We start from the raw sequence: 113,547 nt of genomic DNA, 5'->3' as shown, positions 1-113,547 counted from the left end.
GTTGCGGGCATCGATCACCGCATGCGCGGCCAGCGTGACCGAATTGTCGGCCTGAACCAGATAGGTGCCGCCAGCGCTGAGCGCCGCGATGGCGTTGGCCACGGACGTGTTGTTGAGGGTTACGCCGACGTCGCCCTGGCTGGAGTCGCCGATCACCACATCGGTCGGGTCGATCAGCAGCGTGCCGGCCCGGCCATTCGGTGCGGCAAGGTTGATGGTAACGCCGCTGCCGACGTCGATGATGCCGTTTCCGCTCAGCTCGACCAGGCCCGCATTGCCGGTTTTCGAGCTGGCATCGATCTTCGCGCCGCTCTTCACCGTCACGTCGTTGCCGGCCTTGACGAGGACGCCGCCGGCATCCGCGGTCCTGCTCGCCGTGCTCAAGCGCGCATTCTTGCCGAGTTCGGCTTGGTTGCCGGCCACGACCGTGATGTTGCTCGGCGTCGTGGTCTTGCTGCGCGCGGTGAGCCGACCGTTGACGCTTGCGTTGTTGACGGCGCCGATGTGGATCGAACCGTTGCGCACGGAAATCGCGGCGGCGCTCCGCAGCCCTTTGGAATTGACCGAGGCCGCGAACTTCGCGGCATGATCGAGATTGGCAATGTCGCGCTGGCTGGCACCACCGACAAGGACGTTCTGCCCGGTCAGGCGCACGCCATCGATGGCATTGACCCGGCCGTAGATCCGGATGTTGCCGTCCGGCGAGACCGGGAACGAGCCCGCCATCAGATTGGCGACGGCCGAACCATTGATCTGCCCCTGCGCGCCGATCAGGCTGTCGGTGAACTCCCGCGTCGGAGTCGAGACGTTGAGGCTGCCGACATTGACCGTGCCGCTGCGGCCGACCACGAAGCCCTTGGGATCGGCGAAATAGACGTTACCGCCGATCGCGCCATTCATGTAGGAGTTCAGCGTGCCGTTGACGTAGACCGGTGCGTCGCGAACGATGTTGACGAGATTTTGCGTGCCGGTCGGCAGTTGCAGATTGACGGTGTTGCCCTGCCCGACGCTGAACTGCGAGAACGAGTTGAAGGCACTGGTGCCGGAGACGGTCGACGTCGTGACGTTGGTCACGCTGCCGGACGTCTGAAGGCTGGTCCCGGTGCGGCCGTCCGGCGTGATCACGTTCGCCGGCTGCGCCTGCAGGCGGACGCTGAACACCGGCAGGAAGACCATCTGCATCGCGCAGAGCAGTGACATCGAACGGAAACGCGCAAGCCCCCGCAGCGTCAGCTCGTCATTGTCTCGCCTTGCAGATGGTCGGCGCATTTCAGATCCTCTTCATCGGCACTGGGGCCGATCCACAACCGGGTGGGAGAATGTCGTGGCAGCGCGGCATCAGAACTGGCCGGGCGGCAGCTTGAAGATGTCCGGGCTCTTGGCGTCGGCGACGTAGAACAGCAACAGGCTGGTCGGCGTCAGCACTCGCTGGTTGTTGTCCTTGTTCTCGAACGTGCCCTGGAGAAGCAGGATGACCGAGCGATCCTTGGCGTCGCTGCCGCGGAACATCACGATGCCGCCGTTGACGGGCATGTTGACCGCGATGGAATCGGGCTTGAAGCCCTCGCTGAGGAAATGGGCGCGCAGGATGTTGGCGTTGGAGAACAGCTTTTCCGGCGTGATCGTCGTGTCAGTGCCCTTCGACCAGACCGCCCCGATCTGGATCAGAGACTTCGACTTGTAGCCGAACACGTAGGAGAGCTCCGCGGTGCCGCCGTTCGGCAGCAGCTCGGGCGCCGAATAGAGCAGGCTGTGCGTCAGCTCGGATGCATTGTCCTGCGCTCTGACGGCGTCGGGCTTCGCGCCGAAATCCTTGGCGATCGCCGCGCGCACGTCGGCCTCGTTCATTCCGAACTTCGCGGAGCGGAAGCCGTCGATCGCCTTGGAGTCGATCGCCTTGGACCTGTCGTCCGCGGCCGCGGTCTCGGCCGCCGACGTCGCGCCGGCAGCGACCGGCGTCCCGGCTGCTGCGGGAGTGGCACCGGCGGCGGCAGATCTCGGTGCGGGCGCCGCTTTCTGCTTCGGTACGGCGCCCTGGGCCGCAAGGGGCCCCGCTGCAACGGAGGTGAGCAGGCCGACGAGGGCCGGAACGAGATAGATCTTGCGCATCGAAAACCTTCGAAAAATTTGAAACAACGCTTCAAAAATCGGCAGCTACGAAATCGGCCTCCCCGAACCGTCATCACGACCGAGACGGAAAATGTTGCAACGCCGCAGGGCGTTACAAGGTGTCACGGAGGAGACAAGGTTCGAAACAGCGACTCTTTGGCGGCGTAGGAATACGGTATGGGGCCGCCAAACGCTGCGAATGAGCAGTCACAAACGCATTTTTTCATCAATTGTGGATGCCGGCCGTTCGCGCTAAGCATCGGGTTGGGGCACACCATCATGCAAAGACATCCATGACCGAACGGCCTTCCGCTCTCGCGGTCGATCGCCGCGGGTTCATTCGCCTTGCGGGCACGACCGCCGCAGGATGGCTGGCGCTCGGCGCGACATCTGATCGCATGCGCGTCGTCGCATCGCTGACGGCGTTGCCGCTCGACGACGAACTGACCAGAAGGAGCATGATCGACAGCCCGACCTCCCGCCTGGGCGGCCTCATCGTGGGCTTGAGGCAGCGAGGCTGGGTCGAAGGCGTCAATTTCCGCCTCGAACTCCGCTCGACCTTCGGCGCGCCGGACAGACTGAAAACCGCGGTTCAGGAATTGCTGGCGCTCAAGCCGGATGTGATCCTGACCGGCTCGACAGTCGAAACCGCAGCCGTCCTGGCGGCCACCAAAACCATCCCGATCGTGTTCGCGACCGCCAACGATCCCGTCGGCAACGGCTTCGTCGAAAGCCTCGCCCATCCCGGCGGCAACGTGACCGGCTTCACCAACAGCAGCGCCGAGATGGGCGGCAAATGGCTTCAGCTCATCCGGGAGGCGGTGCCGGATCTTGCGCGCGTCGGTATCCTCTACAACCCGGCGACCACGCCTCGCGGCGGCCGCTTCTTCCTCGATTCCATCGAGCAAGAGGCAGCACTGGCCGGCGTGTCCGTGGTCCTCGCCCCCGTCAGCGCGCCAGCGGAGATCGATGAAGCGGTCAGGCCCTTCTCCGAACCGCCCAAGGCGGCGATGATTGCGCTGGTCGACAGCTTCCTGGTGGTCCACCGGCAGGCTGCGGTGGCCGCGGCGGCCAAATATCGCGTGCCCACGATTTACCCGTTCTATTATTTCATGGATGCGGGCGGACTGATGAGCTACGGGCCGACGCTCGAAGTGCGCTCGGCTGACTATGTCGATCTCATCCTGCGCGGCACCAAGGCCGGCGACCTGCCGGTGCAATCGCCGCGGAAATACGAACTGCTGATCAACCGCACGGTCGCCCGCACGCTGGATTTGACCATACCATTCACGCTGCTCGCGCGCGCCGACGAGATCCGCGAGTGAACGAGACGATCGACCAGGGAGATTTGCGGCCACCTCCCGGCCGGCTGTTCCGCAAATACCTCTACTCGATCGTCGCGCTCGCTTTCGCCGCGCTCGCCATCAACACCGGCTTCGACGTCTGGTTCTCCTATCGCGAGCAAAAGCAGCTTCTGGCAGCGATCCAGCGCGAGCAGGCAGCAAGCGCCGCCATCCAGATCGGCCAGTTCATTGGCCAGATCGAAAACCAGATCAGATGGCTCTCGCGCCTGCCCCCGGAGCTGTCCACGAACGAGGACCAGCGTCTGAACGCCATCCGCCTCCTGCGCCTCTCGCCCGCGGTCGCGGAAATCGCCGAGCTCGACGCCCGCGGCCGCGAGCAGGTGCGCGTGTCGCGCCGTGTCGCGGACAGGATCGGCAGCAAGGCCGACCTCTCGGCTTCGCAGGCCTTCCGCGGCGCCAATGAAAGCCGCGCCTATTACGGACCGGTCTACTTCCTCGGCGACACCGAGCCGTTCATGACGCTCGCCACGCGCGGAACCGGCCTCACGCCCGATGTGATTGTCGCCGAGGTCAATCTTCGCTTCATCTGGGACCTCGTCGCCGGGATCAGGGTGGGCAACACCGGCAAGGCCTATGTGGTCGATCGGATGGGGTTGTTGATCGCGCATCCCGATTTGTGGCCGGCGTTGCGCCGCAGCGATCTCTCCGGCCATGCCGACGTCCGCGCCGCGCTCGATGGCGTCGGGCCGCCCTCCGGCGGCCTGGTCAAGGAGGATCTGTCCGGTCAACGCGTGCTCTCGACCTATGCGACGGTCCCCTCGCTGGGCTGGTTGGTGTTCGTCGAGCTGCCGCTCACCGAGGCCTATGCGCCGATCTATGCGTCGATCGGACGCTCGACTTTTCTCCTGGTCATCCTGCTGGCATGTGCGGTGCTGGTCTCTCTCTTTCTGAGCCGGCGCATGACCGTGCCGATCCAGATCCTGACGCAGGGCGCGCGGCGGATCGGCAGCGGCGACCTCGGCCTGCGGCTCGCGATCAAGACCGGTGACGAGCTGGAGGCGCTCGGCGATCAGTTCAACCGGATGGCCGCTCACTTGCGCGAATCCTATGCGACCCTCGAACGCAAGGTGATCGAGCGCACCTCCGAACTGGAAAAGACCCGCGACCAGGCCCTTGCCGAGCACGATGCCGCCGAGCGCGCGCGCAGCGCGGCGGTCGCGGCCAACGAGACCAAATCGCGCTTTCTCGCGGTCGTCAGCCACGAGCTGCGTACGCCGCTGAACGGCGTCATGGGGGTGCTGCAACTGCTCGACGACGGCAGCCTCGGCGAAGCGCAGCGGCGCCACCTCACGACCGCGGCCGCGTCGGGCGAAACGTTGATCGCGCTGGTCGACGGCATCCTCGAATATGCGCGCCTGGAGGCCAGCGCTGAGACTCTGGAGACCCGCGATTTCCGCCTCGACCAGCTCGTCGAAACGGCGGCCGATCTGATGCGTCCGCAGGCCTCTCACAAGGGTCTCTCCTTCGATCTGGCCTGCGCTGCGACGGTCAATACCTCCGTGCACGGCGACCCGGTGCGGCTCAATCGCATTCTGCTCAATCTGATCGGCAACGCGATCAAGTTCACCCCGCGCGGCGGCATCGGCTTGAGCGCGGCCGCCGAGGCACATGACGATCATGTCCTGCTGCGCATCACCGTTCGCGACACCGGCATCGGCATCGCGCCCGACATGCACGAGCGGATTTTCGAGGATTTCGTCCAGGCCGACGACAGCATCGCGCGGCGGTTTGGCGGCACCGGCCTTGGACTGGCGATCGCGCGGCGCCTCACCCGCCTGATGCGCGGCGAGTTGACGGTGGCGAGCACGCCGGGTACGGGCAGCTCGTTCATGCTTGAGGTCCCGCTTGGCCTCGCCGCGAACGGCATCGCGCAAGGCGCGGACCAGCCGCCATCGCGGCAGCTTCGCGTGCTGCTGGTCGACGACGACCCCGTCAATTGCGAGGTCGGCGAAGCGATGTTGAAGAGGCTCGGCCACCACGCCACCATCGCCACGAACGGCGCGGCGGCCGTTGCACTCGCTCGCGATCAAGCCTTCGACATCATTCTGATGGATCTGCACATGCCCGATATGGACGGCGTCGAGGCGGCATCGCGGATTCGAACGCTCGGTCTGCCGACCATGCCGCGCATCATCGCGGTAACCGCCGACATGTCGCGCCGCGCCCGCGAGCGGCTCGCGGAGGCAGGCATTGCCAGGATCGTCAGCAAGCCGATCCTGATCAATGCGCTGCGCGAGGCGATCGAGGACGATGCCCAGAACCAGCAAGCCGCGGCGCAACTCGCCGCAGGCGCGTTGATCGACCGGCATTTCCTCGACGACCAGAAGGAGCTGCTGGGCGCGGCGCAGATCGCAAAACTCCACGACCTGCTGGAACAGACCAGCGAAAAGCTGGTCGAGGAGATCGCCAAGGCAGCGGCGACTGACGATCCCACGCAGCTCGCACGCTGCGCGCATCAACTCGGCAGCGGCGCGAGTGCGCTCGGCCTCGTCCGCCTGTTCGAGCGCAGCCGCGAGGTCGAGCTGGCGGCAGTCACGATGACGCCGCCCGAATGCCAGGACGCCGCCCGTGAGCTCGCCGTGCTTCGAGAGGCCTCGATGAGTGCGCTGGACGATCTGCTCCGGCCGGCGGAGCAGCGTACGATCAGCTAGATGCGCTCGAGTTCTTCATTTTGGGCCCGAAGAAAAATCTGGCGGAGCCTTATCAGTCCAGATCAAGGCAGGCGCCTTACATCAGACTGCCGGGGCGACCTTTTCCGCACTCGACTGCACCGGCTTTGTCGCCGCCAACTCTCCCCCTCTCATGGTTTGTCGATACCAGTACGGAATCGTGACGCCAAAGAGCGCACCGATTGAGGCGCCGAGCAGGCACGGTATCAACAGCAGGTGCTGTACTGTCGGCTGGTTCACGCTCAACCAGTGCATCACGAGAAAGCCCGAAAAGCCCATGAGTACAGCCAGCCCGGCGCTCTCCGCCCACCTGAGCCACCACGGTTCGTGATCCGCTTCGATTGTATCGTCACACGCAAAAGCCAATGCTATCGAAAGCACGGTGGGGAGCAGCAGCCATTTGGCCTGGGCCACGAACGGCAGGACCGGATGAACGGCATCGACTGGAAAATGCGACCGGAGCAGATAGAAGCAAAACGAAATCGGCAGAGTTATCGTGAGGGTACATGCGCCGGAGATCAGATAAGACAGAGTAGGCCTTTCCCTGACGCAACGATAATCGGCAAAGTTCCACAACTGCTTCGGTGCGAGGGCACACACCGCCGCGATTGACTGATTGACCGCCACAAGCATCCCGATGCCTAATGCCCTGCCCAAATCGCCGCCGGCCAGGGAAATCGTCACTATGACGAACAGCGCGACGACCCCGGCGAAGTCCAAGCTCAGCAGATTGAACGGCAGGCGGATCAGAGACGGCCGTTGAATGGAAAAGCCAATCCTTGCAAACTGGTGAGCGACTTCGCTGTCGCTATTGCAACTGTAAAGGAGCACTCTGGCAAGCATCAACCGAATGTCCTCGTAGGCTTCGAGTGCGTAAGAACGAAATTGGTCAACCGGCTCCGCCGCTGGTTCAAGCTGACGCTGAGCGATCTGACTTGTGAGAGTGAAAAACGCCACGGACTGAGCGAAGAAGCTGCTCATCTTCTTCTCGAAAGTGGCTCGCTCTTCGGGAAAGTCGGCGGAATAAGCAGTCCAACCGGGCAGATTGCTCAAGGCAACGTAGAGCGCCAGACATCGCGTAAACCGAAAGCGCACGCTATCCAACGTGAAATCCGGCTGCAGCTGCGCGGCCAGAGAGTCAGGCAGAAGCGTGCTGTTGGCGATATAAAACTTGGTGTCTGCGACCAATCTTTCAGAAATCGTAAGCTGCGTCATGTTGATCCGCTGCGCCCAGCGAACAGCTCCAAGCGGGATCGCGCCCATACGGTGAAAAAAACGCAGCATGGCACCATCAATATCCCGCAGAACAGGAACCGATGGCAGCAACGTCGTTAGGATAAGCGCGGCCACAAGTGGCGCATCAAGGCTCTTCAATCCTTCAGGAATGGGACTTGGCGAGTACAGGAGACCAAGCAATTCCGGCTTGTGGGCAAGGGTCCAGCTCAAGAACATCAGAAGCCCGATGCACGAAATGACATACATCACGTAACTGCTGTAATATTGAAAGCGGGTTGTCTCTGACCTGAGCGTCCTGGGCGTGGCAAAACGATGTCCGGCGTAAAAGGCCGTCAACACTCCCGCCACAAGGTGCGCGGCGTCGAGGTGGATTGTTGTGAAAAATTGATCGATCATAGCGTGCCTCCAAAACAATAAGGCATCTGCAATCGGCTGAATCCATTCGCACAGCCGCACTACGCGTTAGATTGCCAGAAATACTGGCAAGCGGTTGTGAACCAGCTCACATGCCCGCGACGTTTGGTCTCGGACGGACTCTCGCAAAACTTCCTGCCGGCAGATCCATGGATCTATAGCCTGGCCTCTGTATGTCTGCTCCCGCCGGCTTCGTCGCCCTCCCGGCCAAAGCGCTCGACCAGGAAATCGATGAACAGCCGCACCTTCACCGAGAGATGCCGGGTCGGCGGATAGACCGCATAGAGCGCGAGCGACGGCGCGGAATAATCGTTCAGCACCGTTCGCAGTTCGCCTTTCCTCAAGGCCTCGGCGGCGATGAACTCCGGGAGCAGCGCGAGCCCCCTGCCCTTGATCGCGACATCGCGCAGCACTTCGGCATTGTTGACGCAGAGCGACCAGGCCGGCTGAATCCAGTGATCGCCGTCGGTGCCGGTGAGCTTCCACTGATTGCCCGTCAGCAGGAAGCCGTAGGTCAGGGACGCGTGGCCGCGCAGATCCTGCGGATGTTGTGGTGTGCCGTGACGCGCAAGGTAATCGGGCGAAGCGCAGATCATGCGTACCACCGGCACGATTTTTCGCGCGATCAAACTCGACGATTCCAATTCCGCGATGCGCAAGGTCACGTCAAAACCGTCCTGGACGGGATCGAGCAGGTCGTCGCTGAGCACGAGCTGGAGCTGCAGCTCCGGATATCGCGTCATGAAATCGGCGAGCACCGGCCCGAGCCGCAGGGTGCCGAACGACATCGGCGCGTTGACGCGCAACAGGCCGCGCGGCGCCGATTGGGCTTGCACCACTGCCTGGTCGGCCGCCTCGATCTCCGACAGGATCACGACCGCGCGCTCGAAATAGCGCTGGCCGTTCTCGGTCGGGCTCGCATGGCGCGTGGTCCGGTTCAGGAGCTGCACGCCGAGACTTTCTTCGAGGTCGGCGATGTATTTGCTGATCGCCGAGCGTGACAGCCGCAACTGCCGGCCCGCCTCGGCAAAACTGCCGCTTTCGACCACCTTTACGAAGGCCCGGAGACTGGCGACCTTATCCATGGGCCAGCGCCGGCGATTGTTTCCAAATCGTAGACATAGACGTCATATTTGCATGGATTGTCTCCAATCCAAAGCGGAACGATATTTCCGGTCAGAGCAAGACCGCTCCCAGAGCTTTGGAGGACGACAATGTCTGGACTGCACCACGTGACCGCGATCGCCGGCGACCCGATCAGGAATTTCGGCTTCTACACCCGGGATCTCGGCCTGCGCTTCGTCAAGAAGACGGTCAATTTCGATGATCCCGGCACCTATCACTTCTACTATGGCGACGAGACCGGCCGCCCCGGCACCATCCTGACCTTCTTTCCCTGGGCCGGCGTGCCGGCCGGGCGCCGCGGCGTCGGCGAAACGCACCAGACCGCCTTCCGCGTGCCGCAACGCTCGCTCGGCTATTGGACGCAGCGCTTCGTCGAAAAGGGCATCGCTTACGAGGCGCTGGAGAAGCGCTTTGGCGAGTCCGTGCTGCCGTTCACCGACCCTGATGGCATGGCACTCGCGCTGGTCGGCATTCCCGGTGCCGAGAGCGAGACCGGCTGGAGCAATGGCGATGTGCCGGCCGAGCATGCGATCCGCGGCTTCCACGGCGTGACCCTGCTGCTCGACAGCGCGGCGAAGACGGCGGCCGTCCTCACCGACGTGTTCGGCTTCAAGGAGAAGGCGCGCGAAGGTTCGGTGATCCGCTTCAAGGCACCGGGCGATGTCGAAGGCAGCGTCGTCGACATCTACGAGGCCAAGGGCTTTTTGCGCGGGCACCAGGGTGGCGGCTCGGTGCATCACATCGCCTTCCGCGCAGCCGATGACGCCGAGCAGGGCAAGATGGCGCAAAGGCTCGTGAGCAATCACGGCCTGCATCCGACCGAGCAGAGGGACCGCAACTACTTCCGCTCGATCTACTTCCGCGAGCCCGGCGGCGTGCTGTTCGAGATCGCGACCGATATCCCCGGCTTCGCCGTCGACGAGCCCGTCGCGACGCTGGGACGCGACCTCAAGCTGCCGAGCTTCCTCGAAGCGCAGCGCAAGCAGATCGAGGGTGTTCTGCCCAATTTGGAAGAGAGGGTGTCGTGACCGAGAATTCATTCGTCCATCGCTTCGAGCCCGCGACCGGCGCGGGCTCCCCTCCGCTCCTGCTGCTGCACGGCACCGGCGGCGACGAGAACGATCTGCTCGGGTTTGGCAAGATGATCTCGCCCGGCTCGGCCCTGCTCTCGCCGCGGGGCCGCGTGCTCGAGCACGGCATGCCGCGTTTCTTCCGCCGCCTTGCCGAGGGCGTGTTCGACGAGGACGACGTGCGCCGCCGCGCCCACGAACTCGGCGGCTTCATTGCAGAGGCACGGAATCGATATGGCCTGGCCGCGCCGGTCGCGGTCGGCTTCTCCAACGGCGCCAACATCGCAGCCGCGCTGTTGCTGTTGAAGCCGGACGCGCTTGCCGGCGCGATCCTGCTCCGCGCGATGGTGCCGCTGTCGGATCCGCCGAAGGCTGAGTTCGGCGGCAAGCCCGTCCTGCTTCTGTCAGGGCAGGCTGATCCGATCGTGCCGGCGAGCAATTCGGCGAAGCTTGCCTCGTTGTTGTCGGAAGCCGGAGCGCGGGTCGAACACAAGGTGTTGCCGGCGGGCCATCAATTGTCGCAAGCGGATGTGACGCTCGCCCGCGACTGGATCGGCAAATTCGCCGCCGAAGTCGTCTAATCCGGAAAAAGCGGCGCATCGTTGTCGAACGGTGCGCCGCGGCTTCATTCGAACCAGCCGCGCCGCTTGAACCAGATCAGCGGCAGCACGCCGCTGGCAATGATGGCGAGCCACGCCAGCGGATAGCCGAACGTCCAGTCCAGCTCCGGCATGTGCTTGAAGTTCATGCCCCAGATGCCGACCAGAATCGTGGGCGGCACGCCGACGACCGAGACGATGGTCAGGATCTTGAACAGCTCGTTCTGCTGGATGTTGATGAAGCCAAGCACGGCATCGAGTAGAAGCTGGATCTTGTCCGACAATCGCGTCTCGTAATCGCCGAGCGAAGCGACATCCTTGGAGACGGCTTCGAGGCGCTTTTTCGAGGCGGCGGTGATCCATTCACCCCCGACATCGCCGGCGAATGAAGCGATGCGGCCAACGCCAAGCAGGACATCGCGCGCCTTGGCGAGCCGATCCGCCAACTCGCCGATGTTTTCCAGCGCCTCGCGCATCCTGCGGCTGGAGCGGACCGGCCGCTTGGTGCGAACAAGCCCGCCCTTGAAGACACCCCGCGAGAGCCTGTCGACCTTCGCGCCGAGATGCTCCAGGACATCGGCGCCGCGATCGACCATGGCCTCGACCAGGCTGGTGAACACGCACATGCCGTTCTCCAGGCTGTCATCGGAACCGATGCGCTTGCCGATGTCGTCGAAGATCGGCAGCTGCGCGAAGCGCACCGTCACCAGCACGCGCGGGCCGATGACGAATCCCACCGGCGTGATCTCGGCCTCGTTGTCCTCGCTGAGCCGAACCGCCGGCGAGCTGAGATAGAGCGTGCCGTTGTCGAGGATCAGGCGGCTCGACGCTTCGATCTCGCTGAGCGAATCCTCGGACGGAACGCGTATCCCGAGCAATCGCTCGACGAACTGCTTTTCTTCTGCGGTCGCGTCCAAAAGATCAGCCCAGATGATCTCGGACGGCATTTCCGCGCCGATCTTCTGCCAGTCGTCGGATGGCCACCTGTACAGCTTGAGCAAGGAACCGGACCCCGTGGCTACGTCGTCACGCCGGATGGTTCATTCGGCTGCCATCCACCGGGTTAACGTCTGAGGGTTCCAAACGTTCAGTGCGTTTGCTTGGCAGACCCGCGCTGAATAGCGGACCGCCAAGCCAACCCAAATCCACGCAAGGGCCGTTCAAGCCGCCACGTTGGCGAGGAAGCGATCCACCGACGAACGCAGCTGCGCCGCCTGGCTGGAGAGATCGTGGGCGGTTGCCAGAACCATGTCGGCGGAACGGTTGGCATTGTCGGTGGCTTCGGCTGTTCCGGCAATGCTGCGGGCAACCTGAGCCGTACCAGTGGCGGCCTGACCGATATTTCTGGAGATCTCTCCCGCCGCCGCATTCTGCTGACTGACGGCCGCGGCGATCCGGCCTGTAAAACTGTCGATGTCGCCAATGATCAAGGCGATGGCTCCGACGTTGTCGACTGCCTGCCGTGTCGCCAACTGTACCTCGTTGATTTGCGACGAAATCTCCTCGGTTGCTTTCGCAGTCTGGGTTGCAAGCGCCTTGACCTCCGACGCGACGACGGCAAAGCCCCGGCCCGCCTCGCCGGCCCGCGCGGCTTCGATGGTAGCGTTGAGCGCAAGCAGGTTCGTCTGGCCGGCGATGGTGCGGATGAAGCCGACCACCTCGTCGATCTGCTGCGCCGCGCTTGCGAGCCTGCCGATGGTTTGATTGGCGGACTCCGCCATGCCGGAGGCGCGCTGGACGATTACGGTTGCATCGGCAAGCTGCGAGGTAATGGCCTGCACCGATTGACCGAGTTCGCTCGCGGCGCTCGCAACCGTCTGGACGTTGCTCGACGTTTCCTTGGCAGTCGAAGCCGCCTCGCTGGACTGCGTACCAGCGTTGCGCGCTGTCGATGCCAAGTTCTGGGCCGTGTTCGTCAACTCCCCGGTCATGCGGTCGGTGTGGCTGAGCACGGAGGTGAAGGCGGCGCGGAAGGCATCGATCTCGGCCTCCATCCGTTGCCGGCGGCCGATCTGCGCGGCGCTGCTCTGATCTTTGGCGGCGATCAAGGCTAGGTCTTCATCGGCGCGGGCCTTCAGGCTGGATTGCATCACGGCCAGAGACTTCAGGAGCCGCCCAAGCTCGTCGCGACGACGGACGGATATGTCATCCATGAAGTTGCCGGCTGCCACGCGTTCGGCGATCCGGACTGCCGCCGAAATCGGCCGGCTCATCGAGTAAGTGAAGGCGAGCGCGATGACGAGTCCGATCAGCGCCGTCCCGACCGCCACTGACATCATCGTCTTGCGGGCCGAGCCGACCGCTGCTTCCGCCTCCGTGCGATACTCATAGCCATAAGCGGCGACAAGCTCGACGAGATCGTCGATCGACGTCATCAGCCGGTCGCCCTGTTGCGCAAGCAGGAAGCTGGTCGGAATCTCCGTCGTACCGCCGGCGGACGACTTGAGAATCTTCAGCGCGCCGCTGGACCATTCCTTGAGCTGGCCCTCGACCTTCTCGCGGACCGTCGTGACATTCGGCGATGAGGTGCGTTCGCGCACGACTTTCAGATCTTCGAAGCTGCTGCGCACCAGATCCTCGAACTTCTTGACCTGTTCGCCTGAGCTGCCCGCCAGCAGGTTTCGCTGGAGCACGAGGCGGGCCTCATGCAGCGCCGCGTGGGCGGCCCGCGCGTGGTTGATCCCCATCAGCGGCCCGTCATAGAGACGGATCACCAGGTCGCCGGAATTGCCGATGGCGCGTATGCCGTAGAATGCGATCCCGCAGGCCAGCAGGATCACGACACTGAAGGCACCGAATATCTTGTAGCGTATCGACATCATCAATCTCCGGCGCCACGTGGTGGTTAGTCAGTTACCTTGACCATCATCTTCATGCGGGGATGGATGGCGCAGATCACCAGGACCTCGCCGGCATCCTTGAAGCTGACGTCCGTCGAGGTACCGGGCGCCTGCGATCCGAGGTTGAATTCGTTGCCTTTGCTTGCCGACATGATGTTGTGAGGCACCGTGTCATCGTTCAAAAACGTGACGGCAGCGCCCTTCTTGACCGAGATGTTCTCGGCTGAGAAGACGCGCCCCTGCTGGTGGATGACTTCGGTGGCCGCATAAGCGCCTACCGAAAGCCCGCTGACGATGACGCAAGTGAACAGAGCAAGTGTACGCATGGGATATCCTTTCAAATCTAGCGCGGCAGGACCGGCACAGCCGTCGGGGCGAGTTCGCTGGTCAATGTCTTGAGGAACGCAACGAGATCGGCCTTCTCCTGCGCTGTCAGTTCGAGCGGCCGCATGAGGTCCGAGCGGCTAGGTCGATCGACACCCGCGTGATCGTAGTGCTCGATGACGTCTTCGAGTGTTGCGAGCGAGCCGTCGTGCATGAAGGGGCTGCGGCGGCTGATCTCGCGAAGGCCCGGGGTTTTGAAGGCGTGCTTCATCTTGATGACGCCGGGAAGGTATTCGCCGCGGCCGACGTCGCGGCTCGGCAGTCCGATGTCCTGAAAACCTTCATTGGTGAAGTTCCAGCCTTCATGACAGGCCGCGCACTGCGCCTTGCCGTTGAAGACCGCGAAGCCCCGCTTGGCGTCTTCCGAGATCGCTTTCTCGTCCCCGTCGATCCAGCCGTCGAACGGCGCCCGTTCGGAAACGACGGTACGCTCATAGGTCGCGATCGCCTGGCCAAGCGTCTTCGCCTTGATGCCCTCGCCCGGAAAGGCGGCCTCGAACATCGGCTTATATTCGGGAACGGCGGAAAGCCGCTGCATGAGCTCGTCGAGCTTCATGTTCATTTCGCCGGGGGACTGGATCGGGCCGAGCGCCTGCTCCTCCAGTGTCGGAAGACGGCCGTCCCACATGAAGATGGCGCTCCAGGCTGCGTTGACGATGGTCGGCGAATGACGACCGAGCTTCGCCATACCGTGGCCGACGCCGACTGCCAGCCCGTCGCCCCAGCCGAACCCGGGACTGTGGCAGCTCGCGCAGGACTGCGCCGACGTCACCGAAAGGCGGGTGTCGAAATACAGCTTCTTGCCAAGCGCTGCTTTCTCAGGCGTGTACGGATTTTCTTTCGGGAACGGGATTGTCGAGGGTCTGCGATACAGCGCCTTTAGCGCGTCGAGCCCGCCCGGCGCCTTCTGTGTGATCTCGACCTTGCGGCTTTCGCCGACGACGGCTGCGCCGAAACCGATCGTGCTGAAGCCGATAACGCCAATACCGGTCGATGCGACTACGGCGGCGAAGATGGTGTAACGTGAGGAGCCGAACATCGGCATGCAATGTCCCTCGAGAGGGTGTCATTCGCGACACACTGGAAAACCTTCGAGGCAATGCACCGCCCTTCTGGCGTGATGAAAATAGAGGCAGATCGTTAAAATAAAATTGTTGCCCTAGCCAATCGAGTATCGATTTTCGGCAAACCCGCAAATACAAATTGCAGGAAAAAGCGGCAACAACCGTAGTGGTGACGAAGTTGGATGGCGAGTTCTCGGAGGTGGAACTACACCAATACGCGACATCCGGACTTTTCCAGTCCGGGCTGCTCCAGCACGCATAAGCGGGAATCGGTGGCAATTTCACTGCGGTGCGAAGGTAATCCCCCGCCAAGAATGGATGGCCGGACGACTTGCGATCATGCTTGAGCAGCGATCCTGTTCATGGCTCGAGCTTCGCCGTGATCGCAAGGCGCACCAGCTCGGCGGGATTTTTCGCGCCGACCTTCTGCATGATATTGACCCGGTGGCTCTCGACGGTCCGTGGGCTCAGATTCATGCGGTTCGCGATCTCCTTGGTCGAGCTCCCGCCAATCAGTTCGAACAGAACTTCTCGCTCGCGAAGCGTGAGCGGCGGCCGTCCGGGAAAGTGAAAGACGGCCCGCGAACTCCTGGACTCCCCAGGTTTCAAAGCTGCTGCAACCCGCGCAACAAGGTCGTTGCCCCGAAACGGCTTCTCGATGAAATCAAAGGCGCCCTGCTTGATGGCGCGGACAGCCGTCACGACGTCGCTGCGGCCGGACACCATGATGATGGGCCGATCAAAACCCCGGTTCCGGAGTTCCATCAGTATTTCCAACCCAGAGAGGTCATTCAGAACGACATCGACGAGCACGCAGGAAGGATTGGAGTCGAGGCACAAGGCAAAGAATGACTTCGGATCGCTGCAGCCGATCACATCGAACCCCGCCCTGGTGAGCACCAGCGAGACCGTCTGGCAGACCGCGGGTTCGTCATCCAGCACCAGAACAGGTCCGGCAGGTACTTGAACGGAAGGACTACCCGTACAATTACGTCTCGCGTGATTCATATGCTGTATGCCAAAAGATCAGTGTTGATGCTCGCCGAATCGCGCGAGGCTTTGCATCGACGCTTAAACACGCGCGGTTCATTCGCTCGGCTTATTGGGTCCAATCAATCGGCCAAGGGGGAATTGGGAGCAGATTTATGGAGGTCGCATTCTCCACCGCAGACGTGCATCCGCGGGACCGTTTCGACTATTGGCAAGCTGCCACGCGCGAGCGGATCGCTGACCACGACTCTTCGACTTCGTCTCGCGACAGCTTCAAAGCAGAGCTGTCGGTCGGACGTGTAGGCTCGCTAGGCCTGGTCAGATCACGTAGCTCCGAGATTCAGGTCGCTTCCACAAACCGGCATGCGGCCCGCTCGGACCCCAGCGAAGTCCTGTTGTTCTGTTTGCTCGCTGGTCGAATCTTGCTCGAACAAAGCGATCGCAGGGTGTCTTTGGACGCAGGCTCACTCGCGTGTGTGGACCCGCGGCTCGCTCACACGATGCGATTTCTCGATCAATCGTCCACGCTCATCATCAAAGTTCCGCGAACGGAACTTGAAGCAAGGCTCGGTAGCAACTTCGATATTTCGGCCTGCCGCATCGCTCCGTTGGGTCCGCAGGATCGCCTAACCCTGTTCTTTGCAGCCGAGCTGGGAAAGCTGAGCGGTACGCTCGATAGGTCAAGCGAAGAAACCATCTCGACGCAGGCAATCGACTTGATTGCGCTCTCCCTCGGCAACGCGGTCGATAGGCCAAGGCAACTTCCGGCAAGCAAATCGCGCCTCGTCTGGCACATTCACCGCGTCATCGACGCGAGATTGCAGAATACCGACATCACGCCGGAGCGGATCGCCGAACGTGTTGGAATTAGCGTTCGCCAAGCCAACAGATTGCTCGGAACGCAGGGCAGCTCACTTATGCGGCTCGTCCAAACCAAGCGGCTGGCTCGATGCCGCCACGCCCTGGAAGACCCAAGACAAATACACCGTTCAGTCAGTGACATCGCTCTCGGCTGGGGATTTTCGGACCTGACCCACTTCAGCCGATCATTCAAAAGAGCTTATGGAATTTTGCCCAGCGACCTCCGAAAGTTCAAAGAAAGCCGGTGAAAGCGGTCCCTTGCTTTCGGCCACGGCTTGGCGCGCAAAGTATCGGCGAATGTCGCGGAGCTGCTTCTCCAGCACCATCAGCTCCTCGACGGCAGCTTCCAGCTCGCTCTGAAGCCCTCGAAAGCGTATGCGATAGCCGTGCCGCTTCGCACCGTTCAAGGCTTCGATGATCGATTCCAGTTCGGCGAAGCACTGTGCGAATTTCGCCGCCTTCTGCCTGGTCTCCTCGCTTTGCGCAATGAGATCGGCTGCGATGAGACGCTGCTTCAACACAGGCTCACTAAGGTGCAACATTGTGACGTTCGACATCTTTGACAATCGATGCTCGAGGGAACGAGGTGGCGCATGGCGTTCACCAGGCGCCACCTCCGTTTCAGATCAGGCGGCGCGTACGGTGGAGAGGAACCGCTGTACCTGAGCTTTCAGCCGGTTGCTGTCGGTGGACAGTGATTGCGCGGAGGACAGCACCTGGCTGGACGCCCCGCCCGTCTCGGTCGCTCCCCTCTGAACGTCGACGATGTTGGAGGAAACCTGCTGGGTGCCCTGGGAGGCCTGCTGCACATTACGGGCGATCTCCTGAGTCGCCGCGCCCTGTTCCTCCACTGCTGCCGCGATCGTCGACGAAATTTCAGAAAGTCGCTCGATCGTACCGCTGATACTTTTGATCGCCGTAACGGATTCCTGGGTTGCGGCTTGGATGCTGGTGATCTGCTGTCCGATGTCGCCGGTTGCCCGTGCTGTCTGTTCGGCCAGCGCCTTCACCTCGGAGGCAACCACTGCAAAGCCGCGGCCCGCGTCGCCGGCCCGCGCTGCCTCGATGGTCGCGTTCAGCGCCAGCAGGTTGGTCTGTCCGGCGATCGTGTTGATCAGTTCAATCACGTCACCAATGCGGGTCGAGGCCCGCGCCAGCTCGCTGACCTGGGCCATTGTGTTGCGGGCCTGGCCGACGGCTTCGCCTGCCATGCGGGCCGATTCCTGAACTTGCCGTCCAATTTCGTTGACCGACCCCGACAGTTCCTCCGTTGCGCTCGCAACCGACTGGACGTTGGCCGAAGCCTGCTCCGAGGCGGCGGCAACGGTCGTGGTCACCTCCTGAGCCCGCGTGGCGGAATGGGTCAACGTATTGGCGGAGGCTTCCAGCTCGGTAGAAGCGGACGCCACGGCATCCACGATCTCGCCGACGGCGTGCTCGAACTCGTCGGCAAGCTTCTCCATTTCCTGCTTGCGACGCCTTGCTTCCACCTGCTCGTTCGCCTTTTGCTCGTCCTCCATCTGGCGCACGCGCAGGCCGTTCTCCTTGAAAACGAGAAGTGCCTTGGCCATATCGCCGATTTCGTCGTTGCGCGTCGTGTAGACGACGTCGGTATCGAGCTTTCCGTCCGCGATGGTCCGCATCGTGCCGTTCAGCCGCTGGAGCGGCGAAGTTACCCGCATCAAGACAAAGCACGCAGCGACCAGGCCTATCAGGAGCGCGACGCCCCCGACCGTGAACGTCACCAATTTTGCGAGCGAGTAGGTGCCGCGCGCGTCCGAAACGGCCTGAGCGGCGCCCTTCTCATTGAATTCGACGACGGCGTCGATGGCGTTCTGCGCCTCACTGAACGCCGCACTCCCAGAGCCATTGTACTCGCTTATCGCCTTGGCCGGATCAGTCGAGGCCAGCATGAGGATGCGATCCTGCTCATTCTTATAGAGACCCGATTTTTGCTGGAACTTATCCCAAAGCGCTCTCTCCTGAGGCGATACGATGGTGGCCTCATAGACCTTCGCCGCCTTCTCGGCATTAGCCAAATATTGCGAGAGCTGCCCTTCTGTGGTTTTGCGCTGCAAGGGCTCGGTGGTCACGATCAGGCGACTGCCGGCGACCCGGCCGCGCGTTGACCAGTACTTGACGTCACCCAGCGCTTTCGTTGCAGGCAGCCAATTGGTGGCAAGGTCTTCCGAATTCGCATTTAGCGCTGCCGCGCGTGAGAGTGCCATCCAGGCTTGCCCCACTAGAAGGACAACGAGGATGGAAACGATTCCAAGTAGGGAGATTTTGACAGTCAGGCGCATGTTTGCTCCGGCAAGCAAAGGGTTAATAAAACGCCCTGCATCCTTGTTCGAGTTGGTTGATGAAAGCTAACCGGAGACTATCGTGTGACTACGGGATTGCCGCAGCAAATTCGTGCGGCGCTTTCAAGCACCGCTCCGGCTCAGACTGACGCGAGACAGCCGACCTGTTGTGAGCAGCGCGAAAGAAGCGGCCTGGACGAGTAAGCTTGGGTCAGGTGCGCCTGCCAGGTCTTGACGAAAGCGCGCCCGCAAGTTTGCTCGCGTAGTGACGTCCAGTCAGATCTTCACCTCGTCCCGGCAGACCTGGCATGTTGCCATGACGGCGCCCGACACTTCTTCGATGATGCCATCATGCCAGTGTTTTGCCCGACGCGTCAACGGCATCGCGCGACGCGCAAGCCATCGATCGCGTGATGCGCAAGCCATTGAAATGATTATCCCCGGCTACTGTGCATGGGGTTGTTTTTCAGGTTTTTTGTTTGGACCGGTGTTGTGACGATCTCTTCCGATGGGAGAGATCGTCACCGCGACCCTACTCCCAGGCCCATGTCGAGAAATCGTTCTCGTACTGCGGCACGTCCTTCCAGACGCCCTTCAGCTTCTTGTTGGTGATGGTGATCAGCTGCGGCTGGTACAAATAGCCCGAGACTGCGTCAGTGGCCAGCATGCGCTGGGCGTCGCCGAGAAGCTTGACACGGGCGGCTTCCTCCGGCGTCGACACGATCTGCTTGTAGAGCGCGTTGAAGGCGTCGTTGTTGTAGCCGAGATAGTAGTCCGGCTCGGTGATCTTGACGAGATCGAACGGCTCGACATGGCTGACGATGGTGAGGTCGAAATTGTGCGGACCATTGCCGGCGAATACCTGCGACAGCCATTGCGCCCATTCGACGTTCTCGATCTTGGCGATGATGCCGACCTTGGCGAGTTGGGCTGCGAGGATCTCGCCGCCCTGCCGCGCATAGGATGGCGGCGGCAGCTTCAAGGACAACTCGAGCGGAGTGGTAACGCCGGCCTCGGCGAGCAGTTTCTTGGCCTTCTCGGGATCGTAGGGGTTGATGCCTGTGGTGTCGACATAGCCGAGCGCGGTCGGGACGTAGAAGCTGCCGATCGGCGTGCCGAAACCATCGACGGCGCCGTCGATCATCGCCTTGCGATCGATCGCGGCGAGGATCGCACGGCGCACGCGGACGTCGTCGAGCGGCTTCTTGCGATGGTTGATGCCGACGATGGTCTTCGCCCGGGAGCCGCCGACCATAACGTTGAAGCGCGGATCGGCCTTGAACTGCGCGATGGTGCGCTGGGCCGACACGCGCGGAAACGCGTCGACGTCACCCGACAGCAGCGCCGCCGTCTGCGCCGACGGATCGGAGATGAAGCGGATCGTCACCTTCGAGAGCTTGATCGCGGCGGCGTTGCGGTAATCGGCCCATTTGGTCAGGGTCATCGAGGAGCCCTTGGCCCAGGCGCCCAGCTGATAGGGCCCGGTCCCGACCGGCTGCGTGATATTGGTGGCAGCGCTCTTCGGCTCGACGATCGAGCCGCTCGCCTGCCCCAGCAGAAACGGCAGGTTCGGCTCCGAATTCTTGAGGCTGATCACGACCGTGTCGGGATCGGGCGCGGCAACGGACTCGAAGCTCTGGAACAGGCTCTTGTCCTTATTGGTGCTGGTGGTGACAGCGTTGCGCTCGAACGAGAACTTCACGGCCGCGGAGTCGAACGGCTCGCCATTGTGGAACTTGACGCCCTTGCGCAGCTTGAACGTATAGGTCTTCAGATCGGGCGAAGCGGTCCAGCTCTCCGCCAGCAGGGGCGACGTGGTGCCGTCCTCGTTGATCTTGGTCAGGGTCTCATAGATGTTGTAGAGCGTGACCTCGGCGATCGCGGCGGCGGCGGCGTTGGTGGGATCGAGCCCCGGCGGCTCCAGCGCCATCGCCATGACGACGCTGTCCTTCTTGCTCTGCGCCAACACCGGCAACGGTGCCGCGGCAAACGCGGCGGCGAATGCGACGATCGATAGTTTCCTGAACATGCGTAACTCCCCGGCCTTCTCTTGTCTCAAGCCTACGCCAATCCCGCCGCGGACGCTAACCTTCCGCGGGCAATTGCGGCAACGCCATCACGGCTTCCGCCTTATGGCAGGCGGCCAGATGCGTCTCGCCCACCTTGCGTAGCTCAGGCAGAACCTCGCGGCAATGCTGGTCGGCAAGCGCGCACCGCGAGACATAGGGACAGCCGGTCGCGGCCGCCGATTGCGACGCGATCGCCTGGGCTCCGCGCCGGCGCCGGCCGCCGCCGGCGCGCACCCGGGGCACGGCCTCCAGAAGCGCTCGCGTGTAGGGATGGGCGCAACGCTCGAACAGATCCTCGGGACGGCCCTGCTCGACGATGCGGCCGAGATACATCACCGCAACCTCGTCGCAGAGATAGTCGACGACGGCGAGGTCGTGGCTGATCAGGACGTAACTGAGGCCGAACTGTTCCTGGAGGTCCTGCATCAGGTTCAAGACTTGCGCCTGCACGGAAACGTCGAGTGCCGAGACCGGCTCGTCGGCGACGATCAGCTTCGGCTGGGTGATCAGCGCGCGCGCAATGGCGATGCGCTGGCGCTGACCGCCGGAGAACTCATGCGGATATTTCTCCATGTCGGCACTACGCAGTCCCACCTGCTGCAGCACCGCGGAGACGCGCTCGCGGAACGTATTGCGGTCGGCGCCATCAAGCACGGTGAGCGGCTCGGCCACGATGCGCGCGATGGTCTGGCGCGGATCGAGCGATCCATAGGGATCCTGGAACACCATCTGGAAATCGCGGCGGGCGCGACGCAATTCGTCCGCGGAGATGCGGTTGAGGTCGCGGCCGAGCAGCGCGACCTGGCCCGATGTCGGCCGTTCCAGTGCCATCACCACCCGCGCAAAGGTCGACTTGCCCGAGCCGGATTCGCCGACGATGCCGAGGCTCTTGCCGGCGTCGACCCGCACGCTGACACCGTTGAGCGCGCGCACCTGCCCCGGCGGGCGAAACACGCTTTCGCGCGGCAGCGTATAGCGCTGCTCGAGATCCTTCACGTCGAGAAGAGGCGCCGTGCTCATACGGTCAGCGCTCCGACGCGTTCGGCCATGGAGACGTCCGTCCGGATGCAGCGCACGAAGTGGCCGGGTCCGACGTCCACCATGGGTGGAAGCGCGGCCCGGCACTGCTCGATCACGAGCGGACACCGATCGGCGAAAGTGCAACCGGACGGCAGATCGGCGAGATCCGGCACCGAGCCCGATATCGTCGTCAACCGCGTCCCCTTGCGCGCGCCGAGTTTCGGTCGGGCCCGGAACAGGCCCTGCGTGTAGGGATGGCCCATCCGGCGGAACACTTCGTCGGTCGGCCCGCTCTCGATGATCGTGCCGCCGTACATCACCATCATGCGTTGCACGTTCTCGGCGATGACGCCGAGATCGTGCGAGATCAGGATCATCGACATGCCGCGCTCTTCGACGAGATCGGCGATGAGGTCGAGTATCTGGCCCTGAATGGTGACGTCGAGCGCCGTGGTCGGCTCGTCCGCGATCAGAAGGTCCGGCTCGCAGGCGAGCGCCATCGCAATGGTGACGCGCTGACGCTGGCCGCCGGAGAACTGGTGCGGATAGGCGTCGACGCGCCTCGCCGGATCGGGCAGCCCGACGCGGTCGAGCAAGGCGATCGCTTCTCGCCGCGCCCGCGATGCCGAAAATTTCCGGTGACGCCGCAGCGGCTCGGCGACCTGGTGGCCGATCGTGTGCATCGGGTTGAGCGCGGTCATCGGCTCCTGGAAGATCATGCTGATGCGGTTGCCGCGCAGCCGACAATAGTCCGCGTCCGACAATCCGGCGAGTTCGCCGCCATCCAGCTTGATGCTGCCGGTGACGACCGCGCTGTCCGGCAGCAGCCCCATCAGCGACAACGCCGTCACCGACTTGCCGCAGCCGGATTCGCCGACCAGCCCGAGCGTCTCGCCGCGCTTCAGGGCAAAGCTGACGCCGCGCACGGCCTGCGCCGGCCCGCGGCTGGTGTTGAGGCGCACGCCGAGATTTTCGACCTCGATCAACGGCATGGTCGAGCGCTCGCCCATCCTTATCGCTCCCGCGCCAGTCGCGGATCGAGCAGATCGCGCAACCCGTCGCCGAGCAGATTGAGGCCGAGCACCGCGATTGCAATCGCAGCACCCGGATAGACCGCGAGCATCGGCGACTGGAACAGCAGCGTCTGCGCGTCGTTCAGCATCCGTCCCCAGGACGGCTGCGGCGGCTGCGTACCGAGACCGAGATAGGACAAGGCGGCTTCGGCAAGAATCGCGAGCGCAAACTGGATGGTCGCCTGCACGATCAGGATCGACAGGATGTTGGGCAGCACGTGCTCGATGGTGATCCGAAACTTGCCCTTGCCTGCCGCACGCGCGGCCAGCACGAATTCGCGCGCCCAGATCGCGTTGGCCGAGCCGCGCGTCAGCCTGATCAGTGTCGGGATCTGGAAGATGCCGATGGCGACGATCGAGGTCACCATGCCCGGACCGGCCACCGCAGCCAGCATGATAGCGGAGAGCACGGCCGGAAAGGCGAAGGTGAAATCGGAGAAGCGCATGATGATCTCTTCGGTCCAGCCGCGCCTGGCCGAGGCGATCAGGCCGAGACAGACGCCGAAGGTGAGGCCGATGCTGACCGCGATGATGCCGACCATGATGGTGGAGCGGGCGCCGGCGAGCAGCAGCGAGACGATGTCGCGGCCGAAGACATCGGTACCGAGCCAGTGCGCGGCCGAGGGCGGTCGGAGCTTTGAGGCGATGTCGATCTCGTAGGGCGACCAGGGCGTCCACACCAGCGACAGCAGCGCCGAGGCGAGAACCAATAGGCTCAGCGCACCACCGAGCACGAAGCTGCGATGACGCAGCGCGCGGCGCCAGAAGGTCCGGGCCGGCAGAGGGCGCGCCATGGCCGGCGCGTCGACGAGGGTGATCAGCGGCGCGCTCACAGATCGTGGACCTTGATGCGGGGATCGACGAAGGCATAGAGCACGTCGACCACGAAATTGACGATGACGACCATGGTTGCGAGCAGCATCACGCAGTTGCGCACCACGATGAGGTCGCGGTTGGCAATCGACTGGAAGATCAGGCGGCCGAGGCCGGGCAGATAGAACACGTTCTCGATCACGATGGTGCCGGCGAGCAGATTGGCGAATTGCAGCCCCATCACCGTCATCACCGGGATCATGGCGTTGCGCAGCACATGGCTCCACAGCACCTCGCGCTTGCCGAGCCCTTTTGCGCGCGCCGTGCGGACGAAGTCTTCACGCAGCACTTCCAGCACCGCCGAGCGCGTGACGCGTGCGAGGATCGCGGCCTGCACCACCGCGAGCGACACCGCCGGCAGCAGCAGCGATTTGATGCCGGCCCAGATGCCGTCCTCCCAACCGGGAAAGCCGCCCGCGGACAGCCATTGCAGCCGCACCGAGAACAACAGCACCAGCAGGATCGCGAACCAGAAATTCGGCAGCGCGATGCCCACCTGCGTCAGCGACATCACGCCGACGTCGCCGAGCTTGTTGTGGTTGGCGGCGGTGTAGATGCCGGCCGAGAGCGCCAGCGTCACCGTGATCAACATCGACATCATCGCGAGCGGAATGGTCAGCACCAGCCGCTCCGCGATCAAGGCGGCAACCGGTGTGCCGTAGACGTAGGAGTTGCCGAGATCGCCGACGAGCAGCCCCTTGATCCATTGCAGATAGCGAACCGCCAGCGGCTGGTCGAGCCCGAGCTTGACGGTGAGCGCACGCACCGCGTCGGCGGAGGCGTCGGCGCCCATCAGCATCTGCGCGGCGTTGCCCGGGAGAGCATCCAGCACCAGGAAAATGATCACGGACGCGCCGACCAGGGTTGCCAGCAGGGTCAGCAGACGTCGGAGGACAAATACGCTCATGCGCTCACGAGCTCCGACGTCGTCCTGGCGAAAGCCAGGACCCATAGCCGCAGGGAGCAGTTTGGCGAAGACTCGTCGTTCGGTACTGGCACCGCCCGTCACCGATCAATTCCGCGGTATGGGTCCTGGCTTTCGCCAGGACGACACCGAGAGGGTTGCGGGCGCCGTGCCGCATTGGGACAAATACGCTCATGTGCGCTCGGATTCAGGGCTCATCCGTTGCACGATCAACATGTCCGGGCACCGGAGGCAAGTGCTTTGCAAACAAGTCCGTTGCATGCCCCTCACCCTCAACCGGGCCAAACGGACAGAAGGCCTTGCGACGCCTCGAACAGCGCGCTCACGCGCAGCAAGTCCGCATCAGCGCGGAAGCGGCCGACGAGTTGCAATCCGATCGGCAGGCCGTCGCGGCCGAAGCCGCAGGGCAGGCTGATCGCGGGGTGTCCGGTCATGTTGAACGGCATGGTCCAGGGGAACCAGTGCGGCCGGACGCTGTCAAACTGCCTGCCATCGATCTCGATGGTGCCGAACAGATCCTGATCGATCGGCAGGGCGGTGCGGGTGATGGTCGGCATCGCCAGCAGATGCCCACGCGCAAGCAGCGATTGCACCCCGCGGAACAACGCTGTGCGCGCGAACATCGCCTCCTGATAGGCGACGCCGCTGACGTCGGTGGCGAGCGCAAGCTGCTTGAGGAAGGCCTCGCTCAGCGCGTCCCCATGCTCGGCCGCGAGTTTTGCAAAGCGCGTCCGCCAGACCGTGTGGTTGATGGCGCGCCAGATCGGCTCGATGTCGAACCCCTCGCCCGAAAACTCCTCGAGCTCGGCACCCAGGCCCGCGAGTCGATCGAGGCTCGCCTTGAAGCTGGCTGCGACGTCGCCAGAGACAGGGCGTCCGGGCGGCGACAGGCAGTACAGGATTTTCTGCCCACGCAGATCGCCGCGCGGGGCGGCCGTGCCGATGAAGTCGGGCACGGGAACGCCGATCGACCAGGGATCGCAAGAATCCTCGCCGGCCATAGCCTGCATCATCAGCGCGGTGTCGGCGACGGTCCGCGTCATCGGCGTGACATAGGTCTGGTTGCCGAACACGTCCAGCGCCTGGCTGTGCGGGATGACGCCGTTGCTCTGCTTCAGCCCGACCACGCCGTTGCAAGCCGCGGGAATCCGTGTCGAGCCGCCGCCATCGGTCGCGATCGCAAGCGGCGCGATGCCGCTCGCCACCGCCACCGCCGCGCCACCGCTGGAGCCGCCCGACGAGCGCTCGGCGCTCCACGCATTGCGGGTGCGGCCGAATAGCGGCGAGTCGGTCAGGCACTTGCTGCCGAATTCCGGCGTCGTGGTCTTGCCGATCAGGATCGCGCCTTGCGCGCGGAGCCGCGCGACAGCGACGGCGTCCTCGGCCGGCACGTTGTCCTTGTAGGGAACGGCACCGAAGGTGGTCTTGACGCCCCTGGTGTTGACGATGTCCTTGACGGTGACGGGGATGCCGTGCAGCAGGTCGAGCGGCTCGCCCGCCATCACCTTGCGCTCGGCTTCGCGCGCGGCGGCAAGCGCCTCGTCGCCGCAGGTCGTGATGAAGCAGTTCAGCTCAGGCTGGAGCGCCTCGGCACGGGCGAGCACCGCGCGGGTGAGCTCGACGGGCGAGATCTGCTTTGTCGCGATGAGGCCGCGCAGCACGGTTGCGGATAGCAGGCAAGGATCGCCGTTCATCGTCACATCGCTCCGAAGCCGGCCGCCGTTGGCCGATTGCATTGACAGCGAGGATGACAGTTTTGTTAACTCGCCGTCCAATACGATTTTGAGAACCAACCCATACGATTTCGGTATGCCAATGGATCTTCGGCGGCTCCGCTATTTCGTCGCCGTCGCCGAGGCGCGCAGCGTCGGCAAGGCCGCCGAGCGGCTGCGGATGGCGCAGCCGCCGCTCTCGGTCCAGATCCGAAAGCTCGAAGCCGAGATCGGCGCGCCGCTGTTCCGCCGTGGCACGCGCGGCATGGACCTGACTGAGGCAGGCCAGGCCCTGCTGGCGCGCGCCGGCGAGGCGCTCGCACTTGCGGCTGACGGCGCCGAGGCCGCGCGTGCAGTGGCCTCGGGCCGGCGCGGGAGGCTATCGGTCGGTTACATGATCGTGCTGGGTAATGCAGTGCTGCCGCGGCTTATCCCCGAGTTGCGCCGGTCCGTGCCCGGCGTCGACCTCGAATTCGCGGAACTCAGCGCATCGACGCGAGAGGCGCGGCTGCTCGACCGCAGCGTCACGGTCGCGCTGTGCATGCCGGCGATACATCACCCCGAAATTCAGGTAGCGCGGATCGGTGCGCAGCCGCTCCTGCTGGCGATGCCGAACCATTCGCCGCTCGCCCGCCTGAGCGCGGTGCCGATGGCGAAATTGCAGGGCCGACCGCTGATTGCGCTGCCGCCGCCGGACCAGGATCCCGCCTCCTCCGCGGTCGCCGCCCTGCTGCGGCGCCACCAGATCGTGATGCCGGTCGCAAGCCGGGTGGAGACGGTGCATGCGGCGATGAGCCTGGTCCTGGCCGGTGAAGGTCTTGCGATCCTGCCCGCCTGCGCCCAGCTCGGGGCGCCTCGCGGGGTCGTGTTCCGGCCGCTGCGGGACGCCACCGACTCCATCGATATCGCGGTCTGCTGGCGGCGGGATTCCCAGAGTCCGCTGATCCGCACTTTCCTGAAATGCGCCGAGAAGGTGGTCGCGCGGCTGTGAGGCGGCCTACGAGCTCCAACTGATCTCGTGACTCCACGGCGGATCGGCACGGGGACGGGTGCAGGTCAGCCCGGCGCAATTGGCGGCAAAGAACAGTGCACGACGAAGCTCGTCTGCGCCGATATCCTTCAATTGCTCTCGGGGAAGACGTTCCTGCTTGTGCAGGGCGAACAACAACGCCGCCTGAAAACTGTCGCCCGCGCCGATGGTGTCAGCGACCACGACTTTGGGGGCGGCGACCTCGATCTGCCCTGCCCCCGCATGCCACGCGATCGCGCCGTTGTTGCCACGGGTGATGACGACCAGGCTCGCGCCACCCGCGAGCAGCGTGCTCGCACGCTGGTGATATGGCTCGTCGCCGAACAAATAGGCAAAATCGACATCCGACATCTTGATGAGATCGGCGCTGGCCGCAAATTCGGTCATGCGCGCGAGATAAGCCGGTTTGTCCTTCACGAGGTTGGGTCGGCAGTTCGGATCAAAGGAGATTGTCGAGGACGCCCGCGCGTCCGCGATCAGGGCCTTGGTCTCGGTCGCGCCCTGGTCGTTAACGAGTGTGGTCGAGCCGACATGGAGAACTTCGACCGTATCGAAGGGAATGGAGCCGCGCCGGTAGGCCCAGTTCCGCGCCGCGGTCTCGGCGTCGTAGAACGCGTAATGCGACTCGCCCGCGACGATACGAACGAAAGCGAGCGTGGTCTGGTGATCGCTGCTTGTGGCGAGCGCGAGCTCGACATTGGATGCAGCGGCGTGCTCGGCGATCATGCGCCCGAACAAGTCCGTCGAGATCCCGCCGACAAAGCCGGTCGGCGCGCCGAGCCGTGCCATGCCGATTGCGACGTTGAGGCAGGAGCCGCCGACCGCCGGCATCACCGCTTCGCGCCCGTCGGTGTTTCGCGTCGGGACGAAATCGATCAGCGCATCGCCGCAGGAAATCAACATCCGTCTCAACCTCTCGCGACGTCGCGCATCGCGGCACGGCTGCCGCGATCGACCTCACGCAGCAGCTTGTAGACCTCGCGCTTGCGGGCGTGAAAGGCGGCGATGTCGGGCGTGGTCGGCTCGCTCTTGCGTCCCAGCGCCGACATCTTTGCCATGGTCTCGCCGATCGAGGCATAGGCGCCGCCGGCGACGGCGCCGAGCATCGCGGCACCGAGCAGCACAGGTTCTTTGGTCTGCGGCAGCGCGACCGTGAGGCCGGTGGTGTCCGCCATGATCTGCCGCACCAGCGGACTGCGGCTGGCGCCACCGCCCATGATCATGATGCCGGCATGAACGCCATGCGCCGCAAAGGCCTCGATCACTTCGGCAAGCCCATAGGCTAGCCCGCACAGACCGGCGACGAACAGCCGTTCCATCGAGGCGATGCCTGTGTCGAGATCGAGGCCTGCGATCACCGCGCGCGTGTCAGGGTCGGCGTAGGGCGAGCGGTTGCCGATGAATTCAGGAAGTACATGGACGTCGCTGGCCAGCAGCGCGGCACGGCTGGCGTCGCCTGCGCGCGCGATGATGCGGCGCTCGAGGAATTCGATGAGGTCGAGGCTCTCGATGCGCGCCGCCGCGCTCGCCTCGGCGTGACCGGGGTGCGACTTGAGAAGATGGTCGATCGCAGCGCCCGCAGCCGACTGCCCGCCCTCGTTGAGCCAGAAATTTGGTACCATGCCGGAGTAATAAGGACCCCACACGCCCGGCACGAAGCACGGTTCCCTCGTCGTCGCCATGATGCAAGCAGACGTTCCCATGATGTAGGCAAGGCGGTCGGAGACATCTGTCGCGCCGTCCGATTCATCGCGCCCGCCGATCGCCCCGATGCCGCCGGCATGCGCATCGATCAGGGACGCTCCGACCGGTGTGCCCGCTGATAGGCCGAGATCGGCCGCGGCAGTGCGGGAGAGACCTGCACCCAGGCGCGTACCGGGGGCGACGATCTCGGTGCCGATCCGGGCGTATTTCTCGTTGACGAAATCCGACAGGCCGATGCGCTTGAAGAATGGCGCGCTCCAGCCGCCGCCGTCATGGGCGAGATAGTTCCATTTGCAGGTGACCGTGCAGGTCGAGCGCTGAAGCGAGCCGGTTGCGCGCCAGGTCAGGTAATCCGCCAGATCGAAGAAGTGCCCTGCAGCATCGAAGCTCGCGCGCATATGCCGCTTCAGCCACAGCAGTTTCGGCATCTCCATCTCGGGCGAGATCGAGCCGCCGACATAGCGCAGCACGGCATCACCGGTTTCGTTGATCAGCCGCGCCTCGGCCGTGGCGCGGTGATCCATCCAGACGATGACGTTGCGCTGCCTGTCGCCGGAGGCGCTGACGGTGAGCGGCTCGCCTTGCCGGTCGAGCACCACGAGGGAGCAGGTGGCATCGAATCCGATACCGCCGACGCTGTCAGGCGCGATGGCGGCTTCCGCCATCGCGGCCCGCACCGACGCCGTGCAAGCGTCCCAGATATCCTGGGACGATTGTTCGACGATGTCGCCGGCCTCGTGCCATATCCTGATCGGATGCCGAGCGATCGCCAGCAAGGTGCCCGCCTCGTCGAACACCCCTGCCCGCGTGCTATTGGTCCCTACATCGACGCCGATATACGCTCGCGGCATTGTCGCCCCCGGAAGCTCTCGTCAGTTTTGACGCAAGCCTACCAGCAAGTGTAGCCGCCATCCACCAGCACGATGCTGCCGGTCATCAGGCTCGCGGCCTCGGACGAGAGGAACAGCACCACCGAGGCGATCTCCTCGACCTGCCCCATCCGCGCCATCGGGGTTCCACCGATCCAGGCGTCGTACATTCTCGGATTGCTCTTCACGAAGGCGTTGAGCGGCGTCTCGATATAGGTCGGCGCCACCGCGTTGACGCGGATGCCGCGCGCTCCCCATTCGGCCGCGAGCGATTTCGTGAGATGGTGCACGCCGGCCTTGGACGCATTGTAGAAGCACTGCTCCTGCGGTTTGTTGACGATGAAACCGGACATCGATCCGACATTGACGATGGCGCCGCTCTTCGCTTTCAGCATGTGCTTGCCGAACTCACGACAGCACCAAAAGGTGCCGTTGAGATTGACGTCGATGACGTTGAGCCAGTGCTCGTCGGTCACGGTCTCCGCGGGCGTCTCGCTGCGGGCGATGCCGGCGTTGTTGACGAGGATGTCCACCTTGCCGTGGCGCGCGACGAGGTCGCCCGCCACCTCCGCCACGCGCTTGGTGTCGGTGACATCCATGATCGCCGTCTCAGCGTCGAAGCCCTTCGCCTTCAGGCTGGCTTTCGCACTATCGGCGACTTTGCTGTCACGATCGCCGATGATGACGCTGGCGCCGGCTTCAGCCAGCGCTTCGGCACAGGCGAGCCCGATGCCCTGCCCGCCGCCGGTGATGAACGCGGTCTTGCCGTTCAGCTTGAATTTTTCCAGGTACATTTTGGTCTTTCCGGTTTTCTTGCCGTTTCTTGTCAGTTCCGAATGGCGTTACCGCTCGCGTCGAAGCGATGGACGCGCGCGGGCTCCGGCACCAGCGATACATGATCGCCGGCGTGCAGGCTCAATTCACCGATGTAGCGCGCCGTCAGCATGCCGAGCTGACCGGCATCGACATAAAGGAAGGTGTCGCTGCCGAGATGCTCGGCCACCGCGATCGTTCCCTGCCAGCCGCCGGCACCGTCGCGCTCGATCTTGAGATGCTCCGGCCGTACGCCGATCGTTGCCGCGCCCTTCTGCAGAGCGTGCTCGCCGGTGACGAAGTTCATCTTGGGCGAACCGATGAAGCCGGCGACGAAAAGGTTGGCCGGCTTCTCGTAGAGCTCCAGCGGCGAGCCGTATTGCTCGATCTTGCCGCCGTTGAGAACCACGATCTTGTCGGCCATGGTCATGGCCTCGACCTGGTCGTGGGTGACATAGATCGCGGTGGTGCCGAGCTGCTTCTGGAGCCGCGTCACCTCGATGCGCATCTGGACGCGCAGCGCCGCGTCGAGGTTGGAGAGCGGCTCGTCGAATAAAAACGCTTTGGGCTCGCGGACGATGGCACGCCCGATCGCGACGCGCTGGCGCTGGCCGCCGGAGAGCTCGCGCGGCTTACGGTCGAGATAGGGTGCGAGGTTCAGCGTCGCGGCGGCGGCCTCGACCTTGCGGTTGATCTCGTCCTTGGAAAGGCCCGCCATCTTCAGGCCGAAGCCGATGTTGCCGCGCACGCTCATATGCGGATAGAGCGCATAGGACTGGAACACCATCGAGAGCCCGCGCTTGGCGGGCGGTGTATCGACCACGTTCTTGCCGTCGATCAGGATCTTGCCGCCAGAGACGTCCTCGAGCCCCGCGATCAGCCGCAAGAGCGTGGTCTTGCCGCAGCCTGAGGGACCTACGAACACCACGAAGGAGCCGTCGGCAATCTCGAGGTCCGCGCCCTTGATGATGTGCACGGGGCCGAAGGATTTCTGCACGTCCTGAAGTGTGATCTGACCCATGATCCGGCAGCCCTTCCTACTTTACCGCGCCAAAGGTGAGCCCGCGCACGAGCTGCTTCTGGCTGAACCAACCGAGGACGAGAATGGGCGCGATCGCCAGCGTCGACGCCGCCGACAGCTTTGCCCAGAACAGCCCTTCCGGGCTCGAATAGGACGCGATGAACGTGGTGAGCGGCGCAGCGTTCGAGGTCGACAGATTTAGCGTCCAGAACGCCTCGTTCCAGGCCAGGATCAGGTTCAGCAGCATAGTCGATGCGAGCCCCGGGATCGCCATCGGCGTCAGGACATAGACCAGCTCGCGGCCGATCGTGGCGCCGTCCATGCGCGCGGCTTCCAGGATGTCGCGCGGGATCTCCTTAAAATAGGTGAAGAGCATCCAGATCACGATCGGCAAGTTTCCCAGGCACAGGATGAAGACGAGGCCGATGCGGGAATCGAGCAAGCCGAAGGACTTGTAAATCAGGTAGATCGGCACCAGCACGCCGACCGGCGGCATCATCTTGGTCGAAAGCATCCAGAGCAGGATGTCCTTGGTGCGTTTGGTCGGCGAGAACGCCATCGACCAAGCGGCGGGGATCGCGATCAAAAGCGCGATCAAGGTCGAGCCGCCGGCGATGATGATCGAGTTCATCGCGTGGAGGAAATAGTCGCTGCGTTCCTGGACCGTTGCGTAGTTCTCGGTGGTCCAGTGGAAGAACAGGAAGGACGGCGGAATCGCGAAGGCCTCAAGTTCGGTCTTGAAGCTCGCCAATACCATCCAGAGGATCGGGAAGAAGATCAGGAAGCCGAAGAACCACGCCCCGATCGTCGAGACCACCACCCGCTGCCTCGTCGCCATCCGCGCCATGTCTCAAGCCTCCAGATTGCGGCCGACGATGCGGACCAGGAAGAAAGCTACGACGTTGGCGATCACGACAGCGACGAGGCCGCCCGCCGAGGCGGTGCCGACATCGTACTGGATCAGTGCCTGCGAATAGATCAGGAAAGCGATGTTGGTGGTCGACAGTCCCGGGCCACCGCCCGTGGTGACGTAGATTTCGGCAAAGACGGTGAGCAGGAAGATCGTCTCGATCAGGATCACCACTGTGATCGGACGCGCGAGGTGCGGCAGGGTGATGTAGATGAAGGTCGAGATCGCGCTGGCACCGTCCATTTCGGCGGCTTCCTTCTGCTCCTCGTCGAGCGACTGCATCGCGGTGAGCAAAATCAGCGTCGCGAACGGCAGCCATTGCCACGACACGATCAGGATCACGGCGAGCAGCGGCGCGTCGGTAAACCAGTCGATCGGCGTCAGCCCGAACAGCGAGGCGATCCAGGCAAACAGCCCGGACACCGGATGCATCAGCAGGTTCTTCCAGACCAGCGCGCTCACCGTCGGCATGACGAAGAACGGCGCGATCACCATCAGCCGCACGATGTTAAGGCCGATCACGGGCTGGTCGAGCAGCAGCGCCAGCGGAATTCCGAGCAGGACAGTCAGCGCCAGCACCGAGCCGACCAGCACCAGCGTGTTCTGGAGCGAGGCGAGGAACGCGGGATCGGTGAGGAAGTAGCGGAAATTTTCCAGCCCCACGAACGATTCCGAGCCGGGATCGAGCAGGCTGTAATGCAGCGTCGAGAAATAGATCGTCAGCGCGAGCGGGACGATCATCCAGATGAACAGCAGCCCGACGGCCGGCGTCAGGAGCGTCCGTGCGAGAAGCTGCGTCTGCCGGGTCGCCATTGTTGGCTTCTCCGCTTGCGGGAAGAAGGCGGCCATCCATCCTTAGCGGTGGATGGCCGCAAGTCTGAGCTCAGGAGGGAGAGCTCGAGCTCACTTGATATAACCCGCGCGCTTCATCTCGCGCTCGGTTGAGGATTGCGCCGCGGTGAGCGCGGCATCGACCGTCATCGATCCCGCAAGCGCGGCCGAGAATTGCTGGCCGACCTGCGTGCCGATGCCCTGGAATTCGGGGATCGCCGCATATTGCACGCCGACGTAGGGCACCGGCTTCACCGTCGGCTTGTTCGGATCGGCGGCATCGATCGAGGCCAGCGTCAGCTTCGCGAACGGGGCGACCTTCAGATATTCAGGGTTTTGGTAGAGCGAGGTTCGGGTGCCCGGCGGCACGTTGGCCCAACCCTCCTTCGCAGCAACTGTCTTGGTGTAGTCCTTGCTCGTCGCCCAGGCGATGAACTTCTCGGCCGCTTCCGTCTTCTTCGAGCCCGCGGGGATCGCGAGATTCCAGGCCCACAGCCAGTTGGCATTCTTGCCCAGGCCCGTGTTGGGCGCCAGCGCGAAGCCGACCTTGTCCGCGACCTTGGAGTCCTTCGGGTTGGTGACGAAGGACGCCGCGACGGTGGCGTCGATCCACATCGCGCACTTGCCGGCATTGAACAGCGCCAGGTTCTCGTTGAAGCCGTTCGAGCTCGCACCGGGAGGGCCGGCCTGCTTCATCAGGTCGACATAAGTCGTGAGCGTCGCCTTCCATTCCGGGGTGTTGAACTGCGGCTGCCACTTCTCGTCGAACCAGCGTGCGCCATAGGAATTGGCCATGGCAGAGAGGAACGCCATGTTCTCGCCCCAGCCGGCCTTGCCGCGCAGGCAGATGCCGTAGACGCCGGTGCTCTTGTCGGTGAGCTTCTTGGCGGCGTCGACGACGAAATCCCAAGTCGGCTTTTCCGGCATCTTGAGGCCGGCCTTGTCGAACAGGTCGGTGCGGTACATCACCATCGAGCTCTCGCCGTAGAACGGCGCGGCGTAGAGCTTGCCGTCGACGGAGACCGCATCCTTGATCTTGGGCAGGAGGTCGGCGACGTCGTAGTCGGCGCCGAGATTCGCGAGCGGCACCAGCCAACCCTTCTTGGCCCAGATCGGCACCTCGTAGGTGCCGATGGTGAGGACGTCGAACTGGCCGCCCTTGGTGGCGATGTCGGTGGTGACGCGCTGGCGCAGCACGTTCTCCTCAAGCGTCACCCATTTGACCGATATATCGGGGTTCTTCTTGGTGAATTCAGCCGTCAGCCCCTGCATCCGGATCATGTCGCCGTTGTTCACGGTGGCGATCGTCAGGGTGGTTTCGGCCATCGCGGGGACAGCCAGCAACAGGCAAGACGCGCCGCAGACGGCGCTGAGGACGTGTTTCACGGTGACCTCCCTAGGATCGCGCTTTTGAGCATATGCCCACGCGTTGGGCGTATGTTCGACTGAGGGCGCGCCGTTGTCAAGCAGGCGCAAAGATGTTCGCGCAACTTATGAGTGCTGCGGTGCGGGAGTGATGAGAGTTGCCGCCTCGCACTCAGCTGTCATGCCCCGCGAAAGCGGGGCATCGAGTACTCCGTACCGCCTGTTGATTTGCCCAAGCGAGGCCGCGGCGTACTGGATCATCCGCCTTCGCGGATGATGACAGCAGTGCGAGGGGCGCGATCGCCGCCCTACCGCTCCAGAATCGCCCTTGCGGTCGCCTCGTCGGTGATCAGCCCGTTGATCAACCGTCCATTCAACGCCGCCGCGATCGCCGGCACCTTGGCCGCGCCGAGCGCGGCGCCGATCGTCGTGGTCTTCGCCGGGACTTCCGGCGGAATGCTGGTCAGGCGCCTGTTGGTGCCGGCCTTCAGCAGCCGTCCCTTGGAATCATAGGCCCAGCCGGTGATCTCGCCGATTGCCCCTTGCCGCATCATCTCGAACAATTCGTCGCGGGTGACGAAGCCGTCGACATGGACCTGCGCCTTCTGGTCCATCTGGCCGATGCCGACGAGGCGCAAATCCGCCTTGGCCGCGACCGCCTTCACCTTCGCGATCGGCTCGATCCGGACCATCTTGTTGCGCTCATCCTCGGATGACATCAGGAACGGCAGCGGCATCGGATAGTGCCGCGCGCCGGTGCGGTCGGCGAGCCGGCCGACGGTGTCGTAGAAGCTCGCCGAACCGTCGGCGGAGATGTTGCCGACCAGCGAGACGATCTGGTGATTGGGCCGGTCGATCGGCGTGACGCGCTCGACCGCGGCGCGCACGGCGCGTCCCGTCCCGAGCGCGACGATGACGGGGGTCTCCGAACGGAGGGTGGAATCGAGCAGGTTGGCGCAGCGTTCGGCAATGCCCGCTGTGGCCTGGGGCGCGGCGGAATCTGCCGGCACCACCTCGCAATGGGTAAGCTCGAAACGCTCCTTCAGACGCGCCGCCAATTCCATGCACGCGGCGATGGGATGTTCGAGCCGGAAGGTGATCAGCCGTTCGGCGAGACATAGCGACACCAGCCGCTGCGCCGACGCGCGCGACACCTGGAGCATCTTCGCGATCTCGTCCTGGGTGTGACCGGCAATGAAATACAGCCAGCCGGCACGCGCGGCGTCATCGAGCCTGGTCTTTTCGTTCTCGGCAGCCATGGCAGGCGTCAGGCGTCCTTCCAGAAATCGATCATGCGCGCGAAGACCCGGTCGGCCCCCGCATCCGAGAGTATAGCGTGCCCGTCGCGTCCGCGATAATGGCTGCCGCCGGCAAATCCCCAGACCATCATGCCGGCCGCCTTGCCCGCCTGCACGCCGCTCGCGCTGTCCTCGATCACCAGCGTGCGCGCAGGTTGCGCGCCCATCTGCTCGGCCGCGTGGAGAAAGAGATCGGGCGCCGGCTTGCCGTGCCTGACCATCTGCGCGGTGTAGATCCGGTCGCAGAAATGCGCCCGCAAGCCGGTGACGTCAAGGGAGAGCGCGACACGGTCGATGTCGCTGGACGAGGCCACGCAGAATGGTGTCCGCAATTCCGATATCACGGCGGCAACACCCGCGATCGGCTGGAGTGATCCGGCGAACGTGCTCAACACATGCGACTTCAAGCGCGGCAGAAAGCCGTCCGGCACGACCTGCCCGAGATCCCGATAATGCCGCTCGACCGCTTTGGTGCTGCGTCCGAGAAAGAGTTCGAGCGCCTGCTCCGGGCTCAGCGCGATGCCGCATTCGGCCAGCACGTCGGACAGACACCGACAGCTCAACAGCTCACTATCGACCAGCACGCCGTCGCAGTCGAAGATGATCAGATCGGGTTTCGGCCGGCCCTGGTCCATCCCGCCATTCGATCATATACCCATAGCATGGGCAATAGCTCACCAGAGAACGGAACGCCGCACCCTTTCCTGGATCAGTGCGCCACCTGCCGATAGATCGCCGGCAGCGCCGCGGGCAGTCGGCGGATATTACCGACGATGGCGTAGCCGCCGCGCCCGAACAGCGTCGGGAAATAGGATTGCGCGGTTGCGTCCACCGTGATGCCGAAGGCGGCGATGCCGAGCCGGCGCGCCTCCTGCACCGATTTGCGGGTGTCCTCGACCGCGAAACGGCCTTCGTAATGATCGACATCGTTCGGCTTGCCGTCGGTGAGGACGAGCAGCAGCTTCTTGCGCTGCGGCTGACGGGCGAGCTCGGCCGAGGCGTGGCGCACCGCCGCGCCGATCCGCGTGTAATAGCCGGGCTTCAGCGCGCCGATACGACGCTCCACTGCCCCGCTCATCGGCTCGCCGAAGGCCTTGACAGTTTCGAGCCGCACCCAGGACCGCCGGCGGGACGTGAAGGTCAGGATGCTGTGGTGGTCACCGCAGGCTGACAGGCCGTGCGAGAGCACGAGCAGCGCCTCCTTCTCGACGTCGAGCACGCGATGGCCCTCGACCCAGGCGTCCGTCGAGAGCGAGACGTCGACGAGCAGCGTGACGGCGAGATCGTGCCCCTGCGGGCGCATCGCGACATGGATACGTTCGAGACCGCCGCTGCTGCCGGCGCGAAGATCGCACCGCGCGCGCACGAGCGCGTCGAGGTCGAGGTCGTGCCCATCGGCCTGGGCGCGCATCAATTCGCGGCGCGGCCGCAAGATCTCGAAGCGTCTCCGCACCTGGCGAATGTGCCGGCGCATGATCTCGTCGGGCGACCAAGTCTCGCCGGTCTCGGACGCGGCGCCCGCGAGCACGCGGCAGTGATCGGGCAGGTAGGAGCTGCTGCGGTAGTCCCATTCGGGATAGCTGAAGTCAGCGTTCAGCGGCGAGGCATCAAGGGCTTCCGGCGGCAGGTCGAGATCGAATTTGAGCCGGCTCGCCGGCTTGCCGCTGCGACGACTGAGCGTGATCTCCTCGAGATCGTCGGCGGCCTTCTGCGCGTCCTCGTCCTCGCTGTCGTCAGCCGGACGGTCGACATTGACCATCTCGGCCATCGCGAGGATCTTTTCGAAGCGGTTGAGCACGAAGGCATCGCGGCGGTTGGCGTTGTCCTCGCGCTCGCGCACGGCAAAGCGCTTGCGATTGTCCTGGGCCACGGCATTCGCGCCCGGTGCGCACGCATCGTCGCCCGCATGCGCGGGCGAGAGCTCGCGCGTCCAGCAATCGCCCCAGAGCGGACACGGCAGCACCGAGCGATAGCCCGGCGGCGCCTTGTCCGGCAGCGGACCTGTTCCCATCATCGCCGGCCATAGCTGGCCCGCGGGCGCCTTTCCGGCCCCGAGCAAGGCGAGAGCGATCTGCTCGATCTCCTGCTCGAGACGCGGCAACGAACGTCGCGGCCGGGCCTCGGCCATTGCTGCGGCGAGCTGCGCGTAATCGGCGGCGAGCCCGGGAAACTGCGTGAGCACGAAGACCGCCGTCTCGCTCGCCCGGCGCAGGACCAGAAGGTCCCTCCGCAGCGGATCATCCTCCGTGATCGTCTCGATCGGCGCGACCGCGAACCACGCCGCAAGCCAGCGATAGAGGCATGCGTTGAGGTCGCGGTCGGCAAATATCGCAATGCGATCGGGGAGGAAGATGGTCGCGGCGTCGCGGCCCGGCTGTTCGAGACGTTCGTCTCCGAGGCCGATGCGCTGCCGCCAGCCGAGCCGATGGTCCGCTCTGCGTGCGCCTGCGCTTGCGATCTGAACACCCGTCTCGCCCCCAAGCGCACGGAACATCACCGCCAGCCGGCCTCTCACCTCTGCGAGCGCGACCGCGTGGTCATCGTGAACCGGATAGCTCGCGGTGCCGCCGACCATCCGGTGCCAGGCACGGCCGACCGTCTCCTCCAATTCGAGGAAGTCGAGCATGGAATCGGCCTCACCCAATCACAGCGCGCGTGACATCCAGCAGCGCCGCCTTGACGTCGGAATCGTCGGTCAGCGGCTCAATCATGCCGGCGAGCACGGCGTCGGCGATCGAGACTCCCGCCGCAATCAAGGTCGCGCAATACACCACGAGCCGGGTCGAGACGCCCTCCTCCAGATCATGCCCCTTCAGCGCCCGCAGACGTCCGGCAAGCGCAACCAGCGGCCGTACGCGATCCGGCGGCAGCCCGCTCTCGGCCGACACCACCGCAATCTCCTGCTCGGCGGGCAGGAAGCCGAACTCGATGGCGACGAAGCGCTGCCGCGTCGAGGGCTTCAACGCCTTGAGCAGGGTCTGGTAACCGGGATTGTAGGAGACGACGAGCATGAAGCTCGCGGGCGCAACGAGCTCCTCGCCGGTTCGCTCCAGCGGCAGGATACGGCGGTCGTCGGTGAGCGGATGCAGCACGATGGTGACATCCTTGCGGGCTTCCACCACCTCGTCGAGATAGCAGATGCCGCCCTCGCGGACCGCGCGCGTCAACGGACCGTCGGTCCACACGGTGTCGCCGCCGCTCAGCAGATGGCGCCCCGTGAGATCGGCGGCGGTGAGATCGTCGTGGCAGGCGACGGTGTGCAGCGGCAAGCCCAGCCGTGCCGCCATATGCGCCACGAAACGCGTCTTGCCGCAACCGGTCGGCCCTTTCAGCAGGACCGGAAGCCGGTGCCGCCAGGCATGCTCGAACAGCGCGCATTCGTTGCCGCTTGCGACATAGGCCGGTAGCGCGGGTGCCGGCGCGGCCAAGGCGTGAAGAGCTGCTTTCATGATCTCTCTCCGAAAATGTCTGAACCGGCGGCCGCGATGAAACGCGGCCGCCTTCACGCTTACTCGGCCGGCTGTAGCGCGGCGGGAATGGTCGCCTGCCTTTCGCGGCCGGGCACCAGCACGGCCCAGACGAACATCAGCGCGGAGATCGCGACGAACACACCGGAGCCGAGCCGCACCCAGTAGAAGAAGGCGAGCTGGTCCTGCACGTCCATGTAGCCCTGGCCGAGCACGCGCTGGAGATGGACCTGGACCACGCCGGCAAAGGTCAGCGCGAACGTCATGGTCATCATGGCCGTGCACATGATCCAGAAGCTCGTCATGCTGAGCCACTGGTTATAGGGCGCGCGTCCCTTGATCTGCGGGATCGCGTAAGCCATCACGGCAAGATTGAGCATCACATAGGCGCCGAAGAAGGCGAGATGGCCGTGCGCGGCGGTGACCTGGGTGCCGTGGGTGTAGTAGTTCACCGAGGACAGCGTGTGCAGGAAACCCCAGACGCCGGCGCCCAGGAACGCCATCACCGAACAGCCGACCGACCACAGCAGCGCGGCGCGGTTCGGGTGCTTGCGGCCGGCCTTCCAGGTCATCTGCACCGTGAAGATCACCATCGTGAAGAACGGCGCGACCTCGAGCGTCGAGAACAGCGAGCCGATCCACTGCCAGTAGCCGGGCGCGCCGATCCAGTAGAAATGGTGGCCGGTGCCGAGAATCCCCGAGAACAGCGCGAGGCCGATGATGACGTAGAGCCACTTCTCGACCACCTCGCGATCGATGCCGTTGAGCTTGATCATGAGATAGGCGAGCACGGAGGCCATGATCAGCTCCCAGACGCCCTCGACCCAGAGATGGACGACGTACCACCAGTACATCTTGTCGACCGCGAGGTTCGCCGGATTGTAGAAGGCGAACAGGAAGAAGATCGCAACGCCCCACAGGCCGAACAGCAGGATGTTGGTGACCGTGGTCTTGCGCCCCTTGAGCGCGGTCATGGTCACGTTGAACAGGAACATCAGGCAGACGACGACGATGCCGATCTTGATGATGAAGGGCTGCTCGAGGAACTCGCGGCCCTCGTGGTAGTGGAAGAGATAGCCCACGACCGCGACGCCTGCTGCGCCGAAGAACATCCAGAACTGGATCTTTGCGAGCAGCGGGCTGTACAGCTCGGTCTCTGTTTCCTCAGGCAGCAGGAAGTAGGTCGCGCCCATGAAGCCGATCAACGACCACACGATCAGCGCGTTGGTGTGGATCATCCTGACGATGTTGAACGGCAGCAGCACCGACAGCGTGTTGGGCAGGACGTAGATGGTCCCGGCGAGGAGGCCGAACAGGACCTGGGCCAGGAACAGGGTCAGCGCGCCGTAGAAATACAGCATCGCGACTTTCTGGGTCTGATATTTCATCTCGGATCTCTCTGTCTTGAAAGAGGAAAGCGGCGGGCTCAGCCGGCCTTGTTCGGCGGCCAATCCTGGCGCTTGATCGTGCTCACCCATTGCAGGAAATCGGCGAGGTCGTTGAGTTCCTGGTCGGTGAGGTTGAATTGCGGCATCTGCCGCCGGCCCTCCGCGCCCGAGGGCTGCGACTGCATCCAGGCCTTCAGCGTCTCTCGCGCGCCGGCCGGGTCTTCCTTGCCGCCCCATCGATCCCAGACGTTGCCGACTTCGGGCGCGAAATAGGCGCCTTCGCCGAGCAACGTGTGGCAATTGATGCAGGAGTTCTTCTCCCAGGCATGCTTGCCGCGGGCGACCGACGACGTCAGCGTCGCCGCGTCCGTCGAGGTCGTGGCCATGTAGTAGTGGCTGTGCGCCGTCAGCCCGATGAAGATGGCGAAGAAAAAAGCCGAGCCGCCGTAGAAGACGTTTCGAGCGGCCGACTTGGTCAGGCGTTCAGCCATTGCCAATCCTTTCAATTGAGTCGCGTCGCGTAAATCGGTGATGCGATTTATTGCCGATTGGCCCGGCCCGTTCTTTGTCAGGGCGCAAGGAGTGAGTCAGATCAGGGCGACGACGGCGGATGTGAGCCAGGCAAACAGCACCACGATGAGGATCCAGGCGCTGACGAGGCCGCGCCAGAGCGCAGGCACCGCGCGAAGATCGAGGAAGTCGAGCGCTATCCGGCGCCCCTTCACGGCAGCCAAAGTCAGCAGCAGGGCGTTGCCGAGCAGTGGCCGCGGCACCAGCGGCGGCACCAGGATGGTCGCGAGCGCGAGGCCGATCAGCGCGATCCAAGTGAAGTCCAGGCGATCCGGCATCGTCACCGCACCAGATAAAGAATCGGGAACATCACGATCCAGACCAGATCGACCATGTGCCAGAAGGCCGTTCCCGTCTCGACGCCGAACGCTTCAGCGCGGCGGCAGACCAATGCGAGGATGATGACGCCGAGGCAGACGTGCAGGAGATGGAAGCCGGTCAGGAGGAAGTAGAGTGTGAAGAACGGACTGGTCTCGAGTCCAATGCCGCGTCCGATCTCTTCGGCATATTCGCCGAGCTTGACCGCCACGAACAGGCTACCAAGCCCCATGGCTGTGAGGAGCCAGTATCGTGTCGCCCGCCTCTCGCTGGCCCGCGCGGCCTTCGTAGCCCGGGCCGCGGCCCAACCGCTCGTCACCAGCACGACAGTGTTCAATCCGGCGAGACCCGGATCAAGTGCCGCCTGCCCCGCGGCGAACGCGGCGGGATGGATCGCGCGGGCGACCGTGAAGGCACCGAGAAACAGACCGAAGGCGGCGAGCTCGCTGAAGATCAGCACCCAGATCATGGGATCGCCCGGAAGATCGTCCAGGATTCCCCAGCCCGTTCCCTGTGGTTCGCAATCGGCTGCCGACATCTGCTCTTCCGGATCAGGACACCAGCCAGACTTAGCTCAGCCGGGCCGATCCGAGTTTGTTGCCGGACAAACTTGGGCGGATGCCGATCAATTTGTTTGCGCCGTCGCAACGTCCAGCCGGCCGGGTCGCGGTACCAAACGCCCCAGGGTTCCGTGGAGCTGCGAGCGATGACATGAGCGATGCACAAATCGGGCTGATCACCGCGACGCCCATCATCATCGTCTTCGCCATCGCGCTCCGGCGAATGGGCGTGCTGTCGACCGTGGCAACCGTATCGGCAGTGAGCCTTTCCGTCGCGATCGCGGCGGTGCTGTTCACGACGCAGGCACCGCTCCCGTAGGGTGGGCGAAGCGAAGCGTGCCCACCACACTGCTCGCGCAATTGCGGAAGGATGGTGGGCACGGCGCGCTGCGCCTTTGCCCACCCTACTGCACTGCCGACGTGGTTACCGCCGCTGATTGTACACGTCGATGCACACCGCCCCGAGCAGCACCAGGCCCTTGATGACCTGCTGATAGTCGATGCCGATGCCGAGGATGGACATGCCGTTGTTCATCACACCCATGATCATGGCGCCGACCACGGCGCCGCCGACGCGGCCGACACCGCCATAGGCTGAGGCGCCGCCGATGAAGCAGGCGGCGATGACGTCGAGCTCGAAGCCGAGACCCGCCTTCGGCGTTGCGGTGTTGAGGCGCGCGGCGAAGACGAGGCCGGCGAGCGCGGCGAGCACGCCCATGTTGACGAAGGTGAGGAAGGTCAACCGTTCCGTCTTGATGCCCGATAGGCTTGCGGCCTTGGCGTTGCCGCCGACCGCATAGATTTGCCGGCCGATCACGGTGCGGCGGGTGACGAAGCCGTAGAGCGCGATCAACGCACCCATGATCACCAGCACGTTGGGCAGGCCGCGATGCGAGGCAATCAGATAGGTGAAATAGAGCACGGCGCAGGCCAGAAGAATGCTCTTGCCGAGGAAGAACGCGTAGGGTTCGACTTCGATGCCGTGCAACTGCTCGCGCGACCTTCCCCTGGCGCTGGCGTAGACGAGGCCGAGCGCGAGCACCGCACCGATCAGCATGGACGTCGGATGCAGGGTGCCGGCCTCCGGCAAGAGCTCCGGAATGAAGCCGGAGGACAGTTTCTGGAAGGTCGCCGGGAACGGTCCGAGCGACTGGCCCTGCAACACCGCGAGCGCAAGCCCCTTGAACACCAACATGCCCGCTAGCGTCACGATGAAGGACGGGATCTTGAAATAGGCCACCCAATAGCCCTGCGCGGCGCCGATCGCCGCGCCCAGCAGCAGGCAGGCGATGAAGGCGAGCGTGTAGTCGACCTTGTATGTCACCATCAGCACGGCGGCCACCGCGCCGACGAAACCCGCGACCGAACCGACCGAGAGGTCGATATGGCCGGTAACGATGACGAGCAGCATACCCAGCGCCATGATGACGATGTAGCTGTTCTGGAGCACCAGATTGGTCAGGTTCAGCGGTTGCAGCAGCGTGCCGCCGGTCATGACCTGGAAGAACAGCATGATCGCGATCAGCGACATCAGCATGCCGTAGTTACGCAGATTGTTCTTGATGAAGCTGCCGTTCCGGCGCTCCTCGGGCAGCGAAACCGTCTTGTCGGTCATGGCTGCGATCCTCCCATCTCGGCACCCGCCAGGGCGCGGCTTCCATAATTTCTGTTGTTGCGCATGATGGCGTGCATGATCTTTTCCTGCGTTGCGTCGGCGCCCTTGAACTCGCCGACGAAGGCGCCGTCGTTCATGACGCAGATGCGGTCGCAGATGCCGAGCAACTCGGGCATCTCCGAGGAGATCACCACCACACCACGGCCGGCCTCTGCAAGCTCGTTGATGATACAGTAGATCTCGTATTTGGCACCGACGTCGATGCCCCGGGTCGGCTCGTCCAGGATCAAGACCTTGGGATCCGTCATCAGCCACTTCGACAGCACGACTTTTTGCTGGTTGCCGCCGGAGAGCTGGCTGGTCTCCTGATAGACGTCGGAGCAGCGGATGCGCATCCGGTTGCGGTAGTCGCTGGCGACCTTCAGCTCGGCGATGTCGTCGATCACGCGGCGAGGAGCGACCTGGTCGAGGCTTGCGAGCGTGATGTTCTTGCGGACGTCGTCGGCGAGGATCAGCCCGAGCTGCTTGCGGTCCTCGGTGACATAGGCAAGGCCGGCGTCGATCGCAGCCGCGACGTTCGGCAGCACGATCTCATGGCCCTCGAGCCGGATGCGACCGCTGATCGCGGTGCCCCAGGAACGGCCGAACAGGCTCATGGCGAATTCGGTGCGGCCAGCGCCCATCAATCCGGCAATGCCGACGACCTCGCCGCGTTTCACGCTGAAATCAACGTTCTTGATCACCTGCCGCTCGGGATGGATGGGATGGTAGACCGACCAGTTCTCGACGGTGAGGACGGGCTCGCCGATCTTTGCGCTGCGCTCCGGAAAGCGATGGGCGAGATCGCGGTTGACCATGCTGCGGATGATGCGGTCCTCCTGGATCGGCTCGGCGCGGCAGTCGATCCCGTCGACGGTGCGGCCGTCGCGTAGGACGGTGATGTGGTCCGCGACGCGGGCGACCTCGTTCAGCTTGTGCGAGATCAGGATCGAGCCGATGCCCTGCTCGCGGAAGGCCATGAGACGTTCGAGCAGCGCGGCACTGTCGGCCTCGTTGAGGCTCGCCGTCGGCTCGTCCAGGATCAGCATCCGCACCCGCTTGGACAGCGCCTTGGCGATCTCGACCAGCTGCTGCTTGCCGACGCCGAGATCAGTGATCAGCGTGTCCGGCGATTCCTTGAGGCCGACCTGCGCCAGCAGGTCCCGCGTGCGCCGATATACCTCGTTGCGATCGATAACGCCGAGCTTGGACGGCGGATGCGACAGGAAGATGTTTTCGGCAATCGACATCAGCGGGATCAGCGCCAGCTCCTGATGGATGATGATGATACCGAGCGCCTCGGAATCGTTGATGTCGCGGAAGCGGCGCTCCTCGCCATCGAAGATGACGGTGCCCTCGTAGCTGCCGGCCGGGTAGACGCCGCTGAGCACCTTCATCAGCGTGGACTTGCCGGCACCGTTCTCGCCGACGAGGGCGTGGATCTGCCCGGCTTCAACCATGAAGTTGACATCGCGCAGCGCCTGGACGCCGGAAAAGCTCTTGCTGACGTTGCGCATCTCCAGCATTGCGGTCATCGATTCATTCTCCCCGGGGCTTCCACAATCGTCATGGCCGGGCTTGTCCCGGCCATCCACGTGCAGCCGCTTGCGAAGAGGGACGTGGATGCCCGGGACAAGCCCGGGCATGACGAGTTGATAAACATGCGCTTCGCTCTAACCCTAAAGAACTCCCTCTCCGCAGGTCGGGAGAGGGAGTAGACCTCTTACTGGAACTGGGCCTTCTTGTAGTAGCCGCTCTCCACCAGGACCTTCTCCCAATTGTCCTTGTAGACCACGACCGGCTTGAGCAGATAGGACGGCACGGTTTTGGCGCCGTTCTCGTAGGTCTTGGTGTCGTTGACGGTGACCTGCTTGCCGGCAAGCGCAGCGTCGACCATGTCGGCGGTCACCTTGGCGAGATCGCGGGTGTCCTTGAAGATGGTCGAATACTGGTCGCCGCGCAGCATCGCCTTGATCGAGGGCACTTCGGCATCCTGGCCCGAGATGACAGGCATCGGCTGGCCGGCGCTGCCATAACCGACGCCCTTCAGCGAGGAGATGATGCCGATCGATAGGCCGTCATACGGTGACAGCACCGCGTTGACCTTCTTGTTGCCGTAGTAGGCGCTGAGCAGATTGTCCATGCGGGCCTGCGCGGTGGCGCCGTCCCAGCGCAAGGTCGCGACCTTGTCCATGCCCATCTGGCCGGAGACGACGACGAGCTTGCCGCTGTCGATGTACGGCTTCAGCACGCTCATCGCGCCGTTGTAGAAGAAGTAGGCGTTGTTGTCGTCGGGCGAGCCGCCGAACAGCTCGATGTTGAACGGACCCTTGCCATCCTTGAGGCCGAGGCCTTGCACGATCGACTCGGCCTGGAGCACGCCGACCTGGAAATTGTCGAAGGTCGCGTAATAGTCGACGTTCGGCGTGCCGCGGATCAGGCGGTCATAGGCGATCACGGTGATGCCTTTTGCTTTTGCCTGCTTGAGCACGTCAGAGAGCGTGGTGCCGTCGATCGCAGCGATCACCAGGGCCTTCGCGCCCTTGGTCACCATGTTCTCGACCTGCGAGAGCTGGTTCGGAATGTCGTCCTCGGCATATTGCAGGTCGGTGTTGTAGCCGCGCTCCTTCAGCACCTTGACCATGTTGTTGCCATCGTCGATCCAGCGCGCCGACGATTTGGTCGGCATGGCGATGCCGACTGTTGCTTTGTCCTGGGCCGAGGCGGTGACGCCCGCGGCCATCGTCGCAGCGCCGGCCAGCGCCAGCGCGAGGAATGTCGTCTTCAGTTTCAACATGTTTCGCTCCCTTGGATGTCAGACTGTTTTTTTCGTGTCGTCGAGAACTTTGGTCGTCTGCAGCTTCTAGCCTCCTATGCGAGCTTGACGTCGGGCTCCGCGCGACCGCGCGCGGATGCCTCCAACAGGAAGGTGTGGCCTGCTTGCGGATCGGCGGCACGCGCCGCCGCATCCATGTCCTGCCAGGCGGAAGTGACGAGGAGACGCGACAGATCAGGGCCGACAAAAGCGGGGCAGCTCGCCTGCTTTGCCGGCACGCTGAGCGAGCGCAGCCGCTCGCCTTGCGGAGAGTAGACGTCGACGCGGCTCGCGCCCCAGCAGGCGTTCCAGATGTTTCCGTCCGCGTCGCACACCGATCCGTCGAGGCCGCCGACGCCGGTGTGGCGCAGCAGCACTTCCGGCTCGCCGCGGGGCAGGCCGGTCGCGGGATCGAGCGGCACCGCGTAGAGCACCGCGCGCGCAGTGTCGGCGAAGTAGCCGGTGGCGCCATCGGGCGAGAAGCAGATCGAGTTAGGAATGCTGATGCGCGGAAACAGCATCGAGATCTCGCCGCGATGAAACGCGTAGATCGCGCCTGCCTCTGCTTCCGCCTTGCGGCCCATGGTGCCGATCCAGAACGTGCCGGAGGGATGCACGCGGGCATCGTTGGAGCGGGTCGCGGGGTTGTCGGCTTCGAGCGGACAGAGCAACCTCATCGCGCCGTCGGCAATTTTGCGGATATAGAGGCCGTCTTCCGCGACAATCAACTGCCGTTCGGCATCGATCCGCCCAAGCGCGCTCGCCATCCGGCCCATCGCATGAACGCGAATGCCGCCGCTGCCGAGCTGCGCCTCGAACAGTCGCCCCTCCCGGATATCGAACCACCAGGCGGTGTCGGTGGTCACGTCATAGGTCGGTCCCTCGCCGAGATGGCAAGGATCGTCCGAAAGAACCGAGGTCGGCACCTGTTCCATCAGGACCTCCTCACCGCAAAGCGATAGACCGTATGATGGCGATAGACCTCGCCGGGCGCTAGGCGCGGGCTCGGGAAATCCGGCCGGTTCGGTGCGTCCGGCCAGATATGCGGCTCCAGGCACATGGCGTCCGACTGACGGTACAGCTTGCCGCTCTTGCCCGAAATCGTGCCGTCGAGATAATTACCCGAATAGACCTGCAGACCGGGCTGATCAGTGAACAGCTCCATGATGCGCCCCGAGCGCGGCGCCTCCAGCTGCGCCGCGAGCGCAAGCTTGCCGTCACGCGCGAGACAGTAGGTGTGATCGTAGCCCCTGCCGTTGCGCAATTGCTGGTCGCTCGCGCGGATGCGCTCGCCGATCGCCCGCGGCTCGCGGAAGTCGAACGGCGTGCCGGCAACGCTGCGCGGCGGCTCGGGCAACGGAATGGCGGTGGGATCAATCGCGAGGAAATGCCCGGCCGCGACCGTCAGCTTGTGATCGAGAATGGGCGTGCCTGATGTCGCGCCCTCCAGATTGAAGAAGCTGTGGTTGGTCAGGTTGACGATGGTCGGCCGGTCGGTCCGCGCCTCCATGATCAGAGATAGCTCAGCCGGGCCGGTAACACGATAGGTCAGGCGCACATCGAGCCGACCGGGATAGTTTTCCTCGTCATGCGGGCTCGTGTAGGTCAGCGTGACCGCGGGCTCGGCGCCATCGTCGATCTCCGCAATGTCCCAGAGCTTGCGATCAAAACCGTCCAGTCCGCCATGCAGCGCATTCGGACCGTTGTTGACGGGAAGCTGGACCGCCTCGCCGTCCAACGAAAATTGCCCGTTGGCGATGCGATTGGCGTAGCGGCCGACCGTGGCGCCGAAGAACTTCCGTTCGGCGAGATAGCCGGCAAATGCGTCATGGCCGAGCACGACGTCGTCGTAGCCGCCCTTGGCGTCCGGCGCGATCAAGGCCTGCAAGACTGCACCGTGGGTGATGATGCGCGCCTCGAACCCGCCCTCGCCGCGCAGCACGATGCGCTCGACCTTGCGGCCGTCAGGCAGCGTTCCGAAGACGTCCTTTTCTGTTTTCGATCCAGCCATGATCAATCCACAAACGGTTCGACGATCGTGCGCCTGCCGAGCAGGAAGGCGTCCGCAACGAGACGAAGCGGCGCCAGATCGACGTCGCTCGCCCCTGTCGCGGCGAGCGTGACGAAGCGCCGGTAAAGCTCCCGATATTCCTCATCGGGCGCCTCGGCAACGGTCTTGCCGTCGATCGCCATGATCCGGCCGCCGCGGGATAGCGTCATCCGGCCCTGGTCGGTTTCGACCAGGATATCCCAGCTCTGCGGCCCGGTCTGGCGGAAATCGAACTCGGCGGTCACAGGCAGGCCGTCGATGTCGGTCAGCGTCAGCTTCGCGGCAATCGGCGCCTGGCAATTGGCGGGGAAGGCGAGCTCGGCCGCGGTGACGAACACCTGAGACGGCAGGATCCTGGTCAGGATCGACAGCGCATTGATGCCGGGATCGAACACCCCGAGCCCGCCCGGCTCCCAGATCCAGGCCTGCCCGGGATGCCAGACGCGGACGTCCTCTTTCCAGTTGATGTGCACGGAACGGATGCGGCGGGCGGCGAGCCACTCGCGCGCCGGCTCGACCGCCGGCGCATGGCGCGAATGCCAGGTCGCAAACAGCGTTCGCTTGGCCTCACCGGCCATCGCGATCAATGGATCGAGCTCGGCAACGCCGGCGCCGGGCGGCTTCTCCAGCATGACATGCTTGCCGGCCCTGAGCGCTGCGACCGCCTGGGCGCGGCGTACTTGGGGCGGCGTGCAGAGCGACACCGCGTCGATCGGCGGACCTTTTTCCAGCAGCTCTTCGATGGTCGCGAAATGCGGCAGATCCGGCAGCGAGGCATTGCGGCTGGCGACGGCCGCCAGCGTCGCGCCGGGAACCGCTGCGATGGCGCCGACATGCTGGTCCCGCGCGATCTTGCCGAAGCCAACGATGGCGATGCGAAGTTCAGTCACGATCTTTCTCCAGCTTCCGCGGACGGCAGCGCTTCGGCCGGTACAGTCTCGATCACTGTACCCTCGTGGCGGCGCATGCCGTTGTGAATGACGTAGACCATCGCCTCCGACGCAGTCGTTGCATCACCGGCCGCGATGGCATCGACGATCTTCTGATGCCAGAGCAGAACGGTGTCGCGGTCCTCCGGTTCGACCGGTGCGCTGAGCAGGAATGAGGCGCGCAACGCAGCCTCGATGACGTGCCCGATCGAGCGCATGAACAGATTTCCGGAGGCGCGCGCCACACCGACATGGAGCGCGAGGTCGGCATCCGCGAAGCCAACGGAGTCGGAGGCTTCAAGCCGCATCCGCTCCATGCAGCGACGGAGCTCGGAGAGATCCTGCTCCGACCGCTGCGCCGCCGCGAGCATCGCCGCGCGCGGCTCGACCGCGAGGCGGATCTCGGCGAGGTCGTTGAGGAAACGCTTGTCGATCCCGGCATCCAGGTGCCAGGCCAGCACGTCGGCGTCGAACATGTTCCAGGCGACGCGCTCGCGCACGACCGTGCCGACGCGGGCCTTGGTAGTAAGCAGGCCCTTGGCCACCAGCGTCTTCACGCTCTCGCGCAGCACCGGTCGCGACACCCCGAACATCGCGATCATCTCGGCATCGCCAGGCAGGCGCGTCCCTTCTGCATATCGGCCGGCGATGATGTCAACGCCGATCGAGCGGGCCACTTCCGCGTGATTTGAGTGCGCCCGGCGCGTCGGAATGACGAGGATGCGCGAGGTGGTCATGAGACTGCTCCCGCGCGCTTTGCCACGGGCCGGCGCGCGAGCGCGACCAAACCCTGTTGCAAGGCGATGAAGGCGAACAGCAGCACCCCGGTCGCGATCTTGGTCCACCAGCTCGACAGCGTCCCGTCGAAATTGATGTAGGTCTGGATCATGCCCTGGATCAGCACGCCGAGGAAGGTGCCGATCACCGAGCCCTGCCCGCCCGTGAGCAGCGTGCCGCCGATCACGACGGCCGCGATGCTGTCGAGCTCGACGCCAACCGCGGACAGCGAGTAGCCGGCGCTGGTGTAGAAGGAGAAGACGATGCCGGCGAGCAGGCTCGACAGCATGTAGATCTTCACCGTCATCCTGCCGACGGCGACACCCATCAGGCTCGCGGTCGCCCGGCTGCCGCCGAGCGCATAGACATTGGCGCCGAACCGGGTCAGCTGCAGCAGCAATGCGCCGCCGATCACGATAGCAAGCATGATGATCGCGACCGCCGTCAGCCGTCCACCGCCGGGTAGTCGCAGTGCGAAGTCCGACACGGTCGAATAGACCGGTGCTGTGATCGGCACCGATTCCGTCGAGAGCAGGAAGCTGGCACCTCGGGCCAAAAACATCCCGGCGAGCGTCACGATGAAAGGCGGCAAATCGAAGACATGGATCACCGCGCCCATCGCCGCGCCGAAGGCCGCCGAGAGTGCGAGAATGGCGACGAAGGCGACCAGGGGCGGCATTCCCCAGCGCTCGATCGCAAGCGCGACGAACACCGTGGTGAAACCGATCACCGAGCCGACCGAGAGATCGATACCGCCCGAAATGATGACGAAGGTCATGCCGGTCGCGACGATGCCGAGGAAGGCGTTGTCGGTCAGGAGATTGCCGACCACGCGGGTGGAAGCGATGTTGGGAAACTGCATCGCGCAGAGTGCGAATCCCGCGACGAGCACGATCGCCGTGATGAGGACGGGCGGCAGGCCTTTCATGCCTTGGTCCTCCGCAGCCGCGCCACGACACCGGCAAAGCCGGACAGCTTCGGCGATTGCAGCAGCAGCACCGCGAGCACCACCACCGCCTTGACCAGCAAATTGAACTCGGGCGGATAGCCCGACAGCAGAATGCCCGTGTTCATGGTCTGGATGATCAGCGCGCCGAGCACGGCCAGCACGAGACTGAAGCGGCCGCCGAACAGCGAGGTGCCGCCGATCACCACCGCGAGGATGGCGTCGAGCTCGAGCCAGAGGCCGGCATTGTTGGCATCCGCGCCCATGATGTCGGCCGCTGCGATAACGCCGGCAAGCGCAGCGCAAACGCCGCACCAAACATAGACCGCCAAGATCATCGCGCGCGTGCCGACGCCGGCGAGCTCGCTTGCCCGCGCATTGCCGCCGGTGGCCTCGATCAGCAATCCGAGTGCCGAGCCGCGCACCACCGCACCGGTGAGGATCAGCATGCCGAGCGCAATCGCGACCGGCACGGGCACGCCGAGGATGGAGCCGTTGCCGAGCCAGACCAGATCGGGCGAGGAGAAGGTCACGATGCGGCCCTCGGTGATGAGCTGCGCGATGCCGCGCCCCGCCACCATCAGGATCAAGGTCGCCACGATCGGCTGCATGCCGAGCACCGCGACGAGAAATCCGTTCCACAATCCGCAGATCAGGCCCGCACCGAGCGCAGCCGCCAGCACCACGGCCAGACTGTGGCTGTCGGCGAGGCTCGCGGCGATCGCGCCGGAGATCGCCATGACAGCACCGACCGACAGATCGATGCCGCGCGTGGCGATCACCAGCACCATGCCGAGCGAGAGCAGCGCCACCGGCGTACCGCGGTTGAGCACGTCGATCATGCTGCCGAACAGGCGGCCGTCCTGCAGCCGCAGATCGAAAAATTGCGGCGACACCACGCGGTCGACCGCGAGAATGACGATCAATGCGAGGATCTGGGCAAGGCCGCGGCGCGGCAACAGCGCTGTCATGTGTGAGCCTCAAGCGCAACGGCGACGCTATCGGCGGCAATGGTGGCGAGAATGTTGCCGACGTCGATCGCCTCGCCCGCGAGCTCCTCGACATGGGCGCGGTCGCGCAGCACCACCACGCGATCGGAATAGGTCACGATCTCGTCGAGCTCGGAGGAAATCACGAGCAGCGCGAGCCCGTCATCGCAGAGCTCGCGGATCAGGCGGATGATCTCGGCATGCGCGCCGACGTCGATGCCGCGGGTCGGCTCGTCCAGCACGAGGAGCCGCGGCGAGGTCGCAAGCCACCGTGCCAGCAGTACCTTCTGCTGATTGCCGCCGGACAGCAGGCCGACGGGACGCTCCGGATCGGGCGGACGAATGTCGAGCATCTTGACGTAACGGCTCGCGATCTCGTCCTGCTCGCGTCGCGACAGCGGCCGATGCAAACCGCGCTTGGCCTGGAGCGCGAGCACGATGTTCTCGCGCACGGTGAGCTCGGCGACGATGCCGTCGGTCTTGCGCTCCTCAGGGCAATAGCCAAAGCCGTGGCGCACGCCGTCGCGCGGCGACTGAAGCCGGACAGGCGCGCCTTCCACCCTCGCCTGTCCGCGATCGGCGCGCTCGGCGCCGAACACCAGCCGTGCCGTCTCGGTCCGGCCCGAGCCGAGCAGGCCGGCGAGACCGACGACCTCGCCATGGCGCAGTTCGAGATTGAACGGCGCGACATAGCCGGCCTTGCCGTAACCCTGGAAGCTCGCACAGACTTCACGCGTCGTCTGTGCGCCTGCCGATGCCCGCGCGCTGGTGGTTTCGGCCAGCTCGCGGCCGAGCATCATCCGGATCAGCTCGAGCCGCGACAGCGACGCGGTCTCGCGCTCGCCGACCAGGCGGCCATTTCGCAAAACCGTGATGCGATCGGAGATCTCGTAGACCTGGTCGAGGAAATGGCTGACGAAGACGATGCCAATGCCGCGCTTGGCAAGCTGACGCATGATGCGAAAGAGGATCTCGACCTCATGGCGGTCGAGGCTCGCGGTCGGCTCGTCCAGGATCAGCACGCGTGCCGAGAGATCGACGGCGCGCGCGATCGCGGTGACATGCTGGATCGCCACCGAATAATTGCCAAGCGGCGCTGATACGTCGATGTCGAGACCGAAATCCGCGAGCAGCGACTTCGCGCGACGCCGCATCTCGCCTTCACGCACGATGCCGAAGCGCATCGGCTGCCGGTCGAGAAACAAATTCTGCGCCACCGAGAGGTTCGGCAGCAAATTGACCTCCTGATAGACCGTGGCAATGCCGGCCTGAACCGCCGCCTTGGCCGAGCGCGGCGCGACCTCTTCGCCGCTGATCCTGACGATGCCAGCATCGCGCGGGAATACGCCGGTGACGACCTTGATCAGCGTGGATTTGCCTGCGCCGTTCTCACCGAGCAGCGCATGGACCTCGCCGGCGCGAAGCGTGAAGTCGACCTCCTGCAACGCACGCACGGCGCCAAAGCTCTTGCTGATCCCGCGCACCTCCAGCAGGGAAGCAGCGGAATCCGGGCTGTTCTCCATGACAAATTCACTCCCAGCGGCGCCCGCTGACGATGCGGACACGGAGCCTGTTCATTCGTGCGGCGGTTTCGAGCGGGATCGCCGGACTGCCGAAACACGGTCGTCCGGCGACGCTCTCGCCTCAGTAACCGAGGCCCTTCTTGCTGTCGTAGATCTTCTGCGGATCATCGGTGGGCGTGTAGAGCTTCGACTCGGTCTGGATCCATTTCGGCGGAACGGTGCCCTTGTCCTTGAAGGCCGCGATGGCATCAAGCGCGGGGCCTGCCATGTTGGGCGTCAGCTCGACCGTGGCATTGGCTTCGCCGGCGACCATCGCCTTGAAGATGTCGGGGACCGCATCGATCGAGACGGTGAGGATCTCCTTGCCCGGCTTAAGGCCGGCTTCCTTCATCGCCTGGATCGCGCCGACCATCATGTCGTCGTTGTGTGCATAAACTGCGCAGATCGACTTGCCGCCGCCTTCGGCCTTGATGAAGCTTTCCATCACTTCCTTGCCCTTGGCGCGGGTGAAGTCGCCGGTCTGGCTGCGCACCACCTTCAGGTTCGCATGCTTGGCGATGGCGGTGTCAAAACCCTTCTTGCGGTTGGCGGCGACGCTGGCGCCGACCGTGCCCTGCAATTCGACGATGTTGCAGGCCTTGGCGCCGACGGTCTTCGCCAGCCAGTCGCCGGCGACCTCGCCTTCGTGAACGCTGTCGGAGGTCACGGCGGTGAGATAGAGCTCCTTGCCGGAGGGATCGATGTCGCGGTCGAGCAGCACGACCGGGATCTTGGCCTCCTTGGCTTCCTTCAGCACCGAGTCCCAGCCGGTCGAGACGACGGGCGCGAGGAAGATCGCATCGACATTCTGCGCGATGAAGGAGCGGATCGCCTTGATCTGGTTCTCCTGCTTCTGCTGCGCGTCGGCGATCTTGAGATTGACCTTGCGCTTGGTGGCCTCCTGCTTGGAGACCGAGGTCTCGGCCGCGCGCCAGCCGGATTCCGATCCGATCTGCGAGAAGCCGATGGTGAGCTCGGCGGCATTCGCCGGCAGCGCGAGCAGCAACGCGGCAGTGGCGCTGGCCGCAAAGAGGGCTTTGAGGATCATCAGGCGTATCTCCCAAAATGTTATCCGGGGCGCCGATCGGTAGCATCGCACCCACAGGCCGACCTTTGAGGCGGCGGGAGGGACTATTTCACGGAAGTTTGGTCCCGACTAGTCATATTGTCTGACTATTTGGGTCGGGTGCGACGGCTGGCAGCAGGGCCCCCCGTATGACACGCCCAGCGCGATTTTGTTCCAGCGATGCAACGCGGAGATGAAGAAAATGATACGGGCTGTTGCGAGAGCGACGGTGCGCTCCCTCGCCCCCGTTCTTACGGGGAGAGGGTTGGGATGAGGGGCTCTCTCCGCTCAACCGGTGACAGACGGACTCGTGGAGAGTCCCCCTCACCCGAATTTGCGCTTTGCGCAAATTCGACCTCTCCCCGCAAGCGGGGCGAGGTGAAGAAAGTCGGCGCTAGATCAGCTTCCGCTGCGCCAGATTCTTCATCAGCGCGCCGATGCCGAATGTCCAGGGCTCGCACTCGTCGCTGGTCCGCATGCGGTTGACGAGTTTGCCGAGCTGGGGCGCCGAGATCGTGACGATGTCGTCCCGCTTGTGGGTGAACCCCTGCCCCGGCGCTTCGCGATCCTTGACCGGCGCGAACATGGTCCCGAGGAACAGCACGAAGCCGTCAGGATATTGGTGCACCTTGCCGATGGTCTGCTCGACCAGATCGGTCGGATCGCGGCTGATCATGCTGATCGAGGAATGACCGTCGAGGACGAAACCATCCTGCCCCTTCACGTTCAGGCTGATGTCGAGCTTGCGGGCGTCGTCGAGGGTAAAGCTGTCGTCGAACAGACGGAGCAGCGGGCCGATGGAGCACGAGGCGTTGTTGTCTTTGGCCTTCGACAACAGCAGCGCCGAACGGCCTTCGAAGTCGCGCAGATTGACGTCGTTGCCGAGCGCGCCGCCGACGATCTTGCCGCGGCTCGAGACGAACAGCACCAGCTCCGGCTCGGGGTTGTTCCAGGTCGACTTCGGATGCAGCCCCGCATCCATGCCGGTGCCGACCGACGACAAGGTCGGCGCCTTGGTGAAGACCTCGGCATCGGGGCCGATGCCGACCTCGAGATACTGGCTCCAGGCGTTCTGGTCGATCAGCACCTGCTTCAGATGCATCGCCTGGTCCGAGCCCGGCTTGAGCTTCGACAGATCGTCGCCGATCAGCCGCGTCACTTCCTTTCGGATTGCTTCGGCCGAGGCCGGATTGCCTTTCGCCCGCTCCTCGATCACTCGCTCCAGCATCGAGATGGCAAAGGTGACACCGGCTGCCTTCAGCGTCTGGAGATCGACCGGCGCGAGCAGCCACGGCTTCTTGGCATCGCGCTGATCGGGTGGCGTGTTGGCGACGATAGCGTCGAGATCGCCGATGCGCTCGCCCTTGATCGCGGCAAGCGCCTTCGCCGGATTCTCTTCCTCGCAGAGTGCGCTGACGGTCGGGAATTTTGCGGTGACGTCGAACACACCATCGCCGCGCACGGCGACCACGGCCGGGCCATTCGCCTGCGGCAGCCAGACGCGGCCGACAAGCGTTCCCCGCGTGCCGTCCTCGGGGAGAAGGTCCTTAACCGTCAATGTCGTCATGGGCGCGTCCTCGCTCTTTTCGGATCGGCCTCGCTGGCGGAGGCCTATCACATTGGCGAAGACCAATAAACGTCTGGGACGGGAAGTCCAGCGCGGCAGCCCGCCGCGCTTCTATGCCCCCGCCCGTGCTTTTCGGGCCGCAATCTGCTGAAGCGCCCAGCGCGCGTTCTTGCGCACCTCGGGATCGGGATCGTCGGCGATGACGGCGAGGAACGCTTCGCCGTCGTGGTGGGCGATCTCGCCGAGCGCGGCAGCCGCCTCTTTCCGCAAATTAGCCTGGTCGTGGTTGACGCAATTTCCGATCGGGCGAACCGCGCGCTCGATCTTCATCCGGCCAAGGCTGCGGATTGCCTTCAGGCGAACCTGCCAGAACTCGTCACTGAGCGAAGCGATGAGCTGGTCGGCGGCGATCGAGCCGTTGACGTTGAGGCCCAGCGTTTCGGCGGCCATCTCCCGCACCATCCAGTCCGAATCCTTCAACGCGCGCGTGATCATCTCGGCCGCGGGCTTCATCTGCGAGAAGGCTAGCGCACTGACGGCGGCACGGCGCACATGCGCGTCGGGATCGTTGATCAGCGCGGTCAGCGCCGGAATTGATTCCTCCAGCTTGAGGAACCCGATCACGCCGATCGCCTGCACCCGCACGGCTGCGTCGGCATCCTGGAGCGCTTCGAGCGCCGGTTTCAGCGTATCCTTGCAGCGCAGCTCCTTCAGCGCACGCAACGCGCCCATGCGGACGAAGGCGTGGGCATGCTTGACCAGCGGCAGGATGATTTCGGCGCAAGCCGGATCCTTGAACTCGGCCATGCTGTCGGCCGCGGCGGCCGCGACGATTCTCTCAGGATCGACCAGCAGCTTGATCAGCGCGCTGGCGGCCTCCGGCCCGTCGAACTCGCCGAGCGCCATCGCGACCTGCTGGCGGACGCCGGCGTCGGGATCGGCGACCATTTTGGCGAGATGGCCGACCGCTGCGGGATCACCGGAATGGCCGAGCGCTATGATGGCGACGCGGCGCTCCCCTGGATCGGCGGCCTGGAGCCGCTCGTCGGCATCTTCGAGATCGTCGTAGGATTCGAACGGGCTCGACATGACTACCTCAGGAGATATGGAATGTTGACGGTGACGGCGCCGGTCGGGCAATCCGCCTCGCAGGGCATGCAGTACCAGCATTCGTCATAGGCCATGTAGGCCTTGTTGGTCATATCGCTGATCCGCAGTACGTCCAGCGGGCAGACGTCGACGCACACCGTGCAGCCCTTGTCCGCGATGCATTTGGCGTCGTCGACGACCACCGGAACCGATGTCTGATAAGAAGCGAGAGGCATCGTATGTCTCCTGTTATTTGTGCGGCGGGTCAGGCGGTCGCGCGGATGCGCTGCTTGTCGTAGAGATCCTTCTCATCGTCAGCGATCGGGACGATATAGGGCTCCACGGCACGCTTCTCGCTGGTCATCTTGCCGTCCTGCTTGCTGAGCAGCGTGTGGCAGAACCAGTTCTCGTTGTCCTTCTCCGGGAAATCCGTCCGCCAGTGATAGAGGCCCCAGCGGCTTTCCTCGCGGTAGAGCGAGGCATGCACTGCCATGTCCGCACAATCCATGATCGACTGGACTTCGAGCGCGCGGAGCAGTTCGTGCGCGTTGCGCGCGATCATGCGCTCCTGCATGTCTTCCCTCGCTTCGGCGAGCCGGCGCATGCCGAGCTCGTATTTGCGCGTGACTTTCGGCGGCTGGAGATAGTCATTGACGAGACGCCGGGTCTTGTACTCGATCTGGTTCGGCGGAATGCCGTCCTCGCGTTTGGTCGGCGCCATCACGCGGTCACGTTCGCTGGCGACATCGGCCGCGTCGAATTCCGCGAAGTCGTGATTGTCCGCGAACTCCATCGCGTCGATGCCGGCGACCGAACCGTTGGTGAAGGCGCCGAGCATGTAATTGTGCGGCACGCTCGCCATGTCGCCGGCGGCATAAAGGCCCGGCACGGTGGTGCGCGCGTTGTCGTCGACGAACACGCCTGACGCACTGTGACCGGAGCAGAAGCCGATCTCGGAGATATGCATCTCGATCGACTCGCTGCGGTAGTCGACACCGCGCCCCTGCTGGAACAGGCCGCGCGTGGGACGCTCGACCTTGTGCAGCGTCGATTCGATCTCCGAGATGGTGTCGGGGTGAAGATGCTTGAGCTGGAGGAACACCGGGCCCTTGCCGGACAGCAGCTCGTTGTAGAATTCCAGCATCATCTGGCCGGACCAGTAATCGCATTCGATGAAGCGCGATCCCTCGTTGTTGGCGGTGAAGGCGCCGAAGGGACCGGCGACGTAGGCGCAGGCCGGGCCGTTATAGTCCTTGATCAGCGGATTGATCTGATAGCATTCGAGGTTCGCTAGCGCCGCACCGGCGTGATAGGCCATGGAATAGCCGTCACCGGAATTGGCCGCGTTCTCGTAGGTGCCGAACATGTAGCCGGAGGTCGGCAGGCCAAGACGGCCGGCGGCGCCCATGCACAGGATGACGGCCTTGGCCTTGATCACCAGCATCTCGGCGGTGCGGGTGTTGACGCTGATCGCGCCGGCAATGCGGCCGTCTGCGGACTTGAGCAGCCGCGTCGCCATGTAGCGGTTGGAAATCAGGATGCGGGCGCGGCGGAGCTGGCGATACAGCGCCTTCTTCACCGTCTCGCCGTTTGGCATCGGCAGCACGTAAGTGCCGATGTGGTGCACCTTCTTGACGGCGTAGTCGCCGTTCTCATTCTTCAGGAAGCGGATGCCGAAACTGTCGAGCTCCTCGATGATCGAGTAGCAATTTTGCGCGTATTTGTAGACCGCCTTCTGATCGACGATGCCGTCATTGGCGATGGTGATTTCCTTGGTGTACTGCTCCGGCGTCGCGTAGCCGGGAATGACGGCATTGTTCAAGCCGTCCATGCCCATCGAGATGGCTCCGGAGCGCTTGACGTTGGCCTTTTCGAGCAGGACGACGTTGGCCTTCGGGTTCTTCAGCTTCGCCTTCAGCGCTGCCATCGGGCCGGCCGTGCCGCCGCCGATGACGAGCACGTCACAGGAAACCTCCGAAAGTCCGTCGACGATCTGATCTAGTGACATCGCTTGCTCCTGGTCCGCCGGCAGATCCGGCGCCTTTGCATCAGATTTGTTCAGCAGGCGTCCCGGCGATAGCAATTAGTTGTCGCCGGGGTGCGATTTGCGCCTCAGCGCTCGACAAAGGCCTTTTCGATCACGAAATGGCCGGGCCGGCTGTGATTGCCCTCGACAAAGCCACGTGCGGACAACATCGCGGGAAGTTCCTCCAGCATCGCCGGGCTGCCGCACAGCATGATGCGGTCGGTCTCGATATCGAGGCCTGACAGACCGATGTCGTCGAACATCTGGTTCGACGCGATCAGGTCGGAGATGCGGCCGCGATTCCTGAACGGCTCGCGGGTGACGGTCGGGTAGTAGACGAGCTTGTCACGAATCAACGGCCCGAAGAACTCGTGATTGCGCAGCCCTTCGACGAGGTGCTCGCCATAGGAGAGCTCGGAGACCTGGCGGCAACCATGGGCGAGCACGATGGTCTCGTAATTCTCGTAGACATCGGGGTCCTTGATCAGGCTGGCGAACGGCGCGAGCCCCGTTCCGGTCGAGAGCAGCAGCAGGCGCTTGCCGGGAATGAGATTGCCGGTGATCAGCGTGCCGGTGGCCTTGCGGCCAACCAGGATGACGTCACCCTCCCTGATCTTCTGAAGGCGTGAGGTCAGCGGACCGTCCTGCACCTTGATCGAGAAGAACTCGAGCGCCTCCTCGTGATTGGCGCTCGCCATGCTGTAGGCCCGCAGCAACGGTTTGCCCTCGACTTCCAGCCCGATCATCGCGAACTGGCCGTTCTGGAAGCGGAAGCCCGGATCGCGCGTCGCGGTGAAGCTGAACAGGCTATCGGTCCAGTGCCTGACCGACAGGACCGTTTCCTTTTGAAATGCGCTCATTGTCTCTCCTGACCTCGATTGCGCACAAGGTTTCGGAGAGACAGGAATCCGGCAACGCCGAACTGAAATTCCCGGTCGATTAGTTTCACATTTCGCGGGCGATGATCGAACAGCAGGCAGCGAAGATCAGCGTCGCGCACCTGCGCCTGGCAATTAGTTGCTATCGCAGCAGCGCTGCGGCAACGTAGAGAAGGGTCGGAGACACGTCATGACCTTGGTGGCACCGACCGTGGCAGATTACGAAGCAAGCGCCGACCTCGCGACGCTCCGCGTCCGCACCGCTGAGGACGACACGCTGGACTTGCCGGCGGAAACGCTCCGCCTCTCCTGCAAATGCGCCCACTGCACCCGCGCCCGCTTCGACGGCCGCTTCCCCGAGCGGTTTCCAGGCATCGCGATCACCGAGATCGGCGATCTCGGTTACGGGCTGAACATCTCTTTTTCGGATGGGCACAATCGTGGGATTTACCCGAAGCCGTATTTGTTGAGCCTGGCGGGGCGGTAGACGCGACAGGTCGTCCTCCAAACTCCGCTGTCATTCCCCGCGAAGGCGGGGACTCCAGTACGCCGCAGCTTCTCGATAACTCATTCACGTCTCTGGAATACTGGATCGCCGGTCAAGCCGGGCGATGACAGCGGAGTGAATCTGGCACGGACATTGCTCCTCTTTAGAACGGTTTGAACGTTCCGGAGGCAGATGATGTTGCAGGCGGCGGCCAATGTGGTTCGCGGGACGGTTCCCGCCACGATCCGGCCTGCCGGCGGTTCCTCGCTGCTGCTCACCGAGAACCAGCAATGGATCGGCGGACCGCCGGCGTTGATGGACAAGCTCAGCCAGCGCGAGCGGGAGCTGGTGCTGAAGCAGGGCCGCCGAAAAGTCCTCAACCGTGGCCAGACGCTGTTCAGCCAGGGTGGCAAGCATGACGGTATCTGGCTGATCGAGAGCGGCCGTATCCGGGTGTTCTACACCTCTCCGCTCGGCCGCGAGATCACGCTGGCCTATTGGCATGTCGGCAATTTTGTCGGCGGGCCGGAAGTGTTCGAAGGCACCGTGCATCAATGGTCCGGCGTTGCATCCAGCAATTGCAGCGTGGTGCATCTGCCCGGAAAGGAGCTGCGATCCCTTGCGGTCGAGATCCCGAACCTCGCGATCGGCCTGATCGAAGGCCTGACCTTCAAGGGGAAGTGCTATTCAGCGCTGGCCCAGATGCTGGGAACGCGCTCGATCACACAGCGCCTTGCGCATCTGTTGCTGCATCTCGTCGATCTCTACGGCGTCGAGGACGCCGACGGCCGGGTGATCGCCGCAGCTTTCACCCATGCGGATATCGCCCACATGGTCGGCGCCACCAGGCAATGGGTCACGATCAGCCTGAAGCGCATGCAGGAGAAGGGAATCGTGCTGACCAAGCGCTCGCAGATCGTGGTCTGCCGGCCCGACGTGCTGGAAGAGATGCGAGGGCAAGGGTCTGACTAGGGCCGGTGCCCATGCAAGCGGCTTTATAGTGCAGGACTGCCCAAGGAGTATGCAATCGACTTTTCCCGGCAACTAATCGACTGTGGCGCTCATTCCGGATTTGCCCTGCCCACGCCCTCACCCAATCATGGCAACCACAGCACATCCAACCGAATGAGGATGAGAATGGTCCGCCATCTTCCCACGCTCTCGATCGCGATGTCGGTGACGTCGCTGGCGCTTCTCCTCGCGCAGCCGGCCGCGGCGGAAACCGTTACGCTCGGCATCGGAACGCAGGACACCACGACCAACACGGTGACCGCCGGCGTCGTCATCCGCCAGCTCCACCTCCTCGAGAAATATCTGCCGAAGGACGGCAAATACGCCAACATCAAGTTCGAGCTGGAGTGGCAGAATTTCACCTCCGGTCCGCCCGTCACCAACGCGATGATGGCCAACAAGCTGCAGATCGGCATGATGGGCGACTATCCGCTGATCGTGAACGGCTTCACTTTCGACAGCAATCCTGAGAGCAAGAGCCGGCTGATCGGCATCGCCGCTTACAGCCTGTCGGGCTCCGGCAACGGCATCGTCGTTCACAAGGATTCGCCCTACTACGATCTCGCCGACCTCAAGGGCAAGCTCGTCAGCGTGCCGTTCGGCTCTGCTGCGCACGGCATGGTGTTGAAGGCGATGCAGGACCGCGGTTATGCATCGGATTTCTTCCAGCTGGTCAGCCAGAGCCCGGAGGTCGGCTCGACCAATCTCCAGGAGAAGAAGATCGACGCGCATGCCGACTTCGTTCCGTTCGCCGAGTTGCTGCCGTTCCGCGGTTTTGCGCGAAAGATCTTTGACGGCGTCGAGACCAATCTGCCGACCTTCCACGGCATCGTGGTCCGCACCGATTTCGCCGAGAAATATCCCGAGGTCGTCGTCGCCTACTTCAAGGCGCTGATCGCCGCCAATCAATGGCTGCGTGACGATCCCAAGCTCGCCGCCGAGAAGATCCAGGAATGGACCGGCATTAACAAGGAGGTCGTCTACATCTTCCTCGGCCCCAGCGGCAACATGACCACCGATCCCTCGGTCAAGCCGGCGCTGATCGACGCCGCTACGGCCGACGTCAAGGTGCTGCAGAACCTCGGCCGGATGAAGGAGTTCGATCCGAAGAAATGGGTCGACGACAGCTACATCCGCAAAGCCTATTCCGAGATGAAGCTCGACTATGACGCGCAGCTTGCGAGCACCAAAAATTACGAGATCTCCGGTGAAGATTCCTTCTGCAAGAAGCCGATCGCCGATCCGCGCAAGGCCGGCGAGGTCTGGGTTGACGAGGCCGGCATCATGCCCTTCTCGTCAACCACCTGCACGCTCGGCGCCTATGCCGACTACAAGGCCAAGGGCAAGAAGATCAACGTCGCCTACGTGTTCGATACCACCCGCGGCATCAAGCTGTTCGCCGACCAGGCCTTCTTCGCGGTCGGCAATGGCGAGGTTGTGCCGTTCCTGCTGAAGAAGGACGCCGAAGCCTATGCCGCCAAGATCAGCGGCAAGGTGCTCGGCTTCGACGACGCGGTGAAGGCGGCGGTCGGCGGGGGCAAGACGTGAGCAGTCCCGCCCTCCTCAGACATCCCGAAGACAGCATGCCGGCAAGTGCAATCGCGGAGGCAAGCGCCATGCCCGCCTCCACGCCACCCGCATCACCGCCCTCCTTCGGCACGCTCGCGTTGCGCTGGTATCGGCTCAACCGGGGCGGGCTGCGCGCGACCGCCATCGGCATCATCTCACTGCTTGCCTTCCTGCTGGTCTGGCACCTGCTGACGACCTATCGCGTCGTGTTCTTCGTGCGCTTCACCAACGTGCCCTCGCCGCTCGCGGTCTATGCGAGCTTCACCAAGGCGATCCACGATCCGAAATTCCTGCTGCACGTCCTCTTGAGCTGCCGGCGCATCTTCTTCGGCTTCTCGCTCGCGGCCATCGTTGCGGTGCCGCTCGGCCTGATCATGGGCCGCTTCAAGCTGGTCCACGAGATCATCTTCCCCGTGGCGGAGGTGCTGCGGCCGATCCCGGCGATCGCCTGGGTGCCGATGACCATCATGCTGTGGCCGACCAACGAGCAGAGTATCGTCTACATCACGTTCCTCGGCTCGTTCTTCCCGATCTTGGTCAACACGCTGCACGGCATGTCCCTGGTCGATCCCGTGCTGGTGCGCGCCGCGCAATGTCTCGGCGCGCGGGAGCGCTCGATCTTCCGCGATGTGTATTTTCCGGCCTCGCTCCCGCACATCTTCACCGGCCTCACCGTCGGCATGGGCGTGGCCTGGGTGTCGTTGATTGCCGCCGAGATGATCTCGGGGCAGTACGGCATCGGCTATTTCACCTGGGAGGCCTATTCGCTGGTCCAGTATGCCGACATCGCGCTCGGCATGATCGCGATCGGCGTGCTCGGCCTCGGATCGAGCATGTTGATCCGAGGCGCCGGACAATTGGTGATGCCGTGGAGGTCAAGATGAGCGAGATCGTTGTCAAGGCACCGCAGGGCCATATCGAGGTCAAAAACTTCTCCCTCAGCTACGACAGCATCGAGGGGCCGGTCGAAGCCGTCACCGATACGCAGATTCATGTGAAGCCTGGCGAGTTCGTCTCGATCGTCGGGCCCTCCGGATGCGGAAAGTCGACGCTGCTCAACGCGGTCGCCGGTTTCCTCAAACCGACCACGGGCATTGTCACCGTCGACGGCGAGAGGGTGAACGGTCCGAGCGCCGAGCGTGGCATGGTGTTCCAGCAATATTCGCTGTTTCCCTGGAAGACGGTGCGGGAGAATGTCGAGTTCGGTCTGAAGATGCGCGGCATGCCGCGCTCGCAGCGCGAGCGCGCCGCGCGCACGCTGCTGGGACTGGCGGGCCTCGAAGCCTTCGAAAAGCATTATCCCGAGAAACTCTCGGGTGGCATGAAGCAGCGCGTCGGCATCGTCCGCGCGCTCGCGACGGGGCCCAAAGTGCTGCTGCTGGATGAACCCTTCGGCGCGCTCGACGCACAGACCCGCGTCATCATGCAGCAGATCCTCACCAACATGTGGCAGCGGCTGAAGATCTCGGTGCTGTTCGTCACCCACGACATCGACGAGGCGATCTTCCTATCCGACCGCGTCTACTGCATGACCGCCCGCCCCGGCTCGATCAAGGCGGAGATTCCGATCCCGCTGGAGCGGCCGCGGCAGCAGTCGATGATGATGTCGTCGGAATTCCTGGCATTGCGCCGCGGACTGATGTCGCTGATCCGTGAGGAAAGCATCAAGGCGATGGGCGGCGAGCTCAACGACATGGGCATGCAGGGGCTGAACATCGAGCTGCACGGGCATTCGCTCGCGGATGTGATTTAGCGATTTCTCGACGGTTACTTCCCTTCTCCCCTTGTGGGAGAAGGTGGCGCGAAGCGCCGGATGAGGGGTATGCTTCCGCGTGCTCCCTGCTACAGATTGACTCGCGGATAGAACCCTTCACCCGTCTCGCCGCTGCGCGGCGAGCCACCCTCTCCCACAGGGGGAGAGGGTGCACTGCCATCGCCGCGCGATTGCTTCTACTTGAACCAGTGCACCAGCGCGATGCTGATGCCGAGCAGCAGCAGCAGCGACAACGTTACGGCCGCCGTCACCCGCCCCCCGACATTGGCAAGCACCTTGACATCGACACCCAGGCCAAGCGCGGCCATCGACACCACCGTGAGAAAGCCCGTGATCCGCGTGATCGGCGCAACCACCGTGGACGGCACGATCTCGAGCGAGCGCAGGGTCGCCAGCGCAAGGAAGCCGAGGATGAACCACGGGACCAGGCGGAAGAAGCCGACATTGGTCTTCTTGGCGTCGCTGTGCCAGCGCGAGGCCGTCAGCGAGAGGCCGACAACCACCGGCCCGAGCATCAGCACGCGCATCAGCTTGACGAGCGTGCCGATCTGCGTCGAGACGAGCCCCGCCGGTACCGTCGCGGCCAGCACCTGCGGCACGGCATAGACGGTGAGGCCTGCGAGGATGCCGTATTGCGTGGCCGATAGCTGCAGCAGCGGAATCAGCAGCGGCAGGCCGAGCACCATCATCACGCCGAGAATCGCGGTGAAGGAGATCGACGATGCGATCTCGTCATTGTTGGCGCCGATGATCGGCGCCACCGCCGCAATCGCCGAGTTGCCGCAGATCGAGTTGCCGCAGGCGATCAGGATCGAGAGCCGCGTCGAGAGACCAAGCAGGCGGCTGATGCCGAAGGAAACGCAGAGCGCGACCACGACGACGGCCGCGATCGATGCCAACAGCGCGACGCCGGACGCCGCGATAGCAGCAAAGCTGATCGAGGCCCCCAGCAGCATGACGGCGACTTCGAGCAGCTGCTTAGCGCTGAAGGCGATGCCGGACTGCCAGCGCGGCGCGGGCTTCCAGAAGCTGCGCACGGCCATGCCGAGCAAGATCGCCATCACCAGCGCCTCGACGTAGGGATGCTCGAAGACGCCCAATTCCGCCCGTTCGAGGAGGGCCGAAACACCGGCCACGGCGATGCAGAGGAGGATTCCGGGAATCAGCGCGACGATGCGGCCAGTGGCCGTGGTCGGCTTGGCGTCGGCCGGGCTGGATGCTTGATTCTGCGACACAAATCTCTCCCCAAGGAGAAGGATTTATACGCAGCGCCATCCGATTGGGAAATAAGTTTTCGACATATCAGGGCCGAGGGAAGTTCTATCCTTAGCCCGGAATAATCCGGCTCGGAAGGCCAGGCGCCCTTTAGAAGGTCAGGCGCGCCTTAGAAGATCAGGCACCCTCAGAAGATAAGGCTCTTGGCCAGCGAGGCGACGCGGCTGAAGCCGTCGTAGACGCCGGGCTCGAAGAAGGCCGCACGCGCCAGCACGATGCCGGCGACCAGCGACCAGAACAGGCCGGTGCCGACCCGCAGCAGCAGCTTTGACCCGCGCGAGCGCGGTTGGGTGTCCGTTGCGGACACCAATTGCTCGCCGAAAGGCTCAAATCTGGTGCGTTCCATAGCAGTCAATCCATCAATTTCTGATGGAAATGTCGTCGTTTCGGCCTCAAACAGCAATGGAAGCGATTGGCTTTTTTGCCTCCCGGAGGGGAAACTCCTTCCGCTGGACGGACCCGAGGCAATAGTTTTCTTCTTCCGGCCTATTTGAGCACCCGCTCCCCGGTGAGCAGGTAGCGCCGCGCCTATGAAAGGAATCCGCCTATGCCAAACCCCCGCGTGCGCATCTACACGGATTACAAGAGCCCTTACGCGTTCGTCGCCAACAAGCGCCTGTTCGAACTGCAGGAGACGCACGGCGTCGAGCTCGAATGGCTGCCCTATACGCTACGCGTCGCCGAATTCATGGGGACCGTGGAAGAGCGCACGCCGCATTTCTGGCGCAAGGTCCGCTATGCCTATATGGACGCGCGGCGCTATGCCAATGCGCAGGGCCTCGTCATGAAAGGGCCCCGGCGGATCTACGACGCGTTCTATTCCAGCGTCGGCATGCTGTTCGCCCAACAGCACGGCTTCTTCCGGCCTTATCACGACACGGTGTTTCGTCGGTTCTGGAGCCATGAGCTCGAGATCGACGATCTCGCCGCAATCACCGACGTCATCACGTCCTGCGGTGGCTCAGCCAGTGAGTTCGAAGCTTACGTCCACGGCCCTGCCCGCGCCGAGCATGACCGCATCATCGACGAGGCCGAAGCGCTCGGCGTATTCGGCGTACCGACCATGGTGTTCAACGGCGAGCTGTTCTGGGGCGGCGACCGCATCGACATGTTGATCGAACGCATCGAGAAGCCTGAGACGATCGAGGCCGCGCTCGGCAGCCGCCATCGCAAGCCGGTATGAGCAGCAACGCTACGCCGCCAGCCCACTCCCCACCGGAGCAAACTCCAGCCCGAGGCTTTCGGCCACCGCTTTGTTAGTGATGCGGCCGCGATGCACATTCAGTCCGTTGCGCAGATGTGGATTTTCCAATACCGCAGCAAAACCCTTGTTCGCGAGCATCAGGCCGAACGGCAGCGTCGCGTTGTTCAGCGCCTGGCTCGACGTCACCGGCACCGCGCCGGGCATATTGGCCACGCAGTAATGCACGACGCCGTCGACCAGATAGGTCGGATCGGCATGCGTGGTCGGGTGCGAGGTCTCGAAGCAGCCGCCCTGATCGATCGCGACGTCGACCAGCACGGCGCCCGGTCGCATCGATGCCAGCATCGCACGCGTGACGAGCTTGGGCGCACTCGCGCCCGGCACCAGCACCGCGCCGATCACGACGTCGGCAGCGAACACCTCCTCCTCGACTGACTCGATGGTGGAGAAGCGGGTGCGCACGCGCCCTGCAAAGAGATCGTCAAGCTCCCGCAATCGAGGAATAGAGCGGTCGATCACGGTGACTTCGGCGCCAAGGCCCGCGGCCATGCGCGCGGCTTGCGTTCCCACTACGCCACCGCCGAGCACGACGACCCGCGCCGGCTGCACGCCGGGAACGCCGCCCAGCAGCAGCCCGCGGCCGCCGGCCGAGCGCTTGAGCGCGGCGCCGGCGGCCTCGATGGCGAGGCGGCCGGCGACTTCGCTCATCGGCGCAAGCAGGGGGAGGTGACCGGCCGCGTCGGTGACGGTTTCATAGGCGATCGCAGTACAGCCGGAGGCGAGCAAACCCCTGGCCTGTTCGGGATCCGGCGCGAGATGGAGATAAGTGAACAGGATCTGGCTTTCGCGGAGCTGGGCCCACTCGCTTTTCTGGGGCTCCTTCACCTTCACGATCATGTCGGACTTCGCAAATATCTCGCGCGCGCTGTCGGCAATGGCGGCCCCTGCCCGCCTATAGACATCGTCGGATGCGCCGATGCCGCCACCCGCGCCGGTTTCGACCGTCACCTCGTGCCCGGCCGCGACATATTCGCGGACTGCGCCCGGGGTGAGCCCGACGCGATATTCCTGCACTTTGATTTCCTTGGGCAAACCGACGCGCATCCCGGGCCTCCTTTTGATTCACCTCATGATCGTAGCGACCTGCCCGGTTTGGTTTCGTGCAAATATCCGCTAGCTTTGGCCTCCCTGCGCCGGTTTCCGGCGCGCAAACGCCCTTTCACGCTGGAAACGAAACTTTGGCCCTGGACCGGAAAGATCTCGCCATCCTCGCGGAACTCACGACCAACGCGCGGGCCAGCCACACCGAGCTCGCCAACAAGGTTGGGCTATCAAGCACCGCGCTCGCGCGGCGGCAGAAGGCGCTTGAGGACGACGGCTACATCCAAGGCTATCAGGCCACGCTCGACCTCGCGCAATTCGGCCTCACCACCACGGTGCTGGTCCGCATCGCGCTGGAAAGCCAAAGCGACGAGGCGTTGAAGGCGTTCGAGGCGGAAGTGGTGAAATGCCCGTCCGTCGTGCGCTGCTTCCTGATGTCGGGGACCGACGACTACATCCTGATCGTGCTCGCCCGCGACATCCAGGATTTCGAGCGCATCCATCGCATGGAGCTGTCGCGCCTGCCGCGCGTCGCGCGGGTACAATCGAGCTTCGCGCTGCGCGAGGTCGTCAACCGCGCCGTGCCGAATGTGGTGTTCGGCGAAGTAAAGCGCTGACCGCAACTCTCGGAAAGCGAACTGCCGGCAAGGGAATCAAAAGGAACCAACCGGTCGGTGGTCCGTTGGGCGCTATTGGCCGGTGGAGGCGTGCCCCCGCGTCAACACGGCTGACGTCCGGCACGGTCGCCGTCGCAGGGAGCAGGACATGGGCGATGTCACGCATCAGATTTCCGAACGAATCCCGATCCATCTTGTCGTCAACGGCGTCAGTCACACGCTCGATCTCGTGCCATGGACAACGCTGCTCGACGCCTTGCGGGATCATCTTGCACTGAGCGGCACCAAGAAGGGGTGCGACCATGGTCAGTGCGGCGCCTGCACCGTGCTGGTGGATGGCCGGCGCGTCAATTCGTGCCTCACGCTCGCCGTCATGAAGGACGGCGCGGAGATCACGACTGTCGAAGGTCTTGCCAAGGACGGCGCGCTGCATCCCGTGCAACAGGCGTTTATCGACCATGACGCCTTCCAGTGCGGCTATTGCACGCCGGGACAGATATGTTCGGCGGCCGGACTGCTCGCCGAAGGCCGCGCCCGTGATTCCGACGAGATCCGGGAGCTCATGAGCGGAAACCTCTGCCGCTGTGGCGCCTATCCGAACATCGTCGCCGCCATCCAGCAGGCAATGGGCCAGCCATGAACAACTTCCAATACGCCCGAGCCAACGATGTCGCCGACGCGATCCGCCTGCTCGCCGCCGATCCCGGCGCCAAGCTGATCGCCGGCGGCACCAATCTGATCGACCTGATGAAAGAGAATGTCGAACGCCCCTCCCGGCTGATCGACATTTCCCGCCTGCCGCTCCGGGAGGTCCAGGAGACGACCGACGGGTCCTTGCGCATCGGCGCCCTGGTGCCGAACTCGGACCTCGCCTACCATCCATTGATCGAGCAGCGCTATCCCCTGCTCGCCAGCGCCATCCTGGCCGGCGCGTCGGCGCAATTGCGCAACATGGCCTCCGTTGGCGGCAATCTGATGCAGCGAACGCGTTGCGCCTATTTCTATGACACGGCCACGCCGTGCAACAAGCGACATCCCGGCAGCGGCTGCTCCGCAATGGACGGCCTTAACCGCAACCATGCGATCCTGGGCACGAGCGCCGCTTGCATCGCGACCAACCCATCCGACATGAGCGTGGCGCTTGCCGCGCTCGACGCGCTCGTGCACATCGCGGGTCCCTCCGGCGAACGCACCATCGCGCTGACCGATTTCCATCGGCTGCCTGGCGATAAGCCTCATGTCGATACCAACCTCGGCACCGGCGAGATCATCACGGCGATCGAACTGCCGCCGCGCGGCTTTGCTCACAACTACAGCTACCTCAAAGTTCGCGACCGGATGTCCTATGCTTTTGCTCTGGTTTCGGTTGCCGCCGCACTCGAATTGGAGGGCAACGCGATCAGCGGGGCGCGCGTGGCGCTCGGCGGCGTGGCTCACAAGCCCTGGCGCAGCCTCGAAGCTGAAGCGGGCCTGCGTGGCCAAGCCGCGACGCCCGATCATTTCTCGCACGCCGCGGATCTCTTGCTCCAGGGAGCAACGGCCCGCTCACATAACGGCTTCAAGATCGAGCTCGCACGCCGCGCCGTCGTGCGGACGCTGACACAGGCGGCCAACGCCACGCCGCAATCCCAGGCCCACAAGAAGATCGCGTGAGGACCCTATGAACGCTTATGTCGGAACGCCAACGTCGCGTGTCGACGGCCGGGCCAAGGTCACCGGGGCCGCCAAATACGCCGGCGAATTTCCGGCCGATGGGCTCCTCCATGGCTTCGTCGTCGAGGCCACCATTCCATGCGGGCGCATTGCCCGCCTCGACACCGATGCGGCGCTGCAGATCAAGGGCGTGATCGACGTGCTCACGCATGCGAACCGTCCGCCGCTGGCCGACAAGGACGAGGCGTGGAAGGACGAGGTGGCGCCCGAGGAAGGCTCGCCTTTCCGTCCGCTTTATGATGACACGATCAAGTTCAATGGCCAGCCGATCGCACTGGTCGTCGCGGAGGACTGGGAAACCGCGAAATTTGCCGCGACTCTCGTGCGGGTCGAATATGAGCAGCATGGGTTTGCGACCGACCTCGAAGGCGAGCGCAGCAACGCGGCCGAAAAAGACAAGCCGCACAAGCCGCGGGGCGACGCCGTAGCCGCCCTTGCGGAAGCTGATGTGCGCCACGAGGCGGACTACGTGATACCGACCGAGCATCACAACCCGATGGAGCTCTACGCGACCACGGCGGTCTGGGACAGCCATGGCAAGCTCACGATCTACGACAAGACTCAAGGCGTCCAGAACGTCCAGAAATTTCTCTGCGGCGTGTTCGACAAGAAGCCGGATGACATTCGGGTGGTCTCGCCATACGTCGGCGGCGCCTTCGGTTCCGGCTTGCGGCCGCAATATCAGGTGGTGTTGGCAACGCTTGGCGCGCTCGCGCTAGAGCGATCCGTTCGCGTCGTGCTGACGCGGCAGCAGATGTACGGGCTCGGCTACCGGCCGATGACCATCGAGCGCGTCGGGCTCGGCGCAAAATCGGACGGTACGCTCGACGCGGTCACGCACGAGGCCATTGCCGTCACCTCGCGCTACGAGGATTTTGCCCGCAACGATACCGGCTGGGCCGAACAGCTCTACAAGAGCCCGAACAGCCGCTTCTCCCACAAGCTGGTTCACCTTGACGTCTCCACGCCCTGCGACATGCGCGCACCGGGCGCGGCGTCGGGCGTCTGCGCGCTCGAATGCGCCATGGACGAGCTTGCCGTCGCGCTCAAGCTCGATCCGGTCGAACTGCGGCTGAAGTGCTACTCGGACCGCGATCAGAGCGAAAACCTCCCTTACACCAGCAAGCAATTGCGCGAATGCTACGCGCGCGGCGCGGACGCCTTCGGCTGGAGCGGCCGCAATCCTGCGCCGCGCTCGATGCGCGACGGCAAGGATCTGGTCGGCTGGGGCATGGCGACAGGCGTGTGGGAAGCACTGCAGATGCCGGTTGCCGTCCGTATCGTGCTGACGTCGAACGGACATGCCGAGGTGTCATGTGCCGCATCCGACATCGGCACCGGCACCTACACCATTGTGGCGCAGGTCGCGGCCGACGCACTCGGCCTGCCGATCGAGAACATCAGCGTCCGGCTCGCAGATTCCACCCTGCCGCAGGCGCCTGTCGAGGGCGGCTCCTGGATGGCTGCCTCGAGCGCACATGCGGTGCTCGCAGCCGCCGAGGAGGTGCGCAAGGAGGTGTTAGGTCTGGCCGGGAAAATCCCTGGCTCGCCGCTCGCCGGCACCGCGTTGGCCGATACGGTCCTGATCGACGGCAGCATTGCCAGCGCCAGCGACAACAGCCGCGCAGTCTCGATCGCCGACGCGATGCGCCATGGCGGCGTCGAACGTATCGAGAAGGAGAAGCTCAACCAGTTCGATGAGGACAAGAAGCACGCGCGCAATACCCATTCGGCCGTCTTTGCCGAGGTCAAGGTGGACGAGGAGCTAAACGTCATTCGCGTGACGCGGGTCGTGAGCGCCGTCGCGGCCGGACGGATTCTCAACACCAAGACCGGCCGCAGCCAGATCATGGGCGGCGTGGTCTGGGGGATCGGGATGGCCCTGCACGAGGAGACGGTGATGGATCACCGCTTCGGACGGATCATGAACGCGAACATCGCCGAGTACCACATCCCGGTGAATGCAGATGTTCGCGACATCGACGTGATCTTCGTCGACGAGCCGGACGCGCACATCAACGCGCTCGGCATCAAGGGCATTGGCGAAATCGGCATTGTCGGCGTCCCCGCGGCGATCGCAAACGCCGTCTATCACGCCACCGGCAAGCGCATCCGCCGCTTCCCCATCACATTGGACAAGCTTCTCGACTGAGACGCCGGTCATCCGACCGGCCCGCTCGGGATCGCGCCCGCTGTCATCCAGCTGTCATCAAATGTGTCGAGACCTGTCGGTCTCGCACATTCGGGATGGACAATGGATTATTTCAAGCGCTTCAACTTCCTGTTTGCCGCACCTGTGTTCGACGCCGACGACCTCGAAGGCGTGCGCTTCAACCAGATCATCGAGGAGATCCAGCGTTCCGGCTTCGAGGTCGTTCGCGCCCGCAAGCTGGAGGACGCGGAGATGGCGGTGCAGACCGATGCCGCGATCGGCTGCATGGTGGTGGATTGGGGCAAGAAGGGCCTGGAGGGCAAGACCTCGGCGCTGATCAACTTGATGCGGCGGCGCGGCCTCGATTTCCCGATCATCCTCCTGATCCGGCGCAAGCGGTTCGAGGATCTCCCGGTCGAGGTGCTCGACTTCATCGACGGTTATGTCTTCCTGTCCGAGGAGACACCGACCTTCATCGCCAAGAACCTGATCAGCCGTCTGAAGCAATATGCAGAGACGCTGAAGACGCCGTTCTTCGGCGCGCTGGTCGACTATGCCGAGGAGGGCAACCAGCTATGGACCTGTCCGGGCCACAATGGCGGCGTGTTCTACAACCGCAGCCCGATCGGACGGGTCTTCGTCGAACATCTCGGCGAGTCCGTATTTCGCGACGATCTCGACAATTCCGTGCTCGACCTCGGTGACCTCCTCACCCATGAAGGACCGGCGTTGAAGGCACAGAAGGAAGCCGCCCAGATCTTTGGCGCCGAAAAGACCTATTTCGTGCTCAACGGGACCTCGACCTCGAACAAGGTTGCGCTCGGCGCCCTCGTCACCGACGGCGATCTCGTACTGTTCGACCGCAACAACCACAAGGCTGCCCATCACGGCGCGCTGATGATCAATGGCGGCGTCCCGGTCTACGTGCCGACCATCCGCAATGCCTGGGGCCTGATCGGCCCGATGCGCTGGGATATGCTCGACGAAAAAGCCTTGCGCGAGGCAATCCGCAATCATCCCCTGGTCACGGACAAGGACGCCTGGCGCAAGGAGCGGCCGTTCCGCGTCGCCGTGGTCGAGCAGTGCACCTATGACGGCACCATCCACAGCGCCGAGATGATCTTGAAGCGCATCGGCCATCTCTGCGAGTATATCCTGTTCGACGAGGCCTGGGCAGGCTTCATGAAGTTCCACCCGCTCTATGCAGGCCGCTTCGCCATGGGGCTGGCGAACCTTCCCCCCGAGGCACCCGGGATCATCGCGACGCAGTCGACCCACAAGCAGCTCGCGAGCTTCTCGCAGGCATCCCAAATCCACATCAAGGATCGTCACATCCGCGGCCAGAAGCGACGCGTCGAGCACCGCCGCTTCAATGAAAGTTTCATGCAGCACGCTTCCACGTCGCCATTCTACCCGCTGTTCGCCTCGCTCGACGTCGGCGCGCAGATGATGAAGGGCCGCTCCGGCGAAGTGCTGTGGGACGACACCATCCGGCTCGGCGTCGAGCTGCGCAAGAAGATCCGCGCGATGCGCAGGGAGTTCGAGGAGAAGGAGCAGAATCCGGACAGGCGCTGGTTCTTCGAACCCTTCGTCCCCGATCGCGTCGCCATTCCCGATGTCAGCCACGCCGGCGCTTCGCACAACGTCGCCTGGGAAACACTCTCCACCGACGAGCTCGCCACCAATCCTGCGCTGTGGCAGCTCTCCCCCGACAGCGCCTGGCATGGCTTCCCTGGCCTCAGCGAGGGCTTCGCCATGACCGATCCGAACAAGCTGACGCTGCTCACGCCCGGCTTCGATCGCATCACCGGCGGCTATGTCGATCACGGCATCCCCGCCCCGGTCGTCGCGCAATATCTGCGCGAGAACCGCATCGTCCCCGAGAAGAACGACCTCAACTCCCTGCTCTTCCTGCTTACCCCGGGCGTCGAGGCAAGCAAGGCGGGCACGCTGATCTCTGGTCTCGTCGCCTTCAAGAGGCTGCACGACGACAATGCGCTGCTTGCGGACGTTATCCCGGAATTCTCCCAGCGGCGGCAGGCGCGCTATGCCGGCGTGCGGCTGCGCGACCTCTGCGGCGAGATGCACCGCTTCTTTCGCGCCGCCGACGTCAGCGCGCTTCAGGCGCGACAGTTCATGCCCGAGCATATGCCTGACATCGTGATGTCGCCCCGCGATGCCGCGCGCTACCTGTTCCGCAACGATGTCGACTATCTGCCGATCGAGGCGATCACGGGCCGTATCGCCACCACACCCTTCGTGGTCTATCCCCCCGGCATCGCCACCATCGTGCCCGGCGAGCGGCTGACGGAACGGGCCAAGCCCATGCTGGATTATCTCAAGATGTTCGAGACCTGCTTCAACACGTTCCCGGGCTTCGACGTGGAAATCCAGGGCGTCTACAAGGAGATCGATGCGCAGGGGCGCATCGGGCTCTATACTTACGTCGTTACCGAGTAGGTGCCGATGAACGAAACTGCGATTGCGCGCCCGGATGACGGGCCGGTCCTGGTCCGGCCCTCACGCGAGAGCGATGTCGAGGGGATGCTGGCGATCTACCGCCATCACGTCCGCAACGGCGTGCCGCGCGACGTCGAGGGAACCGGTGCGCCCGAGCCGGACGATCTGCGCGACCGGCGCAAGAACCTGAAGCAGACCCGCCTGCCGCATCTGGTCGCGGCCTACCGCGGCGAAGTCGTGGGCTATGCCTACGCCGTGCTGTTCCGCAAGCGTCCAGCCTATCGCTACACCGCCAAGCATTCGATCTACGTCCACCACGAGCATCTTGGCCGCGGGGTCGGACGGCTGTTGCTCCAGGAATTGATCGATGCTTGTGCAGCCGCCGGCTTCCGCCAGATGATTGGCTATATCGATGCCGACAATGCGCCCTCGCTGGCGTTGCACGAGAAGTTCGGTTTCGCGCGCGCCGGCCTTCTGTGTGGTGTCGCCTATCGCCACGGTCACTGGTCCGACACCGTCATGGTACAGCGCTCGCTCGGCGCTGGCGTCACTGCGCCACCTGTCACGGCGCCCCGGCGCTAGGCGCTCACGACGGAAAGTCAGCCGGTCTGACCTGGATGCGGTCGGCATGCAACGACCAGTGGTGCAACGCCTGGTCCTCGCAAAACCTTGCCTTCGCCCGCTCTCTGGCTTCGTCCTCGTCGGAAGCGTCGATCTCGAGCGTGCCCTGGCACACCTCGATCTGCCGGCCGTACTGGCCGAGCACGTCCTTCATGAACCTGACCACATAAGTTGACATGGGACCTCCTGCCTGCCCCGGCGGCGCTCACTCTAATCCCATTTAGGCGGAATCCGGGAGGGAGATTTTGACGCGGATCAAAGTCGGGCGCGGTTCCCGTCCGCCGATCATTCGGCAGCAGGAGCGCCGCCCACGGAAGGACAAAGCGACTGCCGACTACGCCGGCGTCACACCAAACGCCTGCTTGAATCGCTCGGCATAGCGTGGCCAGACCTCCGGATTGATGATACGCGGCGGGCGCTTGCCGTCGAGCGTCTGCAGCACCTGCTCGGCCGCAATGCGGCCCATGTTCTGCCGCGCCTCGATCGTGACGCCGGCGGTATGCGGGCTCGCCAGCACATTATCGAACTGGAGCAGCGGATGCTCCGGCGGCGGCGGCTCCTTGGACCAGACGTCGAGACCGGCGCCCGCAATGCGCTTGTCACGCAACGCCTGGAGCAGCGCATCTTCATCGTGGATGAAGCCGCGCGCCGTGGTGATAAAGTACGCATGCGGCTGCATCAACCCAAACTCGCGCACGCTGATCATGTTGCGGCTGCCCTTGTCGAGCGGACAGGAGATCGAGACGAAGTCGGCGCGGCGCAAGAGCTCGTCGAGCTCCACCTTCTCGCCGCCCCGCTCGGCCATCACCTCGGCCGTCAAGTAAGGGTCGTAGGCCAGCACCTTCATGCCGAACAGGCCCTTGCACAGCGCGGCGATGCGGCGACCGACATTGCCGAGGCCGATGATGCCGACGGTCTTGTGCTCGATCTCGTTGCCGACGAGTTCGTTGCGATTGACGTTGGACTCCCTGCGGAGCTTGCGGTCGGACTGGATGATGCGCTTGGACAGCGTCAGCATCATCGCCAGCGCATGCTCGGCGACGGAATGGGCATTGCCGCCGGACTGGTTGACGACCAGCACGCCGGCATCGGTGCAGGCCTCGACGTCGACAGGATCGAATCCCGCGCCGTTGCTGGAGACCAGCAGCAGGTTCGGCGCGCGCTTCAGGAAGGCAGGATCGACATGGAAGTGCGGGGCCAGTTCGTCGCGGGCAGCGCCGATCTGGTAGACATGAGCCGCTTCGATGATCGGCGCGAAATATTCCGCGGGGCTCTCGTTCTCGATGCGATCGAGCCGGACGTCGGGCCGCGCCCTCAGGATGTCGATGTAGATCGGGTTGGCCAGATATTTGACGTAGAAGACGCGCTTGCTGTTGACGGACATCAGGACCCTTCCGGCTCTCTCCAGGAGATCCGCAGGGCCAGCGCTTCGCGCGCTCCTGTCATGCGTTCCTCCGTTCTCTTGTTATTGCCGCTTATGACACGGCGGCACCGGCCGCGGCAGGTCGTCTGGCGCAGATCACGGTGCAGCCCGGACATGTTGACAATCCCGCTGCCTGCGTCAAGTTCGGCAGACCGCCGCGACGGCCAAGACGATGGCCACGACAAAGGCAAAACACCAAGAAGCTGCGCGGTCGAAGGGAGAACGCAATGGCGATTGCGGAGCAACAGACCTCGTCCGAGGCGGCGCAGACCTCCAGTGACAAGAGCTGGCACGGCATCGTCCTGCAAACCCTGAAGCGGAACGAGATCAGCCTCGTCCCTTACGTGCCCGACCGCGTGCTGACGCCGCTGATCAAGAACCTGCACGCCGATCCGTTCTTCACCACCTTTGCCACCGCCCGCGAGGAGGAGGCCGTCGGCATCATCTCGGGCGCCTGGATGGGCGGACGGCGGGGCGCGGTGCTGATGCAGACCTCGGGCTTTGCGACGCTCGCCAACGTGCTGGCCTCGCTCGCGGTGCCCTACCAGATTCCACTGATCATGTTCGTATCCGAGCGCGGCACGCTCGGCGAGTTCAACTACGGCCAGTCACTGGTCTGCCGCACCATGCGTCCGGTGCTGGATTCGCTGGCGCTGGAGCATCACACCATCACCCGGCTCGATGAGCTCGAATTCATCGCCGACCGTTCGATCAAGCAGGCCGTCACGACGCAGGCCCCGGTGGCCCTGATCCTCAACCCGCTGCTCACGGGCGGCAAGGTGTTCGACAAGTGAGGTCGGCCCAAATGAATACAGACGCGCGCAACACCAAAGTGATGAACCGCTTCGACGTCACCTCCCGCCTGATCGCGAAACTCGAGCACGAGGAAGCCGTGATCGGCGGCATCGGCAACACCAATTTCGACCTCTGGGCCGCCGGCCACCGTGCGCAGAATTTCTACATGCTCGGCAGCATGGGGCTCGCCTTCCCGATTGCGCTGGGCGTGGCGCTGGCGCAGCCGGACCGACGCGTCTTTGCGCTCGAAGGCGACGGCTCGCTGCTGATGCAGCTCGGCGCGCTCTCGACGATCGCGGCGCTGAAGCCGAAGAACCTCATCATGATCGTGATGGACAACGGTATCTACCAGATCACCGGCGCGCAGCCGACACCGGCCGCGAACGTGGCTGACATCGTCGCCATCGCGACCGGCTCCGGGCTTGCCAACAGCGCCTGGGCCGCGGACGAGGAGGATTTCGAGCGTCTGGTCGAGGAAGCCATGTCGGCCAGCGAGCCCTGCCTGATCGCCGTTCGTATCGATGACAAACCCGGCGTCGGCGCCACCCGACGCGATCCCGTACAAATCCGGGAACGCTTCATGCACGGCCTTGGCGTGCGCGAGCCGTTTTAACGTTTCGTCATTAACTACACGGCGATCTGATCCCGGCCCCTCGGCAGCCTGCTGCAATCCATGCTAAGCGGTGCGGATGTCCATTTTGGTTCGTTCCTCTGCCTGGCTGCTTGCCGCCGCCGTCGCCTTTGCAACCCTTGGCCCGCCCGGCCTACGGCCCCATTCCGACCTCGGCCAGGACGGCGAACACGCCCTTGCCTTCGTCCTGGTGGGACTAGCCTTCGGCCTCGCCTATCCGCGCCGCCGCCTGTCGACCACCGCCATCGCCGTGGTGCTGATCGGCCTGCTCGAACTGATGCAATTCTGGGCACCGGGACGGCATGCGCGGCTGGAGGACTTTCTGGTCGATGCCGGCACCACCTGCATCGGCTTTGCGCTGGCGGCCATCGCCGATCGGGCCATGACGCGGTTTCGCGCAAATTCGGCCCTGACGAGCCAAGGCCCCGCGGAGTGATGCTCCGCAGGGCCCGTCTCTTCAAAGCTCTCGCTGCGATCGATCAGTCGATGATCTTGACGACGCGGCGCGTGCGCGGCTCCACGATCACGCGGCGATCGTTCACGACCGCATAACGGTATTCGGTGTAGTTCGGCACGGGCCGCAGCACCACGGTCGGCGGCAGTGGCTCGCCGACCACGACGCGCTCGTGGACCACGACGGAATCATCACGCGGAATACCGCCCAGGATCGCGTTCGGAATTTCAAGGCCGGCGCCCACGGCTGCACCAACGGTACCACCGACCATCGCACCGACCGGACCGCCAATGTCGCCGCCCGCGCGTGCGCCGTTCCTGGCGCCCTCTTCGGTCGTCGACTGAGCAAAGGCCGCACTCGACGCCAGCAGCGACGCGGCAGCCAACGAAATCGCAAGACGGGTTTTCATGTGCTTATGTCTCCAGTGATTGTTGTGCGCCTTCAACCGCGGGGCCGGATCATTGTTCCGGTTCCCTCGCCCGATCTAGGCAGAACCACAACGGAGACTGTTACCCGGTAACAGTTCAGGCCGCGGCGATCTCGTGCCCCGCCATCAGTTCCAGCGCGCGCACCATCGCCGAATGGTCCCAGCCCTTGCCGCCATGCGCGGCGCAGGACGAGAACAGTTGCTGCGCCACTGCGGTGCTAGGCAGCGACAGGCCGAGCGCGCGGGCGCCTTCAAGCGCGAGGTTGAGATCCTTCTGGTGCAGCTCGATGCGGAAGCCGGGATCGAAATTGCGCTTCACCATGCGCTCGCCATGCACTTCGAGAATCCGCGAAGACGCAAAGCCGCCCATCAGGGCCTGCCGCACCAGTGCCGGATCCGCACCGGCTTTCGACGCGAACAGCAGCGCTTCGCTGACCGCCTCGATCGTCAACGCGACGATGATCTGGTTGGCGACCTTCGTCGTCTGGCCGTCGCCATTGGCGCCGACCCGGGTGACGTTCTTTCCCATCCTGTCGAAGATCGGCTTCATGGTGTTGAAGGCGCGCTCGGGGCCACCGACCATGATGGTGAGGCTTGCCGCCTTGGCACCGACCTCCCCGCCTGACACCGGTGCGTCGAGATAATCCGCGCCGAGCGCCTCGATTTTCTTCGCAAACTCCTTGGTCGCCAGCGGCGAGATCGAGCTCATGTCGACCACGATCTTGCCCTTGGAAATGCCGCCCGCGACGCCGTCCTTGCCGAACAGCACGGCCTCCACATGCGGGGTATCGGGCACCATGATGATGACCGCATCCGCCTCCTCCGCAACCTCCTTGCTTGACTTGCAGGCGACGCCGCCGGCGGCGATCAGCTCGGGTGCGACCGGCCCGACATCGTGCAGGAGAACGCGATGGCCTGCAGCCAAAAGATGGCCAGCCATCGGCCGTCCCATGGTGCCAAGTCCGATAAAGCCGATGTCGATCATGTCAAAGTTCCTCAGGTCTCAAACGTCTGCGCGGCGTGCCAGGACAGGCCTTCCAGCGTGGTGGTGCGCGGCTTGTATTCGCAACCAATCCAGCCGCGATAGCCGATCGCGTCGAGATGGCGGAACAGGAAGGGATAGTTGATCTCGCCGGTGCCGGGCTCGTTGCGGCCGGGATTGTCGGCGAGCTGGATGTGCGCGATCTGCGGCAGATACTCCTGCATGGTGCGGGCGAGATCGCCTTCCATGATCTGCATGTGATAGATATCGTACTGGACGAACAAATTGTTCGAGCGCACCTCGGAGATCAGCTGCACCGCCTGCTCGGTGCCGTTGAGGAAGAAGCCGGAAATGTCGAGCGTGTTGATCGGCTCGACCAGCAGCTTGATGTTCTCCCGCGCCAGCGTCGCGGCCGCGAAGCGCAAATTGCCGACCAGCGTCTCATTCAATTCGCGCGGATCGGCGTCCACTGGCGCGATGCCGACGAGGCAGTTGAGCTGCTCGCAGTCGAGCGCCTTGGCATAGTCGATGGCGCGGAACACGCCGTCGCGGAATTCGGCGACGCGATCGGGCAGGATCGCGATGCCGCGCTCGCCCGCGGCCCAGTTTCCGGCCGGCAGATTGTGCAGCACCTGCGTCAGCCCATGGCTGTCGAGCTGCTCGCGCAAAAGCGCCTTCTCGAAATCATAAGGAAAGAGATATTCGACCCCGGAAAAGCCCGCCGCTTTGGCCGCAGCGAAGCGGTCCACGAACGGCATCTCGTTAAAGAGCATGGTGAGGTTGGCGGCGAATTTCGGCATGATGCTGTTCCCTATTCCGCCGGCTGCAGCACGCCGGGCCGCGCGCTCGCGACCTCGTCGAGCGGCAGATCCAGCACCTCCTCGAACTCGACGATGTTGTCGATCTCCGCGCCCATCGCGATGTTGGTGACACGTTCGAGGATGAACTCGACCATCACGGGCACGCGGTACTTCGCCATCCATTCGCGCGCGGTCGCGAACGCGGCCTGCGCATCCTTGGGATCGGTGACGCGGATCGCCTTGCAACCAAGGCCTTCGGCGACGGCGACGTGATCGACACCGTAGCCGCCGAGCTCCGGCGCGTTGATGTTATCGAAGGAGAGCTGGACGTGATAATCCATGTCGAAGCCGCGCTGGGCCTGGCGGATCAGGCCGAGATAGGAATTGTTCACGACGACGTGGATGTAGGGCAGATTGAACTGCGCGCCGACCGCGAGCTCCTCGATCAGGAACTGGAAATCGTAGTCGCCGGAGAGCGCGACGATGTCGCGATCCGGACATGCTGCGCGCACGCCGAGGGCGGCGGGCAGCGTCCAGCCGAGCGGGCCCGCCTGCCCGGCATTGATCCAGTTACGCGGCTTGTAGACACCCAAAAATTGCGCGCCGGCGATTTGCGACAGGCCGATCACGGAGACGTAGCAGGTGTCACGGCCAAACGCCTTGGTCATCTCCTCGTAGACGCGCTGCGGCTTGATCGGGACGTTGTCGAAATGGCTCTTGCGCAGCATCGTCTTCTTGCGATCGCGACAGGCCGCGGGCCACGCCTGGCGCTCGCGCAACCTGCCTGACCGGCGCCACTCCCTGGCGACGGTGACGAACAGTTCGAGCGCGGCCTTGGCGTCCGAGACGATGCCGAGATCGGGATTGAACACCCGCCCAATCTGGGTCGGCTCGATGTCGACATGCACGAAGGTGCGGCCCTTGGTGTAGGTTTCGACCGAGCCGGTGTGGCGATTGGCCCAGCGGTTGCCGATACCGAGCACGAAATCGGATTCGAGCATCGTGGCGTTGCCATAACGATGGCTGGTCTGCAGACCGACCATGCCGGCCATCAGCACGTGGTCGTCGGGGATCGCGCCCCACCCCATCAGCGTCGGCACGACCGGCACGTTGGCGATCTCGGCGAACTCGACCAGGAGATCGGACGCATCCGCATTGATGACGCCGCCGCCCGCCACGATCAGCGGCCGCTCGGCCGCGTTGAGCATCTCCAGCGCCTTCTCGACCTGCTTGCGCGTCGCGGTCGGCTTGTAGACCGGCAGCGGCTCATAGGTTTCGTCATCGAACTCGATCTCGGCAAGCTGCACGTCGAGCGGCATGTCGATCAGCACCGGGCCAGGCCTTCCCGAGCGCATCACGTGAAAAGCCTGGCTGAACACGCGTGGCACCAGCGCGGGCTCACGCACGGTCACCGCCCATTTCGTCACGGGCTTTGCGATCGACTCGATGTCGACGGCCTGGAAATCTTCCTTGTAGAGCCGCGCCCGTGGCGCCTGCCCGGTGATGCAGAGGATCGGGATGGAATCGGCGATCGCCGAATAGAGCCCGGTGATCATGTCGGTGCCCGCCGGCCCCGAGGTTCCGATGCAGACGCCGATATTGCCGGCCTTGGCCCGCGTGTAGCCCTCGGCCATGTGCGAGGCACCCTCGACATGCCGCGCCAGGATATGGCGGATCGAGCCCCGCTTCTTCAGCGCCGAATAGAGCGGATTGATCGCGGCCCCGGGAACGCCGAAGGCGGTCGAGATGCCTTCCTTCTCCAGAATTCGCACGGCAGCATCGATGGCTCGCATCTTCGCCATATCGGACCTCGCTTGAGTTGCATTGGCTCGAGCGGGATCATCGGGCCCGCGAGGGCTTCACTCAACGAGATCGATTTTATTTTCCACGATGCGGCAGCCGCGGAAAAATCGCGGCAGCTTCAGTCAGTTAGATCGAGACACGCGTGAAAGCGATCACTCGAACAGCGGCGCCAGCTGCATCTGCGGCACCAGCACGAGACCCTTGTCGGTGATACGAATTTCCGGAATGACCGATAGCGGAATCAAATTGAATCCCATGTAGGGGATGGTGCAGCCGGCTTCCGCCCATTCCTTCTTCAGCACCTTGACCTCTTCGGCCACTTCGGTGACGCGCTTGTCGGACAAGAGCCCAGCGATCGGCAGCGGCACCAGCGCCCTCACCTTGCCTTCGGCGACGAGGCAGACGGCGCCCTGTTGCTCCTTGATGGCAGCCACCGCGACCTGCATGTCGGCCTCGTTGGTGCCGGCAACGATGATGTTGTGGCTGTCGTGCCCGACGCTGGAGGCGACTGCGCCGCGCTTGAGGCCAAAGTCCTTCAACAGGCCATAGGCGACATTGCCGGCCGATTTGCCATGGCGCTCGACCACCGTGACGAAGCACAGGCCGTAGCGAGCGAACAGCGTCGGCCAATCCTTTGCCGGCTCGATCGCGATCTTCTCATGGATCAGCATGATGCCGGGCAACGCGGTCTTGATGGCGTTGATGGTGCAGGCCTTCGCCGGCAGCTCCGGCGTCAGCTTCAGCTTCTCCGGCAGCTTCACAGTCGGGTAGGCCGCCTGCGGGTATTGATAGCGCTGCGACAGCGCCTGATCGAGCTTCGGTGTGATCTTGCGGTTCTCGACCACGAGCTCGCCGCCATACCAGGTGCATTGCGGCTTCAGATTGTCGTCCATCAGCACCAGATCGGCGCGGCGCCCGCCGCCGAGCCCGCCGATATCGCTGTCCATGTTGAAGCGCGTCGCGCCATGCAGCGAGCCCATTGACCAGGCCTGCTCGGGCGACATTCCCGCCTTCACCGCCTCCCGCACCACCCAATCGAGCCCAAACAGCAGGAGATCATCGGCGTCGCGATCGTCGGTGCACACGGACGTGCGTTTGTGCGAAGCGCCGAGCTCGGTGATAGTGCGGATCGCCTGCGGCAGCGAGTGCCACGGTGTGGTCGGCGGTCCCCCGCGCAGGAAGACCCAGACCCCGGCATCGAGCAAATCGTCGGCGATGTCGCGGTCGATCGCCTCATGGGTGTCGGTGACGCCGGACGCCGCATAAGCCGCAACGAATTCGCGGCCATAGACATGGCCGGATACCGGCCGCCCGCGCTTCAGGGCGGCGGCGAGGATCGCATGGCTGCGCTCGTCCCCGATGGTGACGGGCACAAAATCCATCTTCTCGCCGAGCCCGACAGCCTCCGGCCAGCGGTCGAACAGGCCGGCGATCTTGTCCGGCGTGAGGTCGCCACCCGCGGTCTCGAGTGCGGCTGAGGTGGCCGGCACCGTGCTTGGCACGGTCAAAAAGATCGACAACGGCGCCTCGCGCGCGTCCTCCAGCATCGCCTCGACGCCGGCGACGTCCATGACGTTGCCGATCTCGTGGCTGTCGCAGAAGATCGTAGTGGTGCCGTTGAGCAATGCGGCCTCGGCGTAGGCGCAGGCCGTCACCATCGAGGATTCGATGTGGATGTGCGGATCAACCAGGCCCGGCGCGATAATGCCGCCGGCCGCGTCGTAAACCGGCACGTTGCTGAAAACTTTCTTCGCAGCACCGGCCGGCTTCACCGCAGCAATGCGGCCGCCGGTGATCCAGACCTCGCGGCTCGCGTGGATACGCTCCGAATAGGTCGAGAGCACCCGCGCGCCGGTGACGACGAGATCCGGCGCGACACGGGCCGAGGCCACATCGGCGAGACGCCGGGTCATCGAATGCAACGGTGCGACGGCGAAGCGGGTAAGTCTGGTCATCAGGACCCTCGCGTGGCGTTATGGCCCTGCGATGGTTACGCTCCGCGCCGGACCGGGCAAGCGCAAATATAACGGCACGCCCTGCTTACGCCTTAGGCGGCGAACCGCCTGCCGCCGCCGGCCTCGCGGGTCTGCGCGAGTTCCGTCGTCTCGGGGCCGCTGCGGCAGCGGGCTTGACCCGAATCCGCATCGACCTCCCGTTCTGCTCGTCAATCTCGAACGCATTCGTCTTGCGCACGAGGTCACTCAGCTTGCGGAAGCCGAACGTTCTCGGATCGAAATCGGACGCGAGATTGGCAAGCTGGCGACCGACCTCCCCGAGCGTCACCCAGCCGTCCTCGCTCTCCATCTGGGTGATGACCTTCTTGATGATGGGGGTTGCGGCATCAAGCGGCTGAAGCGACGTCGATCGCGAGGCGGCGTCCTGGGTGTTCGCCGGCGCGGGCAGCAGGTTCTCCGTGTAGACGAATCTTCGGCAGGCCTGCCGGAAGCTCTCGGGCGTCTTCTGTTCGCCGAACCCAAAGACATCGATACCCTGCTCCCGGATCCGGGCGGCGAGACGGGTAAAATCGCTGTCCGACGACACCAGGCAAAAACCGTCGAACCGGCCGCTGTGAAGCAGGTCCATTGCGTCGATGACCAGGGTGATGTCGGACGCATTCTTCCCTGTCGTATAAGCGAACTGCTGCTGCGGGATGATGGCGTGTTTCGACAGGATGTCGGCCCAGCCCCTCGACCTGGCATTGGAGAAGTCGCCATAGATGCGGCGAACGCTGGCCTCGCCGATCTTGGCAATCTCCTCGAACAGTCCGTCGGCGATCTTTGCCGAAGCATTGTCGGCATCAATCAGGACAGCGAGACGGGGCGAACGGAGCTCTGACGGCATGACTTTTCCCACGAGATGAACGTAGCATTAGAAGACGCTCGCGTCGGGATGGCTAGTCCTCGTTCGCCTTGAAGCGTCCCATCCCTTTCAGCACGAAGGGTGCCAGCAGCGCGATCAACGCCAGCGCAAGCAGCGTCGCCGAGATCGGGCTCTGGAGCAGCGTCATGGGATCGCCGAGGCTGATCGCGAGCGCGCGGCGCAGCTGGCTCTCGGCGATCGGGCCGAGGATCAGGCCGACCACGACGGGTGCGATCGGAAAATCGAACCGCCGCATCAGAAAGCCGAGCACGCCGAAGCCGGCCAGCATCGACAGTTCGACCACGGACGGCTTTGCGGCGATGGTGCCCATGGTCGCGAACACGAGGATGCCGGCATAGAGCCACGGCTGCGGGATCGCCAGCAGCCGCACCCACAGGCCAACCAGCGGCAGATTGAGCACCAGCAGCATGCAATTGGCGATGAACAGGCTCGCGATCAGGCCCCACACGAGGTCGGGCCGCTCGGCGAACAGCAGCGGCCCCGGGTTGAGGCCGTATTGCTGGAAGCCCGCCAGCATCATCGCGGCCGTCGCCGAGGTCGGCAATCCCAGCGTCAAGAGCGGCACCAGCGTGCCCGCAGCCGAAGCGTTGTTGGCGGCCTCCGGTCCTGCGACGCCTTCGATCGCGCCCTTGCCGAATTCTTCGGGGTGTTTGGTCAGCCGCTTCTCGCAGGAATAGGACAGGAAGGTCGGGATCTCCGCGCCGCCGGCAGGCAGCGCACCGATCGGGAAGCCGAACATGGTGCCGCGCAGCCACGGCTTCCACGATCGCTTCCAGTCTTCCTTGGTCATCCACAGCGAGCCGCGCACCGGCTCGAGCTTCTCCTCGGTGTGGTGACGGCGCGATGCGACGTAGAGCGCCTCGCCCACCGCGAACAGGCCGACCGCGAGCGTCGTCACCTCGACGCCGTCGAGCAGCTCGGGCACGCCGAACGCAAGCCGCGCCTGACCGGTCAGCTTGTCGATGCCGACCAGGCCCAACGTCAGACCAATGAACAGGCTGGTCAGGCCACGAATCGGGGAATCGCCGAAGGTCGCCGACACCGTGACGAAGGCGACGCACATCAGCGCGAAATAATCCTCCGGGCCAAAGCGCACGGCGAAATCGACCAACCACGGCGCGAGAAAGGCAAGCCCGATGGTGGCGATGGTGCCCGCGACGAAGGAACCGATCGCGGAGGTCGCGAGCGCCGGCCCGCCGCGGCCGGCCTTGGCCATCTTGTTGCCTTCGAGCGCCGTCGCCATCGAGGCGCTCTCGCCGGGCGTATTGATCAGGATGGCGGTGGTCGATCCGCCATACATGCCGCCGTAATAGATGCCGGCGAACATGATCAGCGAACCGCCCGGATCGAGCTTGTACGTCACCGGCAGCAGCAGCGCGACCGTCAACGCCGGGCCGATGCCGGGCAGCACGCCCACGGCGGTGCCGAGGAACACGCCGATCAGGGCGTAGAGGAGATTCATCGGCTGCACGGCGACCGCCATGCCATGCGCCAGCGCGGCGAAGGTGTCCATCACAGCAGTCGCTCCAGGGGGCCGGCCGGAAGGCTCAACGTCAACAACCGGTCGAACGCGAGGTAAATGAGGATCGACATCACGAGGGCGATGGCGGAATCGACGAGGACGGCCCGGCGCCCAAATGCCGCCGAGGTCGTGACGAACAGCGCCGACGTCGCCAGAATGAACCCGCCGCCGAAGCCGATGATGCCGATCAGCAGCGCAAGGCCGGCGAGGATCAAGACCACAGGCACGGGATCGGCGCTCTCGCGCGCGGGCAAATGACCACGCAGCGCGTCGATGAGATTGCCGATCGCGAGCAGCGCGAGGCCGGTGGCGATCACGACCGGCATCGCCTCCGGCCCCATCCCGTACATCGTGGTCGATTGCAGGCCGCGCGCGTCCCAGACCAGCACCGCGGCAAGTAGCGCGAGCGACGCGGCGATGACGATGCCGGCGCGATCGACGCGCCGCGGCGGCTGGATCGGATCGCCTGTGGTCATGACTTGACCAGGCCGACTGATCTCAGCACGTCGGTGACGCGCACGGTTTCCTTTTTCAGGAAATCGGCGAAGGCGTCGCCGCCGAGATACGCATCCTCCCAGCCCTTCTGCTTGAGGATGTCTTTCCAGGCGTCCGACTTCACCATCTTCTCGACCGCGTCGCTCAAGGTCTTGCGCTGCTCCGGCGTGATTCCGGGAGGCGCGACCACCGAACGCCAGTTGGCGATCACGAGGTCGATGCCCTGCTCCTTGAAGGTCGGGATGTCGCTGCCTGGAATGCGCTTCTCCGAGGTCACGCCGATCGCGCGCAGCTTGCCGGACTTGATCTGCCCATCATATTCGCTGAGGCCGGAAATGCCGGCGGTGACCTTCGCGCCGAGAATGGCGGCGAGCGACTCGCCGCCGCCCGAGAACGGGATGTAGTTGATCTTCTTCGCGTCAGCGCCAACGGCGCCGGCGAACAATGCCGCCATCACATGATCGACGCCGCCGGCCGAGCCGCCGGCGAAGGTCACTTTGGCGATGTCGGCCTTCACCGCTGCGGCCAGATCCTGCGCGGTCTTGATCGGTGAATTTGCCGGCACCACGATCACCTGGATTTCCTCGGTGAGCCGCGCGATCGGCGTCACCTGCTCGAGCGTGACGGGTGATTTGTTCATGGCGAGCGCGCCCACCATGACGAAGCCGTTGACCATCAGCTGGTTGCCGTCACCCTTGGCGCCGTTGACGAACTGCGCGATGCCGACGCTGCCGCCTGCGCCGGGAACGTTGGTGACCTGCACGCTGCGTGCGACGCCGGCGGCGACCATCGCCTGCTGCATCGAGCGCGCGGTCTGGTCCCAGCCACCGCCCGGCGCTGCCGGTGCCATCAGCTTGAGCTCGAGCTGCTGGGCAAAAGCCGGCGTGGCTGCCGCAAGGGTCAGCGCGACGGCTGCGCCGACGAGGCGCGCGGGAAGTTGAAACATGGGACGTCTCCGGGCTCATGCGGACGTTTGCCGCATCGTGTCGTTTGGTCGCATATCAGCCAAAACGGCCGACACTGTCCAGTGACATACCCCGGGTTTCCGATTAGCGGGGCGTCGGAACCGCCCCGCCGAGCGCGGCCGTCAGTTCGGCAGCAACATCACGGACGATCTGTCCGATTTCCGGTAACCGCTGATCGGTCAGCCGGCTGGTCATGCCGGAGACCGAAATCGCCGCGAGCGGCTCGGCACAGTCGTTGTAGACCACCGCGGCAACGCAGCGCAGGCCCATGCAGGCCTCTTCATCATCCAGCGCGTAGCCTTGCTTTCGGATCTTTTCGAGCTCCTTGAACAGGTCGCTCGGCCGCACGATGGATTTCTCGGTCAGGCGTGGCATGCCGTGATGGCGGATGACGGCGCCGACGTCCTCGTCGGAATAGGTCGCGAGCACCGCCTTGCCGACGCCCGACGTCACCATGGGGACGCGGCCGCCGACCTGGGTCAGCGAGCGCATGATCTCGCGGCTCTCCATGCGGGTCAGCACGATGATGAACTCGTCGTCGACCATGGCAAGATTGGCGGTCTCGCGGGTAAGATCACGCAGCTTGCGCAAATAGGGGATGGCCTGGGCGCTGAAATTGCGCCGCCGCGCAAAGCTCGCGCCGACCGTGAAGCTGCGCACGCCGACATGCCATTTGGATTCGGCGCGGTCGAATTGCACGAAGCGGCGGCTTTCCAGCGTCGCCAGCAGGCGATGCACGGTCGAGGCCGACAGGCCGGTGCGGACGGCGAGATCGCTGAGGCGATAGCCTTCGTCGTCCTCGGACAAAGTCTCGAGGATCGACAGCGCGCGATCGACGGATTGCACGCCGCCGTCGCGCACCTCGTTGTCGGCCTCCGACGGCGAGCGGGGCTCGAGCGGTTTACGCCGGATCACGTTCCTGCTCATCGCGACCTGACTGTTCTCGCCTCTCCCCGCGCGCGAGGAGAGGCGAAGCGGCATCGTCGACTCAGAGCAGCCCTGCCCCGCGCGCCCATTTGTACTTGGCGCCGAGCACTTCCACCGGCAGCTCGGTCGAATAGGCATAGGCCGGGATGCCATTCTGGTAGAGATATTCGGCGGCCTCCTCGACCTCGACGTCGCCGGCGAGCGAGGCGACGATCGGCTTCACGAAGCCCTTGGCCTCCATCTCCTTCTTCACCTCGACCATGTTGCGGGCGAACACCATCGGCGGCGTGACGATGGTGTGCCAGTAACCGAGGATCAGCGAATGGATGCGCTCGTCCGTCAGGCCGAGCTTCACCGTGTTGACGTAGGTGATCGGCGGCTCGCCACCGGTGATGTCCACGGGATTTCCGGCCGCGCCAAACGGGGGGATGAACTTGCGGAAGGCTGCATCCAGATCCGCCGGCATCGCCATCAGCGACAGGCCGTTGTCGACGCAGGAGTCCGACAGCAGCACGCCCGAGCCGCCCGCACCGGTGATGATCAGCACGTTCTCGCCCTTCGGCGTCGGCAGCACCGGCACGCCGCGCGCGAACTCGAGCAGTTGCCGCAAGCTACGGGCGCGGATCACGCCGGACTGCGCCAGGACGTCCTCGTAGATCTTGTCGTTGCCGGCGAGCGCGCCGGTATGCGACGAGGCCGCCTTCGCGCCGGCCGAGGTGCGGCCGGCCTTGAGCACGATGACCGGCTTCTTCTTGGAGACGCGCTTTGCGGCTTCCGCAAAGGCGCGGCCGTCCTTGAGGTCTTCGCAGTGCTGCGCGATCAGGTTGGTATTCGGATCCTGCTCGAAGAAGGCGAGCAGATCGTCCTCGTCGATGTCGGACTTGTTGCCGAGGCCGACGATCGCCGACACGCCCATCTTGGCCGAACGGGAGAAGCCGATGATGGCCATGCCGATGCCGCCCGATTGCGAAGACAGCGCCGCGTGGCCCTTGACGTCATAGGCGGTGCAGAAGGTCGCGCAGAGATTGGCAGGCGTATAGTAGAAGCCGTAGATGTTCGGTCCCATCAGGCGGATGTCGTACTTCTTGCCGACTTCGACGATCTCGGCCTGGAGTTCCGGCGCGCCGGCTTCCGCGAAGCCCGACGGGATCAGAACCGCGCCGGGAATTTTCTTCTCGCCGCATTCGGTGAGCGCCGCGGCCACGAACTTCGCGGGAATTGCGAACACCGCGGTGTCGATGACGCCGGGCACGTCCTTGACGCTCTTATAGGCCTTGTAGCCGAGGATCTCGGCCGCCTTGGGATGGATCGGGTAGATGTCGCCCTTGTAGCCGCCGTTGATGAGATTCTTCATCACGGAATTGCCGATCTTGCCGTCTTCGGCCGAAGCACCGACCACGGCAACCGCCTTCGGCTGCATGATGCGGCTCATGGCCGCGACGATCTCTTCGGTCGGGCGCGGCTTCGGCTTGGGCACGTAAGCGAAGTCGACGACGATGCGGACGTCGGCCGCGATCGCGTCCTTGACCGTCGCGAACACCGGGTTGAGATCGAGCTCGACGATCTCGGGAAAATCGGTGACGAGCTGCGAGACCTTGACGATGACATCCGCAAGCGCCGTGCGGTTCACCGGCTCGCCGCCGCGAACGCCCTTCAAAATTTCATGCGCCTGGATGCCGTCGAGCATCGACAGTGCGTCTTGCTTGGTCGCGGGCGCGAGGCGGAACGTAATGTCCTTCAGGACTTCGACCAGCACGCCGCCGAGGCCGAAGGCCACCAGCTTGCCGAACGAGGCGTCGGTGATCGACCCGACGATCACTTCGGTGCCGCCGGCCAGCATCTGCTGCACCTGAACACCCTCGATCTTGGCATCAGACTTGTACTTCCTGGCGTTCGAGAGGATCGTCTCGTAGGCCTTCTCGGCGTCCTCGGCCGACTTGAGGCCAACGATGACGCCGCCGGCTTCGGTCTTGTGGAGAATGTCCGGCGAGACGATCTTCATCACCACCGGGAAACCCATCGAGGCGGCCATTTTGCCGGCCTCGCCGGCCGACTTCGCCACCCCCTCCTTCGGCACCGCAATGCCGTAGGCGTCGCAGACCAGCTTACCTTCCGGCGCGGTCAGACTGGTGCGCTTGTCCGCCTTGACCTGGTCAAGCACCTTGCGGACGGCATCTTTGGAATTGGACATGTGGCTTCTCCCTTGACCTTGGTTCTTGCGTTCTCAAAGCGCGCGCGTGTTGCGGCTGCCCGTGATGCTTTTCCATTCGCCGCGCTCTGTTCCATGTCGCAGAACGGAGTGGCATAAAGCCGAGACTACTCCGCCGGCTTGGATCAAAAATGGCTGGCGATGGCATTTGGTATGCCAGAAGCCAACTTGTCAAGCTGCAGCGCACCTTAGAACGCTGCAAAAAATAGGCAGCTTGACATTCTGGTATTTGGTATGCCAAAAACTTTCCCGTTAATAATCCTGTAAAAGACGACTCCCACTGGAGGAGATTCGTCGTGTCACTGCGGAAACCAACCAAGGCGTTGCCGAACATGGCCGAGGCAGATATCGCAATCGTTCGTATTGCCCCGGAGAGTAGCTTCAAGAACAAGGCGTATGACGCCTTGAAGGAAGCCATCCTCAAGATGGACATCTACTCGACGCCCGAGCCGGTGATGCTCGACGAGCGCGCATTGTCCGAGCGCCTGGGTGTGAGCCGCACGCCGATCCGCGAAGCCATCGCGATGCTCGAGCAGGACGGATTCGTGAAGACGGTTCCGCGTCGCGGCATCATGGTGGTGCGCAGGACCAAGAGCGAGATCGTCGACATGATCCGCGCCTGGGCGGCGCTGGAGAGCATGGCGGCCCGCCTCATCACCGCCACGGCGCGCAAGAAAGACATCACGGCGCTGCGCGACTACTTCAAGGATTTTGGCAAAGACCGCCTGCCCGAGGATCACGTCGAGGAATATTCGCGCGCCAACATCGCCTTCCACCAGGCGCTGATCTCGCTGTCGGAATCACCGGTGCTGGTCGATCTCACCAACGACCTGCTGCTGCACGTGCGCGGCTATCGGCAATTGACCATCGGACGCAAGGACCGCACCGCGACGTCGCTCCCCGAGCATCTCGGCATGATCGAGGCCCTGGAGGCGCGCGATACCGAGCTCGCCGAGAAGCGCGCCCGCGATCACACCCTTGGCCTTGCCGCTTACGTCGAAGCGCATGGTCAGGAACTCTTCTAGCCAGCAACGTTCACCAGAAGGGCGAGGCATCGCCCCTAAAGCCTGAAACGGCATCTTGAGACCAGGGAGACAAGGCCCATGCTGAATACCGCGACCAAGTCCGAAGCACCGGGCACCGAGCAGGAATTGACGGATGGTTTTCATCTCGTCATCGACGCGCTCAAGCTGAACGGCATCAACACCATCTATAATGTGCCGGGCATCCCGATCACGGATTTGGGCCGCATGGCGCAGGCGGCCGGTATTCGCATGATCTCGTTCCGCCACGAGCAGAACGCCGGCTATGCGGCGGGCATCGCCGGCTACCTCACCAAGAAGCCCGGCATCTGTCTCACCGTCTCCGCGCCCGGCTTCCTCAACGGTCTCACCGCGCTCGCGCACGCCACCACCAACTGCTACCCGATGATCCTGATCTCGGGCTCCTCCGAGCGCGAGATCGTCGACCTCCAGCAGGGCGACTATGAAGAGATGGACCAGCTCGCGATCGCCAAGCCGCTGTGCAAGGCAGCCTATCGCGTGCTGCACGCCCAGGACATCGGCATCGGGCTTGCCCGTGCCATCCGTGCCGCCGTCTCCGGCCGTCCGGGCGGCGTCTATCTCGACCTCCCGGCAAAACTGTTCGGCCAGGTGATGAACGCCGATGCCGGCCGGAAGTCGCTGGTCAAGGTGATCGACGCGGCTCCCGCGCAGATCCCCTCGCCCGCTTCGATCAAGCGCGCGCTTGATGTTTTGAAGGGCGCAAAACGTCCGCTCATCATCCTCGGCAAGGGCGCGGCCTACGCGCAGGCCGATGAGGAGATCAAAACCTTCGTCGAGAAGAGCGGCATCCCCTTCCTGCCGATGAGCATGGCCAAGGGCCTGCTCTCCGACACCCATCCGCAATGCGCGGGCGCTGCCCGCTCGACGGTGCTGAAAGAATCCGACGTCGTGCTGCTGATCGGCGCCCGGCTGAACTGGCTGCTCTCGCATGGCAAGGGCAAGAACTGGGGCGAAGCGCCCAAGAAGTTCATCCAGGTCGACATCGAGCCCAGGGAAATGGACTCCAACGTCGAGATCGTCGCGCCCGTCGTCGGCGACATCGGCTCGGTCGTCTCCGCCTTCAACCAGGCGATGGCTTCGGGCTGGACCGCCCCGCCGGCCGAGTGGACCAAGGCGATTTCGACCAAGCGCGAAGAGAACGTCGCCAAGATGGCGCCGAAGCTCATGAACAACAAATCGCCGATGGACTATCACGGCGCGCTCGGCGTGCTGAAGAACGTCATCAAGGATCATCCCGAGGCGATCCTCGTCAACGAGGGCGCCAACACGCTCGACCTCGCCCGCGGCGTCATCGACATGTATCGCCCACGCAAGCGTCTCGACGTCGGCACCTGGGGCGTGATGGGCATCGGCATGGGCCAGGCGATCGCGGCTACGCTCGAGACCGGCCATCCCGTGCTCGCCGTGGAAGGCGACTCGGCCTTCGGCTTCTCCGGCATGGAGGTCGAGACTATCTGCCGCTACAATCTGCCGATCTGCGTCGTCATCTTCAACAATGACGGCATCTATCGCGGCACCGACGTCAACGGCGCAAACGCTGATCCGGCAACGACCGTGTTCGTCAAGGGCGCGCGCTACGACAAGATGATGGAGGCCTTCGGCGGCGTCGGCGTGAACGCGACCTCGCCGGACGAGCTCAAGCGCGCCGTCAACGAAGCCATGGCCTCGGGCAAGCCGACGCTCATCAACGCCGTGATCGATCCCGCCGCCGGTTCCGAAAGCGGCCGCATCGGCAACCTCAATCCGCAAAGCGTTCTGCAGAAGAAGAAGTAAGCACTCCCCTTCAACCCATAAGGTCCCTGCGGGTGCAGGGGTAGATCAGAGTACGGAGCAACACGATGACAAAAGCGCTCGAGGGCGTTCGCATTCTCGACTTCACCCACGTCCAGTCCGGGCCGACCTGCACGCAGTTGCTTGCATGGTTCGGCGCCGACGTGATCAAGGTGGAACGTCCAGGTGTCGGTGACATCACCCGCGGCCAGCTGCAGGACATCCCGAACGTGGACAGCCTGTATTTCACCATGCTCAACCACAACAAGCGCTCGATCACGCTCGACACCAAGAACCCCAAGGGCAAGGAAGTCCTCACCGAGCTGATCAAGAAGTGCGACGTACTGGTCGAGAACTTCGGTCCCGGCGTGCTCGACCGCATGGGCTTCCCCTGGGAGAAGATCCAGGCGATCAACCCGAAGATGATCGTCGCCTCGATCAAGGGCTTCGGTCCCGGACCGTACGAAGACTGCAAGGTCTATGAGAACGTCGCGCAGTGCACCGGCGGCGCCGCCTCCACTACCGGCTTCCGCGACGGCCTGCCGCTCGTCACCGGCGCGCAGATCGGCGACAGCGGCACCGGTCTGCATCTGGCGCTCGGCATCGTCACCGCACTCTATCAGCGCACCCATTCCGGCAAGGGCCAGAAGGTGACGGCCGCGATGCAGGACGGCGTGCTCAACCTCGCGCGCGTCAAGCTGCGCGACCAGCAGCGCCTCGCCCATGGTCCGCTCAAGGAATACAGCCAGTTCGGCGAAGGCATTCCGTTCGGCGATGCCGTGCCGCGCGCCGGCAACGATTCCGGCGGCGGCCAGCCCGGCCGCATCCTGAAGTGCAAGGGCTGGGAGACCGATCCCAACGCCTACATCTACTTCATCACGCAGGCCCCGGTCTGGGAGAAGATCTGCGACGTGATCGGCGAGCCCTCCTGGAAGACCGATCCGAACTACGCCAAGCCCGCCGTTCGCCTGCCGCGCCTCAACGAGATCTTCGGCCGCATCGAACAGTGGACGATGACGAAGACGAAGTTCGAAGCGATGGAAATCCTCAACAAGGACGACATCCCCTGCGGCCCGATCCTGTCGATGAAGGAGATCGCCGAGGACCAGTCGCTGCGCGCGACCGGCACCGTGGTCGAGGTCGACCACCCCACCCGCGGCAAGTACATCTCGGTCGGCAACCCGATCAAGCTGTCGGACTCCCCGAGCGAGGTGGAGCGCTCCCCGCTGCTCGGCGAGCACACCGACGAGATCCTGCGCACCGTGCTTGGCTTCTCGGACCATCAGGTCGCCGATATCCACAAGTCCGGCGCGCTCGATCCGCCGCAAAAGCAGGCCGCCGAGTAAGCGGGCTCATCTCACGACGCGAAAGGCCGCCGGCTTCGGCGGCCTTTTTGTTGGCGCGCAAAGGCTGCATCGCACGATCGGCGCGCTTGCCGCGCCGCCAAGGCTGGATTAAAGATTGGTTCGCGAGGAACAGACGCGGTGGCCGGCCGTTACTCCCTCGACCGGCGTGCTCCCGGAAATGCGAGCATGCCCGGAAATGCCAGCATGCAATCTCCACGGCGAGTGCAGCACGCCTCGCAAAGACCCTGCCCCACGCTGAAGAACTGGTCGCCTTCGCTTCCGAGGATGGCAAGTCGGCCTTTCAGTTCGGGCACAGGTGGCGTCGCGTCCGGCACTCGCCAGGACCACGCTCGTTGATCAAATTGAGGGCTTAAATGTCGAAAGATCAATCCTCTGATCGCGCCAAGCGTGAAGCCAACAAGGCGTTCAAGCCTGCGACAACGCAGAAGCCGATCAATGACTATGCGAAGGACCAGAACTCCTTCAACGAGAATCGCGAACGGCTGAAAGCGGAGCGATTGGCCCGGGAGGCGAAGCCGGGAAGCGGCTCCGAATAAGAGCGTCGGTCCCAGACTCCGACCGCGGATTGCGCTGAAGGCGCGGCACTGAAATCTGCGCCTGCCCTACAGCATCGATAGCACGACGATTCCGTCTTCGACTGCACCAGAAGCGAGCCGCGCCCGCGCCATGCGCTCGAACTCGGTCCGGTTCTTGCGAAGGTAACTGAAAGCCTGCTTCTGCGTCAGGAAGGTCGTCGCAAGACGGCACATCTGTCGTCCCGCGCCAAGCGCGAGAAAGAAGGTGATGGTGCCACCGCCATCCGACTTGATTCTAGGCACGATCCGCACTCTTTGGCATGTGATCGGCCCTCTCCCAATTGTCGTCGGCGCAATGGAAGCCAGCTATGGCGTCACCTTCTTCTTGCGCTTCGTCGGGGTGGCGGCGGGCAATGATGCCTGAAGGGCGGCGTCTGCCGCTTCCTTGGCTTCGCGCAGCTCTCGAAGCCGCGCCATGTTCTTGCGAACATCGACGGCTTGCTTTCCAACATCCACCATCGCCCGAGCGCCTTCCTCTGCGGCCAAACGCTGACGGTTAGTCCGCGCGATGCTTTCGGGTGACGGTTCGGCCGGTCTCTTGGCGCTCATTATTCACCCTGCTCTGCAACGGACAAAAACCCGCTCAATCCTGGGATCGAGCGGGTGGCATGGCCGTTTCAGCACATCCGTGAAACGGCACCAAGGCTTTAGGCCAGCGAGAGATTCTCAGCGCTGACCTTGCCCCGCATCTTGTCGGTCTTGAGCTCGAAGTTGACCTTTTGGCCTTCAGCGAGACCTGCAAGACCAGCCCGCTCGACCGCGCTGATGTGAACGAACACATCGTTGCCGCCGTCGTTCGGCTGAATGAATCCAAAGCCCTTCTGGCCGTTAAACCACTTCACAGTACCTGTCGTCATTTTCTTCTCCAAAGCGCATACGCGCGGGTTCCGCGTGCTCGTCACGCAGAACAAATTCTATTCGTCGATGTCTATGGAAAAGGAGCCCGCGGGCGCATTCAACAAGGCACAGCGGCTGAACGAACAGCCTCAACGTATACCACATCCTCGCTATTTGCAAGGCTTGGCATTTGCCCGATTCGACGCCTCAGGAGCTCGGCGGTAGGTACAGGACGCTTGCGTCGGAGAAGCTCGCGTTAGCGGCTCTGATCTTCTCGACGACGATCTGCAACCCAACATGAGCGCGCTTGGCCATATCCGAATTCCGGCGCGCTCGACGGCGTTCTCCAATTCAGAACGCATGTATCGCAATAATGCATTTTTACAAAACGAGGGGGTAACCTAGGCTTGATCGATGCCAAGCCGTACGGCGCGCAATGGAGCGCGACGACGGAGGGACTGATACCGACCGATGCGGCTATTTTTTACTCAGACGTCGCCATACGCCCACAAGGTAAGGGTCGCCATTCACGAACTCGGATTGAGGCTTGCCGACTGGTTTGAACGCGCGCGCGTTCGCTCATCCATGATCGCGACACGGCCATGCTGAGTTTCGAGCCCGGAACGGTCTTCAGCAGCCGTCACCTCGCCGATATTTTCAGCACCGCCCCCATGCGCACTATTTTCGGTGAGCGCAATTCGCTTGAGTCCATGCTTCTGGTCGAGGTCGCGCTGGCCAAGGTTCAAGGGCAGCTCGGTTTGATTCCTGCCGAGGCTGCTGCTGCGATCGCCTCCGCTGCGCGCGCTGAACTACTCGATCTCGACGAATTGGCCGCGGGCACTTTGCGCGCTGGTTTGCCGGTCGTGAATCTGGTCGAGCAGCTGATCCGGCTCACCGGCAACCCCCATGGCGAATTCGTCCATTGGGGTGCCACGAGTCAGGACATCATGGACACCGCGCTCGTGATGCAGATGCGCGACGCGCTCGAGCTCATCCACCGCGATCTGGAGCGGCTGATATCGACGCTTGCGGATCTGGCGCGTACCCATCGCGATACGCCGATGGTCGGCAGGACCAAGCTTCAACACGCGATCCCGATCACCTTCGGGTTCAAGGTTTCCGTCTGGCTGTCGGGCCTGCTGCGCCACAGGCAACGTCTCGCCGAACTCAAACCGAGAGTCCTCCAGGTCCAGTTCGGCGGTGCGGTCGGCACTTTCGCATCACTCGGCGATGATGGCGACAGCGTCCGCGCTGCGCTGGCCAGCGAGCTCGGACTCGGCGAGCCCCTGGTGGCATGGCACGCCGCGCGCGATGGTTTGGCCGAGACGGTTTGCCTGCTTGGGCTGATCTCTGCGACCCTGAGCAAGATCGCGACCGATGTCGTGTTGATGGCGCAGACCGAGGTCGGCGAAGTGCTGGAGCCAGGCGGTCAGGGCCATGGCGCGTCCAGCACCATGCCGCACAAGCGTAACCCGATCATCTGCGAGCAGATTCTCAGCACCGGACCGTCGCTGCGCCGGCTGGCAAGTGCCATGCTCGACGCTTCGGTCCACGACCACGAACGGGCGACGGGACCGTGGCAAGCAGAATGGTTGCTGCTGCCGGAAGCGTTCGTGCTGGTCTCCCGGACCATGGACAACGCTGTTCGCCTTTGCAGCGGACTGGTCGTCAGGCCCGATGCGATGCAGGCCAATCTCGGTCGGACACAGGGTCTCATCGCCGCAGAGGCCGTCATGATGGCGCTGGCTCCTCACGTCGGGCGCCATCATGCGCACGAAATGGTGAGTGCGGCATGCACGCACGCCATCGCCTCGGGCCTGACACTGGCCCAGAGCCTTTCGCGCGATCCGGCCGTGACAGCCCACATCGCGCCCCATGAGATCGAGGCGGCTGCGGATCCGGCCCGATACATCGGCCTGTCCGGCCGTGAGGTCGATCGTGTTCTCGCGGCGGTGCAAGGCGACGCCATTGATGCGGAGTGAGGCCATATGATTTTGAAGCGCAAGCGCATGGGCCTCGTCGCAGCTGCGGTGCTGGCAATGTTGAATGCGGCACAGGCCGAGTCGCCGTTCCCGTCACGGCCGATCACGTTGGTCGTCCCGTTCGCGGCCGGCGGCCCCAATGACGTGATGAGCCGGATCGTGTCCGAACACATGGCGCGAAAACTCGGGCAGCCGATCATTGTCGAGAACATCGCCGGGGCGGGCGGCACGACCGGCTCAGCGCGCGTCGCAAAAAGCGCGCCCGACGGTTATACGCTGGTCAGCGGTCACGTCGGGACGCATGCTGCATCGGTCGCGCTGTATCCGAATCTCCGTTACGACCCACTGATCGATTTCACGCCGATCGGCCTGGTCGCGGAAACGCCGATCCTCGTCGTTGCCCGCCGCGACCTTGGCGCGGACAGCATGGCGTCGTTCATCGCGATCGCCAAGGCGCGTGGCCCGGACCTCACCTTGGGCCATGCGGGCGTCGGTTCGATCAGCCACATCAGCTGTCTGCTGTTCACCTCCGTGATCGGATTCAAGCCGGTGGAAGTGCCATATCGCGGATCAGCGCTGGCGATGACCGACCTGATCGCGGGCCGCAGCGACTTCAGCTGTGGACTGTTGGGCGACGTTCTTCCCTTCCTGGGTGACAACAATCTGCGTTTTCTGACCGTTTCGGCGCCCGCACGGGTTCCGCAATTGCCGGACACGCCGACGGCGAGGGAAGCAGGACTTCCACAGTTTGTCGCATCGAGCTGGTTCGCGTTCTACCTGCCGAAAGGCGCGCCCGACGCCATTCGCGACCGGTTCTCGGATGCGCTTCGCTCAGCGCTCGACGATGACGGCGTGCGGAGACGGCTTGAACTGGTAGGCTTGATCCTGCCACCGCCGGACCAGCGAGGCCCCGAACCGCTCAAGCGGCGGATGACCGAAGAGATCGCGCGCTGGCAGGACATTGTCAAAACCGCGCAGATTCGCCTCGATCAATAAGTGCAACCGACGCAGTCGAGCGCGTGATCGCCCGCCAGCTTTCGCCGTCGCGCCTCACGCCGCAGGCCGACGGAACAATCCGACGATCCGCTATTACAAAGCTGGCATTCATCATGACGCCGCAGGACGTGGCGGCAGTCTGCCCCTCATCCATCAAAAAATTCGAAACGCCCTGTCGGATCGGGGGTATCTCGTCCGTCATCTAGACATGAACGGGCAATAGACGCTGACGTCGAGCCCGGCGATTCATGAGGAAGATGATCATGCCCAGCACCGTCCGCCTGCACCGCGTTCTCACGACCAGCCCGGAGAAAGTCTATCGCGCCTTCCTGGAGGCGGATGCGCTGGCGAAATGGCTTCCGCCGAACGGCTTCACCTGCACCGTCCATCATTTCGAGCCGAAGGTCGGGGGCACGTTCAAGATGTCGTTCCGTAACTTCACGACGGGCAACAGCCACGCCTTCGGTGGCGAATATCTCGAGCTCGTCCCCGGCGAACGTCTCCGCTACACCGACAGGTTCGACGACCCCAATCTGCCGGGCGAGATCCAGGTCACCGTGATCCTGAAGAAAGTATCCGTCGGCACCGAGCTGGATATCACGCAAGCCGGCATCCCCGACGTCATCCCGCCGGAGGCTTGCTATCTCGGCTGGCAGGAATCGCTGCGCAATCTGGCGAAGCTCGTAGAGCCTGAGATCAAGCAATAGCGACCGGACGGGATTTAGGGGCGGCCGCGTGACCGTAGGCTACGCTCCTGCCTTCGGCGCAATCCCGCCGCTTGCGGTCCAGCGGTCGGGATCCGGGCTATGTCCGATCAAAGCAAGGCCATAGGCGATCGACTCGAACTGGTCGCCTGACATCAGCCGTTCGTTGCCGAACCGCTCGGCGAACAGCTTTCGAACGGCGGGCACGAAGGACGTGCCGCCGGTCAAGAACACCTTCTCGATCTCGCGCGCGGTGATGCCGGCTTCGCCCAGCACCTTGTCCACGGTGGCGGCGAGCCTCGCGATATCGTCGGCAATCCAGGCTTCGAAATTCTTCCGCGTGATGGTCGAGCCGATGTCGACGCCGCCACCTTTGAAGCGGAACTCCACCTGATCCTGCGCCGACAGTGCGACCTTGGCGTCGGACACCGCGCGGTACAACGAAAAGCCGAGGTCGAGATCGACGATGGTGATGAAATCCTCGAGCAGAGCCGGCTTCACCGCGGTGCGCGCAAGCTCCCTGAGTTCGCGCAGGTCGCCGTTGCTCTTCATCATCGCGAGCTGATGCCAGCGCGCGAGATTGGTGTAGTGGCCGGTGGGGATCGGCAGCACTTTGTCGAACGAGCGGAAGCTCGAGCCCTTGCCCAGCCGCGGCGAGACGACGTGATCGACGATGCGGTAATCGAACGTGTCGCCCGCAATCCCGATGCCGGCATGGCCGAGCGGCTCGGCGCGCAAGACGCCGCCGGCACGCGAGAACCGCATCACCGAGAAATCGCTGGTGCCGCCGCCGAAATCCGCGACCAGTACGGTCGCATCGCGCTCCAGCCGGCGGGCGAAGGAGAACGCGGCTCCGACAGGCTCGTAGACGTAGCGGGCGTGGCCGGCCCCAAGGCGCTCGAACGCGGCCCGGTAGCGCTGCATCGCCAGCGCTTCGTCGGGATTGCCGCCGGCGAAGCGGACGGGGCGACCGACCGTGACGGTGGACGTCTCGAAGCCGAATTTATCGCCGCCATGGCGCGCCAGCGTCCGCAGGAACGCCGCCAAAATATCCTCGAACTTGTAGCGTTGCCGGAACACCTGGGTGGTGTTGAAGCTGGAGCTCGCGGCGAAGGTCTTGAACGACTGGAGGAAGCGGTAGACATGTCGTCCTTCGAGGAACTGCTCGATCGCCCACGGGCCGCCTTCGGCCTGGGCGCCGGCGCCCGGCCGGTCCTCCCAGAAGCACAGCGCCGACACGAAGACGCTGTGGCGCTGTCCGCCATGGTCGAAGCGGATGGCTTCGACCCGGCGGTCGTCCGCCGCAAGGGCCACGACCGTGTTGCTGGTCCCAAAATCGATGCCGATCGAGACGGCGGGCGAGGCGCTCGACATGAACCACTCTGACAGATGATTGGAAGGGGGCAGACCACTAACGGCTTCGTGTGCCGCTGCCAAGGCTCCGTTTTTGGACATCGGCGGTCAAATGGTTCGGTTTCGAGCGGTTTTGGGCATATCCCCCTCAAATCGGCCCATTTAACGGACTATTATGCTGCAATGCGAAGAGCTAAATGCTGCTATGCAATGGCATGCATAGACATTGGCATCTGGTATACATAAATTCCCTTTCGAAATGAGACAGCACTGCTGACCGTCTCAAGAAAGGGATTTCCGATGTCCAAGACCGCTTCCGTCGCTCTCGCGCCCTCCGCCTCGCTGTTCGCCCGCCTGATGGCCACGATCGACCGCCTCCTGATGGCGAGCGCCAAGATCTCGAATCACAACGGCGACCTGCCGCGCTTCGGCCTGTAGGCTGGATAGCCTGCCGCGCCTGCGCGCGCAGCGGGAGACCGTTTTAGATCAGTCCGCATACTACTTTTGATGAATGGCCCCGGATGACGGGGCCATTTCTACTTGTGCTGTCCTGAGTCACAGCCGCAACCGGGCAAGGTCCTGCGGCATTTGCGCACGGTGACCGGACCAGCGCTTGAAGCTTGGCATAATGCATACAAGAATGGCGTTCCAGCGCTCGCAGAAAAATGAGAGGCGCCACGGGAGGCTTTATGACGGACATGGTGCAAGCAACCGCCCCGACAGCCGCGCGCGTTAGCGACACGTATCGCTGGGCGCAATTGGCAGTCGGTGTCGCGGCGATGGTGATGATCGCCAACTATCAATACGGCTGGACGTTCTTCGTCCCCGACATTCAGAAGAAGTTCGGCTGGGATCGTGCGTCGATCCAATGGGCCTTTACGCTGTTCGTGCTGTTCGAGACCTGGCTCGTGCCGATCGAAGGATGGTTCGTCGACAAATACGGTCCGCGCCTCGTCGTCCTGGTCGGCGGCGTGCTCTGCGCCGCCGGCTGGGCGATCAACGCGCAGGCGACCACGCTCAACGGCTACTATCTCGGCATGATCATCGCGGGCATCGGCGCCGGCGGCGTCTACGGCACCTGCGTCGGCAACGCGCTGAAGTGGTTTCCGGATAAGCGCGGTCTTGCCGCGGGCATCACGGCCGCGGGCTTCGGTGCAGGCTCCGCGCTGACCGTCGCGCCGATCCAGGCCATGATCAAGGACAGCGGTTTCCAGACCACCTTCCTCTATTTCGGCCTCGGACAAGGCATCATCATCTGCATTCTCGCCTTCTTCCTGCTGGCGCCGAAGGCAGGCCAAGTGCCCAGCGTGGTGGCGAACGCCAATCTGCAACAGACCCGCCGCAACTATCAGCCGACCGAGGTGCTGCGTCAGCCGATCTTCTGGCTGATGTACTTCATGTTCGTGATCGTCGGCGCCGGTGGCCTGATGGTGACGGCCAATTTGAAGCCGATCGCGGCCGACTGGAAGATCGATAACGTCCCGGTCACGCTAATGGCGGTGACCATGACCGCGGTGACCTTCGCGGCCACGATCGACCGCGTGCTCAACGGCCTGACGCGTCCGTTCTTCGGCTGGATCTCCGACATGATCGGCCGCGAGAACACGATGTTCATCGCCTTCGGCATGGAAGGTATCGGCATCTGGATGCTCTACCTCTGGGGCCACGATCCGCTCTGGTTCGTGCTGCTCTCGGGCTTCGTATTCTTCGCCTGGGGTGAGATCTACTCGCTGTTCCCCTCGACCTGCACCGACACGTTCGGCGCCAAGTTCGCGACCACCAATGCCGGCCTGCTCTACACCGCGAAGGGTACGGCCGCGCTGCTGGTCCCGATCGGCAACTACATGCAGCAATCGTCGGGCAGTTGGGACAACGTGTTCATCATCGCGGCCGGCGCCAACATCCTGGCCTCGGCGCTGGCGATCGCGGTGCTCAAGCCGTGGCGCAAGGTGGTGGTCGCGCAATCGACCGTCTGACGCGCTCCAAAAGCGCCTTCTCGTGCAAAACGCCCGGCCTTACGGCCGGGCGTTTTCCTTTGCGCGACGTTTTCATGAGTCCGCCGTTCCCAAACGGAACCCCGCATATTTTGTCAGTGACCGGCCAAGATAGGGCTTGCAATCTGGAATATGGTATACCAAGGTCTTCATCGCGCTTGCGACGATAAGCCACAATATTGCGACATCAGGTCATCTTGCGACCGGTGTCGAACCAGACAGGCGCTCGGGAGGTTTTTGATGATTTCCAGCACCGATGGCGCTGTCACGGCCGCGCCTCTCCGCACAGGTTTCCGTTGGCTCCAGCTGGTCATGGGCATCGTCTGCATGGCGATGATCGCCAACCTGCAATATGGCTGGACGTTGTTCGTCGATCCGATCGATCACGCGCACCATTGGGGACGCGCCGCGATCCAGCTCGCTTTCACCATCTTCGTCGTCACCGAAACCTGGCTGGTGCCGATCGAGGCCTGGTTCGTCGACAAATACGGCCCGCGCATCGTCATCATGTTCGGCGGCGTCATGATCGCGCTGTCCTGGATTCTCAACTCCTATGCCGATAGCCTCACCTTGCTCTACGCGGCCGCGATCATCGGCGGCATGGGCGCGGGCGCGGTGTACGGCACCTGCGTCGGCAACGCGCTGAAATGGTTTCCCGATCGCCGAGGCCTTGCCGCCGGTGCGACCGCCGCCGGCTTCGGCGCAGGCGCTGCACTCACCGTCGTGCCGATCGCGACCATGATCGCGACGAGCGGCTATCAGCACGCGTTTCTCACCTTCGGCATCGGCCAGGGCGTGATCGTCTTCGTACTCGCGTTCTTCATCCAGCCGCCGCGGATCTCGATCCCGCCGAAGAAGAAGCAGCTCAATCTGCCGCAGACCAAGATCGACTTCACCCCGCCCCAGGTGCTGCGTGCCCCTATTTTCTGGGTGATGTATCTCGTTTTCGTCATGGTCGCCTCCGGCGGCCTGATGACCGCGGCGCAGATCGCCCCGATCGCGCACGACTTCAAGATCGCCGACACGCCGGTCACGCTTGCCGGCTTCCAGATGGCGGCATTGACGTTCGCGATCTCGCTCGACCGCATCTTCGACGGTTTCGGACGGCCCTTCTTCGGCTTCGTCTCCGACACGATCGGCCGCGAACACACCATGTTCATCGCCTTCGGCACCGCCGCGCTGATGCTGCTGACGCTGTCCGCCTATGGCCACGTGCCTGTCGTCTTCGTGCTCGCGACCGCGGTTTATTTCGGCGTGTTCGGCGAGATCTACTCGCTGTTCCCCGCGACCTGCGGCGACACTTTCGGCTCGAAGTTCGCAACCACCAACAACGGCATGCTCTACACGGCGAAGGGGACGGCGTCCCTGCTCGTTCCGCTCGCCAGCGTGATCTCGGCCACGTATGGCTGGAAGGCCGTGTTCGTGGTCGCGGTGGCGCTGAACGCGACGGCGGCCCTGATGGCGCTGTTCGTGATCAAGCCGATGCGCCGCTCCTTCATCCTCGGCAAGGAAGCCGAGAGCGCCAACGCCGCGACGGGGAACGCTAAGACCGAGACGGCATAACCAACACGCACCTTGCACGGGTGAAACAGGGGCGCAGCGATGCGCCCCTTTCTTTTCGGCTCACGACAAACGTCGGCATTACTGCCGCAAGAATTTTCGGATGAGCCAAACCGAACGCTTGACGATTGGCATTATGTATACCACACTCGCCTCATCATTCACCCAGGGAGGTTGCAATGCTGGTCGGAGACATTCTGCGCAAGAAGACACCGCGCGTTGTCACGGTGCGAATGAACGAAACGGTGGGTATCGCAGCCAAGCTGATGCGCGCCAACAATATCAGCGCACTGGTCGTGAAGGACGTGGTCCGCTCCGAGGGTAACACCGCGGTCGGCATGTTCACCGAGCGCGACGTCGTGCGCGCCGTCGCCGAGCACGGCGCCAATGCCGTCAACGTCAAGGTCTCGCAGCTCGTCTCGGTGCAGCAACTCGTGTCCTGCACCTCGAGCGACACGATCGAGCAAGTCCGCCATCTGATGAACCGGAATCACATCCGGCACCTGCCTGTCATCGACGATTACAGCCTCGTCTCGGTCATCAGCATGCGCGACATCGCATCCTTCATGGACGAAGCGATCAACGGCACGCCGCAAGCAGCTTAAAGCGCCTCACTTCCCCTGCGACTACCGGACCCGGCTCGGACCCTTCCGAGCCGGACCGGATCTTTCGTCCCGAAATCCGGCTTCCGCTGCTTCGCGAGGATTCCATGAAGATCTGCATCTACGGCGCCGGCGCAATCGGCGGATATCTCGGGGTACAGCTCGCGCGCGCGGGCGCCGACGTCAGCCTGGTCGCACGCGGCGCGCACCTTGCCGCGATGCGCGAGCGCGGCCTGACGCTGCTCGCGGGCGAGGAGAAGCACACCGTGCATCCGCGCTGCACAGACAATCCGGCCGAGCTCGGCGTGCAGGACTACATCATCATCACGCTGAAGGCGCACTCGATCACCGGCGTGATCGGGACGATGCAGCCGCTGCTCGGCCCCCACACCCGCATCGTCACCGCCGTCAACGGCATCCCCTATTGGTACTTCTACAAGCATGGCGGTCAATACGAGAATTCGACGCTGGAGAGCATCGACCCCGGTGGACGGCAGTGGCGCGAAATCGGCGCCGAGCGCGCCATCGGCTGCATCGTCTATCCCGCCACCGAGATCGAGGCGCCCGGCGTGATCCGTCACGTCTACGGCAACAACTTTCCGCTCGGCGAGCCCTCCGGCGAGACCACCCCGGACGTGCAGCGCCTCGCCGATCTCTTCGTCGCAGCTGGGCTGAAAGCGCCGGTGCTCGACCGCATCCGCGACGAGATCTGGCTCAAGCTGTGGGGCAATGTCTGCTTCAACCCGATCAGCGCACTCACCCATGCAACACTCGACGTGATCTGCACCGATCCGGCAACCCGCGCGCTGTCGCGCGCGATCATGATGGAGACGCAAGGCATCGCCGAGACGTTCGGCGTCAAATTCCGCGTTGACGTTGAGCGCCGCATCGAAGGCGCCCGCAAGGTCGGCGCGCACAAGACCTCGATGCTCCAGGATCTCGAGCGCGGCCGCCCGATGGAGATCGACCCCCTCGTCACCGTCGTGCAGGAGATGGGCCGCCTCACCGGCATCGCCACTCCCGCGCTCGATTCAGTGCTGGCGATGGTGACCCAGCGCGCCCGCATCGCCGGTCTCTACGACGGCATCTCGACACGATCGGATCCGCGCGCACTGGCGGTGGCGTAATGGATGGCGAGATCAAACAATGGCTCCGCTTCCGCAAGAGCGGTGCGACCGGCTTCGGCACGCTGAATTCGTCAGGCATCAGCGTGCATGAGGGCGAGATGTTCGGCCGCCATGCGGCCACCGGCAAGACGCTGGCGCTGTCGGAGGTCGAACTGCTCGCGCCCTGCGCGCCCAGCAAGATCGTCGCACTCTGGAACAATTTTCACGCGCTCGCGGCCAAGCTCAACCAGCCCGAGCCGCCGGAGCCGCTCTACCTCCTGAAGGCCACCACCAGCATCACGACGCCAGGCGCGGTGATCCGCCGTCCCTCTTATTACGACGGCAAGACCACGTATGAAGGCGAGCTCGGCATCGTCATCGGCAAGACCTGCGCCCGGGTGTCGCCGGCGGAAGCGGACAGCTTCATCTTCGGGTACACCTGCGTCAACGACATCACTGCCAACGACATCCTGACCAGCGATCCCACTTTCCCGCAATGGGCGCGGGCCAAGGGCATCGACGATTACGGCCCGTTCGGCCCCGTCATCGCCACCGGTCTCGATCCGGCCAAGCTGGTGGTCCGCACCATCCTCAACGGCGCGGAGCGGCAGAACTACCCGATCTCGGACATGATCTTCTCCGCGCAGGAGCTGGTCAGCAGGATCTCCCACGACATGACCCTGCTCCCCGGCGACCTCATTGCCGTCGGCACCTCGGTCGGCGTCGGCGTGATGAAAGAGCCGGTGAATATCGTGGCCGTGGCGATCGACGGCATCGGCGAGCTGACCAACGAGTTTCGGCTGTAGCCACCAACGCAGTGCGGTAGCCCGGTTGGAGCGAAGCGAATCCGGGGCCGGCGCCCAAGGCTTGCAGAACCCGGCTTGCGCTTCGCTCCATCCAAGCTACGGAACACTCCGTCCAACCTTGGACCCCCGGCACCCACCGCCCCTCCGCCGATCGGCTGACGCATTCAGCCGTGGATCGTGCGACCGGACCTATCCAGCAAGCCCCGCCGCCCTTGATCTCGGTTCCGCTCTCCAATAGCAATTATGGCGATAATGTGTGCCGGCGTGAGGAAGTCACGATGTGGCTGTTTTTCCTGGTTGCCTGGTTTGTTCTGCTCGCTGCCATCGCGATTTTCGCCCAGCAGGCGCTCGGTTACGATGTCGGCCACCTGCCTGCCTGGTTCGGAGGCCTGCCTGTCCCGCAGCGGTTTGCTACCGGCGCGATCCTGGCCCTGGCGCTGGCACTGATCGGCGCCTCCGCCTGGCGGCTCTCGCGCCAGGACCGGCGCCTCGACACGCTGCGCGACCGCCTCAAGAAGACCCGCGAGGACGTCGTCGTCGCCCATGCCCTGCAGAACCACCTCGACGCCACCGTCCAGCACCTGATCGAGAGCGATCCCCGGGAGGCCGTCTCCGCCCTCCACGACAAGCTGGGCGAGACCGAGCAGCGCGCACTGCTGCAGCGGGGCCGCAACGAATCCACCGACATGCACGACCAGCTCGCCGAAATACGCCGCCGCCAGCAGGAACTGCGCGACATGGTCGGCAAGGTCGCCGAGCAGCGCCGCGCGGTCGAGCCAGTTTTCACCGAGATCCGCGACCGCCAGAACCAGCTCGAACGCTCACTGCACGACCTCGAGACCGACGACCGCAAGAACAATCTCGCCGACCGGCTCAAGGACATCGCGCGCGACGCGTCGACGCTGCTGTCGCGGGTCGGCACGGTCCAGGACACCTTTGCGACCATGAACCAGTACAAGGAAGATCTGGCCAAGTCCCACGCAGAGCTGGTGCCGCTGCGCGCGTCGGACGCCGGCCTCAATGCCCTGATCGGCGAGCTGGGCCTCAGCCATGAGCGCCTCGCCAAGAGCGTCGACGAGCTCGAAACCGGCGGCGGAGCGCCACTCGGCATCCGGGTCGAGACGCTGTCGAAGAACAAGATGGAGATCGAGCAGCGCCTGGCCCGCATCGACGACAGCTTCCACATCCTGAAAGGCATCGGGCTCGACTTCGAAGAGCTCGGCCAGCGCCAGGCCCAGCTCGAACGCTCGCTCGCCGGTGTCGAGACCGACGCCGACGGAAAGACGCTCGCCGACCGCCAGAATGCGCTGAACGATTTTGTTCTCCAGTCGCGCCAGCGCCTCGGCGCGTTACAGGAGACGCTGGCGACGCTGAACGCCTTCAAGACGGAGCTGTCGAAGTCCCAGGCCGACCTCGTCCCGCTGAAGGCTCCCGTGTTCGGCATCGAGGCCCTGATTGCGGACGTCGGCGCCACCCGCGATCTCCTTGCCAAGACCGTCGGCGAGATCGAGGCGAGCGGCGACGTCAGCCTCGCCTCGCGCGTCGACGCGCTGACCAAGAGCAAGCGCGAGGTCGAAGACCGCCTCGCCCGCATCTTCGACAATTTCAACGCGCTCGACGGCTTGCGAAAAGACATCGGCGGCATCTTCTCGACCATCCGGAACAGCCTGAACCGGATCGGATGAGACCGAGCTGCGTCGGATGGGTCGCGCTGCGTTCAACCTCATCCTCCAAGCCGCGTGCTCCGAAACACTCAGACACATCACATCTCCGCGCGCCCGGCAGATGCCGCCAACATGTCGCGCGGATGCCGCACTGTGGACGCATTCGGCCGCCCTTCTGTGAGGCGTGTCTGGGGGCACGGCGGTGCCGTGTTTGGACCAAACCTTCTAGGGGTATGACTGTGAAGAAGATTGTATTTGTCGTGGGTGCTACGCTTACTCTGGTGACGGTTGCGAATGCTGCGGATCTGCCGCGCCGCCAGCCCGTTCCCGTCTATTCCGAGCAGGCGCCGATCGGCAAGATGCCGATTGGCAAGAGCCCGGTTGGAAAGGCCCCGATCGGCAAGGCGCCCGGCCCCGTCGCGGCGCGCTACTGACGCGCAGCGAAATACGCGCAGAAGCAAGCGTAGACTCTGCGTGAGTGGCCGACAGTCGAGGGGCATAGCGTGACGAACAAACCTGATCGATCGGGACCCTGCATCCTTGCGGGATTCGCGCTCGCGGCCATGCTCGCGTGCACGACACCCTCCGCCTCGGCCCACGAAGCGAACAAGCGCGTTGCTGAGGCAAACGCGCTTGCCACGACCGACGCCGGATCACGGCCGGCGCCGCAAACGACGCGGCGCGCAGTCGCACGCGCGGAGAAAGGTCCGTACTACGTCGATTTCCGCGCCCGCACGGCCGCGAGCTGGGGCCACGCCTTCGTCTGGTATGGCAAGACCAGCGAGCGCGCTGTCGAAGTGGCAGGGCTCACGCCGGCCGGCGACACCTGGGCCTATGTGCTCGGTCACCTCACCTGGGTGCCGGCGGAGACCGGCGCGAGTTACGGCGATCTCGACCCGGACTATTTGACCGCGAACTACCGCGTCTATTTGAACGAAGCCGACGCCAAGCGCGTGTTTGCCTATATCAAGAAATTGCAGGCAAGCTCGCCGGTCTGGAATGCCGAGACCACCAATTGCACCGGCTTCATCGGCGACATCGCCGAGTACATGGGATTGAAGGTCCCCTACCGCTGGCAGCGCCCGGAAAACTTCGTCAACAGTCTCAAGGAAATGAACGGCGGCCGCCAGATGGTGCGGCTGTCGACGGAATAGAGCCCGCCAGGGCGCACCACGCGACGCCGTCATTGCGAGCGCAGCGAAGCAATCCAGAGTCCCTCCACGGGTAAAGTCTGGATTGCTTCGCTGCGCTCGCAATGACGATGCCGAAGCAATTGGGCACGATGGATTGGCGGAGTGTGCCCGTCGGGCAAAACACCCGCGCAAATTTCCCGCGCCGCCTGTCAATCCCCGCCCGTCAAAATATTCCACTTTACCGAAATTCGGATTTGTCGTATCTACGACACACCCTGACCCGGGACAAGGGGCGGATCGCGATCGTCACGAACCGCGGGTTGGGCAGCGATGGACGCGACGGCGTCGGGCGCGGCGAGCCTTGCAGGGCGGGAAACCGTGAGCACAGGCTTTCGCGCCTACGACACGGCGCCGACAGCGTCTTCGCATGGTTTCGGGTGCGAGCACACGCCAGCTCCCGAAGTCCCAGCGAGGACGTGCGCGGACGAACAAGTCGTGTGGTCCTGACGCCCGGGGTCTGTGCGTCAAGTCCTGCGGTGATGTGG

Annotated in this window: 106 protein-coding genes (1 of these 106 only partly in view); 38 read left to right on the top strand and 68 right to left on the bottom strand. The window is 64.0% G+C overall.

All coding sequences use genetic code 11. The features are described 5' to 3' along the window. Together AC0L20_RS20010 and AC0L20_RS20005 are read right to left on the bottom strand one after the other, a co-directional pair. On the bottom strand, nucleotides 1-1,269 hold the beginning of the coding sequence (locus tag AC0L20_RS20010; protein WP_473291210.1) for a leukotoxin LktA family filamentous adhesin. It extends 15,054 nt beyond the left edge of the window; only the first 1,269 of its 16,323 coding nucleotides appear in the window; the start codon lies at nucleotides 1,267-1,269; its stop codon lies off the left edge, out of view. Nucleotides 1,270-1,338: 69 nt separating this feature from the next. Beyond that, complete coding sequence (locus AC0L20_RS20005; RefSeq protein ID WP_473291206.1) at nucleotides 1,339-2,109, bottom strand: hypothetical protein; 771 nt, start codon at nucleotides 2,107-2,109, stop codon at nucleotides 1,339-1,341. 293 nt (nucleotides 2,110-2,402) lie between these two features. Here AC0L20_RS20005 and AC0L20_RS20000 point away from each other — a divergent pair, with 293 nt between their 5' ends. Beyond that, on the top strand, nucleotides 2,403-3,434 hold the full coding sequence (locus tag AC0L20_RS20000; RefSeq protein ID WP_473291203.1) for an ABC transporter substrate-binding protein: 1,032 nt from the start codon (nucleotides 2,403-2,405) through the stop codon (nucleotides 3,432-3,434). After that, the gene (locus tag AC0L20_RS19995; RefSeq protein ID WP_473291200.1) at nucleotides 3,431-6,124 is read left to right on the top strand and encodes a hybrid sensor histidine kinase/response regulator; all 2,694 of its coding nucleotides are present in this window, start codon (nucleotides 3,431-3,433) and stop codon (nucleotides 6,122-6,124) included. Before AC0L20_RS20000 ends, AC0L20_RS19995 begins: the two co-directional genes overlap by 4 nt. 81 nt (nucleotides 6,125-6,205) lie before the next feature. Here AC0L20_RS19995 and AC0L20_RS19990 read toward each other — a convergent pair whose 3' ends face one another. Further along, nucleotides 6,206-7,774 (bottom strand): hypothetical protein, encoded by a 1,569-nt coding sequence (locus tag AC0L20_RS19990; RefSeq protein WP_473291198.1) that lies wholly within the window; start codon nucleotides 7,772-7,774, stop codon nucleotides 6,206-6,208. 173 nt (nucleotides 7,775-7,947) lie between these two features. Further along, complete coding sequence (locus tag AC0L20_RS19985; RefSeq protein ID WP_473291195.1) at nucleotides 7,948-8,877, bottom strand: LysR family transcriptional regulator; 930 nt, start codon at nucleotides 8,875-8,877, stop codon at nucleotides 7,948-7,950. A 129-nt stretch (nucleotides 8,878-9,006) separates the two neighbouring features. Between AC0L20_RS19985 and AC0L20_RS19980 the strand changes: the two genes are divergently transcribed. Beyond that, entirely contained in the window at nucleotides 9,007-9,945 is a 939-nt protein-coding gene (locus AC0L20_RS19980; protein ID WP_473291193.1) for a ring-cleaving dioxygenase, read from the top strand. Beyond that, nucleotides 9,942-10,568, top strand: coding sequence for an alpha/beta hydrolase (locus AC0L20_RS19975; RefSeq protein ID WP_473291191.1), 627 nt, complete (start codon nucleotides 9,942-9,944; stop codon nucleotides 10,566-10,568). Before AC0L20_RS19980 ends, AC0L20_RS19975 begins: the two co-directional genes overlap by 4 nt. Nucleotides 10,569-10,612: 44 nt before the next feature. Here the strand turns inward: AC0L20_RS19975 and AC0L20_RS19970 are convergent, their stop codons facing one another. From AC0L20_RS19970 to AC0L20_RS19950, 5 genes are all read right to left on the bottom strand, one after another. Next, entirely contained in the window at nucleotides 10,613-11,587 is a 975-nt protein-coding gene (locus tag AC0L20_RS19970; protein WP_473291188.1) for a magnesium transporter CorA family protein, read from the bottom strand. Between the two features lie 159 nt (nucleotides 11,588-11,746). Beyond that, nucleotides 11,747-13,405 carry a methyl-accepting chemotaxis protein gene (locus AC0L20_RS19965; RefSeq protein ID WP_473291186.1) on the bottom strand — a complete coding sequence of 553 codons (1,659 nt, stop codon included), beginning with the start codon at nucleotides 13,403-13,405 and terminating at the stop codon, nucleotides 11,747-11,749. Between the two features lie 26 nt (nucleotides 13,406-13,431). Next, entirely contained in the window at nucleotides 13,432-13,752 is a 321-nt protein-coding gene (locus AC0L20_RS19960) for a plastocyanin/azurin family copper-binding protein (protein ID WP_456765054.1), read from the bottom strand. Nucleotides 13,753-13,769: 17 nt separating this feature from the next. Continuing rightward, a complete protein-coding gene (locus tag AC0L20_RS19955; protein WP_473291181.1) occupies nucleotides 13,770-14,855 on the bottom strand; it encodes a cytochrome-c peroxidase in 1,086 nt (361 codons plus the stop codon). Between the two features lie 379 nt (nucleotides 14,856-15,234). Next, a complete protein-coding gene (locus tag AC0L20_RS19950) occupies nucleotides 15,235-15,816 on the bottom strand; it encodes a response regulator transcription factor (RefSeq protein ID WP_456765056.1) in 582 nt (193 codons plus the stop codon). Between the two features lie 203 nt (nucleotides 15,817-16,019). On the opposite strand from AC0L20_RS19950, the gene AC0L20_RS19945 reads away from it, so the two are divergent. Continuing rightward, nucleotides 16,020-16,973 (top strand): helix-turn-helix domain-containing protein, encoded by a 954-nt coding sequence (locus AC0L20_RS19945; protein WP_473291179.1) that lies wholly within the window; start codon nucleotides 16,020-16,022, stop codon nucleotides 16,971-16,973. On the opposite strand, the gene AC0L20_RS19940 is transcribed toward AC0L20_RS19945, so the two are convergent. From AC0L20_RS19940 to AC0L20_RS19905, 8 genes are all read right to left on the bottom strand, one after another. Then, the gene (locus AC0L20_RS19940; RefSeq protein WP_473291175.1) at nucleotides 16,911-17,243 is read right to left on the bottom strand and encodes a hypothetical protein; all 333 of its coding nucleotides are present in this window, start codon (nucleotides 17,241-17,243) and stop codon (nucleotides 16,911-16,913) included. The two genes, AC0L20_RS19945 and AC0L20_RS19940, sit on opposite strands and share 63 nt — an antisense overlap. A 108-nt stretch (nucleotides 17,244-17,351) precedes the next feature. Then, nucleotides 17,352-19,028: a methyl-accepting chemotaxis protein gene (locus tag AC0L20_RS19935; RefSeq protein WP_473291172.1), complete on the bottom strand. Its 1,677-nt coding sequence runs from the start codon at nucleotides 19,026-19,028 to the stop codon at nucleotides 17,352-17,354. A 532-nt stretch (nucleotides 19,029-19,560) separates the two neighbouring features. Next, nucleotides 19,561-21,057: an ABC transporter substrate-binding protein gene (locus AC0L20_RS19930; protein WP_473291169.1), complete on the bottom strand. Its 1,497-nt coding sequence runs from the start codon at nucleotides 21,055-21,057 to the stop codon at nucleotides 19,561-19,563. A 55-nt stretch (nucleotides 21,058-21,112) separates the two neighbouring features. After that, nucleotides 21,113-22,117: an ABC transporter ATP-binding protein gene (locus AC0L20_RS19925; RefSeq protein WP_473291166.1), complete on the bottom strand. Its 1,005-nt coding sequence runs from the start codon at nucleotides 22,115-22,117 to the stop codon at nucleotides 21,113-21,115. Further along, nucleotides 22,114-23,127, bottom strand: a complete 1,014-nt coding sequence (locus AC0L20_RS19920; RefSeq protein ID WP_473291164.1) for an ABC transporter ATP-binding protein — start codon at nucleotides 23,125-23,127, stop codon at nucleotides 22,114-22,116. Before AC0L20_RS19920 ends, AC0L20_RS19925 begins: the two co-directional genes overlap by 4 nt. 2 nt (nucleotides 23,128-23,129) lie before the next feature. Further along, the gene (locus AC0L20_RS19915; RefSeq protein ID WP_473291161.1) at nucleotides 23,130-24,023 is read right to left on the bottom strand and encodes an ABC transporter permease; all 894 of its coding nucleotides are present in this window, start codon (nucleotides 24,021-24,023) and stop codon (nucleotides 23,130-23,132) included. Beyond that, a complete protein-coding gene (locus AC0L20_RS19910) occupies nucleotides 24,020-24,970 on the bottom strand; it encodes an ABC transporter permease (protein WP_473291158.1) in 951 nt (316 codons plus the stop codon). The genes AC0L20_RS19915 and AC0L20_RS19910 overlap by 4 nt, the downstream gene beginning before the upstream one ends. Before the next feature lie 290 nt (nucleotides 24,971-25,260). Next, nucleotides 25,261-26,682 carry an amidase gene (locus AC0L20_RS19905; protein ID WP_473291155.1) on the bottom strand — a complete coding sequence of 474 codons (1,422 nt, stop codon included), beginning with the start codon at nucleotides 26,680-26,682 and terminating at the stop codon, nucleotides 25,261-25,263. A 121-nt stretch (nucleotides 26,683-26,803) separates the two neighbouring features. Here AC0L20_RS19905 and AC0L20_RS19900 point away from each other — a divergent pair, with 121 nt between their 5' ends. Next, nucleotides 26,804-27,691 carry a LysR substrate-binding domain-containing protein gene (locus AC0L20_RS19900; protein ID WP_473291398.1) on the top strand — a complete coding sequence of 296 codons (888 nt, stop codon included), beginning with the start codon at nucleotides 26,804-26,806 and terminating at the stop codon, nucleotides 27,689-27,691. 6 nt (nucleotides 27,692-27,697) lie between these two features. Here AC0L20_RS19900 and AC0L20_RS19895 read toward each other — a convergent pair whose 3' ends face one another. The 15 genes from AC0L20_RS19895 to AC0L20_RS19825 all read right to left on the bottom strand — a co-directional run bounded on the left by AC0L20_RS19895 (nucleotide 27,698) and on the right by AC0L20_RS19825 (nucleotide 42,822). Next, nucleotides 27,698-28,633, bottom strand: a complete 936-nt coding sequence (locus tag AC0L20_RS19895; protein WP_473291151.1) for a carbohydrate kinase family protein — start codon at nucleotides 28,631-28,633, stop codon at nucleotides 27,698-27,700. A 5-nt stretch (nucleotides 28,634-28,638) separates the two neighbouring features. Further along, a complete protein-coding gene (locus tag AC0L20_RS19890; RefSeq protein ID WP_473291148.1) occupies nucleotides 28,639-30,285 on the bottom strand; it encodes an FGGY-family carbohydrate kinase in 1,647 nt (548 codons plus the stop codon). Nucleotides 30,286-30,323: 38 nt separating this feature from the next. After that, nucleotides 30,324-31,097: an SDR family NAD(P)-dependent oxidoreductase gene (locus tag AC0L20_RS19885; protein ID WP_473291142.1), complete on the bottom strand. Its 774-nt coding sequence runs from the start codon at nucleotides 31,095-31,097 to the stop codon at nucleotides 30,324-30,326. Between the two features lie 32 nt (nucleotides 31,098-31,129). Then, complete coding sequence (locus AC0L20_RS19880) at nucleotides 31,130-32,137, bottom strand: ABC transporter ATP-binding protein (protein WP_473291138.1); 1,008 nt, start codon at nucleotides 32,135-32,137, stop codon at nucleotides 31,130-31,132. Nucleotides 32,138-32,153: 16 nt separating this feature from the next. After that, a complete protein-coding gene (locus AC0L20_RS19875) occupies nucleotides 32,154-32,984 on the bottom strand; it encodes a carbohydrate ABC transporter permease (protein WP_007608460.1) in 831 nt (276 codons plus the stop codon). Nucleotides 32,985-32,987: 3 nt separating this feature from the next. Next, complete coding sequence (locus tag AC0L20_RS19870) at nucleotides 32,988-33,860, bottom strand: carbohydrate ABC transporter permease (protein WP_473291133.1); 873 nt, start codon at nucleotides 33,858-33,860, stop codon at nucleotides 32,988-32,990. Nucleotides 33,861-33,950: 90 nt separating this feature from the next. Further along, the gene (locus AC0L20_RS19865; RefSeq protein ID WP_473291129.1) at nucleotides 33,951-35,264 is read right to left on the bottom strand and encodes an ABC transporter substrate-binding protein; all 1,314 of its coding nucleotides are present in this window, start codon (nucleotides 35,262-35,264) and stop codon (nucleotides 33,951-33,953) included. Nucleotides 35,265-35,551: 287 nt separating this feature from the next. Then, nucleotides 35,552-36,502: a sugar-binding transcriptional regulator gene (locus tag AC0L20_RS19860; protein WP_473291127.1), complete on the bottom strand. Its 951-nt coding sequence runs from the start codon at nucleotides 36,500-36,502 to the stop codon at nucleotides 35,552-35,554. A gap of 8 nt (nucleotides 36,503-36,510) precedes the next feature. After that, nucleotides 36,511-37,176: an HAD family hydrolase gene (locus AC0L20_RS19855; protein WP_473291124.1), complete on the bottom strand. Its 666-nt coding sequence runs from the start codon at nucleotides 37,174-37,176 to the stop codon at nucleotides 36,511-36,513. 74 nt (nucleotides 37,177-37,250) lie between these two features. Beyond that, a complete protein-coding gene (locus AC0L20_RS19850) occupies nucleotides 37,251-39,167 on the bottom strand; it encodes a nitric oxide reductase activation protein NorD (RefSeq protein WP_473291121.1) in 1,917 nt (638 codons plus the stop codon). Between the two features lie 10 nt (nucleotides 39,168-39,177). Then, the gene (locus AC0L20_RS19845; RefSeq protein WP_473291117.1) at nucleotides 39,178-39,990 is read right to left on the bottom strand and encodes an AAA family ATPase; all 813 of its coding nucleotides are present in this window, start codon (nucleotides 39,988-39,990) and stop codon (nucleotides 39,178-39,180) included. A 59-nt stretch (nucleotides 39,991-40,049) separates the two neighbouring features. After that, the gene (locus AC0L20_RS19840) at nucleotides 40,050-41,396 is read right to left on the bottom strand and encodes a cbb3-type cytochrome c oxidase subunit I (RefSeq protein WP_473291113.1); all 1,347 of its coding nucleotides are present in this window, start codon (nucleotides 41,394-41,396) and stop codon (nucleotides 40,050-40,052) included. 38 nt (nucleotides 41,397-41,434) lie between these two features. Next, a complete protein-coding gene (locus tag AC0L20_RS19835) occupies nucleotides 41,435-41,887 on the bottom strand; it encodes a c-type cytochrome (RefSeq protein WP_473291111.1) in 453 nt (150 codons plus the stop codon). 96 nt (nucleotides 41,888-41,983) lie between these two features. Beyond that, on the bottom strand, nucleotides 41,984-42,244 hold the full coding sequence (locus AC0L20_RS19830; protein ID WP_473291109.1) for a cytochrome C oxidase subunit IV family protein: 261 nt from the start codon (nucleotides 42,242-42,244) through the stop codon (nucleotides 41,984-41,986). A 2-nt stretch (nucleotides 42,245-42,246) separates the two neighbouring features. Continuing rightward, on the bottom strand, nucleotides 42,247-42,822 hold the full coding sequence (locus tag AC0L20_RS19825; protein WP_473291107.1) for a cytochrome c oxidase subunit 3 family protein: 576 nt from the start codon (nucleotides 42,820-42,822) through the stop codon (nucleotides 42,247-42,249). Nucleotides 42,823-42,995: 173 nt separating this feature from the next. Between AC0L20_RS19825 and AC0L20_RS19820 the strand changes: the two genes are divergently transcribed. Further along, on the top strand, nucleotides 42,996-43,163 hold the full coding sequence (locus AC0L20_RS19820; RefSeq protein WP_473291105.1) for a hypothetical protein: 168 nt from the start codon (nucleotides 42,996-42,998) through the stop codon (nucleotides 43,161-43,163). A 105-nt stretch (nucleotides 43,164-43,268) separates the two neighbouring features. On the opposite strand, the gene mmsB is transcribed toward AC0L20_RS19820, so the two are convergent. The 16 genes from mmsB to AC0L20_RS19740 form a co-directional block, all read right to left on the bottom strand. Next, the gene (gene mmsB, locus AC0L20_RS19815; RefSeq protein WP_027569186.1) at nucleotides 43,269-44,459 is read right to left on the bottom strand and encodes a multiple monosaccharide ABC transporter permease; all 1,191 of its coding nucleotides are present in this window, start codon (nucleotides 44,457-44,459) and stop codon (nucleotides 43,269-43,271) included. Next, nucleotides 44,456-46,033: a multiple monosaccharide ABC transporter ATP-binding protein gene (mmsA, locus tag AC0L20_RS19810; protein WP_473291102.1), complete on the bottom strand. Its 1,578-nt coding sequence runs from the start codon at nucleotides 46,031-46,033 to the stop codon at nucleotides 44,456-44,458. The genes mmsB and mmsA overlap by 4 nt, the downstream gene beginning before the upstream one ends. A 188-nt stretch (nucleotides 46,034-46,221) precedes the next feature. Next, complete coding sequence (gene chvE / locus AC0L20_RS19805) at nucleotides 46,222-47,295, bottom strand: multiple monosaccharide ABC transporter substrate-binding protein (protein ID WP_368508332.1); 1,074 nt, start codon at nucleotides 47,293-47,295, stop codon at nucleotides 46,222-46,224. Nucleotides 47,296-47,369: 74 nt separating this feature from the next. Beyond that, nucleotides 47,370-48,248: an SMP-30/gluconolactonase/LRE family protein gene (locus AC0L20_RS19800; protein WP_473291099.1), complete on the bottom strand. Its 879-nt coding sequence runs from the start codon at nucleotides 48,246-48,248 to the stop codon at nucleotides 47,370-47,372. Further along, the gene (locus AC0L20_RS19795; RefSeq protein WP_473291097.1) at nucleotides 48,248-49,324 is read right to left on the bottom strand and encodes an aldose epimerase family protein; all 1,077 of its coding nucleotides are present in this window, start codon (nucleotides 49,322-49,324) and stop codon (nucleotides 48,248-48,250) included. The genes AC0L20_RS19800 and AC0L20_RS19795 overlap by 1 nt, the downstream gene beginning before the upstream one ends. 2 nt (nucleotides 49,325-49,326) lie before the next feature. After that, nucleotides 49,327-50,253 (bottom strand): Gfo/Idh/MocA family protein, encoded by a 927-nt coding sequence (locus tag AC0L20_RS19790; RefSeq protein ID WP_473291095.1) that lies wholly within the window; start codon nucleotides 50,251-50,253, stop codon nucleotides 49,327-49,329. Then, nucleotides 50,250-51,029, bottom strand: coding sequence for a FadR/GntR family transcriptional regulator (locus tag AC0L20_RS19785; protein ID WP_473291093.1), 780 nt, complete (start codon nucleotides 51,027-51,029; stop codon nucleotides 50,250-50,252). The genes AC0L20_RS19790 and AC0L20_RS19785 overlap by 4 nt, the downstream gene beginning before the upstream one ends. After that, a complete protein-coding gene (gene yjfF / locus AC0L20_RS19780; RefSeq protein WP_473291091.1) occupies nucleotides 51,026-51,997 on the bottom strand; it encodes a galactofuranose ABC transporter, permease protein YjfF in 972 nt (323 codons plus the stop codon). The genes AC0L20_RS19785 and yjfF overlap by 4 nt, the downstream gene beginning before the upstream one ends. Beyond that, nucleotides 51,994-52,986, bottom strand: a complete 993-nt coding sequence (locus AC0L20_RS19775) for an ABC transporter permease (protein WP_473291089.1) — start codon at nucleotides 52,984-52,986, stop codon at nucleotides 51,994-51,996. The genes yjfF and AC0L20_RS19775 overlap by 4 nt, the downstream gene beginning before the upstream one ends. Further along, nucleotides 52,983-54,527 (bottom strand): sugar ABC transporter ATP-binding protein, encoded by a 1,545-nt coding sequence (locus AC0L20_RS19770; protein ID WP_473291087.1) that lies wholly within the window; start codon nucleotides 54,525-54,527, stop codon nucleotides 52,983-52,985. Before AC0L20_RS19770 ends, AC0L20_RS19775 begins: the two co-directional genes overlap by 4 nt. Before the next feature lie 121 nt (nucleotides 54,528-54,648). Continuing rightward, complete coding sequence (gene ytfQ, locus AC0L20_RS19765) at nucleotides 54,649-55,614, bottom strand: galactofuranose ABC transporter, galactofuranose-binding protein YtfQ (RefSeq protein ID WP_007608422.1); 966 nt, start codon at nucleotides 55,612-55,614, stop codon at nucleotides 54,649-54,651. 412 nt (nucleotides 55,615-56,026) lie between these two features. Next, on the bottom strand, nucleotides 56,027-57,199 hold the full coding sequence (locus tag AC0L20_RS19760) for a fumarylacetoacetate hydrolase family protein (RefSeq protein ID WP_473291085.1): 1,173 nt from the start codon (nucleotides 57,197-57,199) through the stop codon (nucleotides 56,027-56,029). Nucleotides 57,200-57,310: 111 nt separating this feature from the next. Continuing rightward, nucleotides 57,311-58,288: a HEAT repeat domain-containing protein gene (locus AC0L20_RS19755; protein ID WP_473291083.1), complete on the bottom strand. Its 978-nt coding sequence runs from the start codon at nucleotides 58,286-58,288 to the stop codon at nucleotides 57,311-57,313. 2 nt (nucleotides 58,289-58,290) lie between these two features. Continuing rightward, a complete protein-coding gene (locus AC0L20_RS19750) occupies nucleotides 58,291-58,524 on the bottom strand; it encodes a 4Fe-4S dicluster domain-containing protein (protein WP_007593252.1) in 234 nt (77 codons plus the stop codon). Nucleotides 58,525-58,553: 29 nt separating this feature from the next. Beyond that, nucleotides 58,554-60,296 (bottom strand): fumarate reductase/succinate dehydrogenase flavoprotein subunit, encoded by a 1,743-nt coding sequence (locus tag AC0L20_RS19745; protein WP_007608408.1) that lies wholly within the window; start codon nucleotides 60,294-60,296, stop codon nucleotides 58,554-58,556. 104 nt (nucleotides 60,297-60,400) lie between these two features. Continuing rightward, on the bottom strand, nucleotides 60,401-61,174 hold the full coding sequence (locus AC0L20_RS19740) for a ferredoxin--NADP reductase (RefSeq protein WP_473291080.1): 774 nt from the start codon (nucleotides 61,172-61,174) through the stop codon (nucleotides 60,401-60,403). A 208-nt stretch (nucleotides 61,175-61,382) separates the two neighbouring features. Between AC0L20_RS19740 and AC0L20_RS19735 the strand changes: the two genes are divergently transcribed. The 5 genes from AC0L20_RS19735 to AC0L20_RS19715 all read left to right on the top strand — a co-directional run bounded on the left by AC0L20_RS19735 (nucleotide 61,383) and on the right by AC0L20_RS19715 (nucleotide 66,012). Next, complete coding sequence (locus AC0L20_RS19735; RefSeq protein WP_007608406.1) at nucleotides 61,383-61,679, top strand: gamma-butyrobetaine hydroxylase-like domain-containing protein; 297 nt, start codon at nucleotides 61,383-61,385, stop codon at nucleotides 61,677-61,679. Between the two features lie 192 nt (nucleotides 61,680-61,871). Then, nucleotides 61,872-62,651, top strand: coding sequence for a Crp/Fnr family transcriptional regulator (locus tag AC0L20_RS19730; RefSeq protein WP_456765088.1), 780 nt, complete (start codon nucleotides 61,872-61,874; stop codon nucleotides 62,649-62,651). A 165-nt stretch (nucleotides 62,652-62,816) separates the two neighbouring features. Continuing rightward, on the top strand, nucleotides 62,817-64,238 hold the full coding sequence (locus AC0L20_RS19725) for an ABC transporter substrate-binding protein (RefSeq protein WP_473291074.1): 1,422 nt from the start codon (nucleotides 62,817-62,819) through the stop codon (nucleotides 64,236-64,238). Continuing rightward, nucleotides 64,235-65,143: an ABC transporter permease gene (locus AC0L20_RS19720; protein ID WP_473291071.1), complete on the top strand. Its 909-nt coding sequence runs from the start codon at nucleotides 64,235-64,237 to the stop codon at nucleotides 65,141-65,143. The genes AC0L20_RS19725 and AC0L20_RS19720 overlap by 4 nt, the downstream gene beginning before the upstream one ends. Next, nucleotides 65,140-66,012, top strand: coding sequence for an ABC transporter ATP-binding protein (locus tag AC0L20_RS19715; protein WP_473291068.1), 873 nt, complete (start codon nucleotides 65,140-65,142; stop codon nucleotides 66,010-66,012). The genes AC0L20_RS19720 and AC0L20_RS19715 overlap by 4 nt, the downstream gene beginning before the upstream one ends. Nucleotides 66,013-66,209: 197 nt before the next feature. Here the strand turns inward: AC0L20_RS19715 and AC0L20_RS19710 are convergent, their stop codons facing one another. After that, nucleotides 66,210-67,268, bottom strand: a complete 1,059-nt coding sequence (locus AC0L20_RS19710; protein ID WP_473291065.1) for a YeiH family protein — start codon at nucleotides 67,266-67,268, stop codon at nucleotides 66,210-66,212. A gap of 167 nt (nucleotides 67,269-67,435) precedes the next feature. Then, nucleotides 67,436-67,654, bottom strand: coding sequence for a hypothetical protein (locus AC0L20_RS19705; RefSeq protein WP_007593267.1), 219 nt, complete (start codon nucleotides 67,652-67,654; stop codon nucleotides 67,436-67,438). A gap of 201 nt (nucleotides 67,655-67,855) precedes the next feature. Between AC0L20_RS19705 and AC0L20_RS19700 the strand changes: the two genes are divergently transcribed. Next, on the top strand, nucleotides 67,856-68,491 hold the full coding sequence (locus tag AC0L20_RS19700; RefSeq protein ID WP_473291062.1) for a DsbA family protein: 636 nt from the start codon (nucleotides 67,856-67,858) through the stop codon (nucleotides 68,489-68,491). A gap of 9 nt (nucleotides 68,492-68,500) precedes the next feature. On the opposite strand, the gene ald is transcribed toward AC0L20_RS19700, so the two are convergent. Further along, on the bottom strand, nucleotides 68,501-69,616 hold the full coding sequence (gene ald, locus AC0L20_RS19695) for an alanine dehydrogenase (protein ID WP_473291060.1): 1,116 nt from the start codon (nucleotides 69,614-69,616) through the stop codon (nucleotides 68,501-68,503). 134 nt (nucleotides 69,617-69,750) lie between these two features. Between ald and AC0L20_RS19690 the strand changes: the two genes are divergently transcribed. From AC0L20_RS19690 to AC0L20_RS19665, 6 genes are all read left to right on the top strand, one after another. Continuing rightward, on the top strand, nucleotides 69,751-70,230 hold the full coding sequence (locus tag AC0L20_RS19690) for an Lrp/AsnC family transcriptional regulator (protein WP_473291056.1): 480 nt from the start codon (nucleotides 69,751-69,753) through the stop codon (nucleotides 70,228-70,230). Between the two features lie 148 nt (nucleotides 70,231-70,378). Next, nucleotides 70,379-70,870, top strand: a complete 492-nt coding sequence (locus AC0L20_RS19685) for a (2Fe-2S)-binding protein (protein WP_247359813.1) — start codon at nucleotides 70,379-70,381, stop codon at nucleotides 70,868-70,870. Further along, nucleotides 70,867-71,883, top strand: coding sequence for an FAD binding domain-containing protein (locus AC0L20_RS19680; protein ID WP_473291050.1), 1,017 nt, complete (start codon nucleotides 70,867-70,869; stop codon nucleotides 71,881-71,883). The genes AC0L20_RS19685 and AC0L20_RS19680 overlap by 4 nt, the downstream gene beginning before the upstream one ends. Nucleotides 71,884-71,890: 7 nt before the next feature. Further along, on the top strand, nucleotides 71,891-74,095 hold the full coding sequence (locus AC0L20_RS19675; protein ID WP_473291047.1) for a xanthine dehydrogenase family protein molybdopterin-binding subunit: 2,205 nt from the start codon (nucleotides 71,891-71,893) through the stop codon (nucleotides 74,093-74,095). A 102-nt stretch (nucleotides 74,096-74,197) separates the two neighbouring features. Next, complete coding sequence (locus AC0L20_RS19670; protein WP_456765098.1) at nucleotides 74,198-76,555, top strand: Orn/Lys/Arg family decarboxylase; 2,358 nt, start codon at nucleotides 74,198-74,200, stop codon at nucleotides 76,553-76,555. A gap of 6 nt (nucleotides 76,556-76,561) precedes the next feature. After that, nucleotides 76,562-77,137 (top strand): GNAT family N-acetyltransferase, encoded by a 576-nt coding sequence (locus AC0L20_RS19665; protein ID WP_473291043.1) that lies wholly within the window; start codon nucleotides 76,562-76,564, stop codon nucleotides 77,135-77,137. A gap of 4 nt (nucleotides 77,138-77,141) precedes the next feature. Here AC0L20_RS19665 and AC0L20_RS19660 read toward each other — a convergent pair whose 3' ends face one another. Then, nucleotides 77,142-77,354: a hypothetical protein gene (locus AC0L20_RS19660; RefSeq protein WP_007608382.1), complete on the bottom strand. Its 213-nt coding sequence runs from the start codon at nucleotides 77,352-77,354 to the stop codon at nucleotides 77,142-77,144. A gap of 156 nt (nucleotides 77,355-77,510) precedes the next feature. Continuing rightward, nucleotides 77,511-78,560, bottom strand: coding sequence for a hydroxyacid dehydrogenase (locus AC0L20_RS19655; protein WP_473291039.1), 1,050 nt, complete (start codon nucleotides 78,558-78,560; stop codon nucleotides 77,511-77,513). Between the two features lie 266 nt (nucleotides 78,561-78,826). Between AC0L20_RS19655 and AC0L20_RS19650 the strand changes: the two genes are divergently transcribed. The 3 genes from AC0L20_RS19650 to AC0L20_RS19640 all read left to right on the top strand — a co-directional run bounded on the left by AC0L20_RS19650 (nucleotide 78,827) and on the right by AC0L20_RS19640 (nucleotide 80,461). After that, nucleotides 78,827-79,393 carry a thiamine pyrophosphate-binding protein gene (locus AC0L20_RS19650; protein WP_473291036.1) on the top strand — a complete coding sequence of 189 codons (567 nt, stop codon included), beginning with the start codon at nucleotides 78,827-78,829 and terminating at the stop codon, nucleotides 79,391-79,393. A gap of 11 nt (nucleotides 79,394-79,404) precedes the next feature. Further along, nucleotides 79,405-80,007, top strand: a complete 603-nt coding sequence (locus tag AC0L20_RS19645) for a thiamine pyrophosphate-dependent enzyme (protein ID WP_473291032.1) — start codon at nucleotides 79,405-79,407, stop codon at nucleotides 80,005-80,007. 76 nt (nucleotides 80,008-80,083) lie between these two features. Beyond that, nucleotides 80,084-80,461: a VanZ family protein gene (locus AC0L20_RS19640; protein ID WP_473291028.1), complete on the top strand. Its 378-nt coding sequence runs from the start codon at nucleotides 80,084-80,086 to the stop codon at nucleotides 80,459-80,461. 43 nt (nucleotides 80,462-80,504) lie between these two features. Here AC0L20_RS19640 and AC0L20_RS19635 read toward each other — a convergent pair whose 3' ends face one another. From AC0L20_RS19635 to AC0L20_RS19585, 11 genes are all read right to left on the bottom strand, one after another. After that, entirely contained in the window at nucleotides 80,505-80,888 is a 384-nt protein-coding gene (locus AC0L20_RS19635; protein WP_007593296.1) for a DUF1236 domain-containing protein, read from the bottom strand. A 115-nt stretch (nucleotides 80,889-81,003) separates the two neighbouring features. Then, nucleotides 81,004-81,891, bottom strand: a complete 888-nt coding sequence (locus tag AC0L20_RS19630; protein ID WP_473291024.1) for a 2-hydroxy-3-oxopropionate reductase — start codon at nucleotides 81,889-81,891, stop codon at nucleotides 81,004-81,006. Nucleotides 81,892-81,902: 11 nt separating this feature from the next. Then, nucleotides 81,903-82,688, bottom strand: coding sequence for a hydroxypyruvate isomerase (hyi, locus tag AC0L20_RS19625; protein WP_473291020.1), 786 nt, complete (start codon nucleotides 82,686-82,688; stop codon nucleotides 81,903-81,905). A gap of 11 nt (nucleotides 82,689-82,699) precedes the next feature. After that, nucleotides 82,700-84,490: a glyoxylate carboligase gene (gene gcl / locus AC0L20_RS19620; RefSeq protein ID WP_473291016.1), complete on the bottom strand. Its 1,791-nt coding sequence runs from the start codon at nucleotides 84,488-84,490 to the stop codon at nucleotides 82,700-82,702. A 153-nt stretch (nucleotides 84,491-84,643) separates the two neighbouring features. Beyond that, on the bottom strand, nucleotides 84,644-86,446 hold the full coding sequence (locus tag AC0L20_RS19615; protein WP_473291012.1) for an adenine deaminase: 1,803 nt from the start codon (nucleotides 86,444-86,446) through the stop codon (nucleotides 84,644-84,646). 85 nt (nucleotides 86,447-86,531) lie between these two features. Beyond that, nucleotides 86,532-87,332, bottom strand: a complete 801-nt coding sequence (locus tag AC0L20_RS19610) for an NYN domain-containing protein (RefSeq protein ID WP_473291008.1) — start codon at nucleotides 87,330-87,332, stop codon at nucleotides 86,532-86,534. A gap of 52 nt (nucleotides 87,333-87,384) precedes the next feature. Beyond that, a complete protein-coding gene (locus AC0L20_RS19605; protein ID WP_027569151.1) occupies nucleotides 87,385-88,884 on the bottom strand; it encodes a tripartite tricarboxylate transporter permease in 1,500 nt (499 codons plus the stop codon). Then, the gene (locus AC0L20_RS19600; RefSeq protein ID WP_473291005.1) at nucleotides 88,884-89,369 is read right to left on the bottom strand and encodes a tripartite tricarboxylate transporter TctB family protein; all 486 of its coding nucleotides are present in this window, start codon (nucleotides 89,367-89,369) and stop codon (nucleotides 88,884-88,886) included. The genes AC0L20_RS19605 and AC0L20_RS19600 overlap by 1 nt, the downstream gene beginning before the upstream one ends. After that, nucleotides 89,366-90,334, bottom strand: coding sequence for a Bug family tripartite tricarboxylate transporter substrate binding protein (locus AC0L20_RS19595; protein ID WP_473291001.1), 969 nt, complete (start codon nucleotides 90,332-90,334; stop codon nucleotides 89,366-89,368). Before AC0L20_RS19595 ends, AC0L20_RS19600 begins: the two co-directional genes overlap by 4 nt. Nucleotides 90,335-90,437: 103 nt before the next feature. Then, nucleotides 90,438-91,280: an IclR family transcriptional regulator gene (locus AC0L20_RS19590; protein ID WP_456769664.1), complete on the bottom strand. Its 843-nt coding sequence runs from the start codon at nucleotides 91,278-91,280 to the stop codon at nucleotides 90,438-90,440. Between the two features lie 61 nt (nucleotides 91,281-91,341). After that, complete coding sequence (locus AC0L20_RS19585; protein WP_473290996.1) at nucleotides 91,342-93,471, bottom strand: acetate--CoA ligase family protein; 2,130 nt, start codon at nucleotides 93,469-93,471, stop codon at nucleotides 91,342-91,344. 350 nt (nucleotides 93,472-93,821) lie between these two features. On the opposite strand from AC0L20_RS19585, the gene AC0L20_RS19580 reads away from it, so the two are divergent. The 4 genes from AC0L20_RS19580 (at nucleotide 93,822) to AC0L20_RS19565 (ending at nucleotide 98,226) form a co-directional block, all read left to right on the top strand. Then, nucleotides 93,822-94,514: a GntR family transcriptional regulator gene (locus tag AC0L20_RS19580; RefSeq protein ID WP_197031202.1), complete on the top strand. Its 693-nt coding sequence runs from the start codon at nucleotides 93,822-93,824 to the stop codon at nucleotides 94,512-94,514. 78 nt (nucleotides 94,515-94,592) lie between these two features. Further along, nucleotides 94,593-96,326, top strand: coding sequence for an oxalyl-CoA decarboxylase (oxc, locus tag AC0L20_RS19575; protein WP_473290992.1), 1,734 nt, complete (start codon nucleotides 94,593-94,595; stop codon nucleotides 96,324-96,326). Nucleotides 96,327-96,391: 65 nt separating this feature from the next. Then, entirely contained in the window at nucleotides 96,392-97,669 is a 1,278-nt protein-coding gene (frc, locus tag AC0L20_RS19570; RefSeq protein ID WP_007608365.1) for a formyl-CoA transferase, read from the top strand. Nucleotides 97,670-98,043: 374 nt separating this feature from the next. After that, the gene (locus tag AC0L20_RS19565) at nucleotides 98,044-98,226 is read left to right on the top strand and encodes a hypothetical protein (protein ID WP_007608360.1); all 183 of its coding nucleotides are present in this window, start codon (nucleotides 98,044-98,046) and stop codon (nucleotides 98,224-98,226) included. 66 nt (nucleotides 98,227-98,292) lie between these two features. Here the strand turns inward: AC0L20_RS19565 and AC0L20_RS19560 are convergent, their stop codons facing one another. From AC0L20_RS19560 to AC0L20_RS19550, 3 genes are all read right to left on the bottom strand, one after another. Beyond that, nucleotides 98,293-98,517 (bottom strand): hypothetical protein, encoded by a 225-nt coding sequence (locus tag AC0L20_RS19560; RefSeq protein WP_473290988.1) that lies wholly within the window; start codon nucleotides 98,515-98,517, stop codon nucleotides 98,293-98,295. Between the two features lie 54 nt (nucleotides 98,518-98,571). Beyond that, entirely contained in the window at nucleotides 98,572-98,814 is a 243-nt protein-coding gene (locus AC0L20_RS19555) for a hypothetical protein (protein WP_007593322.1), read from the bottom strand. 98 nt (nucleotides 98,815-98,912) lie between these two features. Further along, the gene (locus AC0L20_RS19550) at nucleotides 98,913-99,122 is read right to left on the bottom strand and encodes a cold-shock protein (protein WP_007593324.1); all 210 of its coding nucleotides are present in this window, start codon (nucleotides 99,120-99,122) and stop codon (nucleotides 98,913-98,915) included. Nucleotides 99,123-99,704: 582 nt separating this feature from the next. Between AC0L20_RS19550 and pcaB the strand changes: the two genes are divergently transcribed. The 3 genes from pcaB to AC0L20_RS19535 all read left to right on the top strand — a co-directional run bounded on the left by pcaB (nucleotide 99,705) and on the right by AC0L20_RS19535 (nucleotide 102,787). Beyond that, nucleotides 99,705-101,084, top strand: coding sequence for a 3-carboxy-cis,cis-muconate cycloisomerase (pcaB, locus tag AC0L20_RS19545; protein WP_473290984.1), 1,380 nt, complete (start codon nucleotides 99,705-99,707; stop codon nucleotides 101,082-101,084). A gap of 6 nt (nucleotides 101,085-101,090) precedes the next feature. After that, nucleotides 101,091-102,080, top strand: coding sequence for a Bug family tripartite tricarboxylate transporter substrate binding protein (locus tag AC0L20_RS19540; protein WP_473290980.1), 990 nt, complete (start codon nucleotides 101,091-101,093; stop codon nucleotides 102,078-102,080). A 263-nt stretch (nucleotides 102,081-102,343) separates the two neighbouring features. Continuing rightward, the gene (locus AC0L20_RS19535) at nucleotides 102,344-102,787 is read left to right on the top strand and encodes an SRPBCC family protein (protein ID WP_007593330.1); all 444 of its coding nucleotides are present in this window, start codon (nucleotides 102,344-102,346) and stop codon (nucleotides 102,785-102,787) included. Nucleotides 102,788-102,826: 39 nt separating this feature from the next. Here AC0L20_RS19535 and AC0L20_RS19530 read toward each other — a convergent pair whose 3' ends face one another. Further along, the gene (locus tag AC0L20_RS19530) at nucleotides 102,827-104,158 is read right to left on the bottom strand and encodes an Hsp70 family protein (RefSeq protein WP_473290977.1); all 1,332 of its coding nucleotides are present in this window, start codon (nucleotides 104,156-104,158) and stop codon (nucleotides 102,827-102,829) included. Nucleotides 104,159-104,437: 279 nt separating this feature from the next. Here AC0L20_RS19530 and AC0L20_RS19525 point away from each other — a divergent pair, with 279 nt between their 5' ends. From AC0L20_RS19525 to AC0L20_RS19485, 9 genes are all read left to right on the top strand, one after another. Beyond that, nucleotides 104,438-104,575 (top strand): hypothetical protein, encoded by a 138-nt coding sequence (locus AC0L20_RS19525; protein ID WP_473290974.1) that lies wholly within the window; start codon nucleotides 104,438-104,440, stop codon nucleotides 104,573-104,575. 251 nt (nucleotides 104,576-104,826) lie between these two features. Beyond that, nucleotides 104,827-106,113: an oxalate/formate MFS antiporter gene (gene oxlT, locus AC0L20_RS19520; RefSeq protein ID WP_473290970.1), complete on the top strand. Its 1,287-nt coding sequence runs from the start codon at nucleotides 104,827-104,829 to the stop codon at nucleotides 106,111-106,113. A gap of 258 nt (nucleotides 106,114-106,371) precedes the next feature. Continuing rightward, nucleotides 106,372-107,694, top strand: coding sequence for an oxalate/formate MFS antiporter (gene oxlT, locus AC0L20_RS19515; protein ID WP_007608345.1), 1,323 nt, complete (start codon nucleotides 106,372-106,374; stop codon nucleotides 107,692-107,694). A 176-nt stretch (nucleotides 107,695-107,870) separates the two neighbouring features. After that, nucleotides 107,871-108,296 (top strand): CBS domain-containing protein, encoded by a 426-nt coding sequence (locus tag AC0L20_RS19510; protein WP_473290966.1) that lies wholly within the window; start codon nucleotides 107,871-107,873, stop codon nucleotides 108,294-108,296. A gap of 104 nt (nucleotides 108,297-108,400) precedes the next feature. Beyond that, entirely contained in the window at nucleotides 108,401-109,420 is a 1,020-nt protein-coding gene (locus AC0L20_RS19505) for a 2-dehydropantoate 2-reductase (RefSeq protein ID WP_473290963.1), read from the top strand. Beyond that, complete coding sequence (locus AC0L20_RS19500) at nucleotides 109,420-110,205, top strand: fumarylacetoacetate hydrolase family protein (RefSeq protein WP_473290959.1); 786 nt, start codon at nucleotides 109,420-109,422, stop codon at nucleotides 110,203-110,205. The genes AC0L20_RS19505 and AC0L20_RS19500 overlap by 1 nt, the downstream gene beginning before the upstream one ends. 278 nt (nucleotides 110,206-110,483) lie before the next feature. Beyond that, nucleotides 110,484-111,890 (top strand): hypothetical protein, encoded by a 1,407-nt coding sequence (locus AC0L20_RS19495; protein ID WP_473290956.1) that lies wholly within the window; start codon nucleotides 110,484-110,486, stop codon nucleotides 111,888-111,890. Between the two features lie 212 nt (nucleotides 111,891-112,102). After that, the gene (locus AC0L20_RS19490) at nucleotides 112,103-112,303 is read left to right on the top strand and encodes a hypothetical protein (protein ID WP_473290953.1); all 201 of its coding nucleotides are present in this window, start codon (nucleotides 112,103-112,105) and stop codon (nucleotides 112,301-112,303) included. A 69-nt stretch (nucleotides 112,304-112,372) separates the two neighbouring features. Beyond that, nucleotides 112,373-113,023 (top strand): hypothetical protein, encoded by a 651-nt coding sequence (locus AC0L20_RS19485; protein ID WP_473290950.1) that lies wholly within the window; start codon nucleotides 112,373-112,375, stop codon nucleotides 113,021-113,023. Nucleotides 113,024-113,547 lie beyond the last annotated feature (524 nt).

It is taken from the genome of Bradyrhizobium sp. Kon58, assembly GCF_055807455.1.
This window is presented reverse-complemented; position numbering and strand designations above follow the sequence as displayed.

Bases quoted from the DNA above. Each gene is read 5' to 3' on its own strand.
- AC0L20_RS19860 (WP_473291127.1), bottom strand. From the start codon at position 36,502: ATGGCTGCCGAGAACGAAAAGACCAGGCTCGATGACGCCGCGCGTGCC.
- oxlT (WP_473290970.1), top strand. From the start codon at position 104,827: ATGACGGACATGGTGCAAGCAACCGCCCCGACAGCCGCGCGCGTTAGC.
- AC0L20_RS19870 (WP_473291133.1), bottom strand. From the start codon at position 33,860: ATGGCGACCCGGCAGACGCAGCTTCTCGCACGGACGCTCCTGACGCCG.
- AC0L20_RS19825 (WP_473291107.1), bottom strand. From the start codon at position 42,822: ATGTCGGCAGCCGATTGCGAACCACAGGGAACGGGCTGGGGAATCCTG.
- AC0L20_RS19855 (WP_473291124.1), bottom strand. From the start codon at position 37,176: ATGGACCAGGGCCGGCCGAAACCCGATCTGATCATCTTCGACTGCGAC.
- AC0L20_RS19930 (WP_473291169.1), bottom strand. From the start codon at position 21,057: ATGTTCAGGAAACTATCGATCGTCGCATTCGCCGCCGCGTTTGCCGCG.
- AC0L20_RS19630 (WP_473291024.1), bottom strand. From the start codon at position 81,891: ATGATCGACATCGGCTTTATCGGACTTGGCACCATGGGACGGCCGATG.
- AC0L20_RS19890 (WP_473291148.1), bottom strand. From the start codon at position 30,285: ATGCCGCGAGCGTATATCGGCGTCGATGTAGGGACCAATAGCACGCGG.
- gcl (WP_473291016.1), bottom strand. From the start codon at position 84,490: ATGGCGAAGATGCGAGCCATCGATGCTGCCGTGCGAATTCTGGAGAAG.
- AC0L20_RS19730 (WP_456765088.1), top strand. From the start codon at position 61,872: ATGATGTTGCAGGCGGCGGCCAATGTGGTTCGCGGGACGGTTCCCGCC.
- mmsA (WP_473291102.1), bottom strand. From the start codon at position 46,033: ATGACCGCAATGCTGGAGATGCGCAACGTCAGCAAGAGCTTTTCCGGC.
- AC0L20_RS19705 (WP_007593267.1), bottom strand. From the start codon at position 67,654: ATGGAACGCACCAGATTTGAGCCTTTCGGCGAGCAATTGGTGTCCGCA.
- AC0L20_RS19925 (WP_473291166.1), bottom strand. From the start codon at position 22,117: ATGAGCACGGCGCCTCTTCTCGACGTGAAGGATCTCGAGCAGCGCTAT.
- AC0L20_RS19980 (WP_473291193.1), top strand. From the start codon at position 9,007: ATGTCTGGACTGCACCACGTGACCGCGATCGCCGGCGACCCGATCAGG.
- frc (WP_007608365.1), top strand. From the start codon at position 96,392: ATGACAAAAGCGCTCGAGGGCGTTCGCATTCTCGACTTCACCCACGTC.
- AC0L20_RS19735 (WP_007608406.1), top strand. From the start codon at position 61,383: ATGACCTTGGTGGCACCGACCGTGGCAGATTACGAAGCAAGCGCCGAC.
- AC0L20_RS19535 (WP_007593330.1), top strand. From the start codon at position 102,344: ATGCCCAGCACCGTCCGCCTGCACCGCGTTCTCACGACCAGCCCGGAG.
- AC0L20_RS19960 (WP_456765054.1), bottom strand. From the start codon at position 13,752: ATGCGTACACTTGCTCTGTTCACTTGCGTCATCGTCAGCGGGCTTTCG.
- AC0L20_RS19595 (WP_473291001.1), bottom strand. From the start codon at position 90,334: ATGTTTCAACTTCCCGCGCGCCTCGTCGGCGCAGCCGTCGCGCTGACC.
- oxc (WP_473290992.1), top strand. From the start codon at position 94,593: ATGCTGAATACCGCGACCAAGTCCGAAGCACCGGGCACCGAGCAGGAA.
- AC0L20_RS19965 (WP_473291186.1), bottom strand. From the start codon at position 13,405: ATGTCGATACGCTACAAGATATTCGGTGCCTTCAGTGTCGTGATCCTG.
- AC0L20_RS19495 (WP_473290956.1), top strand. From the start codon at position 110,484: ATGTGGCTGTTTTTCCTGGTTGCCTGGTTTGTTCTGCTCGCTGCCATC.
- AC0L20_RS19605 (WP_027569151.1), bottom strand. From the start codon at position 88,884: ATGGACACCTTCGCCGCGCTGGCGCATGGCATGGCGGTCGCCGTGCAG.
- yjfF (WP_473291091.1), bottom strand. From the start codon at position 51,997: ATGAAAGGCCTGCCGCCCGTCCTCATCACGGCGATCGTGCTCGTCGCG.
- ytfQ (WP_007608422.1), bottom strand. From the start codon at position 55,614: ATGATCCTCAAAGCCCTCTTTGCGGCCAGCGCCACTGCCGCGTTGCTG.
- AC0L20_RS19685 (WP_247359813.1), top strand. From the start codon at position 70,379: ATGGGCGATGTCACGCATCAGATTTCCGAACGAATCCCGATCCATCTT.
- AC0L20_RS19640 (WP_473291028.1), top strand. From the start codon at position 80,084: ATGTCCATTTTGGTTCGTTCCTCTGCCTGGCTGCTTGCCGCCGCCGTC.
- AC0L20_RS19555 (WP_007593322.1), bottom strand. From the start codon at position 98,814: ATGAGCGCCAAGAGACCGGCCGAACCGTCACCCGAAAGCATCGCGCGG.
- AC0L20_RS19835 (WP_473291111.1), bottom strand. From the start codon at position 41,887: ATGGCTGAACGCCTGACCAAGTCGGCCGCTCGAAACGTCTTCTACGGC.
- AC0L20_RS19645 (WP_473291032.1), top strand. From the start codon at position 79,405: ATGAATACAGACGCGCGCAACACCAAAGTGATGAACCGCTTCGACGTC.
- AC0L20_RS19650 (WP_473291036.1), top strand. From the start codon at position 78,827: ATGGCGATTGCGGAGCAACAGACCTCGTCCGAGGCGGCGCAGACCTCC.
- AC0L20_RS19700 (WP_473291062.1), top strand. From the start codon at position 67,856: ATGCCAAACCCCCGCGTGCGCATCTACACGGATTACAAGAGCCCTTAC.
- oxlT (WP_007608345.1), top strand. From the start codon at position 106,372: ATGATTTCCAGCACCGATGGCGCTGTCACGGCCGCGCCTCTCCGCACA.
- AC0L20_RS19880 (WP_473291138.1), bottom strand. From the start codon at position 32,137: ATGGGTCAGATCACACTTCAGGACGTGCAGAAATCCTTCGGCCCCGTG.
- AC0L20_RS19840 (WP_473291113.1), bottom strand. From the start codon at position 41,396: ATGAAATATCAGACCCAGAAAGTCGCGATGCTGTATTTCTACGGCGCG.
- AC0L20_RS19830 (WP_473291109.1), bottom strand. From the start codon at position 42,244: ATGCCGGATCGCCTGGACTTCACTTGGATCGCGCTGATCGGCCTCGCG.
- AC0L20_RS19820 (WP_473291105.1), top strand. From the start codon at position 42,996: ATGAGCGATGCACAAATCGGGCTGATCACCGCGACGCCCATCATCATC.
- AC0L20_RS19540 (WP_473290980.1), top strand. From the start codon at position 101,091: ATGATTTTGAAGCGCAAGCGCATGGGCCTCGTCGCAGCTGCGGTGCTG.
- AC0L20_RS19800 (WP_473291099.1), bottom strand. From the start codon at position 48,248: ATGGAACAGGTGCCGACCTCGGTTCTTTCGGACGATCCTTGCCATCTC.
- AC0L20_RS19530 (WP_473290977.1), bottom strand. From the start codon at position 104,158: ATGTCGAGCGCCTCGCCCGCCGTCTCGATCGGCATCGATTTTGGGACC.
- AC0L20_RS19665 (WP_473291043.1), top strand. From the start codon at position 76,562: ATGAACGAAACTGCGATTGCGCGCCCGGATGACGGGCCGGTCCTGGTC.
- AC0L20_RS19850 (WP_473291121.1), bottom strand. From the start codon at position 39,167: ATGCTCGACTTCCTCGAATTGGAGGAGACGGTCGGCCGTGCCTGGCAC.
- AC0L20_RS19565 (WP_007608360.1), top strand. From the start codon at position 98,044: ATGTCGAAAGATCAATCCTCTGATCGCGCCAAGCGTGAAGCCAACAAG.
- AC0L20_RS19610 (WP_473291008.1), bottom strand. From the start codon at position 87,332: ATGCCGTCAGAGCTCCGTTCGCCCCGTCTCGCTGTCCTGATTGATGCC.
- AC0L20_RS19945 (WP_473291179.1), top strand. From the start codon at position 16,020: ATGGAGGTCGCATTCTCCACCGCAGACGTGCATCCGCGGGACCGTTTC.
- AC0L20_RS19900 (WP_473291398.1), top strand. From the start codon at position 26,804: ATGGATCTTCGGCGGCTCCGCTATTTCGTCGCCGTCGCCGAGGCGCGC.
- AC0L20_RS19715 (WP_473291068.1), top strand. From the start codon at position 65,140: ATGAGCGAGATCGTTGTCAAGGCACCGCAGGGCCATATCGAGGTCAAA.
- AC0L20_RS19745 (WP_007608408.1), bottom strand. From the start codon at position 60,296: ATGTCACTAGATCAGATCGTCGACGGACTTTCGGAGGTTTCCTGTGAC.
- AC0L20_RS19910 (WP_473291158.1), bottom strand. From the start codon at position 24,970: ATGAGCGTATTTGTCCTCCGACGTCTGCTGACCCTGCTGGCAACCCTG.
- AC0L20_RS19635 (WP_007593296.1), bottom strand. From the start codon at position 80,888: ATGAAAACCCGTCTTGCGATTTCGTTGGCTGCCGCGTCGCTGCTGGCG.
- AC0L20_RS19895 (WP_473291151.1), bottom strand. From the start codon at position 28,633: ATGTTGATTTCCTGCGGCGATGCGCTGATCGATTTCGTCCCGACGCGA.
- AC0L20_RS19905 (WP_473291155.1), bottom strand. From the start codon at position 26,682: ATGAACGGCGATCCTTGCCTGCTATCCGCAACCGTGCTGCGCGGCCTC.
- AC0L20_RS19505 (WP_473290963.1), top strand. From the start codon at position 108,401: ATGAAGATCTGCATCTACGGCGCCGGCGCAATCGGCGGATATCTCGGG.
- AC0L20_RS19875 (WP_007608460.1), bottom strand. From the start codon at position 32,984: ATGGCGCGGATGGCGACGAGGCAGCGGGTGGTGGTCTCGACGATCGGG.
- chvE (WP_368508332.1), bottom strand. From the start codon at position 47,295: ATGTTGAAACTGAAGACGACATTCCTCGCGCTGGCGCTGGCCGGCGCT.
- AC0L20_RS19955 (WP_473291181.1), bottom strand. From the start codon at position 14,855: ATGCCGATGTTCGGCTCCTCACGTTACACCATCTTCGCCGCCGTAGTC.
- ald (WP_473291060.1), bottom strand. From the start codon at position 69,616: ATGCGCGTCGGTTTGCCCAAGGAAATCAAAGTGCAGGAATATCGCGTC.
- AC0L20_RS19675 (WP_473291047.1), top strand. From the start codon at position 71,891: ATGAACGCTTATGTCGGAACGCCAACGTCGCGTGTCGACGGCCGGGCC.
- AC0L20_RS19885 (WP_473291142.1), bottom strand. From the start codon at position 31,097: ATGTACCTGGAAAAATTCAAGCTGAACGGCAAGACCGCGTTCATCACC.
- AC0L20_RS19775 (WP_473291089.1), bottom strand. From the start codon at position 52,986: ATGACAGCGCTGTTGCCGCGCCGCGGCCTTGCCCAGATCCTCGCATTG.
- AC0L20_RS19490 (WP_473290953.1), top strand. From the start codon at position 112,103: ATGACTGTGAAGAAGATTGTATTTGTCGTGGGTGCTACGCTTACTCTG.
- AC0L20_RS19920 (WP_473291164.1), bottom strand. From the start codon at position 23,127: ATGGGCGAGCGCTCGACCATGCCGTTGATCGAGGTCGAAAATCTCGGC.
- mmsB (WP_027569186.1), bottom strand. From the start codon at position 44,459: ATGACCGACAAGACGGTTTCGCTGCCCGAGGAGCGCCGGAACGGCAGC.
- AC0L20_RS19550 (WP_007593324.1), bottom strand. From the start codon at position 99,122: ATGACGACAGGTACTGTGAAGTGGTTTAACGGCCAGAAGGGCTTTGGA.
- AC0L20_RS20000 (WP_473291203.1), top strand. From the start codon at position 2,403: ATGACCGAACGGCCTTCCGCTCTCGCGGTCGATCGCCGCGGGTTCATT.
- AC0L20_RS19935 (WP_473291172.1), bottom strand. From the start codon at position 19,028: ATGCGCCTGACTGTCAAAATCTCCCTACTTGGAATCGTTTCCATCCTC.
- AC0L20_RS19795 (WP_473291097.1), bottom strand. From the start codon at position 49,324: ATGGCTGGATCGAAAACAGAAAAGGACGTCTTCGGAACGCTGCCTGAC.
- AC0L20_RS19510 (WP_473290966.1), top strand. From the start codon at position 107,871: ATGCTGGTCGGAGACATTCTGCGCAAGAAGACACCGCGCGTTGTCACG.
- AC0L20_RS19600 (WP_473291005.1), bottom strand. From the start codon at position 89,369: ATGACCACAGGCGATCCGATCCAGCCGCCGCGGCGCGTCGATCGCGCC.
- AC0L20_RS19725 (WP_473291074.1), top strand. From the start codon at position 62,817: ATGGTCCGCCATCTTCCCACGCTCTCGATCGCGATGTCGGTGACGTCG.
- AC0L20_RS19655 (WP_473291039.1), bottom strand. From the start codon at position 78,560: ATGTCCGTCAACAGCAAGCGCGTCTTCTACGTCAAATATCTGGCCAAC.
- AC0L20_RS19760 (WP_473291085.1), bottom strand. From the start codon at position 57,199: ATGACGACATTGACGGTTAAGGACCTTCTCCCCGAGGACGGCACGCGG.
- AC0L20_RS19740 (WP_473291080.1), bottom strand. From the start codon at position 61,174: ATGAGCGCATTTCAAAAGGAAACGGTCCTGTCGGTCAGGCACTGGACC.
- pcaB (WP_473290984.1), top strand. From the start codon at position 99,705: ATGCTGAGTTTCGAGCCCGGAACGGTCTTCAGCAGCCGTCACCTCGCC.
- hyi (WP_473291020.1), bottom strand. From the start codon at position 82,688: ATGCCGAAATTCGCCGCCAACCTCACCATGCTCTTTAACGAGATGCCG.
- AC0L20_RS19590 (WP_456769664.1), bottom strand. From the start codon at position 91,280: ATGAGCAGGAACGTGATCCGGCGTAAACCGCTCGAGCCCCGCTCGCCG.
- AC0L20_RS19615 (WP_473291012.1), bottom strand. From the start codon at position 86,446: ATGACCAGACTTACCCGCTTCGCCGTCGCACCGTTGCATTCGATGACC.
- AC0L20_RS19680 (WP_473291050.1), top strand. From the start codon at position 70,867: ATGAACAACTTCCAATACGCCCGAGCCAACGATGTCGCCGACGCGATC.
- AC0L20_RS19585 (WP_473290996.1), bottom strand. From the start codon at position 93,471: ATGTCCAATTCCAAAGATGCCGTCCGCAAGGTGCTTGACCAGGTCAAG.
- AC0L20_RS20005 (WP_473291206.1), bottom strand. From the start codon at position 2,109: ATGCGCAAGATCTATCTCGTTCCGGCCCTCGTCGGCCTGCTCACCTCC.
- AC0L20_RS19660 (WP_007608382.1), bottom strand. From the start codon at position 77,354: ATGTCAACTTATGTGGTCAGGTTCATGAAGGACGTGCTCGGCCAGTAC.
- AC0L20_RS19500 (WP_473290959.1), top strand. From the start codon at position 109,420: ATGGATGGCGAGATCAAACAATGGCTCCGCTTCCGCAAGAGCGGTGCG.
- AC0L20_RS19755 (WP_473291083.1), bottom strand. From the start codon at position 58,288: ATGTCGAGCCCGTTCGAATCCTACGACGATCTCGAAGATGCCGACGAG.
- AC0L20_RS19670 (WP_456765098.1), top strand. From the start codon at position 74,198: ATGGATTATTTCAAGCGCTTCAACTTCCTGTTTGCCGCACCTGTGTTC.
- AC0L20_RS19985 (WP_473291195.1), bottom strand. From the start codon at position 8,877: ATGGATAAGGTCGCCAGTCTCCGGGCCTTCGTAAAGGTGGTCGAAAGC.
- AC0L20_RS19580 (WP_197031202.1), top strand. From the start codon at position 93,822: ATGGCCGAGGCAGATATCGCAATCGTTCGTATTGCCCCGGAGAGTAGC.
- AC0L20_RS19750 (WP_007593252.1), bottom strand. From the start codon at position 58,524: ATGCCTCTCGCTTCTTATCAGACATCGGTTCCGGTGGTCGTCGACGAC.
- AC0L20_RS19525 (WP_473290974.1), top strand. From the start codon at position 104,438: ATGTCCAAGACCGCTTCCGTCGCTCTCGCGCCCTCCGCCTCGCTGTTC.
- AC0L20_RS19770 (WP_473291087.1), bottom strand. From the start codon at position 54,527: ATGGAGAACAGCCCGGATTCCGCTGCTTCCCTGCTGGAGGTGCGCGGG.
- AC0L20_RS19785 (WP_473291093.1), bottom strand. From the start codon at position 51,029: ATGACCACCTCGCGCATCCTCGTCATTCCGACGCGCCGGGCGCACTCA.
- AC0L20_RS19845 (WP_473291117.1), bottom strand. From the start codon at position 39,990: ATGAAAGCAGCTCTTCACGCCTTGGCCGCGCCGGCACCCGCGCTACCG.
- AC0L20_RS19990 (WP_473291198.1), bottom strand. From the start codon at position 7,774: ATGATCGATCAATTTTTCACAACAATCCACCTCGACGCCGCGCACCTT.